Origin of the sequence: Arthrobacter sp. Soil761, assembly GCF_001428325.1 — a bacterium.
GTDB lineage: Bacteria > Actinomycetota > Actinomycetes > Actinomycetales > Micrococcaceae > Arthrobacter.
In genome coordinates, this window is sequence record NZ_LMSF01000012.1 from 284,067 (window position 1) to 399,409 (window position 115,343).

At 66.2% G+C, this 115,343-nt stretch carries 96 protein-coding genes and 2 pseudogenes (2 of these 98 cut by a window edge); 25 read left to right on the forward strand and 73 right to left on the reverse strand.

The genetic code is table 11. From position 1 onward, the window contains the following. From ASG79_RS09445 to ASG79_RS09470, 6 genes and pseudogenes are all read right to left on the reverse strand, one after another. Positions 1-734: part of a cbb3-type cytochrome c oxidase subunit I coding region (locus ASG79_RS09445; protein WP_235509776.1), annotated on the reverse strand (this coding region is incomplete at its 5' end). The annotated region extends 255 nt beyond the left edge of the window; the window shows 734 of its 989 annotated nt. Position 735: 1 nt separating this feature from the next. After that, positions 736-1,142, reverse strand: a pseudogene (locus ASG79_RS24465) (cbb3-type cytochrome c oxidase subunit I); the annotation flags it as partial. Position 1,143: 1 nt separating this feature from the next. Beyond that, positions 1,144-1,692: pseudogene (locus ASG79_RS09455) on the reverse strand (cbb3-type cytochrome c oxidase subunit I); the annotation flags it as partial. 10 nt (positions 1,693-1,702) lie between these two features. Then, on the reverse strand, positions 1,703-2,575 hold the full coding sequence (gene coxB / locus ASG79_RS09460) for a cytochrome c oxidase subunit II (RefSeq protein WP_056390398.1): 873 nt from the start codon (positions 2,573-2,575) through the stop codon (positions 1,703-1,705). Positions 2,576-2,760: 185 nt separating this feature from the next. Further along, entirely contained in the window at positions 2,761-3,150 is a 390-nt protein-coding gene (locus ASG79_RS09465; RefSeq protein ID WP_018771082.1) for a HesB/IscA family protein, read from the reverse strand. A gap of 185 nt (positions 3,151-3,335) precedes the next feature. Continuing rightward, positions 3,336-4,790, reverse strand: a complete 1,455-nt coding sequence (locus ASG79_RS09470; RefSeq protein WP_056390402.1) for a dipeptidase — start codon at positions 4,788-4,790, stop codon at positions 3,336-3,338. 92 nt (positions 4,791-4,882) lie between these two features. On the opposite strand from ASG79_RS09470, the gene ASG79_RS09475 reads away from it, so the two are divergent. Continuing rightward, positions 4,883-5,485, forward strand: coding sequence for a DUF3043 domain-containing protein (locus ASG79_RS09475; RefSeq protein WP_018771080.1), 603 nt, complete (start codon positions 4,883-4,885; stop codon positions 5,483-5,485). A gap of 97 nt (positions 5,486-5,582) precedes the next feature. Here ASG79_RS09475 and ASG79_RS09480 read toward each other — a convergent pair whose 3' ends face one another. Next, positions 5,583-6,653 carry a quinone-dependent dihydroorotate dehydrogenase gene (locus tag ASG79_RS09480; protein ID WP_018769262.1) on the reverse strand — a complete coding sequence of 357 codons (1,071 nt, stop codon included), beginning with the start codon at positions 6,651-6,653 and terminating at the stop codon, positions 5,583-5,585. Between the two features lie 149 nt (positions 6,654-6,802). Between ASG79_RS09480 and ASG79_RS09485 the strand changes: the two genes are divergently transcribed. Then, positions 6,803-7,762: an alpha/beta hydrolase gene (locus ASG79_RS09485; RefSeq protein ID WP_056390405.1), complete on the forward strand. Its 960-nt coding sequence runs from the start codon at positions 6,803-6,805 to the stop codon at positions 7,760-7,762. A 2-nt stretch (positions 7,763-7,764) separates the two neighbouring features. Here ASG79_RS09485 and ASG79_RS09490 read toward each other — a convergent pair whose 3' ends face one another. The 3 genes from ASG79_RS09490 to leuA all read right to left on the reverse strand — a co-directional run bounded on the left by ASG79_RS09490 (position 7,765) and on the right by leuA (position 11,190). Then, a complete protein-coding gene (locus ASG79_RS09490) occupies positions 7,765-8,610 on the reverse strand; it encodes an isoprenyl transferase (RefSeq protein ID WP_056390408.1) in 846 nt (281 codons plus the stop codon). Positions 8,611-8,612: 2 nt separating this feature from the next. Next, positions 8,613-9,365, reverse strand: a complete 753-nt coding sequence (gene recO, locus ASG79_RS09495; RefSeq protein WP_018769265.1) for a DNA repair protein RecO — start codon at positions 9,363-9,365, stop codon at positions 8,613-8,615. Positions 9,366-9,450: 85 nt separating this feature from the next. Next, entirely contained in the window at positions 9,451-11,190 is a 1,740-nt protein-coding gene (leuA, locus tag ASG79_RS09500; RefSeq protein ID WP_018769266.1) for a 2-isopropylmalate synthase, read from the reverse strand. Between the two features lie 252 nt (positions 11,191-11,442). Between leuA and ASG79_RS09505 the strand changes: the two genes are divergently transcribed. Further along, positions 11,443-13,395, forward strand: coding sequence for a M13 family metallopeptidase (locus ASG79_RS09505; RefSeq protein WP_056390411.1), 1,953 nt, complete (start codon positions 11,443-11,445; stop codon positions 13,393-13,395). Between the two features lie 99 nt (positions 13,396-13,494). Here ASG79_RS09505 and ASG79_RS09510 read toward each other — a convergent pair whose 3' ends face one another. The 5 genes from ASG79_RS09510 to ASG79_RS09530 all read right to left on the reverse strand — a co-directional run bounded on the left by ASG79_RS09510 (position 13,495) and on the right by ASG79_RS09530 (position 19,008). Beyond that, positions 13,495-15,081, reverse strand: a complete 1,587-nt coding sequence (locus tag ASG79_RS09510) for an LCP family protein (protein WP_018769268.1) — start codon at positions 15,079-15,081, stop codon at positions 13,495-13,497. A 97-nt stretch (positions 15,082-15,178) separates the two neighbouring features. Next, positions 15,179-16,138 carry a GTPase Era gene (era, locus tag ASG79_RS09515; RefSeq protein ID WP_018769269.1) on the reverse strand — a complete coding sequence of 320 codons (960 nt, stop codon included), beginning with the start codon at positions 16,136-16,138 and terminating at the stop codon, positions 15,179-15,181. Beyond that, positions 16,122-17,453 carry a hemolysin family protein gene (locus ASG79_RS09520; RefSeq protein ID WP_018769270.1) on the reverse strand — a complete coding sequence of 444 codons (1,332 nt, stop codon included), beginning with the start codon at positions 17,451-17,453 and terminating at the stop codon, positions 16,122-16,124. The genes era and ASG79_RS09520 overlap by 17 nt, the downstream gene beginning before the upstream one ends. Further along, positions 17,450-17,923, reverse strand: a complete 474-nt coding sequence (ybeY, locus tag ASG79_RS09525; protein ID WP_018769271.1) for an rRNA maturation RNase YbeY — start codon at positions 17,921-17,923, stop codon at positions 17,450-17,452. The genes ASG79_RS09520 and ybeY overlap by 4 nt, the downstream gene beginning before the upstream one ends. Beyond that, complete coding sequence (locus tag ASG79_RS09530) at positions 17,920-19,008, reverse strand: PhoH family protein (RefSeq protein WP_026265765.1); 1,089 nt, start codon at positions 19,006-19,008, stop codon at positions 17,920-17,922. Before ASG79_RS09530 ends, ybeY begins: the two co-directional genes overlap by 4 nt. Positions 19,009-19,413: 405 nt before the next feature. On the opposite strand from ASG79_RS09530, the gene ASG79_RS09535 reads away from it, so the two are divergent. After that, entirely contained in the window at positions 19,414-20,331 is a 918-nt protein-coding gene (locus ASG79_RS09535; protein WP_018769273.1) for a GerMN domain-containing protein, read from the forward strand. Here ASG79_RS09535 and ASG79_RS09540 read toward each other — a convergent pair. The 3 genes from ASG79_RS09540 to hrcA all read right to left on the reverse strand — a co-directional run bounded on the left by ASG79_RS09540 (position 20,318) and on the right by hrcA (position 23,328). Next, positions 20,318-21,097 (reverse strand): 16S rRNA (uracil(1498)-N(3))-methyltransferase, encoded by a 780-nt coding sequence (locus ASG79_RS09540; protein WP_018769274.1) that lies wholly within the window; start codon positions 21,095-21,097, stop codon positions 20,318-20,320. The two genes, ASG79_RS09535 and ASG79_RS09540, sit on opposite strands and share 14 nt — an antisense overlap. 2 nt (positions 21,098-21,099) lie before the next feature. Then, entirely contained in the window at positions 21,100-22,227 is a 1,128-nt protein-coding gene (gene dnaJ / locus ASG79_RS09545; RefSeq protein WP_056390413.1) for a molecular chaperone DnaJ, read from the reverse strand. 87 nt (positions 22,228-22,314) lie between these two features. Beyond that, a complete protein-coding gene (gene hrcA / locus ASG79_RS09550; protein ID WP_056390417.1) occupies positions 22,315-23,328 on the reverse strand; it encodes a heat-inducible transcriptional repressor HrcA in 1,014 nt (337 codons plus the stop codon). Positions 23,329-23,499: 171 nt separating this feature from the next. On the opposite strand from hrcA, the gene ASG79_RS09555 reads away from it, so the two are divergent. Continuing rightward, complete coding sequence (locus ASG79_RS09555; RefSeq protein WP_056390420.1) at positions 23,500-24,351, forward strand: DUF3097 domain-containing protein; 852 nt, start codon at positions 23,500-23,502, stop codon at positions 24,349-24,351. Positions 24,352-24,470: 119 nt separating this feature from the next. Then, positions 24,471-24,881 carry a DUF4870 domain-containing protein gene (locus ASG79_RS09560; protein WP_018769278.1) on the forward strand — a complete coding sequence of 137 codons (411 nt, stop codon included), beginning with the start codon at positions 24,471-24,473 and terminating at the stop codon, positions 24,879-24,881. Between the two features lie 23 nt (positions 24,882-24,904). Here ASG79_RS09560 and hemW read toward each other — a convergent pair whose 3' ends face one another. Continuing rightward, a complete protein-coding gene (gene hemW / locus ASG79_RS09565) occupies positions 24,905-26,134 on the reverse strand; it encodes a radical SAM family heme chaperone HemW (RefSeq protein ID WP_018769279.1) in 1,230 nt (409 codons plus the stop codon). Between the two features lie 25 nt (positions 26,135-26,159). Next, a complete protein-coding gene (gene lepA, locus ASG79_RS09570) occupies positions 26,160-28,016 on the reverse strand; it encodes a translation elongation factor 4 (RefSeq protein WP_026265766.1) in 1,857 nt (618 codons plus the stop codon). Positions 28,017-28,192: 176 nt separating this feature from the next. Between lepA and ASG79_RS09575 the strand changes: the two genes are divergently transcribed. Beyond that, positions 28,193-28,744 (forward strand): type II toxin-antitoxin system PemK/MazF family toxin, encoded by a 552-nt coding sequence (locus ASG79_RS09575; RefSeq protein ID WP_056390423.1) that lies wholly within the window; start codon positions 28,193-28,195, stop codon positions 28,742-28,744. A gap of 169 nt (positions 28,745-28,913) precedes the next feature. After that, entirely contained in the window at positions 28,914-29,174 is a 261-nt protein-coding gene (gene rpsT / locus ASG79_RS09580) for a 30S ribosomal protein S20 (RefSeq protein WP_018769282.1), read from the forward strand. Positions 29,175-29,235: 61 nt separating this feature from the next. Here rpsT and holA read toward each other — a convergent pair whose 3' ends face one another. From holA to leuS, 5 genes are all read right to left on the reverse strand, one after another. After that, the gene (gene holA, locus ASG79_RS09585) at positions 29,236-30,267 is read right to left on the reverse strand and encodes a DNA polymerase III subunit delta (protein ID WP_056390427.1); all 1,032 of its coding nucleotides are present in this window, start codon (positions 30,265-30,267) and stop codon (positions 29,236-29,238) included. Continuing rightward, the gene (locus ASG79_RS09590) at positions 30,201-32,084 is read right to left on the reverse strand and encodes a ComEC/Rec2 family competence protein (RefSeq protein ID WP_223991579.1); all 1,884 of its coding nucleotides are present in this window, start codon (positions 32,082-32,084) and stop codon (positions 30,201-30,203) included. The genes holA and ASG79_RS09590 overlap by 67 nt, the downstream gene beginning before the upstream one ends. Positions 32,085-32,314: 230 nt before the next feature. Continuing rightward, the gene (locus ASG79_RS09595; RefSeq protein WP_056390430.1) at positions 32,315-33,226 is read right to left on the reverse strand and encodes a ComEA family DNA-binding protein; all 912 of its coding nucleotides are present in this window, start codon (positions 33,224-33,226) and stop codon (positions 32,315-32,317) included. A 48-nt stretch (positions 33,227-33,274) separates the two neighbouring features. Next, entirely contained in the window at positions 33,275-34,294 is a 1,020-nt protein-coding gene (locus ASG79_RS09600; RefSeq protein ID WP_026265768.1) for a DegV family protein, read from the reverse strand. Between the two features lie 87 nt (positions 34,295-34,381). Continuing rightward, the gene (gene leuS / locus ASG79_RS09605) at positions 34,382-36,907 is read right to left on the reverse strand and encodes a leucine--tRNA ligase (RefSeq protein WP_056390433.1); all 2,526 of its coding nucleotides are present in this window, start codon (positions 36,905-36,907) and stop codon (positions 34,382-34,384) included. Positions 36,908-37,440: 533 nt separating this feature from the next. Between leuS and ASG79_RS09610 the strand changes: the two genes are divergently transcribed. Genes ASG79_RS09610 through ASG79_RS09625 form a run of 4 tightly spaced genes read left to right on the forward strand, consistent with a single transcriptional unit; the run spans position 37,441 to position 45,137 of the window. Continuing rightward, positions 37,441-40,599 (forward strand): efflux RND transporter permease subunit, encoded by a 3,159-nt coding sequence (locus ASG79_RS09610; protein ID WP_056390830.1) that lies wholly within the window; start codon positions 37,441-37,443, stop codon positions 40,597-40,599. After that, on the forward strand, positions 40,599-41,051 hold the full coding sequence (locus ASG79_RS09615) for a hypothetical protein (RefSeq protein ID WP_018769288.1): 453 nt from the start codon (positions 40,599-40,601) through the stop codon (positions 41,049-41,051). The genes ASG79_RS09610 and ASG79_RS09615 overlap by 1 nt, the downstream gene beginning before the upstream one ends. Before the next feature lies 1 nt (position 41,052). Next, the gene (locus ASG79_RS09620; RefSeq protein WP_056390436.1) at positions 41,053-44,196 is read left to right on the forward strand and encodes an efflux RND transporter permease subunit; all 3,144 of its coding nucleotides are present in this window, start codon (positions 41,053-41,055) and stop codon (positions 44,194-44,196) included. A 41-nt stretch (positions 44,197-44,237) separates the two neighbouring features. Further along, a complete protein-coding gene (locus ASG79_RS09625) occupies positions 44,238-45,137 on the forward strand; it encodes a hypothetical protein (protein WP_056390439.1) in 900 nt (299 codons plus the stop codon). 178 nt (positions 45,138-45,315) lie between these two features. Here the strand turns inward: ASG79_RS09625 and glpK are convergent, their stop codons facing one another. From glpK to ASG79_RS09640, 3 genes are all read right to left on the reverse strand, one after another. Beyond that, positions 45,316-46,830, reverse strand: coding sequence for a glycerol kinase GlpK (gene glpK / locus ASG79_RS09630; RefSeq protein ID WP_018769291.1), 1,515 nt, complete (start codon positions 46,828-46,830; stop codon positions 45,316-45,318). Positions 46,831-46,871: 41 nt separating this feature from the next. After that, entirely contained in the window at positions 46,872-47,621 is a 750-nt protein-coding gene (locus tag ASG79_RS09635) for an MIP/aquaporin family protein (protein WP_026265770.1), read from the reverse strand. 93 nt (positions 47,622-47,714) lie between these two features. Continuing rightward, positions 47,715-49,499: a glycerol-3-phosphate dehydrogenase/oxidase gene (locus tag ASG79_RS09640; protein WP_056390442.1), complete on the reverse strand. Its 1,785-nt coding sequence runs from the start codon at positions 49,497-49,499 to the stop codon at positions 47,715-47,717. 166 nt (positions 49,500-49,665) lie between these two features. Between ASG79_RS09640 and ASG79_RS09645 the strand changes: the two genes are divergently transcribed. The 4 genes from ASG79_RS09645 to ASG79_RS09660 are packed head-to-tail and all read left to right on the forward strand — an operon-like array spanning position 49,666 to position 53,531. Then, positions 49,666-50,631, forward strand: coding sequence for a sugar-binding transcriptional regulator (locus ASG79_RS09645; protein WP_018769294.1), 966 nt, complete (start codon positions 49,666-49,668; stop codon positions 50,629-50,631). Between the two features lie 19 nt (positions 50,632-50,650). After that, positions 50,651-51,520: an aldo/keto reductase gene (locus ASG79_RS09650; protein WP_056390445.1), complete on the forward strand. Its 870-nt coding sequence runs from the start codon at positions 50,651-50,653 to the stop codon at positions 51,518-51,520. Positions 51,521-51,528: 8 nt separating this feature from the next. Then, positions 51,529-52,458, forward strand: a complete 930-nt coding sequence (locus ASG79_RS09655; protein ID WP_018769296.1) for an alpha/beta fold hydrolase — start codon at positions 51,529-51,531, stop codon at positions 52,456-52,458. Beyond that, on the forward strand, positions 52,455-53,531 hold the full coding sequence (locus ASG79_RS09660; RefSeq protein WP_018769297.1) for a glycosyltransferase family 4 protein: 1,077 nt from the start codon (positions 52,455-52,457) through the stop codon (positions 53,529-53,531). Before ASG79_RS09655 ends, ASG79_RS09660 begins: the two co-directional genes overlap by 4 nt. A 49-nt stretch (positions 53,532-53,580) precedes the next feature. On the opposite strand, the gene ASG79_RS09665 is transcribed toward ASG79_RS09660, so the two are convergent. From ASG79_RS09665 to pyrR, 13 genes are all read right to left on the reverse strand, one after another. Beyond that, the gene (locus tag ASG79_RS09665; protein WP_018769298.1) at positions 53,581-55,665 is read right to left on the reverse strand and encodes a primosomal protein N'; all 2,085 of its coding nucleotides are present in this window, start codon (positions 55,663-55,665) and stop codon (positions 53,581-53,583) included. A gap of 90 nt (positions 55,666-55,755) precedes the next feature. Further along, the gene (gene metK, locus ASG79_RS09670) at positions 55,756-56,991 is read right to left on the reverse strand and encodes a methionine adenosyltransferase (protein WP_018769300.1); all 1,236 of its coding nucleotides are present in this window, start codon (positions 56,989-56,991) and stop codon (positions 55,756-55,758) included. 110 nt (positions 56,992-57,101) lie between these two features. Further along, complete coding sequence (coaBC, locus tag ASG79_RS09675) at positions 57,102-58,337, reverse strand: bifunctional phosphopantothenoylcysteine decarboxylase/phosphopantothenate--cysteine ligase CoaBC (RefSeq protein ID WP_056390447.1); 1,236 nt, start codon at positions 58,335-58,337, stop codon at positions 57,102-57,104. A 38-nt stretch (positions 58,338-58,375) separates the two neighbouring features. Beyond that, positions 58,376-58,636 carry a DNA-directed RNA polymerase subunit omega gene (gene rpoZ / locus ASG79_RS09680; protein WP_003800778.1) on the reverse strand — a complete coding sequence of 87 codons (261 nt, stop codon included), beginning with the start codon at positions 58,634-58,636 and terminating at the stop codon, positions 58,376-58,378. Positions 58,637-58,651: 15 nt separating this feature from the next. Then, a complete protein-coding gene (gene gmk / locus ASG79_RS09685) occupies positions 58,652-59,245 on the reverse strand; it encodes a guanylate kinase (RefSeq protein WP_018769302.1) in 594 nt (197 codons plus the stop codon). Between the two features lie 45 nt (positions 59,246-59,290). Continuing rightward, complete coding sequence (gene mihF / locus ASG79_RS09690) at positions 59,291-59,608, reverse strand: integration host factor, actinobacterial type (RefSeq protein ID WP_026265771.1); 318 nt, start codon at positions 59,606-59,608, stop codon at positions 59,291-59,293. A 110-nt stretch (positions 59,609-59,718) separates the two neighbouring features. Beyond that, positions 59,719-60,597, reverse strand: a complete 879-nt coding sequence (pyrF, locus tag ASG79_RS09695; protein WP_018769304.1) for an orotidine-5'-phosphate decarboxylase — start codon at positions 60,595-60,597, stop codon at positions 59,719-59,721. Continuing rightward, positions 60,590-63,904 (reverse strand): carbamoyl-phosphate synthase large subunit, encoded by a 3,315-nt coding sequence (carB, locus tag ASG79_RS09700; RefSeq protein WP_018769305.1) that lies wholly within the window; start codon positions 63,902-63,904, stop codon positions 60,590-60,592. The genes pyrF and carB overlap by 8 nt, the downstream gene beginning before the upstream one ends. Beyond that, entirely contained in the window at positions 63,904-65,202 is a 1,299-nt protein-coding gene (gene carA / locus ASG79_RS09705; protein WP_043424936.1) for a glutamine-hydrolyzing carbamoyl-phosphate synthase small subunit, read from the reverse strand. The genes carB and carA overlap by 1 nt, the downstream gene beginning before the upstream one ends. After that, on the reverse strand, positions 65,183-65,701 hold the full coding sequence (locus ASG79_RS09710; protein ID WP_018769307.1) for a hypothetical protein: 519 nt from the start codon (positions 65,699-65,701) through the stop codon (positions 65,183-65,185). Before ASG79_RS09710 ends, carA begins: the two co-directional genes overlap by 20 nt. Then, complete coding sequence (locus tag ASG79_RS09715; RefSeq protein ID WP_018769308.1) at positions 65,701-67,041, reverse strand: dihydroorotase; 1,341 nt, start codon at positions 67,039-67,041, stop codon at positions 65,701-65,703. Before ASG79_RS09715 ends, ASG79_RS09710 begins: the two co-directional genes overlap by 1 nt. After that, positions 67,041-68,069 carry an aspartate carbamoyltransferase catalytic subunit gene (locus ASG79_RS09720; protein ID WP_018769309.1) on the reverse strand — a complete coding sequence of 343 codons (1,029 nt, stop codon included), beginning with the start codon at positions 68,067-68,069 and terminating at the stop codon, positions 67,041-67,043. The genes ASG79_RS09715 and ASG79_RS09720 overlap by 1 nt, the downstream gene beginning before the upstream one ends. Then, the gene (gene pyrR / locus ASG79_RS09725) at positions 68,066-68,653 is read right to left on the reverse strand and encodes a bifunctional pyr operon transcriptional regulator/uracil phosphoribosyltransferase PyrR (RefSeq protein ID WP_018769310.1); all 588 of its coding nucleotides are present in this window, start codon (positions 68,651-68,653) and stop codon (positions 68,066-68,068) included. Before pyrR ends, ASG79_RS09720 begins: the two co-directional genes overlap by 4 nt. Before the next feature lie 185 nt (positions 68,654-68,838). Here pyrR and ASG79_RS09730 point away from each other — a divergent pair, with 185 nt between their 5' ends. Continuing rightward, positions 68,839-70,110, forward strand: a complete 1,272-nt coding sequence (locus tag ASG79_RS09730) for a PrsW family intramembrane metalloprotease (protein WP_018769311.1) — start codon at positions 68,839-68,841, stop codon at positions 70,108-70,110. A 64-nt stretch (positions 70,111-70,174) separates the two neighbouring features. On the opposite strand, the gene nusB is transcribed toward ASG79_RS09730, so the two are convergent. The 14 genes from nusB to ASG79_RS09800 form a co-directional block, all read right to left on the reverse strand. Next, positions 70,175-70,585, reverse strand: coding sequence for a transcription antitermination factor NusB (nusB, locus tag ASG79_RS09735; protein ID WP_018769312.1), 411 nt, complete (start codon positions 70,583-70,585; stop codon positions 70,175-70,177). Continuing rightward, the gene (efp, locus tag ASG79_RS09740) at positions 70,585-71,148 is read right to left on the reverse strand and encodes an elongation factor P (RefSeq protein WP_018769313.1); all 564 of its coding nucleotides are present in this window, start codon (positions 71,146-71,148) and stop codon (positions 70,585-70,587) included. The genes nusB and efp overlap by 1 nt, the downstream gene beginning before the upstream one ends. 172 nt (positions 71,149-71,320) lie before the next feature. After that, positions 71,321-71,839, reverse strand: a complete 519-nt coding sequence (locus ASG79_RS09745; protein ID WP_056390450.1) for a hypothetical protein — start codon at positions 71,837-71,839, stop codon at positions 71,321-71,323. Next, complete coding sequence (aroB, locus tag ASG79_RS09750; protein ID WP_056390453.1) at positions 71,839-72,930, reverse strand: 3-dehydroquinate synthase; 1,092 nt, start codon at positions 72,928-72,930, stop codon at positions 71,839-71,841. Before aroB ends, ASG79_RS09745 begins: the two co-directional genes overlap by 1 nt. Beyond that, positions 72,927-73,496 carry a shikimate kinase gene (locus tag ASG79_RS09755; protein WP_018769316.1) on the reverse strand — a complete coding sequence of 190 codons (570 nt, stop codon included), beginning with the start codon at positions 73,494-73,496 and terminating at the stop codon, positions 72,927-72,929. The genes aroB and ASG79_RS09755 overlap by 4 nt, the downstream gene beginning before the upstream one ends. After that, a complete protein-coding gene (gene aroC, locus ASG79_RS09760) occupies positions 73,496-74,695 on the reverse strand; it encodes a chorismate synthase (RefSeq protein WP_026265774.1) in 1,200 nt (399 codons plus the stop codon). The genes ASG79_RS09755 and aroC overlap by 1 nt, the downstream gene beginning before the upstream one ends. A gap of 23 nt (positions 74,696-74,718) precedes the next feature. Continuing rightward, positions 74,719-75,579 (reverse strand): shikimate dehydrogenase, encoded by an 861-nt coding sequence (locus ASG79_RS09765; protein ID WP_056390456.1) that lies wholly within the window; start codon positions 75,577-75,579, stop codon positions 74,719-74,721. Next, positions 75,576-77,312 (reverse strand): endolytic transglycosylase MltG, encoded by a 1,737-nt coding sequence (gene mltG / locus ASG79_RS09770; RefSeq protein ID WP_056390459.1) that lies wholly within the window; start codon positions 77,310-77,312, stop codon positions 75,576-75,578. Before mltG ends, ASG79_RS09765 begins: the two co-directional genes overlap by 4 nt. Then, positions 77,309-77,908: a Holliday junction resolvase RuvX gene (ruvX, locus tag ASG79_RS09775; protein ID WP_056390463.1), complete on the reverse strand. Its 600-nt coding sequence runs from the start codon at positions 77,906-77,908 to the stop codon at positions 77,309-77,311. Before ruvX ends, mltG begins: the two co-directional genes overlap by 4 nt. A 7-nt stretch (positions 77,909-77,915) precedes the next feature. Continuing rightward, entirely contained in the window at positions 77,916-80,594 is a 2,679-nt protein-coding gene (alaS, locus tag ASG79_RS09780) for an alanine--tRNA ligase (protein WP_056390465.1), read from the reverse strand. 123 nt (positions 80,595-80,717) lie between these two features. Then, positions 80,718-80,948, reverse strand: coding sequence for a DUF6167 family protein (locus ASG79_RS09785; RefSeq protein WP_222430050.1), 231 nt, complete (start codon positions 80,946-80,948; stop codon positions 80,718-80,720). Positions 80,949-80,965: 17 nt separating this feature from the next. Further along, on the reverse strand, positions 80,966-81,340 hold the full coding sequence (locus ASG79_RS09790; RefSeq protein WP_018769323.1) for a DUF948 domain-containing protein: 375 nt from the start codon (positions 81,338-81,340) through the stop codon (positions 80,966-80,968). A gap of 144 nt (positions 81,341-81,484) precedes the next feature. Continuing rightward, entirely contained in the window at positions 81,485-82,111 is a 627-nt protein-coding gene (gene rpsD / locus ASG79_RS09795) for a 30S ribosomal protein S4 (protein ID WP_009357431.1), read from the reverse strand. 168 nt (positions 82,112-82,279) lie between these two features. Further along, on the reverse strand, positions 82,280-83,761 hold the full coding sequence (locus tag ASG79_RS09800) for a replication-associated recombination protein A (RefSeq protein WP_056390468.1): 1,482 nt from the start codon (positions 83,759-83,761) through the stop codon (positions 82,280-82,282). Positions 83,762-83,837: 76 nt separating this feature from the next. Here ASG79_RS09800 and ASG79_RS09805 point away from each other — a divergent pair, with 76 nt between their 5' ends. Continuing rightward, entirely contained in the window at positions 83,838-84,506 is a 669-nt protein-coding gene (locus ASG79_RS09805; RefSeq protein WP_056390471.1) for an acVLRF1 family peptidyl-tRNA hydrolase, read from the forward strand. A gap of 18 nt (positions 84,507-84,524) precedes the next feature. Here the strand turns inward: ASG79_RS09805 and ASG79_RS09810 are convergent, their stop codons facing one another. Continuing rightward, positions 84,525-85,325, reverse strand: coding sequence for a GNAT family N-acetyltransferase (locus tag ASG79_RS09810; protein WP_235509777.1), 801 nt, complete (start codon positions 85,323-85,325; stop codon positions 84,525-84,527). A gap of 88 nt (positions 85,326-85,413) precedes the next feature. Beyond that, the gene (gene aspS, locus ASG79_RS09815) at positions 85,414-87,210 is read right to left on the reverse strand and encodes an aspartate--tRNA ligase (RefSeq protein ID WP_018769327.1); all 1,797 of its coding nucleotides are present in this window, start codon (positions 87,208-87,210) and stop codon (positions 85,414-85,416) included. A gap of 96 nt (positions 87,211-87,306) precedes the next feature. Here aspS and ASG79_RS09820 point away from each other — a divergent pair, with 96 nt between their 5' ends. Further along, the gene (locus ASG79_RS09820; protein ID WP_056390475.1) at positions 87,307-88,560 is read left to right on the forward strand and encodes an APC family permease; all 1,254 of its coding nucleotides are present in this window, start codon (positions 87,307-87,309) and stop codon (positions 88,558-88,560) included. 8 nt (positions 88,561-88,568) lie between these two features. Here the strand turns inward: ASG79_RS09820 and hisS are convergent, their stop codons facing one another. Then, positions 88,569-89,939 (reverse strand): histidine--tRNA ligase, encoded by a 1,371-nt coding sequence (gene hisS / locus ASG79_RS09825; RefSeq protein WP_018769329.1) that lies wholly within the window; start codon positions 89,937-89,939, stop codon positions 88,569-88,571. Positions 89,940-90,168: 229 nt separating this feature from the next. Here hisS and ASG79_RS09830 point away from each other — a divergent pair, with 229 nt between their 5' ends. The 3 genes from ASG79_RS09830 (at position 90,169) to ASG79_RS23060 (ending at position 93,580) form a co-directional block, all read left to right on the forward strand. Beyond that, on the forward strand, positions 90,169-90,987 hold the full coding sequence (locus ASG79_RS09830; RefSeq protein ID WP_056390479.1) for a peptidylprolyl isomerase: 819 nt from the start codon (positions 90,169-90,171) through the stop codon (positions 90,985-90,987). Positions 90,988-91,054: 67 nt separating this feature from the next. Beyond that, positions 91,055-92,704: a DUF349 domain-containing protein gene (locus ASG79_RS09835; protein ID WP_082581717.1), complete on the forward strand. Its 1,650-nt coding sequence runs from the start codon at positions 91,055-91,057 to the stop codon at positions 92,702-92,704. A gap of 102 nt (positions 92,705-92,806) precedes the next feature. Next, positions 92,807-93,580 carry a hypothetical protein gene (locus ASG79_RS23060; protein ID WP_235509778.1) on the forward strand — a complete coding sequence of 258 codons (774 nt, stop codon included), beginning with the start codon at positions 92,807-92,809 and terminating at the stop codon, positions 93,578-93,580. On the opposite strand, the gene ASG79_RS09840 is transcribed toward ASG79_RS23060, so the two are convergent. The 9 genes from ASG79_RS09840 to pdxT form a co-directional block, all read right to left on the reverse strand. Beyond that, a complete protein-coding gene (locus tag ASG79_RS09840; RefSeq protein ID WP_026265777.1) occupies positions 93,461-95,851 on the reverse strand; it encodes a RelA/SpoT family protein in 2,391 nt (796 codons plus the stop codon). The genes ASG79_RS23060 and ASG79_RS09840 overlap by 120 nt on opposite strands. 149 nt (positions 95,852-96,000) lie before the next feature. Next, positions 96,001-97,017, reverse strand: a complete 1,017-nt coding sequence (gene secF, locus ASG79_RS09845; RefSeq protein ID WP_056390484.1) for a protein translocase subunit SecF — start codon at positions 97,015-97,017, stop codon at positions 96,001-96,003. Beyond that, the gene (secD, locus tag ASG79_RS09850) at positions 97,017-98,774 is read right to left on the reverse strand and encodes a protein translocase subunit SecD (RefSeq protein ID WP_018769335.1); all 1,758 of its coding nucleotides are present in this window, start codon (positions 98,772-98,774) and stop codon (positions 97,017-97,019) included. The genes secF and secD overlap by 1 nt, the downstream gene beginning before the upstream one ends. 99 nt (positions 98,775-98,873) lie before the next feature. Further along, positions 98,874-99,281 (reverse strand): preprotein translocase subunit YajC, encoded by a 408-nt coding sequence (yajC, locus tag ASG79_RS09855; RefSeq protein ID WP_018769336.1) that lies wholly within the window; start codon positions 99,279-99,281, stop codon positions 98,874-98,876. 212 nt (positions 99,282-99,493) lie between these two features. Then, a complete protein-coding gene (gene ruvB / locus ASG79_RS09860; protein WP_018769337.1) occupies positions 99,494-100,579 on the reverse strand; it encodes a Holliday junction branch migration DNA helicase RuvB in 1,086 nt (361 codons plus the stop codon). Further along, a complete protein-coding gene (gene ruvA, locus ASG79_RS09865) occupies positions 100,572-101,216 on the reverse strand; it encodes a Holliday junction branch migration protein RuvA (RefSeq protein WP_018769338.1) in 645 nt (214 codons plus the stop codon). Before ruvA ends, ruvB begins: the two co-directional genes overlap by 8 nt. Positions 101,217-101,305: 89 nt before the next feature. Beyond that, positions 101,306-101,884 (reverse strand): crossover junction endodeoxyribonuclease RuvC, encoded by a 579-nt coding sequence (gene ruvC / locus ASG79_RS09870; protein ID WP_018769339.1) that lies wholly within the window; start codon positions 101,882-101,884, stop codon positions 101,306-101,308. 62 nt (positions 101,885-101,946) lie between these two features. Further along, on the reverse strand, positions 101,947-102,702 hold the full coding sequence (locus ASG79_RS09875; protein WP_018769340.1) for a YebC/PmpR family DNA-binding transcriptional regulator: 756 nt from the start codon (positions 102,700-102,702) through the stop codon (positions 101,947-101,949). 3 nt (positions 102,703-102,705) lie between these two features. After that, complete coding sequence (gene pdxT, locus ASG79_RS09880) at positions 102,706-103,416, reverse strand: pyridoxal 5'-phosphate synthase glutaminase subunit PdxT (protein ID WP_056390487.1); 711 nt, start codon at positions 103,414-103,416, stop codon at positions 102,706-102,708. Positions 103,417-103,506: 90 nt separating this feature from the next. On the opposite strand from pdxT, the gene ASG79_RS09885 reads away from it, so the two are divergent. Continuing rightward, complete coding sequence (locus tag ASG79_RS09885; RefSeq protein ID WP_200953159.1) at positions 103,507-104,799, forward strand: Mur ligase family protein; 1,293 nt, start codon at positions 103,507-103,509, stop codon at positions 104,797-104,799. Then, positions 104,796-105,551: a type 1 glutamine amidotransferase gene (locus tag ASG79_RS09890; RefSeq protein WP_056390493.1), complete on the forward strand. Its 756-nt coding sequence runs from the start codon at positions 104,796-104,798 to the stop codon at positions 105,549-105,551. Before ASG79_RS09885 ends, ASG79_RS09890 begins: the two co-directional genes overlap by 4 nt. Positions 105,552-105,599: 48 nt before the next feature. Here ASG79_RS09890 and ASG79_RS09895 read toward each other — a convergent pair whose 3' ends face one another. Beyond that, positions 105,600-106,982, reverse strand: a complete 1,383-nt coding sequence (locus tag ASG79_RS09895; protein ID WP_056390496.1) for a hypothetical protein — start codon at positions 106,980-106,982, stop codon at positions 105,600-105,602. Between the two features lie 145 nt (positions 106,983-107,127). Here ASG79_RS09895 and ASG79_RS09900 point away from each other — a divergent pair, with 145 nt between their 5' ends. Continuing rightward, entirely contained in the window at positions 107,128-109,140 is a 2,013-nt protein-coding gene (locus ASG79_RS09900) for a M3 family metallopeptidase (protein ID WP_056390498.1), read from the forward strand. Positions 109,141-109,371: 231 nt separating this feature from the next. Here ASG79_RS09900 and pdxS read toward each other — a convergent pair whose 3' ends face one another. The 5 genes from pdxS to ASG79_RS09925 form a co-directional block, all read right to left on the reverse strand. Further along, positions 109,372-110,298 carry a pyridoxal 5'-phosphate synthase lyase subunit PdxS gene (gene pdxS, locus ASG79_RS09905; protein ID WP_026265780.1) on the reverse strand — a complete coding sequence of 309 codons (927 nt, stop codon included), beginning with the start codon at positions 110,296-110,298 and terminating at the stop codon, positions 109,372-109,374. 137 nt (positions 110,299-110,435) lie between these two features. Continuing rightward, a complete protein-coding gene (gene pgsA / locus ASG79_RS09910; RefSeq protein ID WP_018769347.1) occupies positions 110,436-111,059 on the reverse strand; it encodes a phosphatidylinositol phosphate synthase in 624 nt (207 codons plus the stop codon). Further along, on the reverse strand, positions 111,049-111,636 hold the full coding sequence (locus ASG79_RS09915; RefSeq protein ID WP_018769348.1) for an HIT family protein: 588 nt from the start codon (positions 111,634-111,636) through the stop codon (positions 111,049-111,051). The genes pgsA and ASG79_RS09915 overlap by 11 nt, the downstream gene beginning before the upstream one ends. A 17-nt stretch (positions 111,637-111,653) precedes the next feature. Beyond that, positions 111,654-113,663, reverse strand: coding sequence for a threonine--tRNA ligase (gene thrS, locus ASG79_RS09920; RefSeq protein ID WP_056390502.1), 2,010 nt, complete (start codon positions 113,661-113,663; stop codon positions 111,654-111,656). 115 nt (positions 113,664-113,778) lie between these two features. Then, positions 113,779-115,343, reverse strand: partial view of a DNA polymerase III subunit alpha gene (locus tag ASG79_RS09925; RefSeq protein WP_056390504.1) — the 3' portion only. 1,927 nt of this gene lie beyond the right edge of the window; the window shows 1,565 of its 3,492 coding nt (coding positions 1,928-3,492); the start codon falls outside the window, past its right edge — the gene reads right to left on this strand; its stop codon occupies positions 113,779-113,781.

Below are 115,343 nucleotides of genomic sequence, written 5' to 3' on the forward strand. Positions count from 1 at the left end.
GAAGAACGGGATCAGTGACGCACCCAGCACGAACGATGCCACGGTGGAGAACTGGTTCATCCAGGTGAAGTTGTCCTCCACGAGGTAGTCGGCGTAGCGGCGGGGCATGCCCTCGACGCCGAGCCAGTGCTGGATCAGGAAGGTGCCGTGGAAGCCCAGGAACAGCAGCCAGAAGTGGATCTTGCCCAGGCGCTCGTTGAGCATCTTGCCGGTCCACTTGGGCCACCAGAAATAGAACCCGGCGAACATGGCGAACACCACGGTGCCGAACACCACGTAGTGGAAGTGCGCCACCACGAAGTAGGAGTCCGAAACGTGGAAGTCCAGCGGCGGGGAGGCCAGGATGATGCCGGTGAGGCCGCCGAAGAGGAAGGTGATCATGAAGCCGATGCTCCAGAGCATCGGCGTTTCGAAGGTCAACGAGCCGCGCCACATGGTGCCGATCCAGTTGAAGAACTTTACGCCGGTGGGCACCGCGATGAGCATGGTCATGAAGGAGAAGAACGGCAGCAGGACGGCGCCGGTGACGTACATGTGGTGGGCCCACACCGTCACGGACAGGGCTGCAATGGCGATAGTGGCGTAGACCAGGCCCTTGTAGCCAAAGATCGGCTTGCGGCTGAAGACCGGGAAGATCTCCGACACGATGCCGAAGAACGGCAGCGCAATGATGTACACCTCCGGGTGGCCGAAGAACCAGAACAGGTGCTGCCAGAGGATGGCGCCGCCGTTGGNCGGCTGAAGACCGGGAAGATCTCCGACACGATGCCGAAGAACGGCAGCGCAATGATGTACACCTCCGGGTGGCCGAAGAACCAGAACAGGTGCTGCCAAAGAACAGCGCCGCCGTTCTCGGGATCGAAGATGTGGGCGCCGAACTTGCGGTCCGCGCCGAGCGCGAACAGGGCGGCGGCCAGCGGCGGGAATGCCATGAGCACCAGGATGGCGGTGATCAGGGTGTTCCAGGTGAAGATGGGCATCCGCCACATGGTCATGCCCGGGGCGCGCATGCAGATGATGGTGGTGATGAAGTTGACCGCACCAAGGATGGTGCCGAAGCCGGACAGCGCCAGGCCGAAGACCCACAGGTCACCGCCGATGCCCGGGGTGAACGTCGTGTTCGACAGCGGCGCATAGGCGAANCAGGATGGTGCCGAAGCCGGACAGCGCCAGGCCGAAGACCCACAGGTCACCGCCGATGCCCGGGGTGAACGTCGTGTTCGACAGCGGCGCATAGGCGAACCAGCCAAAGGACGCTGCGCCCTGCGGGGTGATGAAGCCGGACACCGCGATGGTGGAACCGAACAGGAAGAACCAGAAGGCCAACGCATTCAGGCGCGGGAACGCCACGTCAGGAGCGCCGATCTGCAGCGGCATGATCACGTTGGCGAACCCGGCAAACAGCGGGGTGGCGAACATCAGCAGCATCACCGTGCCGTGCATGGTGAACAGCTGGTTGTACTGCTCCTTGGTCTGCAGGATCTGCATGCCGGGCTCGAACAGCTCGGCGCGGATGAGCAGCGCCATGACACCGCCCAGGCAGAAGAACACGAAGGACGCAATCAGGTACATGTACCCGATGGTCTTGTGGTCGGTGGAGGTGATCCAGTTGACGACGATGCGCCCCTTGGATTTAGGTACCACGGGAGCCGACAGGACTCCCGCAGGTGCGGATTGGGTGTACGTAGCCACGTCGCTCCCCTTACTTGGTTTCGTTCAGGTTCGGGTTGCGGTCGTACTCGGCACCGAGCAGGCCGGTGTTGCCTTCGGCCTTGAGCTGGTCCATGTGAGCCTGGAATTCGGATTCCGACACCACCTTGACGCGGAACAGCATTTCGGAGTGGTACTCGCCGCAGAGTTCGGCACATTTGCCGTCGTAAGTGCCCTCTTTAGTGGGGGTGAACCGGATGTAGTTGGGCTTGCCGGGGATCATGTCGCGCTTCTGCAGGAAGGCGGGAACCCAGAAGGAGTGGATGACATCGCGGGCGTTGAGTTCGAGGTCAACAGACTTGTTCACCGGCAGGTACAGGGTGGGGAGCTGTTCCTTGTCGATGGTGTTGCCGGTGAGGTGGGCCTGGACACCGGCTTCGTGCAGGTCTTCCTGGATGACGTCGCCGGACTTGTAGTTGAAGTCCCAGGCCCACTGCTTGCCGCGGACGTCCACAACGACGTCGGCCGGCTGTGAACGGTCATCGATCGCCTGCTGGTCGCGGTCCGTGAAGTAGAAGAACACCAGGACCATGAAGATGGGGATGGTCAGGTAGAAAACTTCCAGCGGAAGGTTGAAGCTGGTCTGCCGCGGGAAGCCAACGGTTCCCTTGCGGCGGCGGTAAGCGACCAGGCACCAGATGATCAGGCCCCACGTAATGGTGCCCACCACGAGCGCAGCAATCCATGAGTTGACCCAGAGGTCCATGATGCGGTCAGTGTTGCTGGTGGTGCCACGTTCAGTGGGCATCCACCCTTTCTCTACCTCTGGCGAACATCCGGTCAAAACCAACGCGCCGGCAATTGCCAAGCTTGAGATCGTGGTGATCGTTTTGCGTCGGCTGCCGGTTCGGTTCTGCGAACTCACAGACGGCCCTTCCTACTTGTTGCTGTTGTCCGGGCAGCCATCGGCGCTCCGGGCACAAAAAAGTTTTACTACTCGGTGTAGAGCTTACCGCTCCGCCGGGCGTTTCGCCCACATGTCGGCGCCGAGCCCCCATGCCGTTTTGGACGGCAGGAAACCCGGCGCGGACATCAGGCGAAATAACCGGCTTAGTGGAATGAATCGCCGCAGGCGCAGGAGCCGCCGGCGTTCGGATTGTCGATGGTGAAGCCCTGCTTGGAGATGGTGTCTTCGAAGTCGATGCTGGCGCCGCTCAGGTACGGCACGCTCATCTTGTCCACGACGACTTCGACGCCGTCGAAGTCGCGCACGGCATCACCATCAAGGAGCCGTTCGTCGAAGTAGAGCTGGTAGATCAGCCCCGAGCATCCGCCAGGCTGCACGGCCACGCGCAGGCGCAGGTCGGTGCGGCCTTCCTGTTCCAGGAGGCTGCGGACCTTGCCTGCAGCGACATCGGTCAGGTTGACCTCGTGAACGGGCAGTTCGTCGCTGGCCACGCTGGTGGCGGCGGTGCTGTTTTCGTTGGTTGCGGTGCTCATTGGCCTACCTTCTTAGGACGGTCTGGCGGCGTCGCCGTAACGGCGCCTGCCCCTACAAATACGGTATGGGCTATAGCTACATGCTACGCGCGGCAGTCCTGTAGCTCTAACTCCTGGCGTAACCGTCAAAGCACGCCGGTTGTTCCCTGACAGCCGCCTGCCCGGCGTTCACGACGGAAGGCCCATTACTTGCCGGTTGAAAGGCCTTCACTGTTCAGCCGCGCGAGCATGAGGGCCTCGGCCAGTATGGCGTTGCGGAAGTCACCGATGTGCAGGGACTCGTTGGCACTGTGTGCCCGTGAATCCGGGTCTTCCACGCCCGTCACCAGGATTTGCGCTTCGGGGTACAGGTCCGTCAGGTCGGCAATGAACGGGATGGAACCGCCGATTCCGGTTTCGACGGCGGGAACTCCCCAGGCCTCGCCCAGGGCCCACATCGCAACCGTTGCCGCAGCAGAGGAAGTGTCCGTCCGAAACGGATTGCCTGCCTCCCCCGGAGTGAAGACGACCCTCGCACCAAATGGGGCGTTGGCCTCCACGTGGCGGCGGACCGCCTCCATGGCCTCCGCGGGAACCTGGCCCGGCGCCAGCCGCAGGCTGAACTTTGCCCGTGCGCGCGGAAGGAGGGTGTTGGAGGCAACGTCCACGGCGGGTGCGTCGAAGCCGATGATTGACAATGCCGGCTTGGACCACAGCCGCGAGGCGATGCTTCCCGTTCCAGCCAGCCGGACGCCGTCGAGCACGGAGGCATCGGCGCGGTAAACCGCCTCCGGCATGTCGACCCCGGCCGTGTCGCTGGACACCAGGCCCTCAATGGCCACGTTCCCATCCGTGTCGTGAAGGGTGGCGATCAGGCGGGACAGCAGGGTGGGGGCATCCAGCACCGGGCCGCCGTACATGCCGGAATGCACCGCATGGTCAAGGACCTGCACCTCAATCGTGCCATCCACGAGCCCACGCAGGCTGGTGGTCAGGGCAGGTACGCCGACCTTCCAGTTGCTGGAGTCGGCCACCACAATGACGTCTGCGCGGAGCAGCTCGCGGTTCGCCTCCAGGAATGTCCGGAACGTGGGCGATCCTGCTTCCTCCTCCCCCTCGATGAAGAAGGTGACGCCCAGCCCCAGGGAATCGGCGAGGACTTCCGAAACGGCTGCGTAAGCAGCAATGTGTGCCATGATGCCGGCTTTGTCGTCAGCGGCGCCGCGGCCGTAGAGGCGGCCGTCCTTCTCGACGGCGGTAAACGGCGTTGTTTCCCACAGGGACTCGTCCCCCACCGGCTGGACGTCATGGTGGGCGTAAAGCAGGATGGTCGGTTTTCCTTTTGCGGCAGGCCGGCGGGCGACGACGGCCGGCCCGCCTGGCGTGCCGTCGGCCTTGTTGACGGACAGGACCTGGACCCCGCCGATCCCCACACCCCGGAGGAGTTCGGCGACGGCCTCCGCGCTGCGCTCCAGTGGCATGCGGTCGAAGCTTGGCCAGGCGATGCCCGGGATGGCCACGAGGTCCTTGAGACGTGCCAAAGTTTGATCGAAGGAACGGTCCACCGCAGCACGGAGATCTTCCGTCCTGCCGATGGCCTCAGGGCCTGGTCCTGATGTTCCGGTGGTGCTGTGCGGGGTGGCCGCGGGTGATGAAGTCATGGCCAAAACATTACCCCCGTCACATTCCGCGGCCTGCCGCCGCAGACGCGGGGGCAGGCAGCGGGCGGGCTGCTGCAAGGTATTCTGTTCTGGTGTTCGGACGTAGAAAAGAAGCGCCCTCGGCGCAGGAAACCATAGACCAGCAGGCAGCGGAGACGGCGGCGCGGCAGAACAGTGCCGCGGGCAAGGGTGCCCCTACCCCCACCCGGAAGGCCCAGGAAGCTGCCCGCAAGCGCCCGCTCGTGCCTGAGGACCGCAAGGCGTCCAAGGCTGCCGAACGCCAGGCCATCCAGGACCAGCGCCTCAAGATGCGGCGGGCCATGGACACCGGCGACGAGAAGTTCCTGCCGCTGCGCGACAAGGGTCCGCAGAAACGGTTTGCCCGCGACTTTGTGGATGCGCGGTTCAACCTTGGCGAATACCTGATGTTCGGCGCCCTGGTCTTCGTGCTGGTTTCCCTGGTGGTCCCGGCCTCCAGCGACATGATGATTTACGTCCTGGGCGCTTTCTGGGTCATGTTCCTGGCAGTCTTCGTGGACGTCTTCATTCTGTCGCGCAAGCTCCGCAAGCGGCTGGCGGAAAAGTTCGGCGAGGTGGAGCGCGGTACTGTCTGGTACGGCTCCATGCGGTCCCTGCAGTTCCGGAAACTGCGGCTGCCCAAGCCCCAGGTCCAGCGCGGACAGTACCCTGCCTGACCCTGCATCCACTTAAGAACGAAAAGCCCGGCGGTGTTCCGCCGGGCTTTTCGTTCTTATCGGGATCCGCTTTCCCGCAGCAACCTGCCTGCAGCGCCTAGGAGCGGCGGTTCTTTGCCAACTGCTTGTTGATCCGTGCCGCCCAGAACGGTCCTTCGTAAAGGAACGCGGTGTAGCCCTGCACCAGGGTTGCACCGGCGTCCAGCCTTTCCTGGACGTCCCGGGCCGACTCCACGCCGCCAACGGACACCAAGGTCAGGGCGTCGCCCGTAGCGTTCCTGAGCCGCTTCAGCACCTCCAGCGAACGCTGCTTCAATGGTGCACCGGAGAGGCCGCCGGCTCCGCACTTCGCCACCTCTTCTGCCGGCGAGGACAGTCCTGAACGGCCAATGGTGGTGTTGGTGGCGATGATGCCGTCCAGCTTCAGGTCGAGGGCAAGGCGCGCGACGTCGTCGATGTCCTCATCGCTGAGGTCCGGGGCAATCTTGACCAGCAGGGGCACATGCCGGCCCGCGGCCCGGTCCGCTTCCTGCCCCACGGCTGTCAGGAGCGGCCGGAGCGTCTCCACGTCCTGGAGCAACCGCAGGCCCGGGGTGTTGGGGGAACTGACGTTTACCACCAAATAGTCGGCGGCAGGCGCCAGGCTGCGGGCGCTCACCAGGTAGTCGTCCACGGCATCGGCCAGTTCCACCACCTTGGTTTTGCCGATATTGACGCCGATGACCGGACGAACCTCCGGGTACCGCCGCTGGAGCGCGGCGCGTGCTGCCCTGAGCCGGGGTGCAACGGCGGAGGCGCCGTCGTTGTTGAATCCCATCCGGTTGATGACGGCCCGGTCCTGGACCAGGCGGAACAAGCGCGGCTTTTCGTTGCCGGGCTGCGCCTGGCCGGTGATGGTGCCCACTTCAATGTGTCCGAATCCAAGCTCCGTGAGGGCCTCGATGCCGTGCCCTTCCTTGTCGAAGCCGGCAGCCAGCCCGAACGGTGACGGAAAGGTGACGCCAAAGGCTGTGGTCTGGAGCGACGGCGCCGGAGCAGTCAGTTTCCGCAGGACTCTCCCCGCACCGGAAGAATGTGCGAGCCGTATCCCCTTGAATCCGATCTTGTGGGCGCGCTCGGCGTCCATCCATGAAAAGGCCAGCCTGAAGAAAGTGGGATAAACGCGCATGCCTCCAGTTTCCCGTCTCCGGGGGCGCCGCACCAAAACGGAGACGCCGAAGTTCGAACAGCACAGTTCGGACAGCACAGTTCGGACAGCACAGTTCGGAAAGCGCAGTTCGGACAGCGCGGTCCGGTGTGCCGGTTTAGCATGAGGGCATGCAGTGGCAGCAGGACATCCTGGGCGGTGACTTCGAGTCACACTCCTTCGCGGCCACCGGACGTGACGGGGTTGAACGGAGGGCAACGCTGGTGCGCGTCCGGCCATCTCCCGACAGGGACCCTGCCGGCGGCAGCCGCCGGGCCGTGCTCTTCCTGCACGGTTGGAGCGATTATTTCTTCAACGTGGACCTGGCACGGTTCTGGGCTGCGGCCGGCTACGACTTCTATGCCCTGGACATGCACAACCACGGACGAAGCCTTCGTCCGGAAGCACCGGGCGGGTACGTGGCCGACCTCGCCGCCTACGACGCTGAAATCGAAGAGGCAATCCGCATCATCCGGGATGCAGGCGCACCGGGTCCCCTGGCCCTGATGGGCCACTCCACGGGCGGCCTGGTGGCAGCCCTGTGGACCACCCGCCATCCGGAAGCTGTTTCGCTGCTGATCCTCAACAGTCCATGGCTGGAAATGCACGGCAGTCCGCTGGTGCGGCGCGCTGCATCCAGCATGGTGCGCCCCTTGGCCCGCTTCCGCCCTGAGTTGGTCCTCCGGCTGCCGGAACGCGGCCACTACTGGCGGACCATCAGCAGCTCTGCCGACGGCGAGTGGCCGCTTGACGAGCGGTACCGCCCCCGCATGGCCTTTCCGGTGCGCGCCGGCTGGCTTAGGGCGGTGCTCGCCGGGCAGGCGAAGGTGGCCCGCGGCCTGGGGATCCAGGCGCCGATCCTGGTACTGCTTTCCAAGGGCAGCGCGAACGGGCTCCTCTGGTCCGAGGAAATGCGCCGCACCGACGCGGTCCTGGACGTCAACACCATCAGCGCCAGGGCCCTCACCCTGGGCCGCACCGTAACCGTGGAGCGGATCGACGGTGCGCTGCACGACGTCTTCCTGTCACCCGAACCGGTCCGGGCCGATGCCTACAGGCGGCTGGCCCGCTGGTTGCGGGCGTATGGATGAAGCTATTCCGCCGGGGCAGCGGGCGCCGAGGGAGCAGCGGCGGCGTCCACGGCGCCACCGTACCGGCGGTCCCGCCTGGCATACTCCTCGACGGCAGCCCAGAGCGTGCGCCTGTCCACATCCGGCCACAGCGTGTCCATGAACACGAACTCCGCGTAGGCCGACTGCCAGAGCATAAAGTTGGACAGCCGCTGCTCCCCCGAGCTGCGCAGAAACAGGTCCACGTCAGGCAGGTCGGGCTCGTCCAGGTACTTCTGGATGGTCCGCTCGGTAATGGCGCCAGGCTTCAACTTGCCTGCCGCCACATCGGCGGCAATCGCTGAGACCGCGTCAGTGATCTCTGCCCTGCCGCCGTAATTAACACACATGGTCAAGTTACAGGTGGTGTTGGCCGCCGTGAACTCTTCGGCTTCCTCCAACTCACGGATGACCGAACCCCACAGCCGCGGCCGGCGCCCCGCCCAGCGGACCCGCACGCCCCAGTCGTCCAACTGGTTCCGCTGCCTTCGCAGCACATCCTTGTTAAATCCCATCAGGAAGCGGACTTCCTCAGGCGACCTGCGCCAGTTTTCCGTGGAGAACGCGTACACGCTGACGTACTCGATGCCCAGTTCGATGGCCCCTGCCATGACATCGAGCAGCGCCGGCTCCCCTGCCTTGTGCCCCTCGATCCGCGGCAATCCCCGCTGGTTGGCCCAGCGGCCGTTGCCGTCCATGACGATGGCCACGTGCCGGGGAATGAATTCAGCCGGAATAGTGGGTGCCACCGCGCCGGACGGGTGCGGGTACGGCGCCACCACGGGATGCGTGCGCCGGCGCGGTGCGTTGTTCTTTTTTCCCAGGGCCACTGTCAGCTACGCTCCACATGTTTGAGGGATTTCAGTACTCGTTCCAGATGCCACTGCAGGTACGCGGCCACCAGGCCCGCTGCTTCCTTGCGATGCTGCGGCAGGGAAGCATCCGCCGTCGTCCAGTCCCCGGTCAGCAGCGCTGCCAGCAGCGTCACGGTCTCTGCAGCGGGTGCGGGGGAACCGGGCGGCCGGCACTGTGCACAAACCATGCCGCCAAGGGGCGCGGAGAAGGCCGTGTGCGGGCCCGGCATGCCGCAGCGGGAGCAGTCCGTGAAACTGGGCGCCCACCCGCCGGTGGCAAGGGCGCGCAGAAGGTAGGAGTCCAGGATGAGGCCAGCCGCATGTTCGTTGCGGCTCAGCGCAGCGAGGGCGCCCACCAGCAGGTTGTATTGTGCGGTACCGGCCTCGCCGTCGACGTCCGTCAGTTTCTCAGCCGTCTCCGTCATGGCGGCGGCCACCGTATACCTGCCGTAGTCCGCGGCGATGCTTCCGCCGTATGCACCCTTTGCCACGGCCTGCGTGACGATGTCCAGCGTCCGCCCTGACACCAACTGGAGATCGGCCACCATGAAGGGCTCAAGCCGGGCACCGAAACGGCTGCTGGTGCGGCGCACTCCCTTGGCGACGGCACGGACCTGCCCGTGGTGCTTCGTCAGGAGCGTGATGATCCGGTCCGCCTCGCCCAGCTTGTGGGTACGGAGCACCACGGCGTCGTCCCGGTACGCCCGGGAGGCAAAAGAGTGTTGGACCACGCTCTATCTTCCCATCCTGCCCGGCAGCTCGCTGCCAGGCCACGGTGGTGCCTCCGGAGGAAACCGGCGGCACCACCGGTGGGTATCAGGCCTGGGCGTCCCGGATGGCGCGGTTGACCGCGGAGATCACGGCCTTGAGGGAGGACATGCTGGTGTTGGCATCGATGCCTACACCCCACAGCACCCGCTCCCCCACCGCGCATTCGACGTAGGCCGCGGCCATGGCGTTGCCGCCTTCGGACAACGCGTGTTCGCTGTAGTCCAGCACGCGGACATCCACGCCGTCCTCATGCAGGATGTTCAGCAGGGCCGCAATGGGGCCGTTGCCGGTGCCGGTGCGGCTGACCTGGGCACCATCGATGGTGAGCGACGCGTGCAGCGTCATGCCGCCGTCGGCGTCTGTTTCCGTCTTGACGGCCCCCAGCGAGTAACGGCCCCACTGCCCGTCGGCCCGGCCGGACGGCAGGTATTCGTCCTGGAAAATCTGCCACAGCTGCGCGCCGCTGACTTCCCCGCCCACGGTGTCGGTGCGGCGCTGGATGACGCCGGAGAATTCGATCTGCGCGCGGCGCGGCAGGTCCAGGCTGTGCTCGTTCTTCAGCAGGTAGGCCACGCCGCCCTTGCCGGACTGGGAGTTCACCCGGATGACGGCCTCGTAGCTGCGGCCCAGGTCCTTGGGATCCACAGGGAGGTACGGAACCTGCCAGGTGAAGTCGTCCACGGGCTTGCCGGCTGCTGCAGCATCGCGCTCCAGCGCTTCGAAGCCCTTCTTGATGGCGTCCTGGTGGGAGCCGGAGAAGGCGGTGAACACCAGGTCGCCGCCGTACGGCGAACGTTCCGGGACGGGCAGCTGGTTGCAGTACTCCACGGTGCGCCGGACGTCGTCGATGTTGGAGAAGTCGATCATGGGGTCGATGCCCTGGACGAACAGGTTCAGGCCCAGCGTCACCAGGTCCACGTTTCCTGTGCGTTCGCCGTTCCCGAAGAGGCAGCCCTCGATGCGGTCGGCGCCTGCCATGTAGCCCAGCTCGGCGGCGGCGACGCCGGTTCCGCGGTCGTTGTGCGGGTGCAGGGACAGGATGATGCCGTCCCGAGGGTGCAGGTGCCGGCTCATCCACTCGATGGAATCGGCGTAGACGTTGGGCGTGGCCATTTCCACCGTGGCGGGCAGGTTGATGATCACCTGCCGGTCGGCGGACGCTTCAAAGACATCCGCGACGGCGTTGCACACCCGGACGGCGTACTCGAGCTCCGTACCCGTGAAGGACTCCGGGGAGTACTCGTAGGTCACGTGCGTGTCCACGAGTGTTTCCTCGTACTTCTTGCACAGGCGGGCACCCTGCAGTGCGATGTCCAGGATGCCGTCCTCGTCCTGGTTGAAGACCACGCGCCGCTGCAGCACGGACGTGGAGTTGTAGAGGTGGACGATGGCCTGCTTGGCACCCACCAGGGACTCGTAGGTCCGTTCGATGAGGTGTTCCCGCGCCTGCGTCAGGACCTGGATGGTGACGTCGTCCGGGATGTGGTTGCCCTCGATGAGCTGGCGGACAAAGTCGAAGTCCGTCTGGGAAGCGGACGGGAAACCGACCTCGATTTCCTTGTAGCCCATGCGGACCAGCAGGTCGAACATCTTCATCTTGCGCGCCGGGCTCATGGGATCGATCAGGGCCTGGTTTCCGTCGCGCAGGTCCACCGCGCACCACCGCGGGGCCTTGGTGATGATCTTGTCCGGCCAGGTGCGGTCCGGCAGTTCAACCTTGATCAGGTCCTGGAAGGGCGTGTACCGGTGGGCGGGCATTCCGGAGGGCTTTTGTGCGTTACGCATGATGTTCGTGGCCTTTTCTATCGATCTTCAGTGAAAGGGTGGCCGGGCAACACAAACTCCGCAGCGAGGGTGGGCCGTGCGCTAGATAGCGTCTGTGGCCTCGCCGCGGCAGCTAAGGAGAAGGAACTCTGCACGCACTCTTTGAGCGTAACACGGGTGCGTAAGATGAAAGGGCACTACCGTCCGTAAAGTCCAGCATGCAGACGCCTCCGGTGGTCAGCCGGACGCAGGCGTTCGAGCAAAGGAGTTGCAGTGCCCATTTCGGGGATCGATCTGTCCACCATTGATCACACAGTCCGGCCTCAGGACGACCTTTACCAACATGTCAACGGCGCCTGGTTGAAAGCCACCGAAATTCCGGACGACCGGCCCCTGGAGGGAACCTTCACCGCTCTTCGCGACGGGTCCGAAATCGCTGTCCGGGACATCATCGAGGAGGCGGCGGCCAAGGGCGCGGACGCCAGCGGGATCGAACGGAAGATCGGCGGCCTCTACAACAGCTTCATGGACGAAGCGACAGTGGAAGGCAAGGGCATGGAGCCGATCCGCGGGCGGCTCGGCGACGTGTTCGCCACGGGCTCGGTAGCTGACCTCATCGCACTGGCGGGCCGGTTGTTCCGTGCGGACGTGGGCGGGCTTTTCTACATCTACCCGGCCCCCGATGCGGGGAACCCTGACCGGGTCCTGTTGTACACCGGGCAGGGTGGCCTGGGCCTTCCCGACGAGTCGTACTACCGGGAAGAGAAGTTCGCACCCATCGTGGCGGCCTACACCGCGCACGTGCAGAAAATGTTTGAACTGGCCGGGGTGGCCGATCCCCATGGTGCGGCCGGGCGGGTTGTCGAACTGGAGACGAAGCTCGCGTCCCACCACTGGGACAATGTCACCCTCCGGGATCCGCAAAAGACCTACAACCTGAAGACGGCGGAGGAAGCCAATGCGCTGTTCCCCCTCCTGGCCACGTGGTTCGACGCCGCGGGAATCGACGCAGACAAGCGTACGGAAATCGTGGTGAGCACCCCTGACTTCTTCACCGGTGCCGCCGGCCTCCTGGACGAAGTTCCGGTGGCAACGTGGCAGGAGTGGCTGGCCATGCGCGTCGTCGGCGCCGCTGCACCTTATCTGTCGGCAGCCTTTGTGGACGCCAATTTCGCGTTTTACGGCACCACGATCAGCGGCACGCCCCGCAACAAGGACCGGTGGAAGCGCGGCGTTGGCGTCGTCGAAGCCGCCCTTGGTGAAGCTGTGGGCCAGATCTACGTGGCCCGCCATTTCCCCGAATCGCACAAGGCACGGATGCAGACCCTGGTGGCCAACCTTATCGAGGCCTACCGCCGCAGCATTAATGACGTTGCATGGATGGGCGGGGACACCAAGGCCGAGGCCCTCCGGAAGCTGGAGGCCTTCCGGGCCAAGATCGGCTACCCGGACGAGTGGATTGACTACTCAGCCGTGGAGATCGACCCCGCGGACCTCCTGGGGAACGTCGAACGCGCCCACAATGCCGACGTCGACAGGCACCTGGATGAGGTGGGCAAGCCGGTGGACCGGAACAAGTGGCTGATGACGCCGCAGACGGTTAACGCCTACTACCACCCGATGATGAACGAAATCGTGTTCCCGGCAGCGATCCTGCAGCCGCCCTTCTTCACCGCCGACGCGGACGACGCCGTGAACTACGGCGGCATTGGCGCCGTCATCGGCCACGAGATCGGGCATGGCTTTGATGACCAGGGCTCACAGTTCGACGGCGGCGGAGCGCTCCGCAACTGGTGGACGGACCAGGACCGCCAGGCTTTCGAGGCGCTGACGGCGCGGCTTGTGGCCCAGTTCGATGCGCTCTCCCCCGCTGCAGCGCCCGGACACCACGTCAACGGACGCCTGACATTGGGCGAAAATATTGGTGACCTGGCAGGCCTGACCATCGCCTACAAGGCCTACCAGATCAGCCTGGACGGGAAGGAACCGGAGGTCCTGGACGGGCTGACCGGTGAACAGCGCTTCTTCGCTTCCTGGGCAGCAGGCTGGCGCCAGGTCATCCGGCAGGAGGAGGCCATCCGGCGCCTTGCCACCGATCCCCACTCCCCCAACGAGTTCCGGACCAACGCGATCGCCAGGAACCTGGACCCGTTCCACGAAGCGTTCGACGTCACCGAGGAGGACGGCATGTGGATGCCGCCCGCCGAGCGGGTCAGCATCTGGTAGCCGCATAACAGAAATGGGCCCCGCCGTTGCCGGCGGGGCCCATTTTGTTGCCTGCCGGAGGTACTGCTGCCTGCAGCTGTACCAAGGCATGGAACGTCGCTACCGGCGCACGATCAGTTCGGGATTCGCCTGCTGGCAGACCTTGTCCCCGGCGGTCTGGTTGACGATGTCCTGGGGCAATGCTGCGGCAGGACTGCCGGCCTCATAGGCGGTGCCGGTGGTGAAGTCGCTGCCGAGGTAAACCTGTACGCCGGTCACGCCGGGAGCCGGAATCATCAGGGTGGCAGGAATCCCCAGCATGGCAGCGACATCTGCTGCCACGTCATCGAAGCCGTTGCCGTAATACACTGCCGTCTTGGCCACGGGCTGGGCCAGGAACTGGCCCGTCTGGGCGAAGCCGCCCGACACCAATGCCTGGACGATTTCCTGGGCGCGGCCTGCGACGCCGCTTCCGTTGGCGACGGTTACGGGCTGGATGGCCTTGTTGTAGGGCGGCACCGGCGGGGCTGTCTCAGTAGGGGCCGCGGACGGGGTTGCCGATTCAGTGGGTGACGGCGTGGTGGGCGCGGTGGGGTCGGTGAGGTCCACGTTCTTCCGCATTGCCGAGAAGAGCTGTGCGCCCGCTGGTTCGGCGATGACCAGCCGGTTGGGATCGATGGGTGCCGGCGTGGTGGGCACCGCGACAAACGCGACCTTGCCGATGTCGATGTTCTTGAGCCGGTTGCCGATCGTCAGCAGGGTGGGGACAGAGGCAAGGCCGTCATCCACTGTCAGGTTCTGGGTTACGACGTCCGCGATCTTCAGCATCTTCGCGGGATCGGACAGGGTTCCATCGTCCTTGATCTTGCGGGTCAGCGCCGAGAGGAAGCCCTGTTGCGCCTTGATGCGGCCAAGGTCGCCGCCGTCGGCAAAGGCGTGGCGGGTGCGGAGGAAGGCAAGCGCCATCTCGCCCTGCACGGTCGAGGTTCCGGCCGGCAGCCGCAGCCGGGAATCAGGATCGTAGACGGCGTCGCTGATGCAGACTTCCACACCACCCACGGCGTTGGAAAGTTCCTTCACGGCGTTGAAGTCGGCCATCATGAAGTGGTCCACCTGCATGCCGGTGAGCTTGTTGACGGTATCCACGGCGCAGCCGATGCCGGCCTCGCTCATGGCCTCATTGATCATGACGCCGGTGCGGGCAGGATAGTCCTTGCCGGTCTTCTTGTCCTTGCAGTCAGGAATGTCCACCAGCAGGTCGCGCGGAAAGCTGATGACGTTGACGCGCTTGTTGTCCTCGGAGATGTCCATCAGCATCATCACGTCCGACTTGCCATAGCCCGTGGAATCGTCGGCTGTGCCATATTGCGAGTTTTTTCCGTCGCGGGTGTCCGAGCCGAGGATCAGGATCTGCAGCCGGCCCGTGGCATCGTTCCCGGGGGATTCGGTGCTTTCGCCGCCGGCATTCAGCGGCGCCTTGGAGATGTTGTTCTGCAGCCGGAGGAACCAAAAACCGGCAAAGGCGATCCCGGCCACGAGGACCAGCGCCATGACACCCGTGACGGCTTTGAGCCAGATGGGCATCCCGCGCAGCGTACCGAGGTGCCGGGCGGCACCTACGGCGCCGCCGTTCGCGTGGCGGGATACCGGTCCCGGTCCGGCTGACAGGTCAGCCCCGTTGTCGCGTTTGTCGCGGCCTCGACCCACGTCGTGAACCTTCCTCTAAATACAGAATCCGGTCCATTTTAGTGGTCCAGCCTGGAAAACTTGCCTGCCGCACTCCTGCGAACGTTCTTTTCGTGGATCAGAAACCCAGCTTGACCAGCTGTTTCGGGTCGCGCTGCCAGTCCTTGGCCACCTTGACGTGGAGGTCCAGGTAGATGCGCGTGCCCAGGAGGGCTTCGATGCCTTTGCGGGCGTTGGTCCCGACTTCACGCAACCGGCTGCCGCCCTTGCCGATGATGATGGCCTTCTGGGACGGCCGCTCGACATAGAGGTTGACGCGCACATCAAGCAGGGGGCTGTCGTCAGGCCGGTCCTCCCGGGGAACGATTTCCTCCACCACCACGGCCAGGGAATGGGGAAGCTCGTCCCGGACACCCTCAAGGGCAGCTTCGCGGATCAGTTCCGCCACCATGACTGCCTCGGGCTCATCCGTCAGTTCGCCGTCCGGGTACAACGGGGGCGACGGCGGCATGTGGCTGATCAGCACGTCGGCGACTGTTTCCACCTGGAAGCCGTCAGTGGCGGATACCGGAACGATGTCCTTCCAGCCGTCCTCCCCCATTACTTCGCGGCCCAGGGCCGCCACCGCAAGGAGCTGTTCGGTGAGCGCCTGCTTGTCCACGAGGTCAGTTTTGGTGACGATGGCGATCACCGGTTTGCGGCCGACGGCGGCAAGCTGGGCGGCGATGAACCTGTCGCCGGGGCCGATTTTCTCGTTGGCCGGCAGACAGAATCCGATGGCGTCCACCTCGGCGAGTGTATCCGCGACGAGGTCGTTCAGGCGCTTGCCGAGCAGGGTGCGGGGACGGTGCAGGCCCGGAGTATCCACCAGGATCAGCTGGGCGTCCTCGCGGTGCACGATGCCCCGGATGGTGTGCCGCGTGGTCTGCGGTTTGGCGGACGTGATGGCCACCTTCTTGCCCACCAGCGCGTTGGTCAGGGTGGACTTGCCCGCATTGGGCCTGCCGACGAGCACCGAAAATCCGGCGCGGAATCCGCCGAAGTCGTCCGTGGCCGCAGCCTTATTTTTCTTGCTCACGTGGAACTCCCTGCTGGGTTGCTTCGGCCTCTTCCAGGAGGCCTTCAAGGTCAGTCTCTACTCTTGGTACCGGCGCCGCAATGATGTGGCTGACCCGGTTCCGCCGGCCTTCAAGCCGGTCCGCACGCAGCGATACGCCCTGCACTTCCACGCTGCTGCCCACGATCGGGACGCGGCCAAGTGCCTTGGCGAGGAGGCCGCCCACGGTGTCCACCTCGTCGTCGTCGATTTCCAGGTCGAAGAGCTCGCCGAGATCGTCGATGCCCATCCGGGCACTGACCCGGTAGGAACCGTCCCCCAGCGCGACGGCTTCCGCGCTCTCGGTGTCATATTCGTCGACGATCTCGCCGACGATCTCCTCGATCAGGTCCTCGAGGGTTACCAGTCCGGCGGTGCCGCCGTATTCGTCGATCACGATCGCAACGTGCGTGGACTCCTTCTGCAGTTCACGCAGGAGGTCGCTCACAGGCTTGGACTCCGGCACGTAGCGCACCTCGCGGGCCAGCGACTCGACCAGCGGCGGCTCCTGGTCCGCACGGAGCTGGTGGATCACTGCAGCAACGTCCTTGAGGTACACGATGCCAAGGATGTGGTCAGTGTTCTCGTTGATGACCGGGATCCGCGAGTATCCGGACCGCAGGAACAGGGACATCGCCTGGTGCAGGCTGGACCCGGCGTCAATGCTGACGATGTCCGTCCTGGGAACCATGACGGCGCGCACCAGGGTGTCGCCGAAGTCGAAGACCGACTGGATCATCTCCGCTTCGGTGTCCTCGATCATGTCGGACTCGCTGGCACGGTCCACCAGTTCCCGGAACTCCTGTTCGCTGAAGAACGCATCGTCGCCGCCCGGCGCCCCGGGGGCCGCCGAACTTCCCAACGCCACCAACCAGCCGGGAATCGGTCCCAGCACGCTGGTGAGGAACCGGACCATCGGGGCAGTGAAGCGGACAACGGCAGTGGAGTGCAGCCTGCCCAGCTGGCGGGGCGAAACGCCCACGATCACGAACCCAAGAAGGGCCATGATGCCGGTGGCCACCAGGCCGGCAAGCCACACGTTGTCCAACAGGCTGGAGATCAGGACGGCGACGGCCACCGCGGAGGCCATCTCGAACCACACCCGCCAGAAGCGCAGCGCCCGGGTGTGGGCCACGGGCTCGGCAAGGATGCGCCGCATGGCGGTGCCGCGGCTCCTGTGCAGAGCATCTTCGGCGTCGTGCCGGGGAAGGAAACTGAAGGCGGCCTCGGCCGCTGTCAGCAGGGCCGCGACGGCAAGGAAAACCAATGCCACCGCGACCAGGAGCAGTTGCGTCACTGGGTCGTCTCTGCAGGTGCTTCTTTGCCCGTGAAGCCGGACAGGAGTTCCCGCTGGAGCCCGAACATCTCTGCCTTCTCCTCCGGTTCGGCATGGTCATAGCCCAGCAGGTGAAGGATGCCGTGTGTGGCCAGCAGCAGCATCTCGTCCTGCAGCGAGTGGCCGGCGTTCCGGGCCTGCACCTTTGCAACCTGCGGGCAGATGGCAATGTCACCCAGCATGCCCTGCGGGGTGGGCCGGTCGGGCGTCCCCGGGGTCAATTCGTCCATGGGAACCGAGAGCACGTCGGTGGCACCCGGTTCGTCCATCAGTTCAATGTGCAGCTTCTCCATGGCCGGCTCATCCACGAGGAGGATGGACAGTTCGGCCTGCGGATGAATGTAGAGCTGCTCAAAAATGTACCGCGACAGTGCCACGAGCTCCGACTCCTCCACCTGGACGCCGGACTCGTTGTTCACCTCGATGCTCACGCGTGTTCCCCCCGTTTTTCCCGGCCGGCTGAATGCTTGAGCCGGCTCCGCTGGGTTTCATCCCAGATGCTGTACGCGTTGACGATGTCCCCGACCAGCCGGTGCCGCACCACGTCGGCGGCATCCAGGACCGAGAAGCTCACGCCGTCGATTCCCTGCAGGATTTCCTCAACGATCCGCAGCCCGGAACGCGTCCCAAACGGCAGGTCCACCTGGGTGACGTCTCCGGTGACCACCATCTTGGATCCGAAACCGAGCCGGGTGAGGAACATCTTCATCTGTTCCGGCGTGGTGTTCTGCGCCTCGTCAAGGATGATGAAGGCGTCGTTAAGCGTCCGGCCGCGCATGTAGGCCAGGGGTGCCACTTCAATGGTGCCGGCCGCCATCAGGCGCGGAATGGATTCGGGGTCCATCATGTCGTGCAGGGCGTCGTAGAGCGGCCGGAGGTAGGGGTCGATCTTGTCGCTGAGCGTGCCGGGGAGGAAACCAAGCCGCTCCCCCGCTTCCACCGCGGGGCGGGTCAGGATGATCCGGCTGACCTCTTTTTGCTGCAGCGCCTGGACGGCTTTTGCCATGGCCAGGTACGTCTTGCCGGTGCCGGCCGGACCAATGCCGAAGATCACGGTGTTGGCGTCGATGGCGTCAACATAGTTCTTCTGGTTCAGCGTCTTGGGCCGGATGGTCCTGCCGCGGCTGGAGAGGATGTCGTGGGTGAGCACATCCACGGGATTCTGCAGTGACTGCGTGCGCAGGAGGGACACCAGTTGCTGCAGCACAGCAGGAGTGATGACCGTGCCGCGGGCCACCAGGCCACGGACTTCCTGCAGGAGCCGCATGATCCGGGGAACATCACCGGCGGGTCCGTTGATGGACAGTTCATTACCCCGGGCATGGAAGTTGACGGCGGGGAACTGCTCTTCGATGAACCGCAACGCCTCGTCATGGCTGCCGAGTGATTGAACCATCTGGTCGGAGTTCTCAAAGAGGACTACTTCAGTCCGGGTGCCGGGCAGGGAGTGCGGGAATTCACCCGGACTGCCTTCGCCCGTATTGAGCCGGCGCTTACCATTTGCTGATTCAGTCATGGTGCTGGCCCGCAGGCCCGTGGTCCCCTCGAAGATCGACATCAATGTTTGCGTTTGCTGATGCCGGCGCCCGTTGGACGGTGCTCCTGGCCCCAGCGATCCCTTTATCTTACGCCAGCGCGGGGCCGGGCCGGATACCAGGCCGCCATGGAGCAGCGGCTGCAACCCGTCCGGAGGGTGCCGGGACGTCCTTAGGTATCAACTTCATATCGGCCTCATATCGTTCCCGTTGCAGTTGTGCCCGCGGAGGCAAAGAGCGGCTGGGCGGCCGCGCCGCTGTGCAATGCTGGAAATCCAGCATCTGCTGGAACACCAGGCCGCCAGGGGGATCGGCCCGCCACGCCAGGAAAGGACAAGGGCAGGACAGTGCCGGAAACCTCTGCGCCCGAAAGGGCAGGACGACCGATGGGCCGTCTGCGCCCCGCCGTCCTTGCAGGAATCCTGGTCCTGGTTCCGGTCCTTGCGGGCTGCACGGCCGAGGGCGGCCCCTCACCCACCGGCACCATCGCCTCGGTGCCGGCAACGGGCGGCACCATGCCGGACACGCTGTCCACCAGCGCCCCGCTGGAAACCGCACAGTCCTCCAACAAGGCGCCGGTCTACTGGATCGGCCGCAGCGGCGGGAACATCTTTCTTTACCGGGAATTCCGCGACGTCCCTGAACAGGAGAACCCGGTCACCCGCGCCCTGCGGGCCATGATGTCGGAAAAGCCGCTGGACCCTGACTTCTTCACGCCCTGGCAGAACCCGGACAAACTTGCCACCTCAATCTCCGGCAAGGACGTCATCACCGTCGACGTCTCCTCGGACGCTTTCAACAGCAACCTCGATGCCGACATGGCTGCCCGGGCCATCCAGCAGCTGATCTACACGGCAACCGCTGCCGCCGCCAGTTCGGGCCTGATCGACACCGGCCAGCAGATCCGGGTCCGGATCCTCGTGGACGGCCACACGGACTACGTGGCCTTCGGCAAAGTGCAGCTCGGGGCCCTGATGACCCGCGCCGCGGGCCTGGTGGCGCCCGTCTGGATCATTGATCCCCAGGAGAACGCCGAAGTGCCCGGCGGGAGCGTGAAGATCACCGGCCGCAGCACATCGCCCGGGGCGAAGCTCCGCTGGCAGATCCTGCAGTCTACGGACGGCGGCAGCAAAGCACCGTTCCTGGCGGGTGAAACCACGGCTGCGTCCGAACAGGGGCAGGCCGGCGTCTTCACCCTGGCCCTGAACCTTCCGCCGGGCGATTACATGCTGCGGGTGGCCCAGGCCGGCTCCGGCGGGGAACCGGACCGGAACGAGGACACGAGGTCCTTTAAGGTCCGGTAGCCGTCCACCGGCCAAGGACGTCGCTGGCAAGCACGACGGCGGCCGGGCCGGCCGTGGAGGACCGCAGGACATGGTGCCCCAGGAGGGCGGTCACGGCGCCCTTATCGCAGAGTTTCGTTACCTCCCGCTGGCTGATGCCGCCCTCCGGACCGACGATGAGCAGGATTTCCCGGGGTCCGGAGCCTGCTTTCCCTTGCCATGTTTCAAGGACGGTGCGCAGCGGCCGAACGGCGTCCTCATGCAGGATGACAGCGAGGTCGGCAGCTTCCACGGCAGCGGAAAGCCCGGCAGTGTCGACGGCGGACCGCACTTCGGGGATCCAGGCGCGCCGTGCCTGCTTGGCGGCCGCGGCCACGGAGGATTCCCATTTGGCATGGGCCCGGGCTGCGCGGTCGCCCTTCCAGCGGACGATTGACCGTTCGGACTGCCAGGGTATGACGGCGTCGATGCCCAGTTCCGTGGCCGTCTCGATGGCCAGCTCGTCGCGGTCCCCCTTGGCGAGGGCCTGGACCAGCACCAGCCGGACGTCCGGCCTGTCTTCGACGGTCAGCGTCCCGCATTCCACCTCGAGTGCGGAGGGAGCGGCGGACACCACCTTCCCGGTCATCCGGGTGCCGGCGCCGTCGACGATGTCCACCGCTTCGCCGGGAGACAGCCGTTTGACGGTGACGGCATGCCGCGCCTCCGCCCCGTCGAGGACAAAGAGTTTGCCGGCCGCCATCCCGGCCAGCGAACCGGGGGGCGTGAAGAAGACGGGGTTGCTCACCGCTACAGGTTACCGAGCCGGTCCCGGAGCTTGGCGAACATGCCGCCGCTGGCAGCGAGCTTGCCCTCGGTGATCTGTTCACCACGGAGCTTGGCCAGTTGGCGCAGGAGGTCCTCCTGCGCGGGGTCGAGCTTGGCCGGGGTGTCCACCTGGAGGTGGACCTTCAGGTCGCCGCGGCCGTAGCCCCTCAGGTGGGTGACGCCGAGGCCGCGCAGGGTGATGATCTCCCCCGACTGGGTACCGGGCTTGACGTCGATCTCCTGCGTGCCGTCGAAGGTTTCCAGGCTGACATCCGTGCCCAGGGCGGCTGCCGTCATGGGGATGTGCAGGGTGGCGTGCAGGTCGTCGCCCTCCCGCACGTAGGTGGCGTCATTGTTGACGCGGATCTCCACGTACAGGTCGCCGGCCGGACCGCCCGCGGGGCCGGCCTCGCCCTGGCCGGAGAGCTGGATCCGGGTTCCGGTGGCCACACCGGCAGGGACCTTGATGGTCAGCGACCGGCGGCTGCGGATACGGCCCTGGCCGCTGCACTCGTTGCAGGGATCCTTGATGACGGTGCCGAAACCTTCGCAGGTGCCGCAGGGGGCGGCCGTCATGACCTGGCCGAGGATGGAGCGGACGGCCCGCTGGACCTGTCCGCTGCCGCCGCAGATGTCGCAGCGTTCCGGATGGGTGCCGGGGCGGCAACAGGATCCGTCACAGGTGGGGCAGACCACGGCGGTGTCCACTTCGAGTTTCTTGTTCACGCCGAATACGGCGTCGCGGAGGTCGATCCGTACGCTGATCAGGGCATCCTGGCCGCGGCGGACACGGGAAGCGGGACCGGACGTGCCGCCGGCGCCGAAGAAGGTGTCGAAAATGTCCTGGAACGCGAAGCCCTGGCCCGCGTAGCCTGCGCCGCCGAAACCGTTGTCGGTGCCGTTCTCATTGCCGGTGGTGTCGTAGATCCGGCGCTTCTGGGGGTCCGAAAGCACCTCGTAGGCGTGAGTTACTGCCTTGAACCGTTCCGATGCGTCCGCACCGGGGTTTACGTCCGGGTGTAGGGTGCGGGCCAGCTTGCGGTAGGCCTTTTTGATTTCTTCACCCGTCGCTTCGGGTGAGACTCCAAGGACGTCATAGTGGCTGCTCAAAGTTCGTATCTCTTCCTTGTTGTACTGCGTTCAGTTGGGCGGCCCAGCTCTTGCTTTCCGGCCGAAGCGCGCTCCGGCGGCCAAGAGTCAGGGCCCCAAAATCCTGGAAAGGTAGCGCGCCACTGCCCTGACGGCGGCCATGGTGGTGGGGTAATCCATCCGGGTGGGCCCGAGGATGCCTACTTTCGCCGAGCTGTCCGGACGGTAGGCAGTGGCCACCACGGAGGCCTCGGCAAGGCCGTCGTACGGGTTCTCCCGTCCGATGCTGACAGCGACGCCGCGGTGGTCCTGGGCCATTTCGCTCAACAGCCGCAGCATCACCACCTGTTCCTCCAGCGCCTCGAGCACCGGGCCGATGCTGAGGGGGAAGTCGACGTTGGACCTGGCCAGGTTGGCGGTGCCGGCCATGACCATCCGGTCCTCCCGGCTGTTTTGCGCCAGGCCCTCCAGCCCGAGCGCCAATGCGTGTGCCGCCTGCCGCTGCGGGTGCGGGGTGGCGGCGACGACGGCGGGCAGCGCCTGGGCCAGTTGGCGCAGCGGTGTTCCGCCCAGTGCACCGAGGAACCGGGTGCGCAGTTCAGCCAGTGCGTCGTCGCCAAGGTCCTGCCCGACGTCGATCACCCGCTGCTCCACCTTGCCGCTGTTGGCGATCAGGACGACGAGGACCTTGCGCGGGGCGAGCAGGACGAATTCGATGTGCCGGACCAGTGCCCTGCTCAGGTGCGGATACTGCACCACGGCAACCTGGTTGGTCAGCTGCGACAGCAGCCGGACGGTCCTCTCCAGCACGTCGTCGAGGTCGTCCGCGCCTTCGAGCAGGGACTGGATGGCGCGGCGTTCGGCGGCCGAGAGCGGCTTGACAGCCGAGATTTGGTCCACAAAGAGCCGGTAGCCCTTGTCCGTGGGAATCCGGCCGGCACTGGTGTGCGGGGCGGTGATCAGCCCCTCGTCCTCCAGTGCGGCCATGTCATTGCGGATGGTGGCGCTGGAAACACCAAGATGATGCCGCTCCACCAGGGCCTTGGACCCAACCGGCTCGCGGGAGTGGACGTAGTCCTCCACGATGGCCCGCAGTACTTCCAGCTTGCGTGGCTCGCTCACTCTCCACCTCCATCCATGGTTCGGGGCGCATGCCCCTCCCGATGCAACCCAGGGTTAGCACTCGACATGCCTAAGTGCTAACAGTCTATTATGCCTCGGCCCGTTGTTAGCATTGGTACCGCTCCGGGCGAAATTGCGGAGTTGAACACTAGCGCTAGGCGGATCAAATCCATGGATTACCGGAACTGGGGCCCACGCGGCATATCCGCTCCCGCACGGACGGAACTGCCTGAGGTCCCCGTGGAGCGCGGCATGGTGCTCGAGGAAGTGCAGTCGGGCTGGGTGGGTGCCGTGACCCGGGTGGAGAAATCCGGCGGCATGCATGTGGTGGCGCTGGAGGACCGCAGGGGAAAATCGCGTTCCTTCCGCCTTGGGTTCGGCTTCCTCCTGGAGGGCCGGCCGATCCGGCTGATGCCACCCGCCCCCCGGCCGGCCGCTGCCGGTCCCGCGGCGGGCAGGACGGCCTCGGGGTCCGTTCGGGTCGCCGGACAACGCGCCCAGGTGGCCAAGGCCAGCCGGATCTGGGTGGAAGGCAAGCACGACGCCGAACTGGTGGAAAAGGTCTGGGGAGACGACCTCCGGGTGGAGGGCATCGTCGTCGAGCCCCTGCACGGCATTGACGACCTTGCCGCAGCCGTCGCGGACTTCAGGCCGGGGCCTGGCCGCCGTCTTGGCGTCCTGGTGGACCACCTGGTTCCTGACTCCAAGGAGTCCCGCATCGCGGATGCCGTCATGGCCTCCCCGGGCGCCGCAGGCAACGTCCTGATCGTCGGTCACCCCTACGTGGACGTCTGGCAGGCGATCCGGCCCGCTGTCCTTGGCATCGACAAATGGCCGGCCGTGCCCCGCGGGCAGGACTGGAAGACGGGGATCCTGAAAGCCTTCGGCTGGCCCCACGCCACCAAGGAAGATGTCGGCCTGGGATGGCAGAAGCTGCTGGGCGCCGTGCGCACGTACGCGGACCTCGAAGCGTCGCTGCTGGGCAGGGTCGAGGAAGTCATCGATTTCCTGACCGTGCCGTGAAGGGCGGACGGCGTCCCGGGAACCAGTATTCTTGGTAGTGCGGTTCCTTGTTTCCTGAGGCACTGCGCACCGCGCCGGAATTGTAGTCAGCACCACTTGCACCTTCGAAGGAACAGACTGTGGCAGAAAACGCACGTGATCACAGGGACGGCCAGGGCCGTTCCGAGTACCATGGCGTCCCCGCCAACGCCCTGCCGCTTACGGCCAGCGAAGACCGCCAGTGGGCGACGCTGGCGCACTTCGGCGGGATCCTGGGGTGCGTCCCCTCGCTGCTGATCTACTTGATCTTCCGTGACCGCGGGCCATTTACCGCCCAGGAATCCAAGGAAGCGCTGAACTTCAGCCTGCCGCCCACCATCGCCGCGGTGCTGGCCAACATCCTGGTGTTCGTCCCCTACGTCGGGAACATCTTCGCGGTCATTGCCACGCTGATCTGGGTGGCGCTCACGTGCTTCTCCGTCGCGGCAGGGATCCACGTCAACCGGGGCCAGCCGCACCGCTACCAGTACAACCTGCGCTGGATCAAGTAAGGGCAACTGCCCGCGGGTCGGCTCTAGTCCGGCAGGATGCGGCGGACTACTGCGTCTGCCAAGAGCCTGCCCTTGAGGGTCAGGACCAGGCGTCCGCGGAATGCGGCAGCAGGATCAACCAGGCCGGCTGCGATCAGTCCGGCCACCTCGTGGCGTCCCCCGGCACTCAGCGTTGAGACATCCAGTCCCGACTGGAGGCGGGCCTCCAGCATGACCCGCTCCAGGTTCCTTGTTTCCGCGTCCAGGGTTTCCCTGCCGGCGGCGGGCGAAAGCCCCTGCGACAGCCGGTTCGCGTAAGCGGACGGGTGCTTGACGTTCCACCAGCGGACCCCGCCCATGTGTGAGTGCGCGCCCGGGCCGATGCCCCACCAGTCGTCACCCCGCCAGTATGCGAGGTTGTGGCGGCAGGCCTGCTCCGGAGTCCGCGCCCAGTTGCTGACCTCGTACCAGCCAAGTCCGGCTTCGGTGATCAGCTGGTCGGCGAGCTCGTACTTGTCGGCGTGGTCGTCGTCGTCGATTCCCGGGACTTCGCCGCGGCGCATCTGCGCGGCCAGCTTGGTGCCCTCCTCAACGATCAGCGCGTAGGCGCTGATGTGGTCCGGCCCGTAGGAAAGCGCCGTTTCGAGGGAGTGCCGCCAGTCGGCCAGCGACTCCCCCGGCGTCCCGTAAATCAGGTCCAGGCTGACAGCCAGTCCTGCCTCGCGCGCCCACTGCACCACCTGCGGCACCCGGCTGGGCGTATGGGTCCGGTCCAGCACCTTGAGCACGTGCGGAACCGCGGACTGCATCCCAAAGGACACCCTGGTGAACCCGGCGTCCTTGAGGACGGCAAGGGACTCCGGCGTGACGGAATCGGGGTTGGCTTCGGTGGTGACCTCGGCGCCGTCGTCAATGCCCCATTGGTCGATGGCGGCCCGGAGGATCAGGGCGAGGTCATCGGCCGGCAGCAGCGTGGGCGTGCCGCCGCCAAAGAAGACGGTGCTGAGCTTCCGGTCCGGCAGCCCTGAACGTGACAGCACAGCAGCCGCCAGCGACACCTCGGACACGGCGGTCTGGGCGTATGCGTCCTGGGACGCTCCGCCGCCAAGTTCCGTGGCGGTGTAGGTGTTGAAGTCGCAGTAGCCGCAGCGCACAGCGCAGAACGGGATGTGGACGTACAACCCGAAAGCCCGGGCCGCCGCACCGTCCGCTGCCTGGGCAGGCAGCAGACCGTCCGACGGCGCCGGGTCGCCGAGGGGAAGAACGCTGGGCATCAGCGGGTCCCCCGCTGTGCGGTGGTCACTTCTTCTTGGCCTTGTCCTTCGATTCGTCGGTGGTCAGGGCGGCGATGAACGCTTCCTGCGGCACCTCCACTGTGCCCACCATCTTCATGCGCTTCTTGCCTTCTTTTTGCTTCTCCAGCAGCTTGCGCTTCCGCGAGATGTCACCGCCGTAGCACTTGGCCAGCACGTCCTTGCGGATGGCGCGGATGCTTTCGCGGGCGATGATCCTGGAACCGATCGCGGCCTGGATGGGCACTTCGAACTGCTGGCGGGGAATCAGTTCGCGCAGCTTGCCGGTCATCATCACGCCGTAGGCGTACGCCTTGTCCCGGTGCGTGATGGCGCTGAACGCGTCCACCTGTTCGCCCTGGAGCATGATGTCCACCTTCACCAGGTCGGCGGCCTGCTCGCCGTCGGCCTTCCAGTCCAGCGAGCCGTAGCCCCGGGTCTTGGATTTCAGGATGTCGAAGAAGTCGAAGACGATTTCCGCCAACGGCAGGCGGTAGCGGATTTCCACCCGGTCCTCGGAAAGGTAGTCCATGCCGCCCATGACGCCGCGGCGGGACTGGCACAGTTCCATGATGGCGCCGACAAATTCGTTGGGGGCCAGGATGGTGGCGGAGACCATGGGCTCGCGTACCTCGGCGATCTTCCCGGTGGGGTACTCGCTGGGGTTAGTCACCCGGACCACCTTCTTGTCCTCCAGGGTCACCTCGTATTCCACGTTCGGTGCGGTGGAGATGAGGTCGAGGTTGTATTCGCGCTCCAGGCGTTCGCGGGTGATCTCGAGGTGCAGGAGACCCAGGAAGCCCACGCGGAACCCGAAGCCGAGGGCAGCCGAGGTTTCCGGTTCGTAAACCAGCGCGGCGTCGTTGAGCATGAGCTTTTCGAGGGCGTCGCGGAGTACCGGATAGTCGGCGCCGTCCAGCGGATACAGGCCGGAGAACACCATGGGCTTGGCATCGGCGTAGCCGGGGAGGGACTCCGCCGCCGGCTTGGCCAGGTTGGTGACGGTATCGCCCACCTTCGACTGCCGGACGTCCTTCACGCCTGTGATCAGGTAGCCCACTTCACCGACGCCGAGCCCCTTGGACGGTGTGGGTTCCGGGGAGCTGACACCGATTTCCAGAAGCTCGTGCGAGGCCCTGGTGGACATCATCTGGATGCGCTCACGCGGATGGAGCATGCCATCCATCACACGCACGTAGGTGACCACGCCGCGGTAGGTGTCGTAGACCGAGTCGAAGATCATGGCACGGGCCGGGGCATCGGGGTTGCCCTTCGGCGCCGGCAGGTCGCGGACGATCTTGTCCAGGAGGGCCTCGACGCCGACGCCGGTCTTGCCGGATACGCGCAGGACGTCCTCGGGATCGCCGCCGATGAGGCTGGCCAGCTCGGCGGCGTACTTTTCAGGCTGCGCCGCCGGAAGGTCGATCTTGTTCAGCACCGGGATGATGGTGAGGTTGTTCTCCATGGCCAGGTACAGGTTGGCCAGCGTCTGGGCCTCAATGCCCTGCGCCGCGTCCACCAGCAGGATGGCGCCTTCGCAGGCCGCGAGTGACCGGGATACCTCGTAGGTGAAGTCCACGTGGCCGGGCGTGTCGATCATGTTCAGCGCGTAGCTGACGCCGTCCACCTCCCAGGGCATGCGGACGGCCTGGGACTTGATGGTGATGCCACGTTCCCGCTCGATGTCCATCCGGTCCAGGTACTGGGCCTTCATGTCACGCGCCTGGACCACACCGGTGGACTGCAGCATGCGGTCAGCCAGCGTGGACTTGCCGTGGTCGATATGCGCGATGATGCAAAAGTTCCGAATGATTGCCGGATCTGTCGCGGCGGGCACCGGTGCGGTGCGGGCCATGGGAGACACGCAGGGTCCTTACTGTTGGCTTTTCAGCAGCCACCCGCCGGGCAACGCCATAGGCGCCTGCGGAACAGCTGCACGTCTTGAACATCCAGTGTCCCACGTCCGGGACGCACGGACCGCATCCGGGCAGGGCGCCGCCCGGCAGTTCCATGCCGAACCACCGCCGATAGGCTTTTCGCATGGTCATTGATCTCCGCTCCCTGGGAAACGCCGTCCGCCGCGGCCTGCGCATGCTGCAGAAACGGCGGCCCGCCCCGCCGGCCCCGGGCCCCGGCCGGGACCGCCGGGCGGGGGCCATGCCTCAGGCTCCCGGCGGAGGTCCTGCCGGGTCCGGGTATCCCGGTGATTACCGCGGGCGGTCCGCCGTCCGGTATGCACCGCAGCCGGACGGCGACCCGGATCCGGGCGAGGTGGTGTGGGCCTGGGTCCCTTACGAGGAGGACCACGGCAAGGGGAAGGACCGGCCGGTGCTGCTGGTGGGGCATAACGGCCCGTTCCTCCTGGGACTGATGCTGACCAGCAGGGACAGGGTGCCTGCCGGTTCAACGTCCGGCGACTACGTGGACCTCGGTTCCGGGGACTGGGACAAGCAGGGCAGGCCCAGTGAAGTGCGCCTGGACCGTATCCTGCAGATCCGCCCTGACAGCATCCGGCGGGAGGGCGCCGTGCTGGACGCGGCGCGGTTTGAGAAAGTTGCGGCCGGGCTGCGCCGGCGACACGGCTGGACCTGACCAACCCAAATGGCCAGTGCCGCCGCTGACCTGCTATTCTTTATTGCTGTGTGTCCGTGCAGGTCGACGGTCACTGATGGCTGGCCGCCATAGGTATCCCCACGCCGCTCAGTCAAGGCCAGCCTGAAAGCCCTCTAGACCATTTCCGCATTACAAAGAGAGTTCACACGTGGCGAATATCAAGTCCCAGAAGAAGCGCATCCTGACCAACGAGAAGGCACGCCTGCGCAACAACGCAGTCAAGTCTGAGCTGAAGACGGCCATCCGCGCCGTCAACACCGCCGTTGAGTCCTCTGACAAGGAAGCTGCTACTACTGCGCTCGTTACTGCCAGCCGTAAGCTGGACAAGGCTGTCAGCAAGGGTGTTCTGCACAAGAACAACGCAGCGAACCGCAAGTCGGCGATCTCCAAGAAGGTCAACGCACTCTAAGGTTTCCAGTTCCCACGAACTGATGGTGTGGCCGGTACCGCAAGGTACCGGCCACACGCTTTTAATCGTTGCGGCCTAACCTGCCCTGGACGGACATGGCAATCACCGTCACAGCGTGTTCGACGGCGTAGACGGGGTCCCGGGACAAGCCCTTGACCTGCGCATCAGCCTCCGCCGTGGCCTGGATGGACCGGACCAGGCCTTCCGGGGTCCAGCGCCGGACGTCCCGCTGTGCCTGCTCCACGAGCCAGGGCTGCATCCCGAGTTCCGCCGCGATCTGCGCGGGCGATCCGGAGGCGCCGGCCACCCGTGCGACAGTTCTTAGCTTCGAGGCGAGGGCTGCCACCAGCGGAACCGGGTCAGCACCGGTGGCAAGGGCGTGGCGCAGCGTCGACAGCGCCACGGGGGCGTTTCCTGCCATTGCGGCGTCGGCGACCTTGAACGCGGTGGCCTCGATCCGTCCGCCGTAGTACTTGTCCACGGTCTCAGTAGTGACGGTGCTCCCTGCGTCGGCAATCAGTTGCGAGCACGCCGCGGCGAGTTCCGAAAGGTCGGCCCCCACGGCATTCACCAGCGCCTGGACGGCGTCCTGGTTGATCCGCCGCCCGGCCGCCTTGAACTCCGCCATGACGAACGAGACCTTGTCCGCATCCTTCTTCAGTGGCTGGCAGTCAACGACCGGCCAGCCACCCTTCTTAACGGCGTCGAGGAGCTTTTTGCCGCGTGCTCCCCCGGCGTGCCGGAGCACGACGACGGCGTCCTGTTCCGGGTGCTGCAGGTAGGCAAGGGCATCCGCCAGGAAGGCGTCGTTCATCCCTTCCACGGCCTCCACTTCAATGAGCTTGCTCTCACCGAACAGTGAAGGGCTCACCTGCATGGTCAGGGTGCCGGCGTCATAGCCGGCGGCGTTGATGCGGCTCAATTCGACGTCCGGCGCGGCCGCCCTGACCTGTGAGCGGATCCTGTCCATGGCCCTGATGCCCAGGTACTCTTCCGGGCCGCTTACCAGCACGATCGAGGCCGGGGCTACGTCCCGCCAGGAGGCTGTGTTCGACGCCGGGGAGCGTGTTGCCCGCTTTTGCGCGACGGCCATCCAAGGTCCCTTCCGGAGGTTTTATTGCAGTATCCCAGCCTGCCACGTCTGCGCCCGCGGTCCAAGCTGCCCTTGCGGCGGATGTGCTGCAGCCGCAGCTCCATCAGCCCGATCAGTGCCACCGTGACGGCGTGCGCTTTCCGGACCTGGCAGGCGAACCGCAGGGGCCGGACCACTGCCCACACGGCCGCCAGGGTAACGGTGGACAACAGCACCATAGACAGCAGCCCGGGCACTCCCTCAGGCCAGGGCAGGGCGGAGCCGGGCAGCTGCGCCGTGAACCTGGCGGTGGCGGCGACGCCGGCGCTGAACGTTCCAGCCACAGCGATCAGAAACGTGGCGGCCCACGGAAGCAGGACCACCAGCGGCACCGCTGCCGTTCCCAGCAGGGTCACCGGCGCCACCAGGGGTGACACCACGACATTGGCCAGCAGCGAATAGGTGGCGAACCGGGGCTGCAGGAGGACGATGACGGGCCCGCACAACAGCTGTGCGGACAGCGGAACCGCAACGGCGGCGGCGATCCACCGGGGCACCGCTGCGGGAATCCAGGCGACGATCCGCCGCCCCAGGAGAATGATCCCCAGCGTGGCAAGGACGGACAGCAGGAATCCGAAACTGGTGCCAAGGGCAGGCTCGGCCAGTAGAAGGCCGATGACGGCGAGGCACAGGAAGCTCAGTCCGCGCCCTGGGCGTCCGCCCGCGAGGGCGGCCACCCCGATGGCACCCATGAGAGCGGCCCGCAGGACGCTGGCGTCCGGTCCCACCAGGACTATGAAGAGGGCCAGGCCGCAAAGTGCTCCAGCCGCAGCGGGAGCACGCGGCAGCCGGCACCGGCGGCACAGGAGCAGCAAGGCCCCCAGCACCAGGCTGCAGTTTGCCCCGCTGACCGCCGTTAGGTGGGTCATGCCCACAGCCTTCATGGCGTTGTCCAGTCCCTCGTCCAGTGCGCTGGTGTCTCCGGTGACCATTCCCGGAAGGAGTCCGCGGGCATCGGGTGACAGGAAAACCGCGGCGGAAACGAAGCGCGCCCGAAGCTCCTTCGCTGCCCCCTCCAGCAGCGAGCCTCCCATGGCCTTGCCGGGGGCGGTGGAGGCGGCCAGGGTTCCCGCGTCCTGGTCCCCCGGCTCCGCCGGCCGCAGCTTTCCTGCTGCGCGCAGGGTCTGCCCCGGAACCACCCCGCCCCAGCCTTGCCCGCCCATGATGGTGAGCCGCGCCCGTGTCCGCACCAGCATGCCGCCGGTGGTCACTTCCTGCGTCCACACCGGAACTGCCCAGCGTCCCGCCGACCCGCCCGGTCCTGCCATGGCCCTTGGGTTTCCGGCCACCTCCACAATGGCGACGACGGACTTGCCGGCAGTGACCGCGTCGGCGAGGGGACCCTCGAACCGTTGGCTTGACGACGTTGCAGCGTGGGCTGCGGCGGCAGCGGCCAGCATCAGGGAGACGCCCAGGGCGGCGGGAAAGCTGCGTCCGGTGGCGCGGGGCGGCCCGGCCCGTTCCTGGTGGCCGACGGCGGGACGCGCAGTTCGTGCCGTGCGATGCCTGGCCGCGCGGGCCAGGAGGAGGCCGCCAAGTGCCGCCAGTGCGGAGCACAGTGCTGCAAGCTCCGCAGGCGGCAGCCAGAGCCCGGCCACTGAGGCGGTCCATACCAATAATGCCGGAAGGGCAAGGCGGAGGTCCGTGCGGCGTCGTGGTTCCGCGGGACTGGTATCAGCGTTTTCCTGGGCCTTGCCGCCATCGGCCACCCGCTGGCGCACGTGGTGCACGGCGCGCGTCCAGTGCCCCTGCAGCGGCCGGTGCCCGGTGGCCGGCAAGCAGGGGGTCCGTGGGTGGGCCGGTGTCGAAGGCGGAGAAGGGGTCCCGGAGGCTTCCGTTGCGCCTGGAGGCGTCGGAGCCTGTGGTTCCAGGCCGGGGCCATTCACCGCGGATTCGATGAAGCGGTGCCAGGGACTGCGCCGTTGCTTTCCGCCGCCGGGATCGGGCGCATTCCATCCCTGACCCTTGTCCCGGCCTCCCCTTCCTGAATTCGCTCCCACGGCCGTCCCTAGACCGTCACCAGCGGGAGCAAGGCCTCAAGCATCTTTGGTCCCACGCCGTCGACGGCGTCCAGTTCTTCCGCGCTCTTGAAGGGGCCGTGTTCCTTCCGCCAGTCCACGATCCGCTGGGCCAGGACCGGCCCGACTTTTGGCAGCGTGTCCAGCGTGGCAGCGTCCGCGGTGTTGAGGTTGACCTTTCCGCCGGTCTGGCCGGGTACCGTCCCCTGCTGCGCAGTGCCTGAACCAGCACCCATTGACCCAGTGCCGTCCGGACCTGCGGCACCGGCCGCGGAGGCCTGGGGTTCCCCTTGCCGCGGAACGTGGATTTTCTGGCCGTCCTCCACCACGAGGGCAAGGTTGAGCCGGTTGACGTCGGCGTCCGGAGTCGCACCGCCCGCCGCAGCGATGGCGTCGTCAACGCGGCTGCTGTGCGGCAGCCGGATAACACCGGGTCTGGCCACGGCGCCAACAACGTGCACCACCACCGTCCCCGCTGACGCGGAGCCGCCCTGCCCGCTGCCGGAATCCGGTGGGGCTGGGGCCCCGCCCTGGACGGAACCACTGTCACCGGCCGCTGCTGATGCGCCGCCGGAACCGGTGCCGCCCAACGGCAGGACCTGGGGCGCGGCCGCCCCGGCCTGCCACCAAAACCAGGCTCCCGCGGCCACGGCCAGAACAGCCAGCAGCACGGCGACGCGCAGCCCCACCCGCCACCGGAGCGAAGGCGCCACACCGGAACCAGCTCCGGAGCCACTGCCGGGTTTGTCTCCGCCCGCGTCACCGGAACCCCGGTACTCAAAACCGTCGGGGCCGGCCCCGTCCTGCAGGAGCCCGGAAGGTCCCTCCCCCAGGGTGGCATGGAGCCTCGCCCTCACATGGCGCGCCTGCTGACCTGCTGCTCCAGCATCCCGGCGTGACATAGCTCCACCCTAGGAACACGGTCCGCCGACCGGCAGCCGGCAAAGAGGCTATGTGGAAAGGTGCGCTTCGGCGCCCGGTCCGCCGTCCGTCCCCCCATCGGCGGCCGTCCTGCCCACGATGACCGCAAGGACGCCGAGGCCCGCATGGGCAGCGAGGACTGCCGGGAGGGAACTGATCTGGGCGGGCGGGCATTCGGGAAGTGCCGCTTCCAGCCGCGCGGCCAGGCTCTCCGCCTCTTCGGAGTTCCCGAAATGATGGACGGCCAGGCGCACGGCCTCTCCCGGACGCGCCGCCGCTTCGGCCACCACGATTTCCTCAAGGCGCGCCACGGCCCTGGCACCTGACCGCACCTTCTCCAGCGGGACGATCCTGCCGCCGTCGACCGCAAGGATAGGTTTGATGGCAAACATGGTGCCCAGCAGCGAGGCCGCGGCGCCGATCCGTCCGCCCCGCCGCAGTTGTTCCAGGCTGGGGACGTAGAAGAAGACCTTGGTGCGGGCTGCCTGGGCCGCTGCCGCGGCAGCAACCCCGGCATGGTCGGCGCCGGCGGCGGCTGCCTCCACGGCAGCCTGCACGGCCATCCCCTGTGCCATGCCCACGGTTCGGGTATCCACCACCTCCACGGGGATCCCCACCTTTGCCGCAGCAAGCCGGGCCGCGTCGGCAGTGCCGGAAAGTTCCCCGGAGATATGGACGGAAACGACCGCCTGGAATCCCCGGAGTTCGGCCGCGCGGTACGCCTGCTCAAATTGGCCCGGTGACGGCCTGGATGTTTTGACCTGCGTTCCGGAGGCCAGCGCCACGGCGATGGTCTCGAGGATGTCGTCTTCACCCTCGCCGTAGATTTCCCGGCCCACCATGACGGGCATGGGTGTCACGGTCAGGATGCCGTCCCGCGGCAGCCTGCCTGCATAGTCCGCAGGCAGGGCGGCAGCGGAATCAGTGACGACGGCTGTGCGCACCTCAGCGCTCCCGGCCGCCCGCCGCGTCCCCGGACGCGCCCCGGGACGGAGGCCTGACAGCCGTGCACGGACCCATGGCCAGGCAGCGGCATTACTGTCGGGCAAGGGGCCTCCTGGAGACGGTGTCCGGATCAGTCAGCACCGGCCGCCGGAAAACTTCCGGCGGCCGGTGCGTGCTGCAGGGTGCAGCGCTTATGCCGGGACGATGTTGACCAGCTTAGGCGCACGGACGATGACTGTCCTGATGCCGCGGCCGTCAAGGGCGCGCTGGACGTTGTCGGACGCCAGGGCCAGCTCGCGGAGCTGATCCTCGGAGACGTCCGGGGACACCTCAAGCCGGTCACGGACCTTGCCCTGCACCTGGACAACGGCGGTGACCGTGTCCTGGACCAGGAGCGCGGGATCGTGGGCGGGCCAGCCTGCGTTGGCCACCGACGCCGGGTGGCCCAGCAGGTTCCACATGTCCTCGGCGGTGTATGGCGCGAAGAGGCTGAGGATCACGGCGACGGCTTCAGCGGCTTCGCGGACCGCCGGATCCGCCGCCCCTGCGCCGGAGTCAATGGCCTTGCGGGTGGCGTTGACCAGCTCCATCAGCTTGGCCACCACCACGTTGAACTTGTTGGCGTCCAGCAGTTCAGCGGCGTCCGCGATGGTGCGGTGCGTTACCGACCGCAGCGCGCGGTCGCCGGTGGTGGCGTCCACGCCGGGCCCGCTGGCCACGTCCTGCGCCAGGCGCCAGGCGCGGGCCAGGAATTTCGCCGAGCCCGACGGCGAAACATCGGCCCAGTCGACGTCGTCCTCCGGCGGGGAGGCGAAGATCATGGTCAGCCGGACCGCGTCCACGCCGTACTTGTCGAGCTGCTCGCCGAGGTCCACGCCGTTGCCCAGCGACTTGCTCATGGCTTTGCCGCCGTTGAGTACCTGGCCCTGGTTCAGCAGGGCGCTGAAGGGTTCGTCGGCGTCGATCATGCCCAGGTCGTGGATGACCTTGGTGAAGAAGCGGGCGTACAGCAGGTGGAGGATGGCGTGCTCCACACCGCCGACGTACTGGCCCACGGGCATCCAGTCGTTGATCTTCTCCGGATCGAAGGGGCCCCCGGTGTAGTGCGGGGAGACGAAGCGCAGGAAGTACCAGGAGGAGTCGACGAACGTGTCCATGGTGTCGGTGTCCCGCTTGGCAGGGCCGTGGCAGGTGGGGCATTCGACGTTGACCCAGGACTCGGCCGCGGCCAGCGGCGAGGTGCCCTTCGGGGCCAGGTCCTCGCCGCGGAGGTCCGAGGGAAGGGTCACGGGCAGCTGCTCATCGGGAACGGGGACTTCGCCGCAGGACGGGCAGTGGATGATGGGGATGGGGGTGCCCCAGAACCGCTGCCGGCTCAGGAGCCAGTCGCGGAGCCGGAAGTTCACGAACTTCTCGCCGGTGCCCTGCCGCTCCAGGATGGTGATGGCCGCCGGGATGGCCTCGGCCTTGGGCAGTCCGTCGAGCTCGCCGGAGTTGATCAGGGTGCCCTCCCCCGAGGTGGCGGTGCCCGAGACGGCGGGATCCTCTTCGCCGGTGTCCAGGACGGCGCGGACCGGCAGGTTGAACGCGCGGGCGAAGTCGAGGTCCCGCTGGTCATGCGCGGGCACGGCCATGATGGCGCCCGTGCCGTAGTCGGCCAGGACGTAGTCGGCAGCCCAGACCGGCAGTTTTTCGCCGTTCAGCGGGTTGATGGCGTAGCGGCCGGTGAAGACACCGGTCTTTTCGCGCTCGGTGGACTGGCGTTCGATCTCGGAGAGCGCCTTGACCCGTTCACGGTATTCGTCCAGGGCAGCTGCGTGGTCGTCCGTGACAAGTTCGACGGCGAGCGGCGCGTCGGCAGCCACCACGAAGAAGGTTGCCCCGTACAGGGTGTCCGGGCGGGTGGTGAAGACCGTGACCTCCTTGGCGGGCTTGCCGCCGTCGGCCTCGATCACGAAGTTGACGTGGGCACCCTCGGACCGGCCGATCCAGTTCTTCTGCATGGCCAGGACGCGCTCGGGCCAGTGGCCGCGCAGCTCGTCCATGTCATCCAGCAGGCGGTCCGCGTAGTCGGTGATCTTGAAGTACCACTGGTTGAGCGACTTCTTGGTCACGGTGGTGCCGCAGCGCTCGCAGGCGCCGTTGACCACCTGCTCGTTGGCCAGGACGGTCTGGTCCTTGGGGCACCAGTTGACCGGGGAGTTCTTCCGGTAGGCCAGCCCGCGCTCGTAGAAGCGCTTGAACAGCCACTGGGTCCAGCGGTAGTACTCGGGGTCGGAGGTGTGGAGGCGGCGCGACCAGTCGGCGGAGATGGCGTACCGCTTGAAGGACGCTGCCTGGGTGTCGATGTTGGCGTAGGTCCACTCGCTGGGGTGGGCGTTGCGCTTGATGGCAGCGTTCTCCGCGGGCAGGCCGAAGGAGTCCCAGCCGATGGGGTGCAGGACGTCGTACCCCTTCTGGCGCAGGTAGCGGGCCACGACGTCACCCATGGCGAACGCTTCGGCGTGGCCCATGTGCAGGTCACCGGACGGGTACGGGAACATGTCAAGCACGTAGCGGCGCTCCCGGGACCCGTCATCCACCGGGGTGAAGACCTTGAGGTCCTCCCACACCTGGGGCCATTTGGCCTCCATGGCGGTGAAACTGTAGGTGCCCTCCTCAGGCTCCGCCGATACTGTTGTTGCTGTTCCGGTCTCTGTCTCCGGCTGAACGCCCACTGCTGCCCTCTTCTGTTCTGTTACGGCATCGGTGCTGCCATAACGGCCTGATCCTCCTGCTGCCGGCCCGGCGCCATACCCCGGACACACAAAAGCCCCTCGCCAAGGGAGGGGCTGCCGCTCAGCTATCCGATATCCGGAGCCGGCGGCTAACTAAGCAGAAGGATCGCACGCATGGCTCTACTTTAGCGCACCCCCAGTGTAAACAAGTGCCGGATTACCGCCCAGCCGATGAGGGCACACGCCGGAGCCCGCATCCCCCTAAAGCCACCACCCCCCGAATTGGGTGCTCCCCCTACTGCCGGAGCCGCAAAGTTGAGGGGCTAAGTACTCTTGCCAAGTTATGCTCTGCGGTCCACAGTGATGGCAAGTCTGCGGGGTACTGAACGGTCTCAGGTCGAGGAGCCCGAAATGTGTTCTTGGCGTAGATTTCCCGCACGACAACTGGCGGACAGCAGCTTCGCCCCCGCAAAAGTAAAGGTCCGCACCGAAGCTCCCGGGTTGTGGGCCAGGCAATCACCGTGGTACTGGTCATGACCGCCATAATTCGCTGGGCTGTCCAGTTCCGGTTGTTGGTCCTGGCATTGGCTGCGGGAATTCTCGCTTTTGGGTTATCAAGTTTGCCGGGCATGTCCGTTGATGCCTATCCGGAATTCGCCCCGCCGCAGGTGGAGATCCAGACGGAGGCCCTGGGGCTCTCGGCCGCCGAGGTGGAACAGCTCGTCACCTCCCCGATGGAGGCCGACCTGCTGAACGGCGTTGCCTGGGTGGAGGCGATCCGATCCAAGTCCCTCCCCGGGCTGTCCTCGATCCAGATGGTCTTCAAGCCGGGGACTGACCTTTTCCGGGCACGCCAGCTGGTCTCTGAGCGCCTTACCCAGGCCCGCGCACTGCCGAACGTGTCAGCAGCGCCGGTCCTCATGCAGCCGCTCTCATCCACCAGCCGGGTGATGATGATCAAGCTCACGTCAAAGGACATGTCGGCCATCGACATGTCTGTCCTGGCCCGCTGGACGATGAAGCCAGGCCTCCTGGCGGTGCCTGGTGTCGCCAACGTGGCCATCTGGGGCCAACGGGATCAGCAACTGCAGGTCCTGGTGGATCCGGGTCAGCTTGCAGCCAAAGGCGTCACGCTGGACGATGTCATCAAGACCACCGGCAACTCAGTATGGGTATCACCGCTGAGCTACCTGGAGGCCTCCACCCCGGGAACGGGCGGCTTCTTCGAGACCGGACACCAGCGGATCGGCGTCCAGCACGTCCTGCCAATCACCACTCCCCAGGACCTGGGTCAGGTTCCATTGGACAGTCCGGCGGGGAACCTCCTCCTGAAGGACGTCGCCACGGTTCAAACGGACCACCAGCCACTGATCGGCGATGCCCTCCTGAGCAAGGAAACCGAGCTCCTCCTGGTGATCGAGAAATTCCCCGAGACCAACACCATGGACGTGACGCGGGGCGTGGACGAGGCACTGCGCGCACTCCAGCCGGGCCTGCCCGGGGTACAGGTGGACACCACCGTTTACCGACAGGCGTCCTTCATCGAGGAGGAAGTCGGCGTAATCGGCGTCGGCCTGCTCATCACATTGCTGGTCATCGTCGCGATGTTCTGGGCGTTCTTCCGGTCATGGCGTGCCGCTGTCATCAGCCTGGTCACCATCCCGGTGGCACTCACCGCGGCGGCCCTTGTCCTGTACTGGCGCGGGGTCGGGATGAACTCCATGGTGTTCGCGGGCATGGTGCTCGCCCTCGCGGTTATCGTGGGCGACGTCGCCGAGGACCTCAGTGGGGTGGTGGCGGCGAACCTTTCCGCCAGGAAACGCGGGGACGCGCTGCACGATACCCAGCGGGGCTCGGGCCTGATTCCGGAGGCCCTTCGCTCGGTTCGTACTCCGATTCTCTACTCGCTGTTGATCATGGCGCTGGCCACGATGCCGGCATTCTTCTTCACAGGTGAGAATGGAGCCCTTTTCGGTCCACTTGTCCTGGCCTACCTGCTTGCCCTGGCAGTCTCGATGATCGTGGCGCTGGCCGTCACAGCCGCGCTGGTGTTCGTCCTCCCCGGAGCGTTGAACGCGCCGCGGGAACGCCGGTCGCTGAAGCGGCTCGAGGTGGGCTACGGCCGGCTCCTGGTCCGCCTGAGGGGAGGGGCTAAATGGATGTTCGCTGCTTCCGCCGTTGTGGCGCTGGCGGGGCTGGCCTTGATGCCCCAGCTGGCAGCCGGCCACCCCGTGGTGCCGGTAATGGCGGACAAGACCCTGGTGGTGCACTGGAGCGCGATCGCTGGTACCTCGGACCAGGAAATGAGCCGGATCACGGAGGCGGCGGCGGGCGAGCTGCGCGGCGTGCCCGGCGTGGCCAATGTGGGAGGCCACGTTGGCCGGGCCATCACCTCCGACCAGGTCGGTGACGTAAGTTCGGGTGAACTTTGGGTCAGCGTGGCACACGATGCGTCCTTCAGGGATACTGCTGCCGCCGTCAAGCAGGTCATTGCCGGCTACCCCGGGCTGACCAGCAAGGTATCGACCTATCCCCAGGAGCGCCTCGACGCGATCCGGGACGCTGCGGACAGCGGATTCGCCGTCCGGGTCTACGGCCTGGACCCCGCGATCCTGCGGCAGAAGGCGTCGGAGGTGCAGCAGATTCTGGAACACACCGCCGGCATTGCGAACGCCCATGTTGACGTTCCCCCCGAGCAGCCCATTGCCGAGGTCACGGTTGACCTTGCCAAGGCGCAGAAGGCCGGCGTCGCCCCCGGGGATGTTCGACGCGCTGCGGCCGCCTTGGTGCAAGGTATCGAAGTGGGCAACCTCTACGAACAGCAGAAGGTCTTCTCGGTCATCGTCAAGGGGGTCCCGTCCACGCGGAACAGCCTGGACAGCGTTCGTGACCTGATCATCGACACCCCCAGCGGCGGGCATGCCCGCCTGGGCGACGTCGCCCAGGTCAATATGGTCGGAAACGAGTCCGTCATACTTCACGATGACACCTATCGCCGCCTTGACGTGAAAGCCGACATCCAGGGCCGGCCCCTGAGCGACATCCAAAACGACATTAATGCGGGCCTCCAAAAGATGCAGTTCCCGATGTCGTACCACGCCGAAATCCTCACGCAGTATGCCCAGCAGCAAAGCAACATCCAGTGGCTCTGGTTGCTCGCAGCGATTGCCGCGGCGGGCATCCTGGTTCTTCTGCAGACTGCTGCCGGAAGCTGGCGGCTCGCCGTCCCGCTCGCCCTGTGCCTGGTCCTTTCGCTCTCCGGAGGCGTGCTTGCCGCCCTGGTTACCGGGGCGGTAAATTCCCTGGTCGCACTGGTGGCGTTCGCCGTCGTGCTGGGGATCGCGGCCCGGGGCACCCTGCTGATGGCGGAACGCGTCCGGACACTACAGGCCCGGGGCGGTGAAATGCCGATGCCTGGCCTGGTGGTCCATGCGGCGAGGGACAGGCTGGGTCCGACGTTGATGTCGGCCGGGATGACGGCACTTGCACTTGTGCCCCTCGTCCTGTTCGGCGGTGTGGCAGGAACGGAAATCATTCAACCGCTTGCCGTGATCATCTGGGGCGGCCTGCTGACCTCCACCCTGTCCACCCTGTTTGTGGTACCCGCCGTACTGCTCGCCTTCGCGCCGAAGGCACCAGCACACAGCGCCGGCCACGCCATCTATGAACCTACTGAAAACCAGGTTGTGTGATGAAATCAATTCCAGCAGGGCCTGCCAGGAAGCACGCAGCCCTCATTATCGCGGCGTTCCTGTCACTCCTGGTTGCAGGGTGCGCACAAGTGTCCGAAGCGGCGTCAGCCAACGACCCGGCGGCTATTGCCACGGTGCCGGGAACGGACCTTCACCGCATCACGCTCACCGATCACGCTGTCCAACGCCTCGGGCTTACCACCGTCCAGGTGGCGACGGACCCCCAGACCGGGAAGCTCACCGTCTCCTATGCGGCCATTCTGTATGACAGCACCGGCAAGACCTGGGTGTACACCAACCCCGAGCCCCTGGTTTACGTCCGCGCGCCAATCACCGTCGAACGCATCAACGCCGATGTTGCGCAGTTGGGCGACGGGCCGCCTCCCGGCACAACGGTGGTGACCACGGGCGCTGAGGAGCTTTTTGGCGCGGAATTCGACACGGCCCAGTGACATGCGCTGGATAATCGGGGTCAGCCTCAGGTTTAGGACGATCGTCGTCGCCATCGCGTGTGCGGTCATGCTGCTCGGATCCCTGCAGCTGGGTGCCGCGTCCGTGGACGTCTTTCCCGAATTCGCCCCACCCCGGGTCGAAATCCAGACCGCGTGCCTTGGCCTGACTGCCCAGGAAGTCGAAGAGCTGGTCAGCGTTCCCATCGAGGCAGCGGTAGGCGGCATGCCGGGACTGGACGAGCTGCGGTCCAAATCCGTTGCGCAGCTGTCTTCGATCGTGTTGCTCTTCCATCCGGGCACCGACCTGCTCAACGCCCGCCAGCAGGTCTCGGAACGCATGGCGTCCGTGACGGCGGCGCTGCCGACCTGGGCGGCCCCGCCGGTCATGCTGCAGCCGCTGTCCGCCACGAGCCGCGTGATGAAGATAGGAATGACGTCATCTGAGCACTCGCTCATTGAGATGTCCATGCTGTCCTACTGGACCATCCGGGCCCGCCTCCTGCGGGTTCCCGGTGTGGCCAACGTGGCAATTTGGGGGGAACGGCTCCAGATGCTGCAGGTGCAGGTGGAACCCGACAAGCTCAAAGCCCAGGACGTTTCCCTCAACCAGGTCATGGAAGTTACCGCCGGCGCCCTCGACGCAGGCCTGCTTAGGTACTCGCCCGGAAGGTTCATCGGCACCGGGGGCTTTATTGACAGCCCCAACCAGAGAATGGGGGTTCGGCACGTCCAGCCGATAAAGACTCCCGCCGACCTGGCCCAGGTGACGATCCGTGAAAAGGACGGCGTGCCCCTCCACCTTGGCGACGTAGCCCAAGTAGTGGAAGACCACCAGCCACTCATCGGTGACGCCGTCATCAATAGCGGCCATGGGCTCATGCTCATTGTCGAGAAACTGCCCTGGGGCAACACCCTGGACGTGACCAAGGGCGTTGAGGAGGCCCTGCATGAGTTGCAGCCCGGCTTGAGTGGAATCAGCTTCGACACCACCATCTTCCGCCCGGCAAGCTTTGTGGAGGAATCCATCTCCAACCTCAGCCTGGCCCTGCTGCTCGGCTGCCTGCTCGTCGTCCTGATCCTGGGCGCTTTCCTCTTCCAATGGCGGACAGCCCTCATCAGCCTCATCGCGATTCCGCTGTCCTTGCTCACAGCTGCCCTGGTCCTGTATTTCACCGCCAGTTCGATCAACACGATGGTCCTTGCGGGGCTGGTCATTGCGGTCGGTGTCGTGGTCGATGACGCCATCATCGACGTCGAAAACATCATGCGGCGGCTGCGGCAGCACCGCGCCCGGGGCAGCGGCGAATCCACGTCCTCGGTGGTGTTGAAAGCCTCGCTCGAAATGCGGAGCCCCATCGTCTATGCCACCCTGATCATTGTGGTGGCGGCAGTACCCATCTTCTTCCTGGATGGACTGACGGGCGTCTTCTTCCGGCCGCTGGCAATCACCTACACGCTGGCAGTACTCGCCTCAATGCTGGTGGCGCTGACGGTCACTCCGGCCCTGGCACTGATCCTCCTCGGTAACGCCAAACTGGAGAAGCGTGACGCTCCCCTCGTCCGCGTGCTCAAGCGCGGCTACCACGCGGTCCTTTCAGGCATGATGAAGCGGCCCCGCTACGGCTACGCGGGATTTGGAGTCGTCGCCCTGGCAGGTTTGGCGATAGCACCCCTCCTGGGCTCATCCCTGTTCCCCACTTTCAAGGAACGGGACTTCCTGATGCACTGGGTCTCACAGCCGGGAACGTCAGCCGCGGAGGAATATCGGATCTCCCAGCGCGGCTGCGAGGAGTTCCTCAAAGTGCCCGGCGTCCTGAATTGCGGTACACACATTGGTCAGGCCTTCACCGCCGACGAGATTGTTGGCGTCAACGCGGGCGAGCACTGGATCAGCATTGACCGTCACGCCAACTACGACGAGACGCTCGCCGCCGTGCAGGACGTTGTCAACGGGTATCCCGGCCTGCACCGGGACGTCCAGACCTACCTGAAGGAACGGATCGAAGAGGTCCTCACGGGAGCCAGTGAGCCGATCCTCGTCCGCGTTTACGGGGATGACCTCAACGTGCTGCGTGAACAGGCCCAACGGGTCAAAGACATCCTGGACGGCATCCACGGCACCCAGGACGCCCATGTCTCCCTTGAGGTTGAGGTTCCGCAGATCTCTGTCACGGTCAACCTGGCCCAGGCACAGAAATACGGACTGAAACCTGGCGATGTGAGACGTGCGGCAGCCACGCTCGTGGCTGGCGAGGAGGTAGGCGACGTCTTCCGCGACGGACGTGCCTACGACGTCCACGTCTGGAGCACTCCCGCCACCCGGTCCAGCGTTACCAGCATCGAAGACCTGCCGATCGACACGCCCACCGGCCAGCGGGTCCGCCTCGCTGATCTGGCCACCGTGGCCCTTCAGCCGGTGCCGAACCAGATTGACCGTACCAACGGATCGCGCCGCGTTGAAGTTGGATCGTTCCTGGCATCGGGCGCAGACCTCGGCAACGTCGCCCGCGAGCTGCAGCAACGCCTTGACACCCTGGACCTGCCGGCCGGTTACAGCGTGCAGCTGCTAGGCGAATACACCGAACGTGAGGCGGCCACGAACCGCCTGATGATTTTCGCCGCCGCTGCCCTCGTCCTGATCCTCCTGCTCCTCCAAACATCATTCCGGAGCTGGCGGCTCGCCGTACTGTCCCTTCTGACCCTGCCGATCGCCTTGGTGGGCGGGGTTTTCGCCGCTTTCATGTCCGGCGGGATCCTTTCCCTGGGCTCGGTTGTGGGCTTCCTGACGGTGATGGGTATCGCTGCGCGCAACGGCATTTTGCTCATCAGCCACTGCCAGCATCTGGAAAGGGACGAGGGTGAGACCTTTGGCCGTGACCTGGTGCTGCGCGGGGCGGCCGAGCGGCTGTCCCCGATCCTCATGACCACCCTGGCAACCGGATTGGCCCTGGTGCCCCTGGTGGTCATGGGGAATGTCCCGGGCCACGAAATCGAACACCCCATGGCAGTGGTCATCCTGGGCGGCCTCGTCACGTCCACCCTGCTGAACCTCTTCATTGTGCCGTCGCTGTACCTCCGCTTCGCCAAGCGGCGCCCGGCCCGCGGCACTCGCCGCCCCAACCCGGAACCAGCCCCCGCTGGATAGCGGCAGGGTGCACAAAACCCACTCACAACGAAAGGCCGGCCATGTTCCATCGACAAAAGCGATTCACCGCATACGGTTCCACGCTCATGCTTGTCCTGGCGACGCTCACCGTGACGTCCGCCGCCACCGCGGCCGCGGCACAACAACCACCGGAGCTCTGCGGTCCCGGCTCTGCGATCAACTTCGACCCTTCTGATTTCCAGACAAAACCGCATATCGACAACAAATGGTTCCCGCTCAAGCCGGGCATGCAATTCACAACCACTGGGGAGGTGTCCTCTTCGGACGGCGTCCACGCGCACAGCGTGGTCAGCACCGTGACAGGGCTGACGAAAGTGATTGACGGCATCACCACGCAGGTGGTGTGGGACCGCGATTATGACAACGGCGAACTGGTCGAATCCGAGCTGGCGTTCTTCGCGCAGAGCACCAGCGGCGCCGTCTGGCTGTTCGGCGAATACCCCGAGGAATACGAAAACGGCAAGTTGGCCGGCGCACCAAGCACCTTCATCAGCGGCATCGCGAAGGCGCAGGCCGGTATCGCAATGAAGGCCACGCCCCGGACAGATACTCCTCCGTATGTGCAGGCGTACGCACCGAAGGTGGATTTCCTTGACTGCGGGCAAGTCTTCAAGCAGGACCAGCACGTTTGTGTTCCTACGGGCTGCTACAACGACGTGCTGGTGATCGATGAATTCAACCCTCTGGAACCACCTGACGCCGGGCATCAGCGAAAGTTCTATTCAGCCGGAACCGGGCTGGTGAAGGTCACTGCAGTGGGCGGTTCCGACCAGGAATTCATGGATCTGGTGAAAGTGCGGCAGCTGGATGCCCGGCACTTCGCCCGTGTCAATGAGGAGGCCCTGGAGCAGGACGCGAGGGGCTACGAGGTCAGCAGGAGCGTTTACGCGAAGACACCGCGGGCCCAACTCTGCGATTGAGCCTCGGAACCGGACATCTCCTGACCGGAGCCCGTGAACAGGGAGGGCGGCACCAATGCCGCCCTCCCTTTTCACTGCTGTCCGGATTGTTCACTGCTGTCCGGATTGTACACTGCTGCCCGGACTGTTCACTGCTGCCCGGATTGTCCACTGCTGTCCGGGCCGCAGAGAGTGCTGCCTAGCGCACGTCCTCGTCGACCCAGTCCATGGACTTGGTGACAGCCTTCTTCCAGAGCCGCATCTGGCGGTCCTGTTCGGCCTTGTCCATCTGCGGTTCCCAGCGCTTGTCCTCGGACCAGTTGGCCGAGCACTCGCCCAGGTCCTTCCAGAAGCCAACAGCCAGGCCAGCCGCGTAGGCTGCCCCCAGCGCCGTGGTCTCGATGACCTTGGGCCTGATCACCGGGACGCCGAGGATGTCCGCCTGGAACTGCATCAATGCGTCGTTGGCGACCATGCCGCCGTCGACCTTCAGTTCGGTCAGCGGAACGCCGGAGTCCGCGTTGACGGCGTCAAGCACCTCGCGGGTCTGGAATGCCGTGGCCTCCAGGGCTGCCCGGGCGATATGGTTCTTGTTAACGAACCGGGTCAGGCCCACGATGGCCCCCCGCGCGTCGGAGCGCCAGTACGGGGCGAAGAGGCCGGAGAACGCGGGGACGATGTAGACGCCGCCGTTGTCCTTGACGGATGCGGCCAGGGTTTCCACCTCGGGGGCGCTGCTGATCATGCCCAGGTTGTCGCGCAGCCACTGGATCAGCGAGCCGGTCACGGCGATTGAACCTTCCAGGGCGTAGTGCGGCTTGGCATCGCCCAGCTTGTAGCCCACGGTGGTCAGCAGCCCGTTCTTCGAGTGGACAATTTCCTCGCCCGTGTTGAAGATCAGGAAGCAGCCGGTGCCGTAGGTGTTCTTGGCTTCTCCTGCTTCAAAGGCGGCCTGGCCGAATGTGGCGGCCTGCTGGTCGCCCAGGATGCCCGCCACCGGCGTTTCCCGCAGCAGCTGCGAGCTGTGGACGGTGCCGTAAACCTCTGAGGAGGACTTGATCTCCGGCATCATGCTTCGCGGCACGCCAAAGATCCCGAGGATTTCGTCGTCCCACTGCAGGGTTTCGAGGTCCATGAACAGGGTCCGGGAGGCGTTGGTGACATCGGTGACGTGGACACCGCCGTCCACGCCGCCCGTGAGGTTCCAGAGGACCCAGGCGTCGGTGTTGCCGAACACCAGGTCCCCGGCCTCTGCCTTTTCACGGGCGCCGTCAACGTTGTCCAGGATCCATTTGATCTTGGTGCCGGAGAAGTAGGTGGCCAGCGGCAGGCCCACCTTTTGTTTGAAACGGTCCGCGCCGCCGTCCCTGCCCAGTTCGTCGACGATGTCCTGGGTGCGGGTGTCCTGCCACACGATGGCGTTGTACACCGGCTTGCCTGTGGTCTTGTCCCACACGACGGCTGTTTCACGCTGGTTGGTGATGCCGACGGCGGCAATGTCGTGCCGCGTCAGGTTCGCCTTGGAGAGGGCCGAGCCGATGACCTCACGGGTGTTGTTCCAGATTTCCGCGGCGTCGTGTTCCACCCATCCTGCCTGCGGGAAGATCTGCTCATGTTCCATCTGGCCGGAGGAGACTATGGCGCCGCTGTGGTCGAAGATGATGGCGCGGGTGCTGGTGGTGCCCTGGTCAATGGCGATTACGTACTGGTTCATGATGACGTCCTTGTCTTGTTAATGGCTGTGATGAGTACGGGTCAGGAAGCGGCCGTGATGATGATCGGGACAATCCGGGCGACGAGTCCACCCAGGGCGCCGCCCACAAGCGGGCCGACCACAGGAATCCACGAATAGCTCCAGTCGCTGGAGCCCTTGCCCTTGATGGGAAGCACAGCGTGGGCGATGCGCGGTCCCAGGTCACGGGCAGGGTTGATGGCGTAGCCGGTGGGGCCGCCGAGGGAAACACCGATACCGACCACGAGCAGCGCTACTGCCAGCGGGCCGAGCCCTGAGGGGGTACCGCCGAGGGTGAGGATGACGAAGACCAGCACAAAAGTGCCGATGATTTCGGTGATCAGGTTCCATGGGGTGGACCGGATGGCAGGGCCGGTGGAAAAGGTCCCAAGCTTGCTGGCAGGCTCGGGTTCGTCGTCGAAGTGCTGCTTGTAGGCCAGCCAGCAGACCACGGCACCAAGGAATGCACCCACCATCTCGCCACCGAAGTAGGTGAGGGTGGAAGCGAAGTCTACGGTGACTCCCGGCGCATATTCAGCCTTGCCATTGAGCAGCAGGCCGAGCGTGACGGCAGGGTTCAGGTGCGCGCCCGACTTGGCGGCGACGAAGACACCACAGAAGACGGCAATGCCCCATCCCCAAGTGACCATCAGGAAGCCGCCACTGTTGCCTTTTGTCCCCCGCAAAGCCACGTTGGCAACGACGCCGCAACCCAACAGGGTCAGCATGCCCGTGCCAAAGACTTCGGAGAGGAAGACTATTCCTAGAGACATCTTTGACTCCATTTCTTTGTTTAGTTGTCGGTCCTCCGCTGGTGAAGGACCGTGTGGCCGGGACGCTGTAACGCCCCGGCCGGAAACCTGGCCTTAGGCGACCAGGCTGTGCGTTTCCACGCGGTGGAAACGCTGCAGCACGTCCTGTGCGTGCTTGATCTCGGCGGCGCGCGCCGCCGCGTCCCACTGGAGCGGGACGGACAGGACTTCCGCCACTTCGTTGAGGAGTTCACCGGTAACCAGTCCGCGGAAGGCCAGGGAGGTACGCCGGATGAGGACGTCCACCAGGTGCCCCACCTGCTCATTGGCCGCCATGAATTCCAGTTCACGGACGCTCAGTTCACGGGTGGACCGCAGCGCGTGGTCGGGCTCGGCATCGAGGTAGGCGATGACCTCTTCGGCCCGGGTCCCGTAGCGGGTCAGCAGTCCGGCCGTGCGGTCTGCATCCCGGCCGCCGGCCATGTGGGCCTTGATCCATTTCTGCACGCCAGCTTCGTCGGCAGGGAAACCGGCGCCGCCGCCGATGGGGAGCTGCGCCGTGGACACCTTGCGCTGCACGCCGAGTTCACTGAGGACCTCGTTGGTCAGGTGCTCGGCAAGGGCACGGAAGGTGGTCCATTTGCCGCCCACCAGGCTCAGCACGACGGCGCCGCTCCCCTCAGGTGCGGACGCGCGGCGTTCGATGCGGTAATCACGTGAGACGAAGCCGGGCTGGGTGGCGTCATGGCTGGGCAGGGGGCGGACACCCGAGAACGTGTACACGATGTCCTCTGGTGTGACGTCGACCGAGGGGAAGACGTGGTTGATCAGTTCAAAGAAGTACTGGATCTCCTCGTCGGTGCAGACGGCGTCCTCCGACATGTCCGCGTCAACGTCCGTGGTGCCCACGAGAACCCGGTCGCCCATGGGGTAGATGAGGACGATCCGGCCGTCGGTGTGCTCGAAGAAGATTTCCCGGCCGCGGCAGGCGGCGAGGAGGCCCGGGTGGTCCAGCACGATGTGGGACCCCTTGGTGCCTCCCATGAACGAGGATGCCGCACCCATTGCCTGGTTGGTGTGGTCCACCCAGGCCCCGGTGGTGTTGACGATGATGTCCGCCGTGAAGTCGAATTCCTCACCGGTCAGTTCGTCGCGAAGGCGGACAGTGCTTCCCCTGCCGGTTCCCGGATTGGGGGTTGCAGACATGGATTGGAGTGACAGGTAATTGCTGGCGCGGGCCGTATCACTCTGTGCGCTGGTGCCCCTCGCGTTACCGGCGCGTCCGGCCTTTTCGCCGTCCTGCAGGACGTCCAGGGTCAGCCGCTCCGGGTTGTGGACGGACGCGTCGAAGTAGGTGGCCGTGTATTTGACGTCGGGCCGCAGGGCGGGCAGTTCCCCGAGGGCTGCCTTGTGGGTCCTGAACTGGTGCCGCGGTACCGTCCCGCCGTTCCTGGAGAACGAATCGTAGAGACTAAGCCCCACCTTGATGAGGAACGCTCCACGCTCCTTGGGCTTTCCCTGCTGCTTGTGGGTCAGGAAGCGCAGCGGTGCCGAGAGGATGCCGGAGAAGGTGCTGAAGATGGGGATGGTTGTCTGCAGCGGCTTGACATAGTGCGGCGCAATCCTGAGCAGGCGGTTGCGTTCCACCACGGACTCCCGGACCAGGCGGAACTCGCCGTTCTCGAGGTAGCGGATTCCGCCATGGATCATGTGCGAGGACGCACCGCTGGCGCCCTGGCAGTAATCTCCGCGTTCCACGAGCGCGACATCGACGCCCTGGAGTGCCAGATCACGGAAGGTGCCCACTCCGTTGATGCCACCGCCAACAACCAGCACCTTCGCGTGCGGACGTTGCCGCAGGCTGTGGACGGACGCGCGCCCGGCCCCCGGCCGGGGCACTGAAACAGAGGAGGGTTGAACAGTTGAATCCTTGGGTCCCAAAACGACTCCCTTGGGGCTTTGTGTGATGCGGACGCACTGGATAGCGCCGCCGTTCTGCTCTATTGTTCGGAGAAATGGAAAATGGAGTCAAGGACTATGCACGAACGTGCAGAATGGAAGTGAGATGGCACTTTCACGGGACGCAGATGCCCTCCGAGCTGCACAAATGTACTACTTGCAGGACCTCACCATGGACGCGATTGCGCGTGAACTGCGCACGTCACGGTCCACGGTTTCCCGCCTTTTGTCGTCCGCACGGGATTCGGGCCTGGTGCAGATCCAAATCCGCAACCCTTTGGACACCGGACCCGAACTGGAAGGGATCATCCGCCGCCGGTACAACCTTGATGTCCACGTGGTTCCCATCCTTGGCACGCTCAACGAAGCCGAAACCCTCGACCGCGTGGCCATGCAGGCGGCGCGCACCATCGGGCCCCTGGTGGATTCCAACGCCATTATCGGCGTGGCCTGGGGATCAACGCTCAGTGCAGTCAGCCGGCACCTCACCAGGAAAATCACGCATGACAGCGTGATAGTCCAGCTCAACGGCGCCGGAAACATGCACACCACGGGCATTACCTATGCCAGCGACATCATGCGCAGGTTCGGCAGCGCGTACGGAGCCCGGGTGGAGCAGTTCCCGGTTCCGGCCTTCTTCGACCACGCCGCCACCAAGACGGCAATGTGGAATGAACGCAGCGTGCAGCGCGTGCTGGAGCTGCAGGCAAAGATGAGCATCGCCATCTTCGGTGTGGGTTCCGTGCACGCCGACTATCCCAGCCACGTCTACGCGGGCGGGTACCTCGATGAGGACGACCTGAACGCCCTTGCCAACTCGGACGTGGTGGGTGACGTCGCCACGGTCTTCTTCCGCGCCGACGGGTCCTCCGACGGGATCGTCCTGAACGAAAGGTCCACCGGTCCGGCGCTTGCCCAGCTGCGGCAGGTGCGCCGCAGGATCTGCGTGGTGTCGGGGGTTTCCAAGATCAACGGCCTGCGCGGCGCCCTGGCAGCGAGGCTGGCCACCGACCTGATCCTGGACGAAGCCACCGCACGCCGCCTAGTCGATTACGAGGGACTGACCAGCTGAAGTGGGTAGAGTCGTTGCCATGAGAACCTCACCCCGGCTCAGCCTGAACAACGGCGTGCTGATAGACCAGCTCGGCTTTGGGCTGTACAAGGTGCCGCCAGCAGAGGCGGAAGGGCTCGTGGCCACCGCGCTCGCCGCCGGCTACCGCCACTTCGATACCGCCGCCATGTACGGGAACGAAACCGGCGTGGCCCGCGGCATCAGTTCCCAGTTGGGCGACGGGACAGGCAGCGGCGGCTCCGGGGAACTGTCGCCGTCCCTGAGCCGGGAGGACGTCTTCATCACCACGAAAGTGTGGAACGACCACCACGGCTACGACGCCACGCTGCGGGCTTTCGACGACTCCATGGTCAACCTGGGACTGGACTACGTGGACATGTACCTCATCCATTGGCCCTGCCCACGCCGTGGCCTGTTCCCGGAAACCTACCGGGCCCTGGAAACGCTGTACCGCGAAGGCAGGGTCCGTGCCATTGGCGTCAGCAACTTCCAGCCGGCACACCTTGACCGCCTGCTCCAAAGTGCCGAGGTGGTTCCCGCCGTCAACCAGATCGAACTGCACCCGTGGCTGCAGCAGGAGGAACTGCGCAGCAAGCACGCCGGCCTGGGCATCCGGACAGAAGCGTGGAGCCCGCTGGGCCGCGGCCAGGTCCTGGCCGATCCGGTGATCCAGGCCTGCGCCGCCGAGCACGGCCGGACGCCTGCGCAGGTGATCCTTCGCTGGCACATGCAGCTGGGGAACATCGCCATTCCCAAGGCCAGTTCCGAAGCGCGGATCCGGGAGAACCTTAACGTCTTCAATTTCGAACTCTCCGAACGCGACCTGGCGGCCATCAACGCGCTGGACCGCGGGCATCGGACGGGCTCGCACCCGGACAACGTCAACTAGGCCCGCGCATGGACACCGTAAATCCGGGGACCTCCCCTGCGCCTGCGTACCTGAGCGCGGGGCTTTCCGCCCGCACCTCAGCCTCCACCGTGACCATCGACGGCGGCACGGTGGCCTTCTGGACCTATGCGCCCCTGCAGGAAACGCCGGAGACCCGCACCATCCTGGTGGTCCATGGGTTCCGCGGCGACCACCACGGGCTCCTGCGCGTCGCGGACAAACTGCCGGAGATGCGCATCATCATGCCGGACCTGCCCGGCTTCGGCAGCTCCGATGCCTTTGCCCGGGACCCGCACTCGGTGGAGCGCTACGGGCAGTTCATCAGTGACTTCATGGCGTCCCAGGGACTGGGGCCGGAAACCGTGCTGCTGGGACATTCATTCGGCTCCATCCTTGCTGCGTACTTCGTGGCCAACAACCCGGAGGCCGTGCGTCCCCTGATCCTCATCAACCCCATCGCTGCTCCGGCGCTGGAAGGACCCAAGGGCGTGATGACGCGGCTGGCAGTCCTGTATTACCGGCTGGCGGCACGGCTCCCCCGCGGGCCGGGCCTGGCCCTGCTGCGCAACCGGCTGATTGTGCGGGTCATGAGCGAGGCCATGGCCAAGACCCGCGACCGGGAGCTGAGGGCTTTCATCCACGGCCAGCACCACGCCTACTTCAGTTCCTTCGCGGACCGGGACAGCCTGCTGGAGTCGTTCACGGCCTCCGTCAGCAACCACGTGGCGGAGGTGGCCGGACAACTCGAACTCCCCGTGCTGCTCATCGCGGGCGAAAAGGATGAAATCGCCACCCTTCCCAGCCAGCACCGCCTCCTGTCACTGCTTCCGGACGGGGAACTGAAGGTGATTCCCGGCGTCGGACACCTGATCCACTACGAAACGCCGGAGCCGGCCGCCCGACACATCCGCAGCTTCCTGAAGGACCACCCCGCGTGAAGATCGTCATTGATGCACGTTTCACCCGTACCGACCATCACGACGGCATCAGCCGCTACGGAGCCAGCCTGATCGCTGCCACGGCAAAAATCGCGGATGTCTCCATGCTGGTTTCCGACGTCCGGCAGCTGGCCCTCCTGCCGGACGTGCCGTACACGCTCATCAGCAGTCCGCTGTCGCCGCTGGAGCTGTTCGTTGCCCGGAAGGTCAATGCCACCGGGGCTGACGTGGTGGTGTGCCCCATGCAGACCATGGGTACCTGGGGCCGGAAGTACGGGCTGATCCTCACGCTGCACGACCTCATCTACTATGAGCACCCCGCTCCCCCGGGCTTCCTGCCGGCCCCCGTCCGGCTGCTCTGGCGCCTCTACCACAAAGCGTTCTGGCCGCAGCGGCTGCTCCTCAACCGGGCCGACACCGTGGCCACCATCAGCAGGACCACGGAGGCGCTGATGGCCAAGTACCGGCTGACGCGCCGGCCCGTCCGCATCATCGCCAACGCTCCCCAACCGGCGCAGGAACCCCGCCAGCCTGGCGACGGCGCGGACAAGACCATCATTTACATGGGTTCGTTCATGCCCTACAAGAACGTGGAAACCATGGTGGCCGGCATGGCCGGACTGCCCAAATACACGCTGCACCTGCTGAGCCGGATCACGCCGGAGCGGCGGGCGGAGCTGGAAAGCCTCATCCCGCCGGGCGCCTCCGTGGTGTTCCACAACGGCGTGACGGACGCAGAGTATGACGGCCTGCTGCGCCGGGCGACGGCGCTGGTGAGCCTGTCCCGGGCCGAGGGATACGGCCTTCCCCTGGTCGAGGCCATGGCCGTGGGTACCCCGGTGATCGCCAGCGACATTCCCATCTTCCGGGAAGTCGGCGCGGACGCCGCCACCTACGTGGACCCGGAGTCACCCGGGCAGTTCGCGGACGCGGTTGCGCAGCTGCAGGACGACGCGCACTGGCAGGACATGTCGCGCCGCTCCCTGGCCCGGGCGCGGGAGTTCAGCTGGGATGAATCGGCCCGCCAACTGGTGGAAGCGGCACACGAGGTCGTGGCGAAAAGGCGCCGCTGAGGACGTCCCCAAGGCACCATTGCCCTGGCCGTCACAGAACGTCCCCAGCCTAGAGGACGTCAACACCGTCCAGGCGCAGCTGCACAGGGTCCGTGGCCCGTTTGGCGGCCACGGCTGCGCGGGTCACCCGCAGGACACGGACGACGGCGGCGGCCTGGCCATAGGGGAAGAACAGCAGGGTCCGGACGTCCTCGGCCGAGCGCCGGCCGGAAGGCGGTGCGGTGAGCACCAGCGGCGCCGGACCGGCGGTGCGGATAGTTATCCCCGCGCCGGCGAGGTCCGCTGCCACGGCACCTGTGTAGTGTTCGACGGCGGCGCGCGGCCCGGTGACCGAGGCGATGCGCACCGCTGGGGGAAGCTGCAGTTCCACGCGCAGGGACAGTTCCCGCTGGGCATAGCCGGCCGGGTCCCAGCGCAGCAGCGCGCCGGTGGCTGCTGTGTCCGTGGCGGTGACCACCACCAGCCCGCCGTCCGGGGCGGGACGGACGAGGGCAGCGGCGTTGAACCAGCGGCGTACCGTGTCTTCGCCCGCCCGGAGAGTCTCCCGGCGCAGCAGGGAATCGCCGTCCAGCAGCAGGGCGGCAGCATACCCGGCCTCCGCCACCGGTTCGGCCCCCACGGTCGCCACCACCAGCGACTTTCCCGCCCCCACCGTGGCTTTCACTTGGTCGCCGGACGATGTGATGACCGTTGTGCCGGGAAAGGCCCGGCCAAGCTCCTCGGCTGTACGGAGGACTCCGGTGGAACCTTTCCGCAGCCGCCGGGCGCCGCAGTGAGAGCACTTCCAGTCCGGCGCCGGCGTGGAACACCAGCGGCATTGGGGAAGCGCGGAGGTGCCGGCCAGCGCAAGGGGCCCCTGGCAGTTCCCGCAGCGGGCCGGCTCCCGGCAGGTTTCACACACCAGTGACGGCGCGTACCCTGCCCTGGCAACCTGGACCAGGACAGGGCCACGCTCAAGACCTTCCTTGGCGGCCTGCCAGGCAGCGTGCGGCAGGCGCGCGATGGTGGCCAGTGGGTCCCGCCCCTGCTCGAAGCTGTCTGCCGTGCTGACCACGCGGGGAACCGTCCTGCGGACGGTGGCACGCTCGGTGTGAACCGGGACGGCCCAGCCGGCTTCCACCAGACGCTGGACCTCGGTGCTGCGCGCGTGCCCGGCAAGGAGGCAGGCCGTGCCCTCCTGCTCGGCGCGAAGGAGCATGACCTCCCGTGCGTGGGCGTACGGTGCGCGCTGCTCGATATGGAGGTCGTCGCCGTCGTCCCAGCACGCCACGAGCCCCAGGTCCTGCACCGGGGCGAAGGCGGCCGAGCGTGTCCCGATGGCGATGGTGGCCTTGCCCGCGAGCAGGCGCAGGAAGTTCCGGTACCGGGGCGTGGGCCCGTCGTCGGCGGTCAGCCTGGCTACGGCAGCGTCCGGCACCAGGTCCTTGAGTGCCTGCTCCAGGCGGTCCAGGTCCCGGTAGTCAGGCACCACCAGCAGGGCGCCCCTTCCGGAGGAATGCGCTGCAGCGGCGGCCTGGGCAAGCATGGCCGGCCAGCCGGCAGTCCCGTAGCCCTGCAGCGGGTTGACGGCGGCCCGCGGAGATCCACCGGCGGCCAGGTGCCGCAGGAAAGCGGCACCTGTGCGGAGTGTGCCCCAGGCTGAAGATCCGGGGCTGCCCTGGACGTCCTGCACGGCTTCGGCGTCGGGGATGTCCAACGAGTCCGGAAAGTCCTTTTCCAGCCTGGCAACCCGGGGTGGAACGGCTAGGCGCAGGACATCGCTGACCGTCCCCGCATACCGTGCAGCGACCGCCGTGGCGAGGTCCCGGACGGCCGGCGTAAGGACCTGGACCGGGGACACAACTTTTGCCAGGGGTACAAGGGTGTGTCCGGCGTCGGACTGTGCCACGCGTTCCAGGACGAATCCACTGAGGTCCTGGCCGTTGAACTTGACCTTGACCCGGACCCCAGGCTGGGCTGCCTGGTCAAGCGCGGCCGGGACGGCATAGTCGAATGGGCGGTCCAGGTGAGGCAGCGAGGACTCAATGAGCACCCGCGCCACCGGAAGCTGCTCCGCCACGGTGACGCCGCCTTGCACGGGACGTGCAGGGAAGCCCTGGAGCAGGGACGGCTGGACGGAACTGCCAGCAACCATGGCGGTCACCTCCGTTCAGCTGACGGGTTGGACAGGATCAGCCAAGCACCGGGCACTGACATTGGACGTCCGGCAGCCGGCCGAAGCCGGCTAGGCGTTGAAGAATGCCTTCAGGTCGTCCACCCGGTCCAGGCGCTCCCAGGTGAAGTCGGGCTCATCCCGGCCGAAGTGCCCGTGGGCGGCGGTCTTGGCGTAGATGGGGCGCTTCAGATCCAGGGCATCGATGATGGCGCGCGGACGGAGGTCGAAGATTTCCGCGATTGCTGCGCTGATCCGGGCCGGATCCACCGTCTCGGTGCCGAACGTCTCCACGTAGGTTCCCACCGGCCGGGCCTGGCCGATGGCGTACGCGATCTGGATCTCCGCGCGCTTGGCCAGTCCAGCGGCCACCACGTTCTTGGCAACCCAGCGCATGGCGTACGCGGCGGAGCGGTCCACCTTGGACGGGTCCTTCCCCGAGAAGGCGCCGCCGCCGTGGCGGGCCATACCGCCGTAGGTGTCCACAATGATCTTGCGGCCGGTGAGGCCGGCGTCGCCCACCGGGCCGCCGATGACGAACTCGCCGGCAGGATTGAGGATATTTGCCGTCCGTGAGATGTCCAGGTTGGCGCCCGCGAGGACGGGTTCAATGACGACGGCGGCAAGGTCGGCGCGCAACTGCTCCAGGCTTGCCCCCTCCGCGTGCTGGCTCGAAATCACCACGGTTTCCACGGAAACGGGCACGTCTTTGTCGTAGCCGACCGTCACCTGGGTCTTGCCGTCGGGGCGAAGATACGGCAGCTGGCCGGTCTTGCGGACTTCGGTGAGCCGCTCGGACAGCCGGTGGGCCAGCCAGATGGGCGTGGGCATGTAGGAAGGGGTTTCATCGCTGGCGTAGCCGAACATCAGGCCCTGGTCGCCGGCACCCTGGAGGTCATAGTCGTCCTCCTGGCGGCCTTCGCGTGCCTCAAGGGAGTTGAACACGCCGCCGGCGATGTCGTTGGACTGCTGGCCGATGGAGACGGACACGCCGCAGCGGGCGCCGTCGAAGCCGTTGGCTGAGGAGTCGTAGCCGATGCCCAGGATGGTCTCCCGGACGATCTGCGGGATTTCGACGTACGCGTCGGTGGTGACTTCGCCTGCCACGTGCACCAGGCCCGTGGTGGCCATCGTTTCCACAGCCACGCGGGATTCGGGGTCCGCGGCCAGCAGCGCGTCCAGGATGGCGTCACTGATCTGGTCGCAGATCTTGTCCGGATGGCCTTCGGTGACCGATTCGGACGTGAAAAGCCGGAGCGCGGAGGGCGTGGCCCCATGGGTGTGGGGAAGGTGCAGCGGTAAAGTCACTCAACTACCTTACTGGTTGGTGGTGGCACTCCCGTCAGGGAGAAGTCGGTAGATGTCCCCGTGCTAAGCAAAGGTGGCCGGAAACACTTCAGGCGAGGGGCGAAACAGGTTCAAGTGGACGAAACACGGTTCAGTTCAAAGCTGATGCGGCGGACGATGGCTTCCGAAACCTCTGTCTTGGTTCCCGAAGCTTCCTGTGGTTCGGAGCCGGAGCGCGACAGGATGACCACCGAGTTGGAGTCGTGGCCAAAGACCTTGTCCGCTCCTACGTGGTTCACCACCAGCAGGTCGCAGCCTTTCCGCTGGAGCTTTGCTTCCGCATATGCCAGGACGTCGCCCTGGCTGTCCCCGGTTTCGGCGGCGAATCCGACGATGAGCTGCCCGGCCTCGCCGGCACCCGCGTTGCGCTGCTCCACGAGCTCCTGCAGGATGTCCGGGTTGCGGACCAGGGTGATGACGGGATCGGCGGTGTCGTCCCGTTTCTTGATCTTGGTGTCCGAGACTTCCGCCGGGCGGAAATCGGCCACGGCCGCGGACATGATGACGACGTCGGACACGGCGGCGGCTTCCAGTGCGGCTTCCCGAAGTTGCAGGGCGGTCTCCACGCGGACCACCTCCACGCCGGCGGGCGGCGGAACGTCCATGTGGGCTGCCAGCAGGCGCACGGTAGCCCCGGCGTTCCGCGCTGCGACCGCAAGGGCCACTCCCTGCTTGCCGGATGACCGGTTGCCAAGGAAGCGAACGGGGTCCAGCGGTTCGCGGGTGCCGCCGGCGCTGATGGTGACGGTGCGGCCGGCAAGGGGCAACTGGTAATCACTGCGTCCCTGGACCAGGGCCATGGCTGCGTCGAAGATCACCTGGGGTTCCGGAAGCCTGCCGGGACCTGAGTCTGCCCCGGTCAACCTGCCGGAGGCGGGTTCCAGGACGGCTGCGCCCCGGCCGCGGAGCGTCTCAACGTTGGCCCGGGTGGCCGGATGCTGCCACATTTCCGTGTGCATCGCGGGGGCGAACAGCACCGGGCCGTGGGCCATCAGCAGGGTGTTGGTGAGCAGGTCCCCGGCCTGGCCGGTGGCAGCCTTCGCCAGGAGGTCCGCTGTGGCAGGTGCCACCACCACGAGGTCCGCCTCATGGCCAAGGCGGACGTGGTTCACCAGGTGCACGTCATCAAAGACACTGTTGCTGACCGGGTTTCCGGACAGCGCCTCCCAGGTGGCGGTACCGATGAAGCGGGTGGACGCCTCCGTGGGAATCACCGTGACGTCATGGCCGGCTTCAGTAAAAAGCCGGAGGAGCGATACCACCTTGTAGGCGGCGATCCCTCCCCCGACTCCGAGGACTATGCGCACGTGACCTCCGTCAACAGCAAGTCAGTTCAGCGGCAGGATTACTCTGCGGCTTCGATCGGCGTGGAAACCAGCTTGCCTTCGTTGATTTCGCGCAGTGCGATCGACAGCGACTTTTCGTTCAGCTTGGTGTCGACCAGGGGTCCGACATACTCGAAGAGGCCCTCGTGCAGCTGGGCGTAGTAGGCGTTGATCTGACGAGCACGCTTGGCACCGAAGATCACCAGGCCGTACTTGGAGTCGGCCGCCTCAAGCAGCGAGTCGATCGGCGGGTTGATGATGCCTTCAAGGTTCGTGGACACGAATTCTCCAAATTCCTAGCGGGCTGACGGTTCCGGCAGGTGTGGATGCGGTGTCAGCCCCATGAGTGAAACTAGCTCGTCCGCTGCCCGGCGGACGTCGTCGTTGATGACGGTGTGGTCGAACTCCGGTTCAGCAGCAAGTTCCAGTTTAGCGGTTTCCAGGCGTCGCTGCTGTTCTTCCGGTGTTTCGGTGCCCCGGCCCACCAGCCGGCGGACCATCTCGTCCCAGGTGGGCGGGGCCAGGAAGACGAACTGGGCGTCCGGGACGGCTGCCTTGACCTGGCGCGCACCCTGCAGGTCGATCTCCAGCAGCACGGAGCGGCCCTCCGCGATGGCCTGGTTCACAGTGCTCTTCAGGGTGCCGTAGGTGTTTTGTCCATGGACGACGGCCCATTCCAGGAGTTCACCTTCGGCGATGAGCCGCTCGAACTCATCCTTGGTCTTGAAGAAGTAGTGGACGCCGTCAACTTCCCCGGGCCGGGGCGCCCGGGTGGTGGCTGAAACGGAAAGCCACACTTCGGGGTAGTTGTCACGGATGTAGGTGGACACGGTGCCTTTGCCAACAGCCGTCGGACCTGCGAGGACTGTCAGTCCAGGTTTCTTGCTCACGTATTCCTTTTGCCGCAGTTGGGGGAAAGACAGGCGCCGCCTGCCTCAATGCTCGTCAATAAAATCTACCAGCGCCCGGCGCTGGTGGACGCCCAGGCCCCGGACCCTGCGGGACGCCGCGATGCCCAGCTGCTGCATGATGGCGGCGGCCCGCACCTTCCCGATGCCGGGAAGGGCCTCAAGCAGTTCCGAGACCTTCATCCTGGCCAGTGCGTCGTCTTCCAGGGCGGAGCTGATAATGTCCGCCGCGGACCTGTCGCCGTTCCGAAGGCTTTCCTTGGCGGCCGCACGGGTGGCCCTGGCTGCCGCTGCCTTGCCCAGGGCGTCGGCCCGTTCAGATGCGGATAAAGGTCGCAGGACCATCACGGACACCCCCGGATTCGGCGGATTTCATCCAAGGGCGGCCGCCCTTGGACCTGTCCTGAAACTACCCTTTGGTGCAGCCCGAATCAATGCATCCGGGCAATTGCAGCCTATTGTCCCCGCAGCCCGTCCAGCGTCCGCAGGGCCGCCTCCCGCAGGCCACCCAGGTGCGGGCCTGCCGAAAGGATGTCGCGGCTGGAGGTTCCCAGGACCAGCGGGTAGGCGTCGCCGAAGGTGGAGCGGAGGTCGGCCGGCGTTGCCCCCTGCGCCCCCAGGCCGGGGGCGAGGATGGGCCCGCGGACGGCAGCGAGGTCGAGTTCAAGGTCTTTCAGGGCACTGCCAACGGTGGCGCCAACCACCAGGCCCACGGAACCCAGGCTGCCCCCGTACCGGGCATTTTCGGCCGCTGCGGCGGCCGTGATCCTGCGGGCCACCGAGTCCTTACCGCCAACATGCTGGACGGAAGCGCCTTCAGGGTTGGACGTCAGCGCCAGCACGAAGACACCGCGCCCGGTTTCGGCCGCGAGGTCCAGCGCGGGGCGCAGCGACTCGAAGCCGAGGTAGGGGCTCAGCGTGACGGAGTCCGCCGCCAGCGGGGACCCGTCCCGGAGCCAGGCGTCGGCATAGGCGGCCATGGTGGACCCGATGTCGCCGCGCTTGGCGTCGGCGATGCTCAGGACGGACTCGTCCCGGGCGGTGGCCAGGACTTCCTCCAGGACCGCCATACCGGCCGATCCGTGCCGTTCGTAGAGCGCCACCTGGGGCTTTACCGCGGCAGCGAGCGAAGCCACCGCCTCCAGGACGGTGAGGGAAAAACGCCTCAGCCCGGCGGCGTCGTCGTCCAGTCCCCAGCTCTTCAGCAGTGCCGGATGCGGGTCGATGCCCACGCAGAGCGGGCCGCGGGCGGCCATGGCCGCGCCGAGCCGGGAGCCGAAGGACTCCCGGCCGGCGGCGGATACCGGCCTGCTGCCTGGTACCTGCTCAGGCATGCTGCAGCGCAGCCTTCTGTGATTCCGCAAGCGCGGCGGCGTGCTCCTGCAGGCTGGTGACGGACCACTCGTAGGTGCGCAGGGCTTCGATGGCCTGGACCGCGGCGTTGAACTCGGCCACCGTGGTGATGCACGGAATGCCGATGGACGTCGCCGCTGCGCGCAGTTCGTAGCCGTCGCTGCGGGCTTCGCCGCCGGAGGGGGTGTTGAAGACCATGTCGATCTCGCCGGCCACAATGAGGTCCGCGATGGTGCCTTCACCCTCGGCGCTGCTGCCCTCGGCGACCTTGCGGACCGGGGTGGCCTGGATGCCGTTGCGGCGCAGCACGTCGGCGGTGCCGCCGGTAGAGACGATCTCGAAGCCGAGGTCCGAGAGCCGCTTGACGCCCATGATCACCGAGCGCTTGTCCCGGTTGGCTACGGAGACAAACACCTTGCCCTCGGTGGGCAGCGCGTTGTTGGCGGCCGCCTGGCTCTTGGCGAAGGCGGTGTCGAAATGCTTGTCGATTCCCATGACCTCGCCGGTGGAACGCATCTCGGGACCGAGCAGGGAGTCCACCACCTTGCCTTCAAGGGTCCGGAACCGGCTGAACGGCAGGACGGCTTCCTTGACGGCGACGGGGGCGTCCAGTGGCAGGGTGGAGCCGTCACCGGTTTCGGGCAGCATCTTGTAGGCGCTGCGGAGCTGGTTGATGGTCACGCCGGTGCCGATGAGGGCCGCGGCCTTGGCCATCTGGACGCCGGTGGCCTTGGACACGAACGGCACGGTCCGGGACGCGCGGGGGTTGGCTTCCAGGACGTACAGGACGTCCGAGGCCAGCGCGAACTGGATGTTGATCAGGCCGCGGACGCCCACGCCTTCAGCGATGGCGCGGGTGGCGGTGCGGACGCGTTCGACGACGTTGCTCCCCAGGGTGATCGGCGGCAGGACGCAGGCGGAGTCGCCGGAGTGGATGCCGGCTTCCTCGATGTGTTCCATGATGCCGCCCAGGTACATGTCGGTGCCGTCGTAGAGGGCGTCGACGTCGATTTCGACGGCGTCCTCAAGGAACCGGTCAATCAGCACGGGGTGGTCCGGGGTGATTTCGGTGGCGTTGGCGATGTAGCGGGAGAGGTTGGGCTCGTCATAGACGATTTCCATGCCGCGGCCGCCCAGCACGTAGGACGGACGGACCAGGACGGGGTAGCCGATCTCGTCCGCGATCTTCTTGGCGTCCTCGAAGGAGACGGCGGTGCCGTTCTTGGGCGATACCAGGCCGGCCTTGTCCAGCACCCGGGAGAAGGCGCCGCGGTGCTCGGCGAGGTCGATGGCCTCCGGGGACGTTCCCAGGATGGGGACACCTGCGTCGGCCAGCTGCTGGGCCAGCTTCAGCGGGGTCTGGCCCCCGAGCTGGACGAACACGCCCATGACGCCGCCGGTGCGTTCCTCGGCCGCGATGACCTCCAGCACGTCCTCGAGCGTCAGCGGCTCGAAGTACAGGCGGGTGGAGACGTCGTAGTCGGTGGAGACGGTTTCCGGGTTGCAGTTGACCATGACGGTCTCGTAGCCGGCCTTGCGCAGCGCCATGGAGGCGTGGACGCAGGAGTAGTCGAACTCGATGCCCTGGCCGATGCGGTTGGGCCCTGAGCCGAGGATCAGGATGGACGGCTTGGAGTGCAGCGCAACCTCGTCCTCCTCGTCATATGCCGAGTAGTGGTACGGCGTGTAGGCGGCGAATTCTGCGGCGCAGGTGTCCACGGTCTTGTAGACGGGACGGATGCCCAGCGCCTGGCGTACGCCGCGGACCACGGCCTCGGGGTTGTGCGTCAGGGCGCCGATCTGTTCGTCGGAGAAACCGTGGCGCTTGGCGCGCTTGAGCATGTCGGCGGTCAGGGCGCCGGCCTGGCGGATTTCGCGGGAGATTTCGTTGAGCAGCTCCAGCTGGTCAAGGAACCACGGGTCGATCTTGGTGGCTTCGAAGAGCTGTTCCACGGTGGCGCCGCCCAGGAGGGCGCGCTGGACCTGGTGCAGGCGCTCGGTGGTGGGGCGCTTGGCCTTCTCGATGAGCTCCGGCACTTCCCATTCCGGGACGGAGCTGAAGTCCAGCTGCGAGCCCTTCTGTTCCAGGGAGCGCAGGGCCTTCTGCAGGGCTTCGGTGAAGTTCCGGCCCATGGCCATGGCCTCGCCCACCGACTTCATGGTGGTGGTGAGGGTGTTGTCCGCTGCCGGGAACTTTTCGAAGGCGAACCGCGGGACCTTGACCACCACGTAGTCCAGGGTGGGTTCGAAGGACGCGGGGGTCTTCTGCGTGATGTCGTTGGGGATCTCGTCCAGGGTGTAGCCGAGCGAGAGCTTGGTGGCGATCTTGGCAATGGCGAAGCCGGTGGCCTTGGATGCCAGTGCCGAGGAGCGGGAAACGCGGGGGTTCATCTCGATGACCACCACGCGGCCGGTCTTGGGATCGATGGCGAACTGGATGTTGCAGCCGCCGGTGTCCACGCCCACCTCGCGGATGACGGCGATGGCGACGTCGCGCAGCTTCTGGTATTCGCGGTCGGTGAGGGTCAGCGCCGGTGCCACGGTGATGGAGTCGCCGGTGTGCACGCCTACGGGGTCGAAGTTCTCGATGGAGCAGACGACAACCACGTTGTCGTTCTTGTCCCGCATCATTTCGAGCTCGTATTCCTTCCAGCCCAGGATGCTCTCTTCGAGCAGCACCTCGCTGGTGGGGCTGTACTGCAGGCCCTGTCCGACGATGCGGCGCAGGTCCTGTTCGTTGTAGGCCAGGCCGGAACCCAGACCGCCCATGGTGAAGGACGGGCGCACCACCATGGGGTAGCCCAAATCTTCGGCCGCCGTGAGGGCCTCATTCATGCTGTGGATGATGTGGCTGCGGGCGGATTCCGCGCCACAGCGCTCCACCACGCCCTTGAACTTTTCACGGTCCTCGCCCAGCTCGATCGCGGCGATGTTGGCGCCGATCAGCTCGACGTTGTACTTCTCCAGTACGCCGTTCTTGTCCAGGGCGATGGCGGTGTTCAGCGCGGTCTGCCCGCCCAGGGTGGGCAGGACGGCGTCCGGACGTTCCTTGGCGATGATCTTCTCCACCACCTCGGGGGTGATGGGCTCAACGTAGGTGGCGTCGGCGAACTCGGGGTCGGTCATGATGGTGGCCGGGTTGGAGTTCACGAGGATGACGCGCAGGCCTTCCTCCTTGAGGACACGCAGTGCCTGCGTGCCGGAGTAGTCGAATTCGGCGGCCTGGCCGATGACGATCGGGCCGGAACCAATGACGAGGACGCTCTTGAGATCTGTACGTTTCGGCATTACTTCTTGTCCTCAGTCTTGTTGTCGTTTTTGTGGTCAGCGCCTGCGGGGTGGGCCGCGTCCACGGGGTCCTTGGACGCGTTGGCGTTCCGGCCGTCCCGTGTGCCTTCCATGAGCTCGATGAAGCGGTCGAACAGGTAGGCGGCATCGTGCGGTCCTGCCGCGGCTTCCGGGTGGTACTGCACGGAGAACGCCGGGATGTCCAGGCAGGCGAGGCCTTCCACGACGTCGTCGTTCAGGCTGATGTGGCTCACTTCCACCCGCCCGTAGCGTGCCTCCGGGGCCTGCGTGGCGCCGTCGAGGGGGGCGTCCACGGCAAAGCCGTGGTTCTGGGAGGTGATCTCCACCTTGCCGGTGCGCCGGTCCATCACGGGCTGGTTGATGCCGCGGTGGCCGTAGCGGAGCTTGTAGGTGCCAAAGCCCAGGGCGCGGCCCAGGATCTGGTTGCCGAAGCAGATGCCGAAGTAGGGCAGCTTTTCGTCCAGGACCGAGCGGAGCAGCTTGACCTGGGCGTCGGCGGTGGCGGGGTCGCCGGGGCCGTTGGACATGAAGAAGCCGTCCGGGTTGACGGCCTTGACGTCCTCAAGGGTGGCGGTGGCGGGAAGCACGTGGACTCGGACGCCGCGCTCGGCGAACCGGACCGGGGTCATGGCCTTGATGCCCAGGTCGATTGCAGCGATGGTGAGGCGGGGTTCGCCGTCCCAGCCGTGGTCCTTTGGCTCCACGACGTAGGCTTCGTCCACGCTGACTTCCTCGGCCAGGCGCGAGCCCTCCATGGGGGCGCTGGCCAGGACGGCGTCGAGCAGTTCCTTGTCCGTGGCCTGGGCTGCCTCGCCGGAGAAGATGCCGGCGCGCATGGTCTTGTGCTCACGCAGGTGCCGGGTGATGGCGCGGGTGTCCACGCCCTGGATGCCCACGATGCCCTGGGACACCAGCTCTTCGTCCAGCGACCGTTCGGAGCGCCAGTTGGAGGGCCGGCGCGCGGCGTCGCGCACAATGTAGCCGGCCACCCAGATGCGCCGGGACTCGGCGTCGTCGTCATTCACGCCGGTGTTGCCGATGTGCGGGGCCGTCTGGACCACCAGCTGGCGGGCGTAGGAGGGATCGGTGATGGTTTCCTGGTATCCGGTCATCCCGGTGGCGAAGACGGCTTCGCCCAGGGCGGTGCCGGTGGCGCCGTAGCTGGTGCCGCGGAAGATGCGCCCGTCTTCGAGTACCAGCGCAGCTGGCGCTGCCGGAGCGGAGGTGGTTGCTGTCAATGTATTCGCTTTCACTGTCTTACTTTCCACTGGTGGCACCAGCCGCTGGGGCTGACGAAATCAAATCCTGCAGGGCCTGGTAGAGCACGTCCTTGTCCGCGGCGCGGCGGGTCCGGAAGCCGGTGTCCAGCTGGTGGGCACCGTGCGTCCATGCCAGCACCAGCAGGCCGTCCTTCTCCACGAACTTCCCCGCCATGCCGCTGTCCTGCCGGACATCGGAGAGGGAGGCTGCGGGGATGTACAGCGCAGGCGCACCCGACCGCTCATAGAGCACGCCGTGCGGGTACACCGCGAGGGTGGCATTGGTGCGGATCCCCAGCCCATGCACGGCAATGCGGTCCAGCCAGTCGCCGGCCGTGGTGGTGGCCACGTACTGCCCTTCGGCAGTTGCGGTGGGCTCACCGGGCACGGCGGGCACCTGGGGCAGTTGTTCGACGTCGGACTGGCGCTTGAGGCGGTTGCGCCAGCCGACGGCGAGGAGGACGAACACGACGGCGACCACCGCCAGCATGGCAAGTCCGGGAAGGATTTTGTCCATCAGGCAGCGCCTGCCGGGGTTGCGGCGGAGTCCGGGTGCGGGGTGTTGAGTTTGCCGTCAAGGACGGTGGGGTGCCCCCTGAAGAAGGTGGCCACCACCTTGCCGGGGAGTTCCCTGCCCTTGAACGGCGAGTTGCGGCCCATGGTGGCCATCTGGAAGGGGTCCACCGTCCAGCGCGCCGCCGGATCCACCAGGATGAGGTTGGCGGGTTCCCCGGCTTCGATGGGCCGGCCCTGGTCGCTCAGCCGGCCAATCGTCGCGGCCGCCGTGGACGTGACCCGGGCGAAGTCCGCCCAGGTCATCAGGCCGGTTTCAATCATGGCGTGCTGGACCACGGACAGGGCGGTTTCCAGCCCGGTCATGCCCATGGCTGCCTGCGCCCATTCGCATTCCTTGTGCTCACTGGGGTGCGGCGCGTGGTCGGTACCCACAACGTCGATCGTCCCGTCTGCCAGCCCGGCGCGCAATGCCTGGACGTCGGCGTCGGTGCGCAGCGGCGGGTTGACCTTGAACACGGGGTCGTAGCTGCGCACCAGGTCATCGGTCAGCAGCAGGTGGTGCGGGGTGACCTCGGCCGTGACGTCGATGCCGCGTTCCTTGGCCCAGCGGATGATTTCCACCGAGCCTGCCGTGGATACGTGGCAGACATGCAGCCGCGAGCCGACGTGCTGGGCCAGCAGGACGTCGCGGGCGATGATGCTTTCCTCGGCGACCGCGGGCCAACCGGTCAGGCCGAGGACCGCGGAGACGTCGCCCTCGTTCATCTGTGCCCCGGCTGTAAGTCGGGGTTCCTGTGCGTGCTGGGCCACGACGCCGTCGAACGCCTTGACGTATTCCAGGGCGCGGCGCATCAGCACGGGGTCGTGGACGCAGATGCCGTCATCGGAGAACATCCGCACCCGGGCGCGGGAATCGGCCATGGCGCCCAGCTCGGCCAGTTGCTCCCCTGCCAGTCCAACGGTGACGGCACCAACGGGGCGCACGTCCACCCAGCCGGCCGCGCGGCCCAGAGTGTAGACCTGCTCCACCACGCCTGCGGTGTCCGCGACGGGGGTGCTGTTGGCCATGGCGTGCACAGCTGTGTAGCCGCCCAGGGCCGCAGCCCGTGTTCCGGTCTCCACGGTCTCGGCGTCCTCGCGGCCGGGTTCGCGGAGGTGCGTGTGCACATCGACCATGCCCGGCAGGGCCACCAGGCCTGCAGCGTCGATGACAGTGGCCCCATCAGCGTCAAGGCCGGTGCCAATCTCGGCGATGATGCCGTCACGGACCAGCAGGTCCGCGGGGTCGCCGCCCAGGATGGCGGCGCCTTGGATGAGGTAGGTTCCGGTGTTGCCTGCCATCAGTTGCTCTCCTTGGGGGACGGGGCCGCGGCGGCATAGGCCGGTGCCCGGTGGGCGGCTGGTTCCCGGGTATCCCCGGAGAGCAGCAGGTACAGTGCGGCCATCCGCACGGACACGCCGTTGCGGACCTGAGCCAGGACGGTGGAACGGGGTGAGTCCGCTGCGGCGGCGCTGATTTCCAGGCCCCTGTTCATTGGCCCCGGGTGCATGATGATGGTGTCCGTCATGCCCAGGTCGTCAAGGGCGCGGAGGCGGTTGTCGTCGAAACCCCACCGGCGCGAGTATTCGCGGGTGCTGGGGAAGAACGAGGCGTTCATGCGTTCGCCCTGGACGCGGAGCATCATCATGGCGTCGACACCGTTGGCCAGGGTCTGGTCCAGATCGTAGCTGACGCTGCAGGGCCATTTGTCGACGCCGACCGGCAGGAGGGTGGGCGGCGCCACCAGCGTGACTTCGGCCCCGAGTGTCCGGAGCAGCCAGACGTTGGACCGGGCCACACGGGAATGCAGGACGTCGCCGGCGATGGCGACCCGCATGCCCTTCAGGTCAGTCCCATCGGAACGCGTGCCGGCCAGGCGGGCCCAGTGCCGGCGCATGGTGAAGGCGTCAAGCAGGGCCTGGGTGGGGTGTTCGTGGGTGCCGTCGCCGGCGTTGATGACTGCGGCGTCGATCCAGTCGGTGGCGGCCAGCCGGTGCGGCGCGCCGGAGGCCCAGTGCCGGATGACGACGGCGTCGGCGCCCATGGCGGACAGGGTCTGGGCGGTGTCCTTGAGGGATTCGCCCTTGGACACCGATGATCCCTTGGCGGCAAAGTTGATGACGTCAGCGGACAACCGCTTGGCAGCGGCTTCGAAGGAGATGCGGGTCCGCGTGGAGTCCTCGAAGAAGAGGTTGACCACGGTGCGTCCGCGCAGCGCGGGAAGCTTCTTGACTTCCCGCTCCCCCACGGCAGACATTTCCTCCGCGGTGTCAAGGATGCGGATGGCGTTCGAAAGGCTGAGGTCCTCGGTGGACAGGAGGTGTTTCATGCGCCGCCTTCGATCACGACTTCGTTGACCGGGGTTCCGGCGTCGGACGTGTCTGTTTCTTCGAGCCGGACCCGGACCTTCTCGGCGGAGGACGTGGGCAGGTTCTTGCCAACGTGGTCAGCCCGGATGGGAAGTTCGCGGTGGCCCCTGTCGATCAGGACCGCAAGCCGGACGATGCGGGGGCGGCCGAGATCTACCAGCGCATCCAGGGCGGCGCGGATGGTCCGGCCGGAGTACAGGACGTCGTCGATGAGCACCACTACTTTGTTGTCGATGCCTGTCCGGGGCAGCCTGGTGGGGTACGGCGGCCGTGTCCCCTGGTGGGAGAGGTCGTCGCGGAACATGGTGACGTCGAGCTGGCCCACAATGGCGGCGGCGTCAACGGTGGCGTCCGCGGCGGCGATTTTTTCCGCCAGCCGGACAGCCAGTGGGTAGCCGCGGCGGGGAATGCCCAACAGGACCAGGTCCTGGGATCCCTTGTTGGCTTCGAGGATCTCATGGGCGATACGAGTAAGTGCCCGGTCAATGTCCGCCTGGCTGAGGACAACCCTGGCTGGAACCGGTGCGCTGGTGACGGAAGTCAACGCTCGTCTCCCCTTTCCCCGCCTCACAGGACGGAATTAAAAAAGGAATGTTTGCTGTTCAAAATTACCACACGGTCCCTGCCCGGCCGGTCCCCGGGTGACGCGGTACTGGTCACACCCGAACGGCGCGGGAGGCCCGGTCCTTTGTGGTGTGGTGGCCCCCGCTTAGGCTTTCGGATATGCCGATGTATCCGCAGCAGCCTTCCTCCGGCCTCCCCGACGACCCCTACCGCAGGCCCACCGGCCCCCTGCCCCGGCAGGCCAATCCCAGCTGGATGGGACAGGTGCAGCCCGAATACTACCGCGCCGCCCCCGGACACCAGGGCCACCCGCTGGCTGCAGTGGTGCCGCCGCAGGCGCAGGAAGCCGCGCTGCGGGCATCGCGGACCCGCAGCGGGCTGGCGGGCCTGACGGTTGCGGGCGGCGTGCTTGCTTTCCTGAGCCTTTTCCTGGTGGTGCCGTTCCTGCTGTCCAACACCGGCGCCGCCGGTTTCCTGATTGGTTTCCTGGCATCGCTGGTCCCGCTGTCGGTGGTCCTGGCTGCGGTCCACATCATCGACAGGTGGGAACCGGAACCCAAGCGGCTGTTGTTCTTTGCCTTCACGTGGGGTGCGGCGGTGTCCGTTGCCGTGACCCTGCTCATCCAGCCGTTCTTCGTGATCGCCTTCCAGTTCACCGACGAACCAGACCTGCAGACCTACATGGCCACCGTCCAGGCCCCCATCGTCGAGGAGTTCGCTAAGTCCCTTGGCCTGCTCATCCTCCTCCTCGCGGCGCGCCGGCAATTCGACGGTCCCGTGGACGGGGTGGTGTTTGCCTTCACCATCGCCGGCGGCTTCGCCTTCACCGAAAACATCCTCTACTTCGGCAGGGCCATCGCGGAATCGGCATCCCCGGCCAGCGACTTCGCCCAGGTGTTCTTCCTCCGCGGTGTCATGTCCCCCTTCGCCCATGCGATTTTCACCGGCACCACAGGCCTGGTCATGGGCTTCGCTGCCAGGCGCTGGCACACGGGCGCCTCGATCGGCGCCTTCTTCGTGGGACTGCTGCCGGCCATGTTCCTGCACAACAGGTGGAACAGCATGGGCGGCGGCTTCCTGCTGGACTACATCATGGTCCAGGTACCGATCTTCGTGCTGGCAGTGGGCGGCATCATCTTCCTGCGGGTGGCCGAAAACCGCCTCACCCGGCAGCGGCTGATGGAGTATTCCGCTGCGGGATGGTTCACGCCCGCGGAAGTCCAACTGCTGGCCACCCGCGGCGGCAGGCGCATGGTCCTGGCATGGGCTGCGGGTTCGGGCAGGAAGCGGCAGATGAAGCAGTTCGTGAAGGCGGCCACCCAGCTTGCCAACACCCGCCAGCGGATCCTGAGCGGACGCGATGTTCCGCTGCACCAGGCCGAGGAAAGGCAGCAGCTCCAGCGGATCGTGTCCCTGAGGGCGGCAGTGGCCGGATGATGTGAACCGCTTGCACGCAACAGGGCCCCGCCGGATGGCGGGGCCCTGTTGCGTGGTGGAAAGGCTACGCGAGCAGCGAAGGCTTCAGCTGCTGCAGCCGGCCCAGCAGGCCGTTGATGAACTGCGGCGACTCGTCCGTGGACAACGTCTTGGCCAGCGCGACGGCCTCACTGACCGCCACGCCGTCGGGGACGTCGTCGTTGTAGAGCAGCTCCCAGGTGCCGATGCGCAGGATGATGCGGTCTACGGACGGCATCCGCTCCAGGCTCCAGCCCTGCGAGTACGTCTCCAGGAACTCGTCAATGGCTGCCTGCTGGGAAAGCACGCCTTCGACGATTTCCAGGGTGTAGGGGTTGACCACCTGGTCGGTCTTTTCCCGGCGCGCACGAAGCACGTCGAACGCCGAAACGGAGCGCTGCTCCGCCTCGAAAAGAACATCCAGTGCCCTGTTGCGGGCTTTACCGCGGGCGCTCACTACTCAGTGACCCGGCCCAGGTAGCTGCCGTCGCGGGTGTCCACCTTGACCTTGGTGTTGTTCTCGATGAACAGCGGAACCTGGATCTCGTAGCCGGTCTCCAGCGTGGCGGGCTTGGTACCCGCGGAAGAGCGGTCACCCTGCAGGCCCGGCTCGGTGTAGGTGATTTCGAGGACGACGCTCGGCGGCAGTTCAATGTAGAGGGGGTTGCCGTCGTGGATGGCAATGTTGACCATCTGGTTCTCGAGCATGAAGTTGGTGGCGTCGCCCACCGTGGCACCGGAGACGGTGATCTGGTCGTAGTCGGAGGTGTCCATGAAGACGAAGTCCGCACCGTCCTGGTACAGGTACTGGTAGTCGCGGCGGTCCACGGTGGCCGTCTCGATCTTGAGCCCGGCGTTGAAGGTCTTGTCAACAACCTTGCCGGACATCACGTTGCGCATCTTGGTCCGCACAAAGGCGCCGCCCTTGCCGGGCTTGACGTGCTGGAATTCGATGACGTTCCAGAGCTGGCCCTCAAGCTTCAGGACCGTTCCGTTCTTAATGTCGTTAGTGGTTGCCACTGGTTTCCTCTGGTTTCTTTGTCTGGCCGCGTGGTCAGATGCTGTATGCCGGGCGGGCACGCCACAACGGCCCGCCTGCACGTGTTTGTCAAAAATCGCGTGGATGCAAAAATTCCACAACCATTCTACCGGTAAATCGGAGCGGGCCTTTCCGCCGGCGCTGCCGGCCGGCTCAGCAGGCCAGGTCCAGGACGTCCCTGGCACGCTGGAGGGCCACCGTGGAGGAATAGATCTGGGCGGCATCCGCCGATTGCGCCACCCCCAGGTCAAGCGCCCTGGAGAAGGACTCCACCGCCGCGGAGGTTTGGCCGGCTGCGTACTGCGTGCGGCCCAGGTACAGCAGGGCCAGGGTCTCCCGCGGCGTGCCGTGCGCCTCAGCCAGGAGCTGCCGGAACAACCCAATGGCACGGTCCATGCGGTGGCTGACGCTGAGCACCTCGGCTTCGAACACACGGAGCAGGAATGATTCCGGGTCCTTGAAGCGTGCCTCGGCCAGCAGTTCGGCAGCTTCGGACGCGTGGCCCTCAACCAGCAGCACGAAGATGTGGTCAGCGGGGTCGGTGGAGGCGGCCAACGCCTCCCGCACCGCGTCCTCGTTGACGACCTGGGGCAGCAGCGTGTCCGGATTGATCCGGATACCCGGGAAGCCGGCCTCGGGCCAGTCGGAGGTTCCGCTCATGTTGCCCTGCATCAGGAGGCAATTTCCTGGTAGGCCGCAAACAGCAGCGAGGTGTCCGGGACGTCGAGGATCCCCGGTTTGGCGATGCCGTCAAGCACCACGAAGCGCAGCAGGTCGCCGCGGGATTTCTTATCGCGCCGCATCCCGTCCAGCAGGCCCTGCCAACGGTCCCGCCGGTAGGTGACCGGGAGCCCAAGGCCTTCCAGGATGCTCCGGTGCCGGTCGGCGTCGGTATCGCTGAGCCGGCCCACGCTGCGGGCAAGTTCCGCTGCGAACATCATGCCCACGGACACGGCGGCGCCGTGCCGCCAGGAATACCGTTCCACCAGTTCGATGGCGTGTCCCAGGGTGTGTCCGTAGTTCAGGATTTCCCGCAGCCCGGACTCTTTGAGGTCCTCGGAAACAACTTTCGCCTTGACGGCGATAGCCCGCTCGATGAGTTCCCGGAGCACGTCGGAGCGCGGGTCAACCACGGTGGCCGGGTCCTTTTCCACCAGGTCAAGAATGGCGGGATCGGCAATAAAGCCGCACTTGATCACCTCGGCCAGTCCGGAAATGATCTCGTTCTTCGGCAGCGTGTCCAGGGTGTCCAGGTCCGCCAGGACGGCGGCGGGCGGGTGGAAGGCGCCGACGAGGTTCTTCCCCTCCGCGGTATTGATGCCGGTCTTGCCGCCCACGGACGCGTCCACCATGCCCAACAGGCTGGTGGGCATGTGGATGACTTTGACCCCCCGCAGCCAGGTGGCGGCGACGAAGCCTGCCAGGTCGGTCACTGCCCCGCCGCCGACGGCGACGATGGCGTCCGAGCGGGTGAAGTCGTTTTGGCCCAGGACCTGCCAGCAGAAAGCTGCCACCTGGATGTGCTTGCCTTCTTCGGCGTCCGGGATTTCGGCGGTGAGGGAGGTGAAACCGGCGGCTGCGAGTTCATCGCGGACGGTGTCGCCGGTGAGGCGCAGGGCGCGGGGGTGGATCACCAGGACCCGGCGGACGCGCTCCCCGAGCAGCGCGGGAAGGTCACCAAGCAGGCCGCGCCCGACGACGACGCCGTAGTTGTTGCCGGCACCCTCGCCGGTGACGTTGATGACTGTTGATTGGGTGTTCACTTTTCAACTTCCTGTTTGGCAGCTGCGTGGTTCCGCAGTGCTGCTTCCAGCCGGCCGCCGAGCTCGGGTATCGAGCCGTGGCGGACGTCCAGGGTGATGTCGGCCAGCTTCTCGTAGACCGGCCTGCGGGTGGCGAACATTGCTGTCCAGCGGCCCATGGCGTCGCCGGCAAGGAGCGGCCGGCCGGAGTTCCGGGCAATCCGGTCGGCGACGGTGTCGGCGTCGCACTCCAGGTACACGACGGTGCAGTGGCTGATCAGCTGCTGCGTCCCCGAGTCGAGCACCGCTCCCCCGCCGAGCGAAATAACAGTGGTTGTCCCTTCGGCTTCCTCAACGGCGCGGGCGACGGTCCGCGCCTCAATTTCCCGGAAGGCGTGTTCACCGCGGCCCGCGAAGATCTCGGCGATGGATCCGTGCCCGGCAACGATCACGGCGTCCGTGTCGACAAACCGGACGCCCAACTGCTGCGCCAGCTGCTGGCCGATGGCCGATTTGCCCACGGCCATGGGGCCGATGAGCACAATCGGCCGGTCGCCGACAGATCCGGTACTGCTGCGGTGGAGCACTACTGGCCGATCGAGTCCAGGGATGCCGGGATGTTGTCCAGGTAACCCTTGATGTTGCGTGCGGTTTCCGCCACGGAGTCACCGCCGAACTTTTCGATGACAGCCTCGGCGAGGACCAGGGCCACCATGGCCTCGGCCACCACGCCGGCGGCCGGGACTGCACAAACGTCCGAGCGCTGGTGGTGGGCCTTGGCCGGTTCACCGGTGCTGACGTCGATGGTCCGCAGGGCACGCGGCACGGTGGCGATGGGCTTCATGGCTGCACGGACGCGGAGGACATCCCCGATGCTCATGCCGCCTTCGATGCCGCCGGCACGGTTGCTGGCGCGCACAATCCGGCCGCCGCCGTCGCGGACGATCTCGTCATGGGCGGCAGAACCGCGGCGGGCTGCGGTGAGGAAGCCGTCGCCCACCTCCACGCCTTTGATGGCCTGGATCCCCATGAGGGCCGCAGCAAGCCTGGCGTCCAGCCGGCGGTCCCAGTGCACGTAGCTGCCAAGTCCCGGCGGGAGGCCGTAGGCAAGGACCTCCACCACGCCGCCCAGTGTTTCGCCTTCCTTGTGCGCGGCGTCCACCTCGGCCACCATGGCGTTCGACGTGTCACGGTCGAAGCAGCGCAGGGGGTCGGTATCCAGGGCAATGACATCGCCCGGTACGGGCAACGGACGGCCTTCGGGCACCGTCACGCTGGCAATGGACACGGTGTGGCTGACGAGCTCAATGCCGAGGTGCTTGAGGAACTGCGCCGCTACGGTGCCCAGCGCCACCCGGGTGGCGGTCTCCCGCGCGCTGGCGCGTTCCAGCACCGGACGCGCTTCGTCGAAGCCGTACTTCTGCATGCCGGTGAAGTCCGCGTGCCCCGGACGGGGACGCGTCAGGGGCGCGTTGCGCGCCTGGTCGGCGAGGAGTTCGGGGGCCACCGGGTCGGCGGACATGATCTGCTCCCATTTGGGCCATTCGGTGTTTCCCACCTGGATGGCAACGGGGCCGCCCTGGGTGATGCCGTGCCGGACACCGCCGAGGATGGTGACCACGTCCTGCTCGAACTTCATCCGCGCACCGCGGCCGTAGCCAAGGCGGCGGCGGGCCAGGGAGTCTGCGATGTGCCCGCTGGTGATTTCCACACCGGCGGGGACGCCCTCAATAATTCCCATCAGAGCCGGACCATGGGATTCACCGGCAGTCAACCAACGCATAATTTCCATCCTGCCACGTAGGGCGGTCAGAACGCCCGCCGGGCAAGGCCGACTGCGTCACACATCACATCTATGACAGCTGCATTAACGTCTTCCCCGCGACGGGTGAAGAGCCGCACCTGCTCCACTGCCTGGTAAAGCAACATCTCCAGCCCCGGCACCACGCGGCCACCGCCGGCCTGCCATACCGAGGCAACCAGGCTGGGCCACGGATCGTAGGCAACATCCAGCAGCACGCCGGGCGTCGGAGCTTTCAAGGCGGCCACTTCGGCTGCGAGTCCGTCTGCCGCACGGGGCGGCAGGGTGGAAATCACGACGTCGGCTTCCGACGTGGGGCGCGCGGCTCCAGCCAGGGGGCGGACCTCCAGGGCAACTCCCAGGCTGTCCGCGGCTGCACGGACATCTGCTGTGCGTGAGGCATCGCGGACGAAGACCTGCACCGTTCCGGTGCCCAGTTCCTTCAGGGCAGCGATGGCCGATGCAGCGGTCCCGCCGCCACCAAGGATGACAGCCGTTGGTGCTGCGGGGGTGCCCGCATGGCACAGGGCGTTGACGATCCCGGCAACGTCCGTGTTGGAGCCCACCGTCTTGATGCCGCCGGCTGAGTCCTCGAAGGTAACGGTGTTCACCACGCCGAGGGTCTGCGCGACTCCCCGTACCTCGTCCACTTCCTGGAGCATCGCCGTCTTCAACGGCATCGTGACGGAGAGCCCGCGCCAGCCCGGCTGGTGCCGGATCTGGCGCATGAAGGACGGCAGCAACTCCTCTGTGACGTCGATGGCCGTGTAGCTGATGCCCGCGCCCAGCTGCCCGTATGCCGAGAGATGCAGCGCCGGGGATTTCGAGTGGCTGATCGGGTGGCCCAGCACGGCAGCCCGCAGAGTCATGTGCAGCGGCCCGCGTTGGCCTGGCACCACGCGTTGTACTGCTCGACGTACGCGTTGTGTTCAGCCAGTGTCTTGGCGAACTTGGTTTCCTTGGTGTCCAAATTGATGGTCACCCAGTACAGGTAGTCATTGGCTTTGGGCCGGGCGGCCGCATCGATGGCGGTCTTGCCGGGAGAACCGATGGGTCCCGGCGGCAGCCCCGGATTGGCGTAGGTGTTGTAGGGGTTGGATTTGTCCTGGCGCTGCTCGTCCGTGAAGTTGAAGCTCCGGGTGCCAAGGCCGTACGTGACGGCGGAGTCAACCTGCAGAAAGCCACCGGTCTGGTCATTGGGCTTGAGCCGGTTGTAAATGGCGCCCGCCACGTCACCGTAGTCTGCCTGTCCGCCCTCGGCCTGGACAATGCTGGCCACGATAACGGCCTGGTACTGCTTGGCGGGGTCCGTGATGCCCTGCGACACGAGTTCATCGGTGGTGGACTTCACCAGCGCCTGCAGGATGTCCTTGGCCGGGGTTCCCAGCGGGAAACGGTACTCACCCGGTGCCAGGTAGCCTTCGAGGTTCTTGGCGTTGGCGGGCAGGCCAAACTGTGCGGGCTGGTTGCTGAGGGCCTGCAGCTGCTGCACGGAAATCCCCGAGCCCTCCGAGATCGCCTGCAGCGATTCGCCAATCCTGAGGCCCGCGCTAAGGGCGAAGTAAATGACCTTCGTCTTGTCCTTGCCCGCCAGGATGTTGACCGCGTCCGCGTTCTTCATCTCGGTTTTGAAGGTGTAGTCGCCCGGCGACAATGTGCCGCCGGAGGCATGGAACGCCTGCATGAACGTGTCGGCGTTGGCCACGACGCGCTGGTTCTCCAGTTCCGTGGCGACCGATCGGGTTCCCTCGCCGCTTGCCACCGTGATCCGGACCTCACCCGATCCGGGACCCGGGAAGTCCGAAGGCTTGCCGTTGCCCAGGAGTGGCTTGAGGAACTGGGCTCCCACGGCCACAGCCGCCACAAAAACGGCAAGGGTCAGGAACAGGGCGAGCAGCCTGCGCCGGCGCCGGACCTTCTTCGAGGGGCGCGGCACTACCTGGGCTGCCGATGAGCCGGGCAGCAATCCATGGTCCGCGTCGTGGTGGTGGACATCGTGGTGCGGTGCGTCCACGTGGGCATCGTCGTGGTATCCGGCGGCGTGGTGGACATGGTCGTCGTGCACTTCCTGGTAGTCGTGCAGGTCCGGGTGGTGCAGGTCCGCTGCGTGGTGCACGTGGTCTTGGTGCCCGGCGGCGTCGTGGTGCAGGGCGACTTCATGGTGCACATCGTCATGAAGCGTGACAGCGTCCTGGTGTCCGACGGCGTCATGGCCGCCGACGTTGCCATGGTGCGGGACGTCGTCGTGATGTCCAAGGGGCGCAGGGGCGTCCGGGGCGGCAGCGTCGCCGTCGAAAGGGTCCGCGTGGGAAGGACCTGCGGGCTCTTCGTCCTGGATGGACGGGGGTGCCTCCGGTGCCGCAGGAACATCACCTGCGCCGGGAAGCGGAGCAAACGTGGGCGCCGCTGCTGGCGACGGCGCCGCAGGCGGTGCGGCCGGGGGCGGCGGGACGTCGCCGGTTTCATAGGCCTGCTCGGGCACGGCGTCCTGGCCACCGGTATTGAGGCTCTTCTCCCGTGCCCGCAGTTCCTTGCGGGTCAACGGCCTCCCAGCCCCGGTATCCAGCCGGCCGAAGGTGTCGTCAATGTTGGCAGGGCTCACTGTTGCCTTCCATTATCTGAAGATTGGGCCGTGTCTGCGGGGATGGCGCGGACGGTTTCGTCCGTCCCACCGGCCCCCAGGTCCACGGACGGGGGTGGCGCTGTCACGCGTGAGCCGACATCCGCTCCCCTGGCTTTCTGCATGTCGATGGCGTGCTGAAGAATACCCGCCGCCGCGACCTGATCCACTACTTTACGGTGGTCCCTGCTGCTCATGCCAGCTTCGTGCAGGTTCCGGTGGGCCGTGACACTGCTGAGGCGCTCATCCACGAGGTTCACCGGAACGGCAAGACCGCGCCGTGAAAACTCCGCGGCGAGGAGGAGGGCATAGTCCGTGGCCATCCTGGCCGAGGCATGTTCTTCGCCCTTCATCGTCCTGGGCAGCCCGACGATAACCTGCACCGCGCCGAGTTCCTCCGCCAGTTTGGCGATGACGCGCACGTCCGAGTTTTTCCTGGCATTCCGGTCGAGGGTCTTGTACGGCGTGGCAAGGATGGAGTCGCGGTCGCAGACGGCCACGCCCACCCGGACGGTGCCGACGTCCACCCCCAGTTTGACGCCCTGGGGGTAGCCGCCGGCAGCAACAGGATCGGTCATAACGTGGTTAGCGCCTTGAAATGGCGTCGACGACGGCTGCCAGGGCAGCGCCGACCTTTCCGGCGTCGGTTCCGCCGCCTTGGGCGACGTCGTCTTTGCCGCCGCCACCACCACCGAGGACACCGGCAGCCACCCGGACCAGGGCACCGGCCTTGACGCCGGCCTCCCTGGCTGCCTCATTGGTGGCTACCAGGATCAGTGGACGGTCGTTGGCGACGCCGGCCACAGCCACGGCGGCAGCTGCCGAACCGAGCCGGTTGCGCAGGTCAAGGGCCAGGCCGCGAAGGTCATCGGCTCCGCTGACGGTGCCGGCGTCGTGGGCCAGCACCTTGACGCCTGCGGCGTCCTGGGCGGTGTTGACCAGCTGCGCAGCGGAAGCGGCCAGCTGTTCCTTGCGGAGCCGGTCCAGTTCCTTCTCGGTGGCCTTCAACTTGGCCAGGGTGGCGGAAATCCTGTCGGCGAGCTGGCCGGACGGGACCTTCAACAGGTCCGTCAGTTCGGTCACCAGGGCACGCTCAGCCGCAAGGTGGCGGAAGGCCTCCATGCCAACGAAGGCCTCCACGCGGCGGTTGCCCGAGCCGACGGACTGTTCGCCCAGGAGCGACAGGCTGCCGATCAGCGAGGTGTTGGCAACGTGGGTGCCGCCGCACAGCTCGCGTGACCACGCGCCGTCGATCTCCACCACGCGCACCTCGCTGCCGTAGTTCTCCCCGAAAAGGGCCATGGCGCCCATGGCTTTCGCTTCGGCCAGCCCCATGATCTTCGTTTCCACCGCGTAGTTGTTACGGATGGCCAGGTTGGAGACTTCCTCGATTTCGGACCGCGTGGCGGTGCTCAGGCCTTCGCCCCAGGCGAAGTCGAAGCGCAGGTACCCCGCCTTGTTGAAGGATCCACGCTGGGTGGCCTCCGGACCAAGGATCTGGTGCAGCGCGGCATGCACGATGTGCGTGCCCGTGTGGGCCTGCTCAGCGGCATGGCGGCGTTCACGGTCGACGGCGGCGCGCACCAGCGAGTCAGCGCCGATTTCGCCTTCGCGGACAATCGCCTTGTGGACACTTAGACCCTTCACGGGCCGCTGGACGTCCAGGACCTCGACGACGAATCCGTCACCGGTGATCAGGCCGGTGTCGGCGGCCTGGCCGCCGGCTTCGGCGTAGAAGGGGGTTTCGGCCAGGACGAGTTCGATCTCGTCGCCGGTGGCGGCCTGCTGCACCTGGCGGCCGGCGCTGAGCAGGCCGCGAACGCGCGACTCGCCCTCAAGCTCGGTGTACCCGGTGAAGACCGTCTCGCCCTGGGCCAGGATGTCCTGGAAGACGGTGAGGTCGGCGTGGCCGCCCTTCTTGCCCTTGGCATCGGCCTGGGCGCGCTGGCGCTGTTCCTGCATGAGGCCGCGGAAGGCCGCCTCATCCACTTTGAGTCCCGCTTCCTCCGCCATCTCCAGCGTGAGGTCGATGGGGAAGCCGTAAGTGTCGTGCAGCGTGAAGGCGTCCGCACCGGACAGCGGCTTATTGGCGGCCTTGGATTCCTTCACGGCCTCTTCCAACCGGGCGGTGCCGGACGCGATGGTGCGCAGGAACGCCTTCTCTTCGGCGTAGGCAATGCGGCTGATCCGGTCGAAATCGGTCGCCACCACCGGGTAGACGCCCTTCATGGCGTCGCGCGATACGGGCAGCAGATCAGGCAGGCAGGCCTGTTCCACACCCAGGAGGCGCATGGAACGGACGGCACGCCGGATGAGGCGGCGCAGGACGTATCCGCGGCCCTCGTTGGAGGGGGTCACGCCGTCGGAGATCAGCATCAGTGCCGACCGGATGTGGTCGGCCACCACGCGCATGCGCACGTCGTCGGTGTGGTGGGGATCGTCCGGGGTTTCGGCGGAGGTGTATTCCCTGCCGGACAGTTCGGCGGCCTTGTCGATGACCGGCCGCACCTGGTCGGTCTCGTACATGTTCTCGACGCCCTGCAGGATCATGGCAAGGCGTTCCATGCCCAGGCCCGTGTCGATGTTCTTCTTGGGCAGCTCGCCGACGACGTCGAAGTCCACCTTGGAGCGGACGTTTTCGATCTGGTACTGCATGAACACCAGGTTCCAGATCTCGACGTAGCGGTTCTCGTCGGCGATGGGGCCGCCGTCAACGCCGTAGGCGGGACCGCGGTCGTAGTAGATCTCGGAGCAGGGGCCGGCGGGTCCGGGCTGGCCGGTGTGCCAGTAGTTGTCCGACTTGCCCATCCGCTGGATGCGTTCAGCCGGGACGCCGGTGTTCTTCAGCCACAGTTCCTCGGCTTCGTCGTCCTCTTCGTAGACCGTCACCCACAGACGTTCGGGCGCAAGGCCGTAGCCGCCGTCGTCAACGCTCTTGGTGAGGAGCTCCCAGGCGAACTTGATGGCGTCTTCCTTGAAGTAGTCGCCGAACGAGAAGTTGCCGCACATCTGGAAGAAGGTGCCGTGGCGGGCAGTCTTGCCCACTTCCTCGATGTCGCCGGTGCGGATGCACTTCTGCACGCTGGTGGCGCGGGAGTAGGGCGCTTCTTCGCGGGCAGTGAGGTACGGAATGAACGGGACCATGCCGGCCACCGTGAACAGCAGGGAGGGGTCGCTGGAGACCAGCGATGCGGAGGGAACCGCCGTGTGGCCCTTGCTGACAAAAAAGTCCACCCAGCGCTTTGTGATCTCCTGCGACTTCATGAGCTGTTTTCTTACCCTTCTTGGTCCGTCCCGCCGGGCGGCACGGAAATTTCGTTCAGGTGGCAAGGTTCCCGGATCGGGTTCCTGCCGGTTGTTGGCTGGTGCCGGTTGTGCCCCGCGGGCTCAGCGGCGGACCAGTTCCGCGGACTCGACGCCAAGGGCGGTCCGCAGGTCGGTTTCCCGTTCGCGCATCCCTGCGCGGACGGCATCCGCGAAGTCGTACACCCCGTCGGCAAGACGCCCTACCGCACGGTTGAGGCCCTCAGGTCCAAGAGTGGACTGGGCCTGGCTCACTTTGCGGAAGGCAATGACCCCAATGGCCACGCCGATTCCCATCCAGACAATTCTTTTCATATTCGTTCTCTTCGAATCTAGCGGCTGCGGCGGCCGGCAGCGGGCTTCCGGCGGTTGGCGACGGCGCTGCGCACGCCGTAGCTGAACGCCGCAACCTTGATCAGCGGCGAGCCCACCGTGGCCGCCACCAGCGAGGACAGGGCGGAAATGTTGGCGGATGCGTCGGAGACGTTGGACGCGATACCGTCCACCTTCTTCAACTGCTGGTTGGTGGTGGAAACGGTGGCCGTTACCTCATCCATCAGGGGCGTGGCGCCGTCGCTGATGGACCTGATGGCAGTCCGCACTTCGTCGAAGACTTTCCCCAGCTTCAGGATGGGGACCGCGAGCAGCAGCACCAGGAGCGCGAACACCCCGGCAGCGATCAGGCCGGCAATATCGCCACCAGTCATAGACGTTCATCTCCTCGAAATTCTGTGATTGAGCCCCATCCGCGGCGTGACGGAATGCCCGTTGCGCAGATGTCCCCCAAGTACCTTACATACAAAGAAGCCCGCGGCGCGTGCCACGGGCTTCTTTGGATACGCTGCTGGGATTTAGCGTGCGTAGAATTCGACGACGAGCTGCTCTTCGCAGGTCACCGGGATTTCCGAACGCTTGGGGCGGCGGACCAGGCGTGCCTGCAGGGCTTCCAGCTTGACGTCCAGGTAGGCCGGAACGGCAGGCAGGACGTCGCGGTGTGCGCCGGCTGCGGCAACCTGGAGCGGAACCATGGTCTCGCTGCGGCTGTGGACGTGGACCAGCTGGCCCTCGCCGACGCGGAACGACGGGCGGTCAACGCGGACGCCGTCAACCATGATGTGGCGGTGCACAACCAGCTGGCGGGCCTGGGCGATGGTGCGGGCGAAGCCGGCACGCAGGACCAGGGCGTCGAGACGCATTTCGAGCAGCTCGATGAGGTTTTCACCGGTCAGGCCCTTAGTGCGGCGGGCTTCTTCGAAGGCACGGGTCATCTGTGCTTCGCGGATGCCGTACTGGGCGCGCAGGCGCTGCTTTTCGCGCAGACGTACGGCGTAGTCGGAGTCCTGCTTCTTGCGGGCACGGCCATGCTCACCGGGGCCGTACGGGCGGCGCTCCATGTACTTGGCGGCCTTGGGGGTCAGAGCGATGCCGAGGGACCGCGAGAGGCGGGCCTGACGGCGAGCACGAGTGTTGTTAGCCACTAGTGTCCTTCCAATATCTGCGGTGTGTCAGTGTTACTGGCCTCCACGATGGAGAGCATCGGCCAACCGCTGCCTTTTGCTACTGGGCGCAGGGCATAACCTTCTCAACGAATTGGGGAGATTGTGCGTCCGTGCCTTGCCAGACGAACATCCAGCCTACCATGGCGGCTACTTGCCCCGCACAATCTTCCGCAACCGCTCCAGCCGCTGGGCGATGTCCCGTTCCGCTCCGTTGCCGGTGGGCTGATAGTAGTCGCGGCCCACCAGGTCGTCCGGCGGGTACTGCTGCGTTGCCACCGCGTGCGGGGCGTCGTGGGCGTACTTGTACCCCACGCCGTGTCCCAGCTGCTTGGAGCCCGGGTAGTGCGCATCCCGCAGATGCGCGGGAATGCCGACGCCGAGTCCCGCGCGCACGTCCGCGATGGCTTTGTTGATGCCCATGTAGGCGGCATTCGATTTTGGCGCGGTGGCGAGGTGGACCACGGCCTCAGCCAGGATGATCCGTCCCTCCGGCATCCCGATCAGCTGCACCGCCTGCGCCGCGGCCACGGCGGTCTGCAGCGCCGTGGGGTCGGCCATGCCCACATCCTCTGCCGCCGAGATGACGATCCGCCGCGCCACGAACCGCGGGTCCTCCCCGGCTTCAAGCATCCGGGCAAGGTAATGCAGGGCAGCATCCACGTCCGAGCCCCTGATGGACTTGATGAATGCGCTGGCCACGTCGTAGTGCTGGTCACCGGCACGGTCATAGCGGACGGCGGCCGCATCCAGCGCACGCTCGGTGTGGCGCAACTCCACGGTGACCGGCTCAGCAGTGACCGGCTCAGCAGCTGCACCCTCCTCCCCCACGGAACGTTCGACGTCGTCCGCGTCACCGAAGGCGACGCCGGCCGCAGCCTCCAATGCAGTGAGCGCCCTTCGCGCGTCCCCGCCGGACAGCCGGACCAGGTGTTCCAGCGCTTCGTCGCTGAGCCGGACCTTCCCGCCCAGCCCGCGCGGGTCCTCGACGGCCCGCACCAGGAGGCCCTCGATGTCGGCATCCGTCAGCGGCCTGAGCGTGAGGAGCAGGGAGCGGGACAGCAGGGGTGAGACCACCGAAAAGGAAGGATTCTCCGTGGTGGCAGCCACCAGGACCACCCAACGGTTTTCGACGCCGGGAAGCAGCGCGTCCTGCTGGGCCTTGTTGAAGCGGTGGATCTCGTCAAGGAACAGCACCGTGGTGGTCTTGTACAGGTCCCTGGCCGTCAGGGCGTCGTCCATGACGCGGCGGACGTCCTTGACGCCGGCGGTGATGGCGGACAGTTCCACGAATTTCCGTCCCGGTCCGCGCGCGATGACGTGCGCCAGCGTGGTCTTTCCCGTACCGGGCGGCCCCCAGAGGATGAGGGAGGTGGGACCGGCCGGGCCCGTACTGTCCGCCCCGGCGCCTGCGGCCAGCTGCCGCAGCGGCGAACCCTGGCCGAGCAGGTGCTGCTGGCCCACCACTTCGTCCAGGGTGCGGGGCCGCATCCGGACGGCCAGCGGACTGCGCGGCGAACCTTGGCTACGGGAACCCTGCCCCCTGGAACCCTGGCCCCCGGAACCGGTGCTTGCCCCGGAGACGGGACCGTCGTCGTCGTTTTCTGGTCCGTGCCCGAAGAGATCATCCACATAGATAGGCTACTTCCAGTCCACCGCTGCTTTTCGCCTCCGTCTTCCGCCCGGCCCTGACACCAAAGGAACTCCCATGCCTGCCACCGTTGCCCACGGCGGGCCGCCGTCCGTCCGCACCGCGTTCGTGCCCGGCAGCCGGCTGCCGGGCTGGGCCGACCGGTTCGGCGCCTCGCATGGCGGTTACCGGCTGCAGGATGACGACGACGGCCTCCGCCTGGTGGCGGCCGACGGCACCGAAGCGCTCCTGCAGGCGCCGTGGCCGGCCGACGGACGCCCGGGACGCGGCAGCGGAGCGCTGGAGCGGCTGGCCGCCCTTGCGGCCCAACCGCGACGGCTGGGCCTGCTGCTGGTGCGGCGCGGCGGTTACGGCATAGGGGTGGCAAGCGAAGGCATCCTGCTGGCATCCAAGGCAGGCACCAGGTACGTCCAGTCCCGTACGGCTGCGGGCGGACAGTCCCAGCAGCGGTTTGCCCGCCGCCGTTCCAACCAGGCGGACGCTTTGGTTGCGGCCGTGGCCGGCCAGGCGGCGGACGTGTTCCGTAGTGCGGCCTTCGAGTACCTGGTGCCCGGCGGCGACCGGCCCCTGGCCGACCTTGTCCTCCAGGAACCTGCCCTGCGTGACTACGCTCGCCTGCCACGCCTCGCGTGGCTCGACGTCGCCGAGCCCCGGGCCGCCGTGTTGAAGAAGGCCGCGGTGGACGCCTGCTCGGTCCGGATCACGGTGACCGACGCATCCGGATAGCGCACGGCTGTTGCCTGGTCAGCAGCCTGTCAGGGCGCGGCGGGGGCGTTCCTGCCGGTACAGGTAACGCCCGGCTTCCGTGAACCCGGCGTTGGCATACATCGCCTGCGCCCCATGGTTGGCGGCGGTGACAAGGAGCCAGTACTTCCCCGCCCCCTGCTCCGCACCGGCCTGCAGCAAGGACTGGAGGACAGCAGTTCCGTAGCCGCGGCGGCGCGCTTCAGCCCGGGTGGCCATGCAGTACAGCCCGCCCTGGGCGCTTCCGGCGGGAAGGGCGAGGCGCCCGACGGCGGCGGGCAGCCCGGCTCCGTCACGGACAAGCGCGTAAATCGAAGGACAGCCCAGCAGGATTTCCCTGGCGGTGGCGAGGGCGTCCTCCCCGCCGCGCCCGTCCACCTCCCACCAGACGCGCAGCCAGTCCGCGGAGGGTTCCCGGGAAACTTCAACGGCAGCGTCCGCGGTTCCTCCAGTCATCGGGCCGCGGGTCATGACTACGGTCTCGGATTGCCGGGTGAAGCCTTCAGCGTCGAGCAGGTCGTGCAGCGCGGCTGTTGCGGGGGTGTCGAACAGCTGGAAGATGACCGGCAGCCGGCGGCTGCGGTACCAGGACCTGGCGTCGGCGAGCAGGCCCCGGAGGCTGTCACCTTGCAAATCCGCGGTGACGGCACGCGGCCAGATGGAGTTGGCGCGCTGGGTCACTCCGCCTGCTGCGCGCAGGACCCAGCCCCCGGCGTCGTACCGTTCCAGGGCCGGCCAGGCGGCATCCATGGCGGCTTCGAGGTCCAGTGGTGCGGGTTCACTTTTGCCCGGGGCGGACAACTGACAGCTCCTTCGTTAAAGGCGGGAGGTTCCCCGGTGATCCGGGGAACCTCCCTTGGCCGCTGCCTTGCGGCAGCGTTGCGTGATGCTACTGCTTCTCTTCGGGCTTCTTCACTTCCGGCTTTTTGGCCTCCGGCTTGAAGTCCACGCCTGCCTCCTTGCGCTGCTGCGGCGTGATGGGGGCCGGGGCATCGGTGAGGGGGTCGTGGCCGCCGCCGGACTTCGGGAAGGCGATGACGTCGCGGATGGACTCGACGCCCGCCAGCAGCGAAACCACGCGGTCCCAGCCGAAGGCGATTCCGCCGTGCGGCGGGGCGCCGTACTTAAAGCCCTCCAGCAGGAAGCCGAACTTGGTCTGGGCGTCCTCCTTGTCCAGGCCCATCAGCTCGAAGACGCGCTCCTGCACGTCCCGCTGGTGGATACGGATGGAGCCGCCGCCGATTTCGTTGCCGTTGCACACGATGTCGTAGGCGTAGGAGAGCGCCGATTCCGGATCCTTGTCGAAGGTGTCAAGGAACTCGGGCTTGGGCGAGGTGAAGGCGTGGTGGACGGCGGTCCACTGCCCTCCGCCGACGGCGACGTCACCGGAGGCAACAGCGGCTGCTGCGGGCTCGAACATCGGCGCGTCCACCACCCAGCAGAAAGCCCAGGCGTTGGGATCGATCAGGCCGGTGCGGTGGCCGATCTCCACGCGTGCAGCACCCAGCAGGGCCCGCGACGGCGTCTTCTCACCCGCGGCGAAGAAGATGCAGTCCCCGGGCTTGGCGCCCACGGCGTCAGCCAGGCCGGCGCGCTCGAACTCGGTGAGGTTCTTGGCGACCGGTCCGGCGAGCTCGCCGTCCTCCTTGTAGAGGACATACGCCAGGCCCTTGGCGCCGCGCTGCTTGGCCCACTCCTGCCAGGCATCAAGGGCACGGCGTGCCTGCGACGCGCCGCCGGGCATGACGACGGCCCCAACGTAGGGTGCCTTGAAGACGCCGAAGTTGGTGTCCTTGAAGAAATCCGTGAGCTCGGTCAGTTCCTGGCCAAAGCGCAGGTCCGGCTTGTCCGAGCCGTAGCGCGCCATCGCGTCGGCGTACGTGATCCGCTGGATGGGCGTGGGGATGTCGACGCCGATGAGCTGCCACACCGCCTTGACGATGTTTTCGCCCAGCCGGATCACGTCGTCCTGGTCCACGAAGCTGGCCTCAATGTCCAGCTGGGTGAATTCCGGCTGGCGGTCCGCGCGGAAGTCCTCGTCCCGGTAGCAGCGGGCAATCTGGTAGTACTTTTCGAAGCCGCCCACCTGCAGCAGCTGCTTGAACAGCTGCGGGGACTGCGGCAGCGCGTACCAGGACCCCGGAGCCAGGCGTGCCGGAACCAGGAAGTCACGGGCGCCTTCCGGCGTCGAACGTGTCAGCGTGGGCGTCTCGATCTCCACGAAGCCCTCATGGTGGAGCAGTTCGCGCGCCACCCGGTTTGCCTCGGAGCGGAGGCGCAGGTTGCGGCTGGGGCCGGGACGGCGCAGGTCCAGGTAGCGGTGCTTGAGGCGCGCTTCCTCGCCGACTTCCACGTGCTCGTCGATCTGGAACGGCAGCGGGTCGGAGGTGTTGAGGACGGTGACGTCCTCGGCGATGACCTCGATTTCGCCCGTGGCCAGCGCCGGGTTCTCGTTGCCTTCAGGACGCCTGGAAACGGTGCCCTTGATCTGCAGGACGTATTCATTGCGCAGTCCGTGGAACACTTCCTCCTCGCGGACCACCACCTGGGCCACGCCCGAAGCGTCGCGCAAATCCACGAATGCCACACCACCGTGATCACGGCGGCGGCCCACCCAGCCGGCCAGGGTTACGGTTTGTCCAATGTGCTCGGAGCGAAGGGATCCGAGGTCATGTGTGCGCAGCACAGCACGCCTTTCTGCGGGAAAACAGTGGGAAGTCAATATGATCGTTGCGGGAACGATCCCGTCCGAGTTTACCCGCTGGAAAGGGACTGCCGCCGCATGAGCGAACCGCAGCAGCTGCAACGCAGGCTGGGAACCTTTGATGCCACCGCCATCGGACTGGGCTCCATGCTGGGTGCCGGAGTGTTCGTGGTGTTCTCCCCGGCCGCGGCACTGGCAGGGAATCTGCTGGTCCTGTCCGTGGCTGTTGCCGGGCTGGTGGCGTACTGCAACGCCGTGGCATCGGCAGCCCTCGCCGCCAAGTACCCCACCAGCGGCGGGACCTACGTCTATGGCCGGAAACAGCTGGGCGAATGGCCGGGCTTCCTGGCCGGCTGGGGTTTCGTCACGGGCAAGACGGCCTCCTGCGCGGCCATGGCGTTGACGTTCGGCAGCTATGTGGCGCGGGACTACGCCGTCCCGGTTGCCGTGGCCGCCGTCGTGGCCCTTACCGCCGTCAACCTGCTGGGCATCACCAGGACAGCCCTGCTGACGAGGATCCTGCTGTGCCTGGTCCTGGCAACACTGGTGTTCGTTGGCACCGCCGCCGTGCTGGGTCCGCACCCCGCGCCACTGCCGGGAGGCGCGCATTCCGGCGGGGTGGAGGGCGTCCTGCCTGCCGCCGGGCTGATGTTCTTCGCGTTTGCCGGTTATGCCCGGATCGCCACGCTGGGCGAGGAGGTCAGGAATCCGGCGCGTGCCATCCCCCGCGCCATCCTGGCGGCCCTGGCGGGCGCATTCGCCATTTACCTGCTGCTGGCCCTGCTCCTGCAGGCCCACCTCGGAGAGCGGTTGGGGTCCACGGGCACTCCCCTGCTGGACGCAGTGCTGGACAGCCGGCTGGCAGCGGGTGCACCGCTGGTGCAGGCAGGAGCAGCGGCCGCGTGCCTGGGCGCACTCCTCGCGCTGATCACGGGCGTGGGAAGGACAACGTTGGCCATGGCCAGGGAGCGCGATCTTCCGGGGCCTCTGGCCAGGGTGGGCGGTCCCCACACCGTTCCGTTCGTCGCCGAACTGGCCGTGGCCGCCGTCGTGATCCTGCTGCTCCTGACCACCAACGTGATGACCGTCGTGGGCTTCTCAAGCTTCGGCGTGCTGGTCTACTACGCGGTAGCCAACGCGTCAGCATTCACCCTTTCCGCCCATCCCGGCTACGCTCCCCGGTGGCTTAACGCGCTGGGTTTCGTGGGCTGCGTGGTACTGGCCTTCACTTTGCCGGCTGCGTCGGTGCTGACCATGGCCGCAGTCCTTGCCGCCGGCGTGGTGGGGCGCTGGCTGGTGCTGCGGTTCCGGCAGCACCGGCACCGGACATAAGCGCCCGGCTAGACCGACGCCGCGGCGGCCGCGGTTGTCTCAACCTGCACTGCCAGGTCCTCCAGCGGCGGCATCCAGGTTTCAGGGGCGGCCAGCACCTGCTCGCCGGTGCGGATGTCCTTGACCTGGTGGGTGCCGTCCTCGTCCGTGAACCAGACGAACGGGATTCCCCGGCGGTCCGCGAACTTGATCTGCTTGCCGAACTTCTCGGCCTTGGCAGCCACTTCGGTGGGGATTCCCCGGCTGCGCAGCAGGGCGGCGACATCCTGGGCAGTGCCCCAGCTGTCGTCATGGTTCAGGGCCACCAGCACTGCAGTGGGAACAGAGCGGGAGGCTTTGGCCAGGTCCTGGCTCAGGATCCGGGACACCAGGCGGGTGACGCCGATGGAGAGGCCAACGCCCGGGAACTTGCGGTTGCCCTTCGACGCCAGGGCGTCGTACCGGCCGCCGGAGCAGATGGACCCCAACTGTTCGTGGCCCACCAGGACGGTTTCCACCACCGTGCCGGTGTAGTAGTCCAGGCCACGGGCGATGCTGAGGTCCGCCAGTACCTTGCCGGGCGCCCGCTGCACGGCGGCATCGATGACCTGCTCCAGTTCGTCCAGGCCCTCGTCCAGGAGTTCGCTGCTGACACCCAGGGCACGGACCTGGTCCACAAAGGACGTATCTTCCGTTCGGATGGCAGCCAGTTGAAGCGCCTTGGCAGCCTGCTCGTCGGTTGCGCCGAGCTCGGTCTTGAGCAGTTCGGCCACCTTTGCCGGACCGATCTTTTCGAGTTTGTCGATACTGCGCAGCACGCCTGCGGTGTCATCGAGTCCGATGCCCCGGTAGAAGCCTTCCGCCAGTTTGCGGTTGTTGATCCGGAGACGGAAATCGGGGATGGGCAGCGCACTGAGTGCTTCGGCGATGACCAAGGCGATCTCGACGTCGTAGCGGAACGGAAGCTCGCCGTCGCCGACCACGTCGATGTCCGCCTGGGTGAACTCGCGGGCCCGGCCTTCCTGGGGCCGCTCGCCGCGCCACACTTTCTGGATCTGGTAGCGGCGGAAGGGGAAGGCCAGGTAGCCGGCGTTTTCCACCACGTACCGGGCGAAGGGAACGGTCAGGTCGAAATGCAGGGCAAGCGCGTGGGGATCGGCCTTGCCGGCTTTAACGGGGTTCTCGCTCTCGTCCTCCTGGAGCCGGCTGAGCCCGTACACTTCCTTGTCGATCTCGCCCTTGCGCAGCAGCTGGCCCACTGTCTCCACGGCGCGGGTTTCGATCGAGGTGAAACCATGCAGTTCAAAAACCCGGCGCAGGGTATCGAGCACATGCAGCTCCACCAGCCGCTCCTCGGGAAGCCACTCGGGGAATCCGGACAGGGAGGCGGTGCGTGCCATGGGGAAGGTTCTCCTTAGGAATGGAAGGTGCGCCGGAGCTGCCGGCCGCGCCCGCAACGGCGGTCGTTCGGCGGCAGCACAGCCAGCCATGCATAAACTATGTGCGGCAGCCAGTTTATGCGTCATCCGTGTGCATCTCTAATGCGGCGGACCCGCACGGCCTGGCCCTTAACACCTGCGCCCCGCGGCCAACCGCCGGGCACCAGCAGCCCGACGACGAGGAGGACCCTTGGCGGCCAGTTCACGCAGTGCACGCGAAGCAAAACGGCGCATCCAGCAGATGGAAGCCAAGCGTGAGCTCCGGCGCGACCAGGAGAAGCGGCGGAAACGCGACAACCTCGTGGCCGCCGGCGCCGGAACCGCCGCCGTGCTGCTCGCCGTCGTCCTCCAGCTCGCCGCCTTCGCCGGAAACCCCACTGAGGACGAATATGCCGCCGCGCAGGCGGGACTGACGGAACCATCCACCTCTGCAAGCGCCTCCGCGACACCCTCGGCGCCGGCCACCAACGGGCCCAACATCCCGTCCGCGGACACGGCGGCGGGCAAGACGTTCACCGGCGAACTGCTGCTGAACGGCAGCGCGCTCGGCGTGGAAGTGGACGGGACCAAGGCTCCGCAGGCAGCAGCCGTTTTCAAGTCCCTCAGCGACGAAGGCTATTTCAACGGCAAGTCATGCCACCGGCTCACCACTGCGGACCAGTTCGGCGTGCTGCAGTGCGGCTCCCCCAACGGGGACGGACAGGGCGACCCTAATTACACGTGGGGTCCGCTGGAAAACACGCCCGCAGACAACACCTACCCTGCCGGCACCATCGCCGTGGCCCGCACGGGGAACAACGCGTACGGCAACGGGACACAGTTCTTTATTGTCTACAAGGACACGGTCATTCCGGCCGATGCTGCCGGCGGCTATACCGTGGTGGGGAAGGTGACATCCGGGCTTGATGTTGTATCCAACATCGCTGCCGCAGGCATCACCCCGGGAGCCGGCGACACGGACGGCGCGCCAAAACAACCAGTCACGATAGACTCGTTCTCTCTGAAGTAGGAAGCCGGGCCGGCCAGGCCGCGGTGCAGTACGTGAGTATTTCCCTCCAAGCGAAAGACTTTTAGCGGTGACAGACAGTCAGAAATCCGACGAAACAGCAACAGACATGACCGAAGCAGCGGCTCCGGCCGAGGTTGGCGGTACTGATGCCAATGCCGGGCAGTCCCCCGTGACCCCTGAAGCCGCCGCTTCCGATGAGGGCAACGGGCAGGCTGACGAAGCCCAGGCCGCCGAAAGCCAGGCCATCGGGGACCCGGCCAGCGGGGCCCTGGCCACCGAGGACCACGGCGCTGAAGACCAGGCTGGAGGGACCGCCGCAGCGGAGACCTCCGCACCTGCCGCGGCACCGGCTCCTGCCCCCGCTCCGCGGCCGTCTGCACCGTCACCGGCAGCGTTCGCGTCGCGTCCCAAGCCTGCCGCTGCCGCTCCGGCCGCGGTTACGGCTCCGGCTGCACCTGGTACGTCCGTTGCCGAAGCCTCCAAATGGGGCCGGGTGGAGGGGGACGGACACGTCTACCTGAGCATCGACGGTGGCGAACACCCCGTGGGCCAGTACCCGGGTGTCAGCGACGACGAAGCGCTGCTCTACTTCGCGCGGAAGTACGACGACGTCGTGGCCCAGATCGTCCTGCTGGAGCAGCGGGTCAGCTCCAAGGCACCCAGCACCGACATGCAGAAGACCGTGACGCACCTGCGGGAACAGCTCGCCGAGCGCAACATGGTGGGCGACCTCCGTGCAGCGGAGGCGCGCCTGGACGCGCTGGCAGGCCAGATCACCGAGCTGGAAAAGGCCGAAAAGGCGGAGCACGACGCCGTGCGTGCCGCCGAGCTGGCAGCACGTGAAGCCATCGTCGCTGAAGCAGAGGAAATCTCCGGCCAGGATCCGGCGCAGACGCAGTGGAAGACCTCCAGCGCCCGGATGAACGAGCTCTTCGAGAACTGGAAGACGGCCCAGAAGAGCGGCGTCCGCCTGGGCCGCAGCAACGAAGATGCCCTGTGGAAGCGGTTCCGTGCCGCCCGCACCGTTTTCGACCGGCACCGCCGTGCCTATTTCTCCCAGCTGGACAGCAACAACTCTGCCGCGAAGGCCGCCAAGGAGAAGTTGATTGCCGAGGCTGAGGCGCTCTCCACATCAACCGACTGGGGCTTCGCTGCCGGTGAGTACCGCCGGCTGATGGATCAGTGGAAGGCCTCACCGCGGGCAAGCCGCAAGGACGACGACGCGCTCTGGGCAAGGTTCCGCGCCGCCCAGGACGTCTTCTTCACGTCCCGCCAGGCTGCCAACGAGGAGATCGACCAGGAGTACGCAGCAAACCTCACGGTTAAGGAGGCGCTGCTGGCCGAGGCCAACGCCATCCTGCCGGTGAAGGACCTGGCAGCGGCCAAGAAAGCCCTTCAGTCCGTTCGTGACCGCTGGGAGGAAGCCGGCAAGGTTCCCCGCGCGGACATGGGCCGGGTCGAGGCCGGGCTGCGGAAGGTTGAAGACGCCGTGCGGCACGCTGAGGAAGAGCAGTGGCAGCGGTCCAACCCCGAGCGCAAGGCACGCACCAACAGCGCGCTCTCGCAGCTGGAATCCGCAATTGCCGGGCTCCAGGAAGACCTTGCCAAGGCTGAGAAGAGCGGCGACCAGCGCAAGATCAAGGCCGCCCAGGAAGCACTCGAGGCACGCCAGGCATGGCTCGACCAGATCCAGCGTTCCGCCAGCGAGCTTGCCTGATTTTTCTGTCGTGAACTGACGGGCACAGGCCCGGTCCGGGTGTTATCCACATACTCCGGGCCGGGCCTGTGCCTGTTAACGGCGTCGGGGCAGGATGAAGGCATGGCCTCATCTCCAATCCCCTCCGCCGCCGGTCCCGGCAGGGAAGCCACCGCTGCCGGCGTACGGCCGGGCTGCCAGGCAAACGTTGGGGAGGCGGCCGCGCCGCCGCGTTTTCCCGACCTGTACGCACCCGGCGTGCCCTTCGCCGCTCCCGAGTTGCAGTCCCTGGCGGCCGACGGGCTGTTGGCCCGCTTCCACCAGCATGGCTACACCCTCCCCGGAATACCGGCATCGCCGCAGCTCCGGGCCAGGGCAGCAGCCGGAATCGTCCCGGCGGCCGTACGGCAACGTGTTGTCGCCGGGCGCATGACGGCGGCCTGGATTTACGGCTGCGCAGCGGAACCGGAGAGGCTGGCGCTGCTGGTGGACGCCAAGCGAAGGGTATCCAGTCTCCGGAACACCCGGGGCTGCACGCTGCACGAAGTGAAGCTCGGGCCCTTCGATGTGATCAGCCTCGGCGGACTGATGGTCTCCAGCCCGCTGCGGACCGCACTCGATATCGCCCTGCATGTGGATGCTGAACGGGCCGTCCCCGCCCTGGCGGGATTGCTGGCCCGGCCGCAGCAGGATGTCAGGCTGCGCCTGCTGGTGCGCGCCATTGAGGCCACCCCAAGGGTCCCGCACAAGCGGGCTGCTTTGGAAAAGCTTGCCCTGCTAGCTCCGGCGCTTGTTCCCGGTGGTGCGGTAGACGTCGAAAACTCCGTCGATCCTGCGGACGGCGCTCAGGACGTGGCTGAGGTATTTGGGGTCGCCCATCTCGAAAGCGAATCTTGAAATGGCCACGCGGTCGGTGGACGTGTGGACGCTGGCAGCAAGGATGTTGACATGGTTGTCGGACAGGACCCGCGTCACGTCCGAGAGCAGGGATTTCCGGTCCAGGGCCTCAACCTGGATTTCCACCAGGAAGACGCTCGACTGGGTGGGTGCCCAGTCCACGTCCACGATCCGGTCCGGCTGGTCCTTCAGGTCGGAGATGTTGGTGCAGTCGGTGCGGTGCACGGACACGCCGGATCCCCGGGTCACGAAGCCAAGGATCGGGTCCGGCGGAACGGGCGTGCAGCAGCGCGCCAGCTTCACCCATACATCGCCTACTCCACGGACCACGACGCCGGAGTCGGAGAAGCGGGCCTTGCTGACCTGGGTGGGGATGCTGACCTCTTCGACGTCATCATCGGCACTCTCGTTGCCGCCCAGGCTTTCAATGAGTTTCTCCATGACCGACTGGGCGGAGGTATGCCCGTCGCCCACACCGGCGTACAGGCCGGAGATGTCCGCGTACTTGAATTCCTCGGCCACGGCGGCCAGGGCCTCGTGCGTCATCAGCCGCTGCAGCGGAAGGTTCTGTTTCCGCATGGCACGGGTCAGCAGTTCCTTGCCGCGGTCAATTGCCTCTTCGCGGCGTTCCTTGCTGAACCATTGGCGGATCTTGTTGCGCGCCCTGGCGCTCTTGACGAAATGCTGCCAGTCCTGGCTGGGACCTGCCCCCTCGGCCTTGGAGGTGAAAATCTCCACCCAGTCGCCGTGGTTCAGCTCGCTGTTGAGCGGAACCAGCTTTCCATTGACCCTGGCGCCGATGGTGCGGTGGCCCACCTCGGTGTGCACGGCATAGGCGAAGTCCACGGGAGTCGATCCTGCCGGGAGCGCCATGACTTCGCCCTTGGGCGTAAACACGAACACTTCGCGCGCATTGATTTCGAAACGCAGTGAGTCCAGGAACTCGCCGGGATCGGACGTTTCCTGCTGCCAGTCCACCAGTGAGCGCAGCCACCCCATGTCTCCGTCGCGCGGGCTTCCGGGACCGACGGCGGTGCGGTTGGGCTGGTCCTTGTATTTCCAGTGCGCCGCAACACCGTACTCCGCCCGGCGGTGCATTTCGTGCGTGCGGATCTGGATTTCCACCGGCTTGCCGCCGGGGCCAATCACCGTGGTGTGCAGGGATTGGTACATGTTGTACTTGGGCATCGCGATGTAGTCCTTGAACCTGCCGGGCAGGGGGTTCCAGCGCGAGTGCAGGGTGCCCAGGGCGGCGTAGCAGTCCCGGACCGAGTCCACCAGGACGCGGACGCCCATGAGGTCGTTGATGTCGTCGAAGTCCTTGTCGCGGACAATCATCTTTTGGTAGATGGAGTAGTAGTGCTTGGGCCTGCCGGTGATGGTGGCTTTAATCCGGGCAGCGCGGAGGTCCTCAGTGATCTGGTCACGGATGACACCCAGGCTCTTCTCCCGCTCCGGCGTCCTGTCCCCCACCATCCGCACGATCTCTTCGTACACCTTGGGGTAGAGCGCAGCGAAGGACAGGTCCTCAAGTTCCCACTTAATAGTGTTCATGCCCAGCCGGTGCGCCAGCGGCGCGAAGATCTCCAGGGTTTCGCGGGCCTTGCGGGCGGACGATTCAGCCGACACGAAGCGCCAGGTGCGGGCATTGTGCAGCCGGTCCGCCAGCTTGATCATCAGGACCCGGATGTCCTTGGCCATGGCCACGACCATTTTGCGGACCGTCTCGGACTGTGCGGCCTCGCCAAAGCTGACCTTGTCGAGCTTGGTGACGCCGTCCACCAGCATGGCCACTTCCGGCCCGAAGTCCCGTTTCAGGTCCGCCAGGGTGTAGGGAGTGTCCTCGACCGTGTCGTGGAGCAGGGCGGCTGCCAGTGTGGTGCCGCTGAGGCCCAGTTCCGCAAGGATGGTGGCCACAGCCACCGGGTGGGTGATGTACGGATCCCCACTCTTGCGCTTTTGCCCGCGGTGGCTGCGCTCGGCGACGTCGAACGCACGCTGGATGAGGTCGAAGTCCTCTTTGGGGTTGTTGGCGCGTACGGTCCGCAGCAGCGGCTCAAGGATGGGTGAGTATGTGGCGGTTCCCCGTCCGGTCAGGCGGGCAAGCCGGGAGCGTGTGCGCTCCCTGCGGCCGGGAAACGTGGGGCGGGATCCTGAGTTATCGACAGGTACCAATGAGCCCGGGCGCGCAGAAGGTGCCGCACCGGCTTGCATGCCGGCAGGATTTTTTTCCTCCTGTGCCGTTGGCGCTGACGCCGAACGTTCTTCCAATGAAGCACCCCTCACCACCGTCTTAATTACCCCAGTCTATTCCTCCGGGCAGCGACTTTTATAACCGGGCCTGCACAGGCAAAGGCCGGGCGGCGCAAAGTACGCGCCGCCCGGCCTTTGGGTGGTTTAAAGCTGCCGGTGGTTGCTGATCAGGCCTTGGCCGGCGATGCCGGAACTGCCCGTTCAGCTGCACCTGCGCGGCGCTGTTCAACACGCCTTGCCTGCTTCACCAGCTCCGGTTCGCCCTGGCGGAGCCAGGCGTACATCGGCGCCGCCACGAAGATGGTTGCCGCTGTACCGATGAGGATTCCGACGAACAGTGCCAGGGACAGGTCACGCAGGGTTCCTGCGCCCAGGAGGCCGGCACCAATGAACAGGATGGCGCCCACGGGAAGGATGGCCACCATCATGGTGTTGATGGAGCGCACCAGCGTCTGGTTGACGGCAAGGTTGACTTCCTCGCCGAAGGTCCGGCGCGTGGACGCGTCGATCCCGGCCGTGTTTTCGCGGATCTTGTCGAAAACCACCACGGTGTCATACAGCGAGTAGCTGAGGACGGTGAGGAACCCGATGATGGCCGAGGGCGTGACCTCGAAATCGCTGAGGGCATAGACCCCGGCCGTGATGAACATGGTGACGGCCATGCCGGCAAGCGCCGAGAGGGACATCTTCCAGGTACGGAAGTACAGGGCCATCAGCAGGGCCGCGAGCAGCACGAATACTCCCAGGCCGATCAGTGCCTGCTTGGTCACGTCTGCACCCCAGGTGGGCCCGACGAACGTGGAGGTCACCTCGTTGTCGGTAACGCCGTAGGCGGTGGTGAGGCCCTCCTTGATCCGGAGGGTCTCGTCATCCGTCAGTTTGTCGGTCTGGATGCGCATGGTGTTGCCTGCCACGTTGGCTACCCGCGGAACACTGCCTGACACCACATCAGTCACGGCCTTCTCACCGATGGAGGCATCGGTGGTCTTGACGTTGGACACGGTGAATTCGGAGCCGCCGCGGAATTCGATGCCGAGGTTGAAGCCGCCCTTGGCCACCGGGATAAGGATGGACAGGGCCACGCCCACCGCGGCGATGATGAACCAGATCTTCTTGGCGCCGACGAAGTCGTAGGAGCGCTTCCCGGTGTAGAGCTCGTTGCCGAAAGTAGCGAAGCCTGACATTACTTGTTCTCCTTCGCGGAGGTCTTGGACGAACCAGCCAACTGTTCCTGCTTCTCTGCCAGGCGCCGCTCGGCGATGGTCATGCGGCGCTCGGCCTCGGCAGCCGCCCCTGTGTTCTTGGTGCGGACCACCACGGGCTTGTCCTCCGGGGTGCGGACGCGTCCGGCGCCGCGGTACAGCGGGACGGCACCCAGCCGTTCGGGGTCGAGGCCGGAGAACTTGTGGCCTTCACCGAAGAACCGGGTACGGGCCAGGAGCTGCAGCGTGGGGTGGGTGAACATGAACACCACGATGAGGTCGGCGATGGCGGTCAGGCCCAGGGTGAAGGCGAAGCCGCGGACGTTGCCCACTGCCACGAAGTACAGGACCAGTGCGGCCAGGAGGTTGACGGCCTTGGAGGCGAGGACGGTGCGCTTGGCGCGCTTCCAGCCGTTTTCGACGGCGGATACCAGGCCGCGCCCTTCACGCAGTTCATCCCTGATGCGTTCGAAGTAGACGATGAAGGAGTCTGCCGTCTGGCCGATGGCCACGATGATGCCGGCCACGCCGGCCAGTGACAGCCGGTAGTTCTCCGTCCAGCCCAGGATCGCGATGGCCAGGTACGTCAGGGCACCGGCCACCACCAGCGATGCGATGGTGACGAAGCCCAGGGCACGGTACTGGAACAGCGAGTAGACCACCACGAGCAGGAGCCCGATCAGGCCGGCCAGCAGGCCCATGCGCAGCTGTTCGCCACCAAGCGTGGCGGAAATCTGCTGCTCGCTCTGGATGTCGAAGCTGATGGGAAGGGCGCCGAACTTCAACTGGTCGGAGAGTGCCTTGGCCGTCTTCTCATTGAAGCCACCGGTAATCTGCGGACGGCCGTCAGTGATGACAGCCAGGGAACGCGGGGCGGAGATGACCTGGTCATCCAGCACAATGGCGAACTGGGACTTGGGGTCGGTGCCCGACTGGCCGCCGGCTGCCACGTAGAACTGGTTGAGCCGTTCGGTGACCTCTTTGAACTTGGCTGTACCCTCGGCGTCGAACTGGATGTTGACGGCCCATTCATTGGTGACAGCCCCCTGTGCGCCCTGCTGCAGCTGGAAGGACGAGGTGACGATGTTGCTGCCCTTCACCTCCACGGGACCCAGGATGTACTTGATGGCCGGCGACTTGTCCGTGGCCGGCTCGCAGGTCACCAGCGGCTTGGTGGGATCCGACCGCTGGGCTTTCTCCGCAGCGGCACTGTTGCAGTCGAGCGCCTCGAACTGCTTGTAGATCTCGGGCGTGATCCAGTTGGTGTCACTGCTGTTGGCAGGCTCGGCGGTCGGCTTGGGCAGCTGGTCCTCCGGCGTCTGCGACTCGGCAGGAACTGCTGCGCCGTCGCCATTGAGGAGGACAGGGCGGAAGTTCATGTCCGCCGAGGCCTGGATCAGGTTGCGCGTCTCGGCAGAGGGTGTGCCGGGAAGGCTGACCACCACGTTGCGCCCTGACTGGGTGCTGATTTCCGCCTCGGAGACGCCGGAACCGTCAACGCGCTGGCGGATGATCGCCACCGCCTGGTTGAGCTGCTGTTCGTTGATGTCCGAACCGCCCTCCACCTTCGGGGCCAGGATCATCTGGGTGCCGCCCTCGAGGTCCAGCGCCAGCTTGGGTGCCCAGCTGGCCTGTCCGGCAATGGTGCCGCCGGCCAGGACGGCGGTCAGCGCTGCCAGGATTACACCAAGCCAGACCAGGACGCGGAGCCCTGGTTTCTTGCGGCCAGTTCGTGCCATTGTCGATCTTTCTCTTGTTCGCGGAGAAACCGCCGGAGCGGGCTGCTGCCTGCGCCGGCGGTGGTCCGCAGCGGTAGAGGGAGGAAGGGGCCAGCGGGCCTAGCTGTCCTTTTTGCCCTCGTCGTTGAGGCGCTTCAGGGTTTCCTCGGGAGTCTCGGCACCTGTTGCGGTGCTTCCGGACTCCGGGGTGGTGAGGGAGGACGCATCATCCGGAACCACCGGGGAGGCGTCGGCCGGCTGGGCGGCGGGTTCTGCCACCGGCTCAACGACCTTGGTGACGGCCTGGCGGTGCACAGTGGCCAGGTTGCCGGGGGAAAGTTCAAGGGTGACCTTGTTCTCGGCCTCGTCGATGTCCACGATCCGGCCGAAAAGGCCAAAGCTGGTCATGACCTCCACGCCCGGGGCAAACTTCGACTGGAGCTCTGCCTGCTGCTGCTGCGTCTTCTTGTTGCGGCGGAACATCATGAAGATGAATACGCCGAGCATGACGAACAGGAGAATTGACATTGGATCCAAGGGGAATTCCGTTCTTTAGCGTGGTGTAGCTGGGTTTTCCGGCGACGTTGGCTTCGCTTCGGCCGGGGCGGGTTTGCGGTGCAGGCAGAACGCCTGACATGTTCCTTCCCCAAGCGACGGGGGCGTCAGGGCCACCCGCGAAACAAAGACCCGAACGTGCCGGGCGTCATACCAGTCTAAAGGGAAAAGCTGAAGGGAGCCTGCTATTGGCTCTCCGGGGCCCAGTCCCCCGCCGCGGCATCGCCCCCGGCGGGCTCGAAAAGGTCCAGTTGCTCCTGCGCGAAGACGCCGGACGGGATGGCATAGCCCAGGTGCGTCCATGCCGGTGCCATGGCAATCCTGCCGCGGGGCGTACGGCCCAGCAGGCCCTCCCGGACCAGGAACGGTTCGGCGACTGTCTCAACGGTTTCGGTTTCTTCACCGACGGCGATGGCGAGGGTGGACAGTCCGACCGGACCGCCGCCGAACTTGGTGATGAGTGCGTCGAGGACGGCCCGGTCCAGCCGGTCCAGACCCTTTTTGTCCACCTCATACATGTCCAGGGCAGCGGACGCGGTCCTGGCGTCGATTTGTTCGACGCCGTGCACCAGCGCCCAGTCCCGGACGCGCCGCAACAGCCGGTTGGCAATACGGGGAGTGCCGCGGGAACGGCCGGCGATTTCGGCGAAGCCGGCCGAGTTGACCTTCAGGTCCAGCAGTCCGGCAGAACGCCGCAGCACCAGTTCCAGCTCCGGAACCGAGTAGAACTCGAGGTGCCCGGTGAAGCCGAACCGGTCGCGCAGCGGTCCCGGCAGCAGTCCCGCGCGGGTGGTGGCGCCCACCAGGGTGAACGGCGGCAGCTCGAGCGGGATGGCGGTGGCACCGGCCCCTTTGCCCACCACGATGTCAACGCGGAAGTCCTCCATTGCCATGTAGAGCATTTCCTCTGCAGGCCGGGACATGCGGTGGATCTCGTCCAGGAACAGGACCTCGCCCTCAGAGAGCGAGGACAGGATTGCTGCGAGGTCGCCGGCGTGCTGGATGGCAGGTCCGCTGCTGAGGCGCAGCGGCGCGTTCATCTCGGCGGCAACGATCATCGCCAGGGTGGTCTTGCCCAGGCCGGGCGGCCCGGAGAACAGCACGTGGTCGGCAGTCCGTCCGCGCATCCGGGACGCCTGGAGCACCAGCGACAGCTGCTTGCGCACCCGGTGCTGGCCAACGAAGTCGTCAAGGTTCTTGGGCCTGAGCGCCGCCTCAATGGCACGCTCCTCCGGCTCCTCCCCCGCTGCGACCAGGGACGGTTCAGCCACGGGTGCCTACGCGGTTGCCTGCCCGGGCGCCGTCCTGGCCCAGCCAGCGGAGGGTGGTGCGCAGGATTTCGGGCACGTTGCCGCGGAAGGACACTTCCGGGTCCTCCGCAAGGGCTTTGTCGATGCTGGTGGAGGCGTCCTTTTCGGACCAGCCCAGGCTGGTCATGGCGGCCACCACCTGGGGCTTCCAGGCAGCTTCTGCGGGCGTGGCGGCACCGGGGGCCGCGGCGGTTCCGTGCGGGACGAGCTTTCCAGCCAGCTCCAGCACTATCCTGCCAGCCACCTTGGGGCCGATTCCGGGGACCTTCGTGAAGGTCTTGCTGTCCCCTGTGTGCGCGGCAACCCTGATTGCTTCGGGATCGTGGACGGCCAGGACTGCAAGCGCAAGCCGGGGACCGACGCCGCTGACACTCAGCAGGATGTCGAAGACCTCGCGTTCGTCGTCGGAGGCGAAGCCAAAGAGCGTCAGCGAGTCTTCCCGCACGATCAGGGAGGTGAACAGCTGGCCTTGTTCACCCACGTGCAGCCTGCTGAGCGTCTGGGGCGTGGCGTTGACGCTCATCCCGGCACCGTTGAGGTCTATCACGGCCGTGGACAGGCCAACATGCGCTACGGTTCCGCGGAGGAAACTGATCAAGGCCGGGCTCCCGTTGTACCGCCGGCCTCACAGTGAGGGCCCGGCTATCCGAACATATTTACGAATACCCTAGCAAGCAGCAGGGACAATCAGCGTGCACGGCGCGCCTTCGCCTCCGCCTCCGCCCATGCCCGCTGCGCGGGCGTCAGGGATGAACTGCCGGGACCCGTGGTGGCCACGGCCGCGCCGCTTCCGGCCCGCCACGCGTGCGTGATGGCCAGCGCCAGCGCGTCGGCGGCGTCGGCCGGACGCGGCGGCGCGTCAAGGCGGAGGATCTTGGTGACCAGCTTGGTCACGGCGTCCTTGTTGGAGGACCCGCTCCCGGTCACGGCGGCCTTGACCTCTGATGGCGTGTGCAGCGCCACCGGAATTCCCCGGCGGGCCGCCGCAGCGATGACCACGCCGGAAGCCTGGGCTACGCCCATCACCGTGCTGACGTTGAGCTGGGAAAAGACGCGTTCGACGGCGAGGACGTCCGGCTCGTAGCGGTCAAGCCATTCGTCAATTGCCGTGGCGATCACCAGCAGGCGCCGGTCCAGCGTCTCCTCGGGGGACGTGCCTACCACGCCGACGGCCACCATGCTGGCCCGCCGGTTCCGCTCAACATCCACCACGCCGATGCCGCACCGGGTGAGGCCGGGATCAACGCCGAGGACGCGGAGTGTCACCCGGCCCCCATCGAAGTGCCCGGCACAGCCTCCGGGGACGCACTAGCCGGCAAGGCGGGACGTCACTCGGATTCCAGGGCGGCCTGGACTTCGTCGCTGAGGTCGGCGTTGCTGTACACGTTCTGGACGTCGTCGAGGTCCTCGAGGGCGTCGGCAAGCTTCAGGAACTTGCGGGCGCCGTCCACATCCAGCTCAACCTGCATTGAGGGCACGAACTCAACTTCGTCGGTGTCGTACTCGATGCCGGCTTCCTTGAGTGCTTCGCGGATGGCGGGAAGATCTCCCGGCTCCGAATGGATCTCGAAGGTCTCGCCGTTGTCCTTGACTTCCTCCGCGCCTGCGTCGAGGACGGCCATCAGGACGTCGTCCTCGCTCAGGCCGTTCTTGGGCAGGTTCACAACACCCTTGCGGGTGAAGAGGTAGCTGACGGAGCCCGGGTCCGCGATGGTGCCGCCGTTGCGGGAGATGGCCAGCCTTACTTCGGAAGCCGCCCGGTTCTTGTTGTCGGTAAGGCACTCGATCAGCAGGGCTGAGCCCTGGGGCCCGCGGGCCTCGTACATGATTTCGGTGTAGTCCACCACTTCACCGGTGAGCCCGGCGCCGCGCTTGATGGCGCGGTCAATGTTGTCGTTGGGGACGGACGTTTTCTTGGCCTTGGTAACGGCCAGTTCCAGGCCGGGGTTGCCGGCGAGGTCCGGTCCACCCATCCGGGCGGCAACTTCGATGTTCTTGATCAGTTTGGCAAACGACTTTGCGCGGCGGCTGTCAATGATCGCCTTTTTGTGCTTGGTCGTTGCCCATTTGGAGTGGCCTGACATGCTTTACGCTTCTCCTCTGATCATGCGGATAAAAAGTTCGTGTACGCGTTTCTCGCCGGTCACTTCCGGGTGGAAGGAGGTGGCCAGCAGCTGGCCGGAACGCACTGCGACAATTCTAGCCGTCCCGGGCAGCGCTGCGGCGTGGGACGCCTGGCCGGGGTCCGCCGGTTCCACCTTCGCCAGGACCTCCACGTCCGCACCGACCCGCTCCACCCACGGACCGCGGATGAAGACAGCGTGCACGGGTGCCACGCCTGATTCCGTGGCGCTGAATTCCAGGCCCTTGAACTCCAGATCGGTTTCGAAGGACTCGCGCTGCCGGCCAAAGGCGTTGCGGCGGACGGTGATGTCCAGGCCGCCGAACGTCTGCTGGGGGGCGCCCGAAAGATCGGTGGCAGGATCGGCGATGTCCGAGGCAAGCAGGATCATCCCTGCGCAGGAGCCATAGACCGGCAGTCCCTCGGCGATGTACTTCCGGAGCGGGTCTGCAAGGTCGAAGGCCCTCGCCAGCTTGTCGATGGTGGTGGATTCGCCACCGGGAATGATAAGGCCGTCCAGGCCGTCCAGCTCCTCCGGGCGGCGGACAGCCACGCCCTGCGCGCCGGTGGCTTCGGCGGCGCGGAGGTGTTCGCGGAAGTCTCCCTGGAGGGCCAGGACGCCGATCCGCAGGCCTGAGCCCACGCGCGCAGGAGCAGCAGAGGGGGGATTCGTCATCCCTCCAGCATACGGGCCCTCCCTCCATGGCTGCTGCCACTCGGAGGCCCCGGCAAAGGTTGCATGCCGCTGCTGGGATATATTCAAAACATGGTCTTCTTCAGTGTTCCGCTCGGCAAGCTGGTCCGCAGGGTGTCCCGGCTGCGGGGCGGCGGGTCCGCACTTCCAGGACTGGTGGTCGAGAAAATCGATCCCGGCTTCATGCGGCGGACACTCACCACGCTGCCCCATGGTGTGGCGGTGGTCAGCGGTACCAACGGCAAGACGACCACCACCAAGATGGTGGTCGAACTGCTGGAGAGCCAGGGCCTGAAGGTCTTCACGAACCGGACCGGCAGCAACTTCACCCGGGGCGTGGCGGCGGCCCTCCTCGGCGAGGTGGACTGGCGCGGCAGGCTGGATGCGGACGTCGCGGTGCTGGAACTGGACGAAGCCCATGCGGTCCATTTCGTGAACAGCGTCCCGCCCCGCTACTGCCTCCTGCTGAACGTTCTGCGTGACCAACTGGACCGTTTCGGCGAGATCGACAAAACGGCACAGCTCCTGCAGCACATCGCTTCCAAGACCACAGGAACCGTGGTCCTGAACCGCGAGGACCCCCGCGTTGCCAGGATCGCGGAAACACTGACCGGCCAGGAGGTCAAGTACTTCGGCCTTGACGACTCCCTGCTGGGCACCTTTCCCAATGACGACGACATGCGTGCCGCTCCGGGGAGCCCAGCGCCGGCGGGCCTGCCGGAAAAGCCGGCAGCCGACGTCGTGCTCCGCAAAGTGGGCGCGGACAGCGCCGAGTTTGAGTACGACGGCGGGACGGTCACCACGGCGATGAAGCTGCGCGGCGTCTACAACATCTTTAACGCGGCTGCTGCGCTGACGCTGGCCCGCAGCATCTGCGGCGGTGGCGCCGCCACCGCCGACCACGCCACTTTGCTGGACGCGCTGTCCCGGGTGGCGCCGGCCTTCGGCCGCGGCGAAAGCCTCACCGTGGACGGCCAGCCGCTGGACCTGGTACTGGTGAAGAACCCCAGCGGTTTCCGGCTGGGACTGAAATCCTTCCCCGCCGCCGGGTACGCCACCATGATCGCCATCAACGACAACTACGCAGACGGGCGGGACATGTCCTGGCTGTGGGACGTGGAATTTGATTCCCTGCGCGGGGCGGGGGTGGAAATGATAAGCGGGTCGCGCGCCTACGACATGGCGCTGCGGCTCCAGTACGACGACGTCCAGGTCGGAGCGGTGCAGACCGACATCCCGGCCGCCCTGGCAGCCTTTATCCGGGAAGGCCAGGGCAAGCCCAAACGGATTTTCTGCACCTACACCGCTATGCTGGCCATCCGCCGCGAGCTGTCCAAAATCACCACCGTGGAGGTTGTCTCGTGAATCCTGCAGAAGCAGCGACGGCTGGCGGCCAGTCCAAGGGCACCCTCCGGGTGGTGCAGCTGTACCCGCGCGACATGAACATCTACGGCGACTGGGGCAATGCCCTGGTCCTGCAGCGCCGCATTTCCTGGCACGGGTACACCCCTGAACTGCTCGAATACAACGTGGGCGATCCTTTTCCCGAGGGCGTGGACATCATTGTCGGCGGCGGCGGGCAGGACAGCGGGCAACTGGTGATCCAGGACGACCTGCAGGCCCGGGCCGGCCAGCTCAAGGAGCTGGCCGAGGATGGTGCGCCGATGCTGGTCATTTGCGGCCTCTACCAGCTTTTTGGCCGGTTCTTCAAAACCCGCACCGGCGCTGTCATCCCGGGCATCGGCATCCTGGACGTGGAAACCCACGGCACCGATGAGCGCCTGATCGGCAACGTCAAAGTCTCAACCAATGAGTTCGGCGACGTCCTCGGCTACGAAAACCACAGCGGCCAAACCACGCTGGGCAGCGGTGTGCGGCCACTCGGTACCGTAGCCAAGGGAACGGGCAACAACAGCAACGACGGCCATGAAGGGGCCCGCTACCGCAACATCGTGGCCAGCTACCTGCACGGCTCGCTGCTGCCGAAGAACCCCGCCATCGCCGACTTCCTCATCCGCACCGCAGCGGAGCGCAAGTTCGGCAGCTTCTCCCCCGGCAACCCGGACGACACCTATGCCGTCCTGGCCCGGGAGCACGCTGCCCGCCGGCCGCGCTGACCAAAAAGACTACTGACCCGGGTTACCGGCAGAGGTGCGGCATCCCGGTCAACGCCACTGGAAGTACTCCCGGTGGATGTTGGCCCGGCGGACTCCGGCGGCCCGGAAGGCTTTGCGGAACTGCCGCAGCATGGGATCCGGTCCGCCCATGAAAACCGACAGCTGGCGTGGTTCGGTTCCCACTGCGGCCAGGACTGCCTCCGGGGTGAGCCGGCCATCCGCCTCGGTGTCCACCAGATGGACCGTGAGCCGTGGCTGATTCCAGGCGGCGGCAGTGATCTCGTCGGCAAAGGGCGACGGACCTGCCGAGGTCACGAAGAAGTGGACGTCTTCGTGGAGCTCCCCGTCCAGTGACCGCAGCCAGCTGAGGAAGGGCGTGATTCCCACACCGCCGGCGATCCAGGCCTGATGGGACGTGCCGCGGTGCCGGTCAAAGCGTCCGTAGGGCCCACCGACCACGGCCGGCATCCCCGGCTGGACCACGTCCGGAAGCCTGGCTGTATGGTCGCCCAGCGCCTTGACCGTGATGCTGATTCCACCTTCCTCTGCCGGTCCCGAGATGGAGAATGGGTGCCGCTGCCAGCCCTCTGCTGTTTCCAGGTAGACCATGGCGAACTGGCCCGGCCTGAAATCCAGCGGCCGGCCCAGGGGACGGAGCGCCACTTCCACCAGGTCCGGCGCAACGGGCCGGACGGACGCAACCTGGTAGTCGTGGTGCGGCAGGAAATGCCGCGACAGCAGCTCGCGGTAGGCGTAGAACCCCAGTCCCGTCCCGCCGATAACCACGTAACTCCACCGGAGCGCGGGCACGGCCTCAAACGCGCTGGCGTCGAGCAGGCCGTGCAGGAAGCCGGCGGCCAGGAACAAGCCGGTCAGCCGGTGGAAGCCCCGCCACCGCTCGTAGCCACCCAGCACGCGGGCCGCCATTTGGACCGGCTGGGTTCCAAGAGATGCCAGGACCAGGCGGCGGAGAGGTGCGGGAAGCATCGTCCGCCAGCGCGGCAGGACTGCCCACACCACCAACGCGGCCAGGCCGCTGATGGCAACCACTGCCAACGTCTTGCCCAGGCTGGTTGCTCCCGGATTGGCGGCAAGTTCAATATGCGGCAGCAACAGGATGGTTGCCGTAATCGCCGCCCTGCGGTGCCAAATGGCGGCGTGGTCAATGCCACCAAAAATCGGCTCGACGTGGGGGAGGGTGCTGACCAGGACCAGCGCGATCGAATACAACAAGACGGACTCGCCACCGAAGAGCTGCCCAACATGCCCCAGGACAGGTTCGCCGGCAGGGCGTGCCAGTAACCAGAAGACGCCGTACACCGCCACCAGCACCATGATGGCGCCGGGCCCCAGCCATCGGAACGGAATGCCCAGGAAGTCGGTCCCGGGCCTGCTGCCAACCTTGGTCATGGGCCACGGTCCCTTCGTCATTGCCCTGCCTTTTGCGCGTGCCATGCAGGTCGCGTCGAATGCGGCCCGTGCCGGGCCCCATAGCGGCAATTGTAGGGACACAGGCTGGGAGCGCATCCTCCATCCCCCGATTGAGAAGCGTGCCCCGCTGTGAAAGGTTTACCCCATGACGAACCCGCTCCTTTCCGCCAGTCCCCTGCCCTACGGCCTTCCACCGTTCCAAACCATCGCCGTGGAGCAGTACCGTGAAGCCATCAACGCAGGGTTGTCCGCGCACCTGGACGAGATCGGGGCCATCGCCGGCAACGCCCAGCCCGCGACATTCGAGAACACGGCCCTGGCCATGGAACGTTCCGGGCAGTTGCTGAACCGGTCAGCCGCGGCGTTCTTCACCCTGGTGTCGGCAGATGCGTCGCAGGAAATCCGGGAGCTGGAGACAGAACTGTCCCCGCGCTTCCAGGCCCACCAGGACGAGGTGTACCTCAACAGGGCCTTGTTCGAACGCTTCGCCGCCATCGATACGGACACTTGCGATCCCGAGTCGGCCCGCCTGGTGGAGGAATACCTCAAAGAGTTCCGCCAGTCAGGCATCCAGCTGGATGCGCCGGGCCAGGAGCGGCTGCGCGCCATCAACGCCGAACTGGCGCGCCTGGGCACCGAGTTCGGCCAGCGGGTCAAGGAAGGAATGAAGTCCGCCGCACTGCTGCTGGATGACGCGGGCGACCTGGCGGGGCTGCCGGCCGATGACGTCGCCAGCGCAGCGGTTGCAGCCCGCGCCGCCGGACACGACGGCAAATACCTGCTCACCCTGATCCAGCCCGGCAACCAGCCTGCCCTCGCCGCACTCGAGAACCGTGACGTCCGCCGTCGCCTGTTCGAAGCCTCCGTGGCGAGGGGCAGTGACGGCGGCAGCCTGGATGTCCTGGACCTGGCCCGGGACATGGCCGGGCTGAGGGCGGAGAAGGCACGTCTGCTGGGGTTCGCCAACTATGCCGAACTTGTGGTTGACCGGCAGACGGCGCCGGACTTCGAAGCGGTCCGGACCATGCTGGGCCGGATGGCACCGGCCGCCATCCGCAACGCCGACGCCGAGGCGGCGGCGCTGGCCGGGGTTGCCGGCCAGCCGCTGGAAGCGTGGGACTGGGCCTACTACTCGGCCAAGGTGCGGCGGGAAAAGTACGACGTCGACGAACAGGCACTCCGGCCGTACTTTGAACTCAACCGCACCATTAACGACGGCGTGTTTTTTGCGGCCACATCCCTGTACGGCATCACCTTCCACGAGCGGACCGACCTCCACGGCTACCACCCTGACGTGCGTATCTGGGAGGTCCGCAACGAGGACGGCTCCGTCCTGGGGCTGTTCCTGGGCGACTACTACGCGCGCGAATCGAAGCGCGGCGGGGCCTGGATGAACTCGCTCGTGGACCAATCGGCGCTGCTGGGCACCCGGCCCGTGGTGATCAATACCCTGAATATTTCCAAGCCGCCCGCGGGTGAACCGACGCTTCTCACCCTGGACGAACTGCGGACCCTTTTCCACGAGTTCGGCCACGCGCTGCACGGCCTGTTGTCGAGCGTTACCTATCCGCGCTTTTCAGGCACCGCGGTGCCGCGGGATTTCGTGGAGTACCCGTCGCAGGTGAACGAAATGTGGATCATGTGGCCGGATGTAGTGTCCAACTACGCACGCCACCACATCACCGGCGAGCCGCTGCCGCAGGACATCGTGGACCGGCTGGAGGAATCCCGGCTCTGGGGCGAGGGATTCGCCACCACCGAATACCTGGGAGCTGCCCTTCTTGACCTGGCGTGGCATGTGCTGGAACCGGGCGGTGCCCCTGACGATGTGCTGGAGTTTGAGGCCAAGGCCCTGGCTTCCGCCGGGATCGCCCATCGCCTGATTCCGCCCCGGTACCGCACCGGGTACTTCCAGCACATCTTCGCCGGGGACGGATACGCGGCGGGCTACTACTCCTATATCTGGAGCGAAGTATTGGACGCAGAGACCGTTGACTGGTTCAAGGAGAACGGCGGCCTAACCAGGGCGAACGGCGAACGCTTCCGGCAGGAGTTGCTCTCCCGGGGCAACAGCCGCGACCCGCTGGAATCGTTCCGCATCGTGAGGGGCCGCGACGCACAGCTGGACCCCCTGCTAAGGCGCCGCGGCCTGGAGTAACCCCCTGACCTTAAAGAAGTACGACGCCGGTCCCCCACCGAAAGAAGGTGAGGAACCGGCGTCGTCATTACTTAGGTGAGGCGACCACCAGCGACAGGCGGGGGTGATCCGGCAGCACGCGTAAAAGGGGCCCCGCGCCCCGACCAGCGACAAAGCCGCCAAACGAGGCGCGGGGAATAGCGTGCAGAGGATCAGCGCCGCCAGGCGCCCAAAGAGGACGCGAGGAGGGTGTTACCAGCCGCGTTCGGCGAGGCGGTGCGGCTGGGGGATCTCGTCGACGTTGATGCCCACCATGGCTTCGCCGAGGCCGCGGGAGGCCTTGGCGATGACGTCGGGGTCGTCGAAGAAGGTGGTGGCCTTGACGACGGCGGCCGCGCGCTGGGCGGGGTTGCCGGACTTGAAGATGCCGGAGCCGACGAAGACGCCGTCGGCACCGAGCTGCATCATCATGGCCGCGTCAGCGGGGGTGGCGATGCCGCCGGCGGTGAACAGGACGACGGGCAGCTTGCCGGCGGCGGCAACTTCCTTGACCAGTTCATATGGGGCCTGCAGTTCCTTGGCCGCGACGTAGAGCTCGTCCTCGGGCAGGGAGGACAGCCGGGCGATCTCGGAGCGGATCTTGCGCATGTGTCCGGTGGCGTTGGAGACGTCGCCGGTGCCGGCTTCGCCCTTGGAGCGGATCATGGCCGCGCCCTCGTTGATGCGGCGCAGGGCCTCACCGAGGTTGGTGGCGCCACAGACGAAGGGAACCTTGAAGTTCCACTTGTCGATGTGGTTGATGTAGTCGGCGGGGGTCAGGACCTCGGACTCGTCGATGTAGTCGACACCAAGGGACTGCAGGACCTGGGCCTCGACAAAGTGGCCGATGCGGGCCTTGGCCATGACCGGGATGGACACGGCATCAATGATCTGGTCGATCATGTCGGGATCGGACATGCGGGACACGCCGCCCTGGGCACGGATATCGGCCGGAACACGCTCCAGCGCCATGACTGCCACGGCACCGGCGTCTTCGGCGATGCGGGCCTGCTCGACGTTGACGACGTCCATGATGACGCCGCCCTTGAGCATCTCGGCCATGCCACGCTTCACGCGGCTGCTGCCCGTGACGCTGTTCGCGGACGAACCGGCCTCGTTGCTTACATCAGGTGTAGACACAAAAACCCCTATGGGTAGACAGATGATCTTCGCCGGGCATGCGGCGGCAGCTGCCGGAGGTGCACGCACGGATTGCCGGGTCGCTTGACCGGGCACTTATATACTAGTCCCCCGCCGCACGGCAGGCTTAATCATGTCTAATCTGCGGGCGTGGGCTCTGCCAATGCCTGCCGGCGTACCGAGATGACGCGCTGAACGACGGTGATGAGGCTGGCCGCCGCCAGGAGGACCAGTGTGACCAGGAGCACCACCGGCGGGAGGCCCAGGCCGGTCAGGCCGGTCACCACCAGGATGGATACCAGGCGTTCCGCCCGCTCGGCGATCCCCACGTTGGCCGTGAAGCCCAGCGACTCCGCCTTCGCCCGGGCGTAGGAGACAACCATGCCCAGGACAAGGCAGAGCAGGGCGGCCACGGCGATGGCCATGTTGTTGCCGCCGGTGAAGAACCAGACGGACACCCCGGCGAAGAGGGCACCGTCGGCAACCCGGTCCAGGGTGGAGTCGAGGAAGTTCCCCCAGCGGCTCTTAACGCCCTGCATCCGGGCCATGATGCCGTCCAGGACGTCCGAGAAGATGAAGGCAGTGATGAAGAGCGTGCCCCAGAAGAGCTGCCCCAGCGGGTAGAAGCCCAGGCTTCCGGCCGCAACACCTGCAGTTCCGAGGATGGTTACCGCATCCGGGGAGACACCGATCTTCAGGAGCCAGCGGGCCAGCGGGGTGAACAGTGCGGTGAAAAAACCGCGGGCATGCCTATTCAGCATCCGACTCCCCGGGCCAGGCTTCGGCCACTTGTCTCCGGACCTCGTCAAGGGTCTGGGTGATGGCCTTGGTTTGGGCGATGATGGGGAAGAAATTGCCGTCCCCGCCCCACCGCGGAACGATGTGCTGGTGCAGGTGCGCCGAGATGCCGGCTCCGCCCACAACCCCTTGGTTCATGCCCAGGTTGAAGCCGCCGGGATTGGACACCTTGCGCAGGACCCGCATTGCCGTCTGGGTTAGGTCGGCAAACTCGGCGGTTTCTTCGACCGTGAGGTCCGTGTAGTCCGGAATATGCCGGTACGGACACACCAGAAGGTGCCCGGGATTGTAGGGGAACAGGTTCAGCACCACGTAGCAGGTCCGGCCGCGGTAGACGATGAGCGCCTCTTCGTCGGTGCGGGCGGGGCCCACGCAGAACGGGCAGTCGTTCTCATTCTTGAACTGGTGCTGCCCGCCCTTGATGTAGGCCATCCGGTGCGGAGTCCACAGGCGCTGGAAGGCGTCGGGGACACCGGCGAGGGCGAAGTCGTCGGTAACGCCGGCATCGCCTGGATATCCTGCGCCTGTGTTCTCCTGCACTGTGCTGCTTCCGTTCGCTAGCTGGTCCGGTTGCGGACGGCGTCGGTGATCCGCTTGACCGCTTCCGACACGGGCACGCCGTTGTCCTGGCTGCCGTCGCGGAAACGGAAGGAAACGGCGCCGGCCTCCGCGTCGTCGCCGCCGGCGATCAGCACGAACGGGATCTTGTCCTTGCTGGCGGTGCGGATCTTCTTGGGGAACCGGTCCGAGGACGTATCCACCTCGGCGCGGATGCCCTCGGCCTTAAGCTGGTCGACGACGTCGAACATGTACTCGTTGAACGCCTCCGCCACGGGGATGCCCACCACCTGGACCGGAGCCAGCCACGCGGGGAACGCGCCGGCGTAGTGCTCGGTGAGGACGCCCATGAACCGCTCCACCGAGCCGAAGAGCGCACGGTGGATCATCACCGGCCGCTGCCGGCTGCCGTCGGCGGCCTGGAATTCCAGCTCGAACCGTTCGGGCAGGTTGAAGTCCAGCTGGATGGTGGACATCTGCCAGGTGCGGCCCAGCGCATCCTTGGCCTGCACGGAAATCTTGGGGCCGTAGAACGCCGCTCCGCCCGGATCGGGCACCAGCTCCAGCCCGGACTCCTGCGCCACCTCGGCAAGGGTCCTGGTGGCTTCCTCCCAGGTGGCGTCGTCGCCCACGTATTTCTCCGGGTCCTTGGTGGACAGCTCCAGGTAGAAGTCGTTCAGGCCGTAGTCCTTGAGCAGGTCCAGGACAAAGGTCAGGGTCTTGGTGAGTTCGTCCTTCATCTGCTCGCGGGTGCAGTAGATGTGGGCGTCGTCCTGTGTCATTCCACGGACGCGGGTGAGGCCGTGGACCACGCCGGATTTCTCGTAGCGGTAGACCGATCCGAATTCAAACAGCCGGAGGGGCAGTTCACGGTAGGACCGGCCGCGGGAGCGGAAGATGAGGTTGTGCATGGGGCAGTTCATCGGCTTCAGGTAGTAGTCCTGGCCGGGCTTGCGCACGGTGCCGTCCTCGTTGAGTTCGGCGTCCACGTGCATGGCGGGGAACATGCCGTCCTTGTACCAGTCCAGGTGGCCGGAGACCTCGTAGAGGTGGCCCTTGGTGATGTGGGGGGTGTAGACGAACTCGTAGCCGGCCTCGACGTGGCGCTGGCGGGAGTAGTCCTCCATCTCCTTGCGGATGATGCCGCCCTTGGGGTGGAAGACGGGCAGCCCGGAGCCCAGTTCGTCCGGGAAGGAGAAGAGGTCGAGTTCCGAGCCGAGCTTGCGGTGGTCGCGGCGTTCGGCCTCGGCAATGCGCTCCTGGTATGCCTTCAGCGCTTCCTTGGTGGGCCACGCGGTTCCGTAGATGCGCTGCAGCTGCTGGTTTTTCTGGTTGCCCAGCCAGTACGCCGACGACGAACGGGTCAGCGCGAAGGCGTTGGAGATCATCTTGGTGTTGGGCAGGTGCGGGCCGCGGCAGAGGTCACACCAGACGGTGGTGCCTTCCTTGCGCTCCACGTTGTCGTAGATGGTGATGTCACCGGCGCCGACCTCGACGTTCACGCCCTCGCCTGCCTCGGCAGCGTCGTTCTTCTTGCCGAGCAGTTCGATCTTGTAGGGCTCGTTCTTCATGGCTTCGCGGGCCTCGTCCTCGCTGACCACGCGGCGGACGAATTTCTGGTTCTGGTTGACGATCTTGAGCATCATCTTTTCGAGGGTCTTGAGATCCTCGGGGGTGAAAGGCTCGGCGACGTCGAAATCGAAGTAGAAACCGTCGGTGATGTAGGGGCCAATGCCGAGTTTGGCGTCGGGGCGCAGCTGCTGCACTGCCTGTGCCATCACGTGGGCGGTGGAGTGGCGCAGGACGTTCAGGCCGTCGGGCGAATCAATGGTTACGCCTTCCACCTCGGCGCCTTCGGGCAGTTCCTGGTCCAGGTCCTTCAGCTCGCCGTTGACGCGGGCCACAACAACATCACGGCGCTCAAAGAAGAGTTCCGCACCGGTTGTCCCGGTAGTCACCTTGGTCTCTTCGCCATCGACGAGAAGGGTGATCTGCTGGGCATCTGACACGGGTGTCTCCTATTCAAAGTTGAGGCTTCATAGCTTGTGGCATACGGGGACCACAGCCAGCCACCGTCAATGCTATCGGTTCCGGTTGAGCCCACCAACGCGGCGCACAGCACGCTCACCCGTTAAAGCCGGTAATCGCCAGCGTCCTGCTGATGCCGTCCAGGGGATGCGGGCCGTCCTGGGCAGCCGCCGGCGAGGACTCGGGGAAGGGCAGCGTCTCGGTGCGGCTGAGGTCCCAGGCCATGCTTGCGCTCAGGCTGATCCCCCGGGGGCCGGTCCTTCGGGTGGTGCCGCGGATCAGCAGCAGGCGGGTGCCGAACAGGAGTGGCCCTGCACTTTCCTGGGCTTCGTGGAAGAAGACCGAATCAACGCAGCCGGTGCCGTCGTCGATGCTGATGAACACCACCCTCCGTCCGCCGCGCATGGGAGGGGTCTGGGTTGCCACCCGCACCCCGGCCACCAGCACTTCGGTCCCGTTGCGCAGGCTGAGGAGTTTATCGGCTGTGGTGACGCCCAGCTTTTCCAGCAGGGGACGGTGGCTTTCCATCAGATGGGTGCTGACATCGACGGCCATGAGGTCCAGTTCCGCCCGGACGTTTTCCACCAGCGTTGGGGCTGGAAGCCCGGGCTTGATGTTGCGCAGTTCAATATCGCCCAAGGGTAGGGACAGCTGTCCCTCCAGGATGTCGGCGCCTTTGCGCGCGCCAGTGGCCGACTGGAGCTGCTGCAGGTGCTGCACCAGGTCGGCCCGGTTGGCTGTTCCCCCGGCTTCCCGGTGCAGGGCATCAAAGGCTCCCAGCTGGGCGAGCCGCCTGATGCTTGGCTTGCTGAGCCGCGAGCGCGCGCGGAGGTCTGCCAGTGAGTCATATGGCTGGCCTGCCACTATCCGCTTCAATTCGGCTGCGGACAGCCCGTAGATCCCGTTCAGGCTGAGCCGGATCCCCAGCCTGCCGGCGTCCTGGCCGGACTCGATCCGCTCCACCCGGTATTCAGCTTTGCTCCGGTTGATGTCCAGCGGAAGGATGGGTATCCCGAGCCTGCGGGCTTCGGCCACCAGCAGCCGTTTGGGATACATCCCGGGGTCGTGCTCCCATAAGCCGGCAAGGAAGGCTTCCGGGTGGTGTGTCTTAAGCCAGGCGGACTGGTAGGTGGGGACGGCGAAGGCAGCACCGTGGGCTTTGCAGAAGCCGAAACTGGCGAACGACTTCAATGTCCCCCATACCTTGTCCACTACTTCGGGGGTGTATCCCCTGGTTTTTGCATTGCGCCGGAAGTATTCCTCCACCCTGGCTTCACCGTCGTCGCTGCTCAGCGCCCTGCGGAACTCGTCGGCTTTGGCAAGCCCGCAGCCGGTCATGATGTCGAGGGTTTTCAGGATCTGTTCGTGGAACACCGTGACCCCATGGGTTTCCTGCAGCACCGGTTTAAGGTCCGGGTGGGGGTAGACCTCAGGGGCGAACCCGTGCCGGTGTTCCAGGAAGGGCCGCACCATGTCGGATTTCATGGGGCCGGGACGGAACAGTGAAATATCGATGATGAGGTCGTTGAACTCCCGGGGTGCCATCTTTCCAATCAGCTCCCGCTGCCCCGGGGATTCAATCTGGAAGCAGCCCAGGGTGTGCGTGCTCCTGATCAGCTGGTATGTCGGTTCGTCGTCGAGGGGAACGGCGTTGAGGTCGA

Bases quoted from the DNA above. Each gene is read 5' to 3' on its own strand.
- ASG79_RS09465 (WP_018771082.1), bottom strand. From the start codon at position 3,150: ATGAGCACCGCAACCAACGAAAACAGCACCGCCGCCACCAGCGTGGCC.
- ASG79_RS09470 (WP_056390402.1), bottom strand. From the start codon at position 4,790: ATGACTTCATCACCCGCGGCCACCCCGCACAGCACCACCGGAACATCA.
- ASG79_RS09480 (WP_018769262.1), bottom strand. From the start codon at position 6,653: ATGCGCGTTTATCCCACTTTCTTCAGGCTGGCCTTTTCATGGATGGAC.
- ASG79_RS09485 (WP_056390405.1), top strand. From the start codon at position 6,803: ATGCAGTGGCAGCAGGACATCCTGGGCGGTGACTTCGAGTCACACTCC.
- leuA (WP_018769266.1), bottom strand. From the start codon at position 11,190: ATGCGTAACGCACAAAAGCCCTCCGGAATGCCCGCCCACCGGTACACG.
- ASG79_RS09530 (WP_026265765.1), bottom strand. From the start codon at position 19,008: ATGACTGAATCAGCAAATGGTAAGCGCCGGCTCAATACGGGCGAAGGC.
- ASG79_RS09535 (WP_018769273.1), top strand. From the start codon at position 19,414: ATGGGCCGTCTGCGCCCCGCCGTCCTTGCAGGAATCCTGGTCCTGGTT.
- ASG79_RS09555 (WP_056390420.1), top strand. From the start codon at position 23,500: ATGGATTACCGGAACTGGGGCCCACGCGGCATATCCGCTCCCGCACGG.
- hemW (WP_018769279.1), bottom strand. From the start codon at position 26,134: ATGCCCAGCGTTCTTCCCCTCGGCGACCCGGCGCCGTCGGACGGTCTG.
- ASG79_RS09575 (WP_056390423.1), top strand. From the start codon at position 28,193: ATGGTCATTGATCTCCGCTCCCTGGGAAACGCCGTCCGCCGCGGCCTG.
- holA (WP_056390427.1), bottom strand. From the start codon at position 30,267: ATGGCCGTCGCGCAAAAGCGGGCAACACGCTCCCCGGCGTCGAACACA.
- ASG79_RS09595 (WP_056390430.1), bottom strand. From the start codon at position 33,226: ATGTCACGCCGGGATGCTGGAGCAGCAGGTCAGCAGGCGCGCCATGTG.
- ASG79_RS09610 (WP_056390830.1), top strand. From the start codon at position 37,441: ATGACCGCCATAATTCGCTGGGCTGTCCAGTTCCGGTTGTTGGTCCTG.
- ASG79_RS09615 (WP_018769288.1), top strand. From the start codon at position 40,599: ATGAAATCAATTCCAGCAGGGCCTGCCAGGAAGCACGCAGCCCTCATT.
- ASG79_RS09620 (WP_056390436.1), top strand. From the start codon at position 41,053: ATGCGCTGGATAATCGGGGTCAGCCTCAGGTTTAGGACGATCGTCGTC.
- ASG79_RS09625 (WP_056390439.1), top strand. From the start codon at position 44,238: ATGTTCCATCGACAAAAGCGATTCACCGCATACGGTTCCACGCTCATG.
- glpK (WP_018769291.1), bottom strand. From the start codon at position 46,830: ATGAACCAGTACGTAATCGCCATTGACCAGGGCACCACCAGCACCCGC.
- ASG79_RS09635 (WP_026265770.1), bottom strand. From the start codon at position 47,621: ATGTCTCTAGGAATAGTCTTCCTCTCCGAAGTCTTTGGCACGGGCATG.
- ASG79_RS09645 (WP_018769294.1), top strand. From the start codon at position 49,666: ATGGCACTTTCACGGGACGCAGATGCCCTCCGAGCTGCACAAATGTAC.
- ASG79_RS09650 (WP_056390445.1), top strand. From the start codon at position 50,651: ATGAGAACCTCACCCCGGCTCAGCCTGAACAACGGCGTGCTGATAGAC.
- ASG79_RS09655 (WP_018769296.1), top strand. From the start codon at position 51,529: ATGGACACCGTAAATCCGGGGACCTCCCCTGCGCCTGCGTACCTGAGC.
- ASG79_RS09665 (WP_018769298.1), bottom strand. From the start codon at position 55,665: ATGGTTGCTGGCAGTTCCGTCCAGCCGTCCCTGCTCCAGGGCTTCCCT.
- mihF (WP_026265771.1), bottom strand. From the start codon at position 59,608: ATGGTCCTGCGACCTTTATCCGCATCTGAACGGGCCGACGCCCTGGGC.
- pyrF (WP_018769304.1), bottom strand. From the start codon at position 60,597: ATGCCTGAGCAGGTACCAGGCAGCAGGCCGGTATCCGCCGCCGGCCGG.
- carB (WP_018769305.1), bottom strand. From the start codon at position 63,904: ATGCCGAAACGTACAGATCTCAAGAGCGTCCTCGTCATTGGTTCCGGC.
- ASG79_RS09710 (WP_018769307.1), bottom strand. From the start codon at position 65,701: ATGGACAAAATCCTTCCCGGACTTGCCATGCTGGCGGTGGTCGCCGTC.
- ASG79_RS09715 (WP_018769308.1), bottom strand. From the start codon at position 67,041: ATGGCAGGCAACACCGGAACCTACCTCATCCAAGGCGCCGCCATCCTG.
- ASG79_RS09720 (WP_018769309.1), bottom strand. From the start codon at position 68,069: ATGAAACACCTCCTGTCCACCGAGGACCTCAGCCTTTCGAACGCCATC.
- ASG79_RS09730 (WP_018769311.1), top strand. From the start codon at position 68,839: ATGTATCCGCAGCAGCCTTCCTCCGGCCTCCCCGACGACCCCTACCGC.
- ASG79_RS09745 (WP_056390450.1), bottom strand. From the start codon at position 71,839: ATGCAGGGCAACATGAGCGGAACCTCCGACTGGCCCGAGGCCGGCTTC.
- ASG79_RS09765 (WP_056390456.1), bottom strand. From the start codon at position 75,579: ATGACTCTGCGGGCTGCCGTGCTGGGCCACCCGATCAGCCACTCGAAA.
- ruvX (WP_056390463.1), bottom strand. From the start codon at position 77,908: ATGACCGATCCTGTTGCTGCCGGCGGCTACCCCCAGGGCGTCAAACTG.
- alaS (WP_056390465.1), bottom strand. From the start codon at position 80,594: ATGAAGTCGCAGGAGATCACAAAGCGCTGGGTGGACTTTTTTGTCAGC.
- ASG79_RS09785 (WP_222430050.1), bottom strand. From the start codon at position 80,948: ATGAAAAGAATTGTCTGGATGGGAATCGGCGTGGCCATTGGGGTCATT.
- ASG79_RS09790 (WP_018769323.1), bottom strand. From the start codon at position 81,340: ATGACTGGTGGCGATATTGCCGGCCTGATCGCTGCCGGGGTGTTCGCG.
- ASG79_RS09805 (WP_056390471.1), top strand. From the start codon at position 83,838: ATGCCTGCCACCGTTGCCCACGGCGGGCCGCCGTCCGTCCGCACCGCG.
- ASG79_RS09820 (WP_056390475.1), top strand. From the start codon at position 87,307: ATGAGCGAACCGCAGCAGCTGCAACGCAGGCTGGGAACCTTTGATGCC.
- hisS (WP_018769329.1), bottom strand. From the start codon at position 89,939: ATGGCACGCACCGCCTCCCTGTCCGGATTCCCCGAGTGGCTTCCCGAG.
- ASG79_RS23060 (WP_235509778.1), top strand. From the start codon at position 92,807: ATGGCCTCATCTCCAATCCCCTCCGCCGCCGGTCCCGGCAGGGAAGCC.
- secF (WP_056390484.1), bottom strand. From the start codon at position 97,017: ATGTCAGGCTTCGCTACTTTCGGCAACGAGCTCTACACCGGGAAGCGC.
- secD (WP_018769335.1), bottom strand. From the start codon at position 98,774: ATGGCACGAACTGGCCGCAAGAAACCAGGGCTCCGCGTCCTGGTCTGG.
- yajC (WP_018769336.1), bottom strand. From the start codon at position 99,281: ATGTCAATTCTCCTGTTCGTCATGCTCGGCGTATTCATCTTCATGATG.
- ASG79_RS09875 (WP_018769340.1), bottom strand. From the start codon at position 102,702: ATGTCAGGCCACTCCAAATGGGCAACGACCAAGCACAAAAAGGCGATC.
- pdxT (WP_056390487.1), bottom strand. From the start codon at position 103,416: ATGACGAATCCCCCCTCTGCTGCTCCTGCGCGCGTGGGCTCAGGCCTG.
- ASG79_RS09885 (WP_200953159.1), top strand. From the start codon at position 103,507: ATGGTCTTCTTCAGTGTTCCGCTCGGCAAGCTGGTCCGCAGGGTGTCC.
- ASG79_RS09895 (WP_056390496.1), bottom strand. From the start codon at position 106,982: ATGACGAAGGGACCGTGGCCCATGACCAAGGTTGGCAGCAGGCCCGGG.
- ASG79_RS09900 (WP_056390498.1), top strand. From the start codon at position 107,128: ATGACGAACCCGCTCCTTTCCGCCAGTCCCCTGCCCTACGGCCTTCCA.
- pgsA (WP_018769347.1), bottom strand. From the start codon at position 111,059: ATGCTGAATAGGCATGCCCGCGGTTTTTTCACCGCACTGTTCACCCCG.